75 protein-coding genes and 4 pseudogenes are annotated in these 82,960 nt (G+C 65.1%); 24 read left to right on the top strand and 55 right to left on the bottom strand.

Annotation, left to right across the window (positions count from 1 at the left end):
- Positions 1-96: 96 nt before the first annotated feature.
- The 5 genes from QW861_RS32750 to QW861_RS32730 form a co-directional block, all read right to left on the bottom strand.
- The gene (locus QW861_RS32750) at positions 97-909 is read right to left on the bottom strand and encodes an ABC transporter permease (RefSeq protein ID WP_315753898.1); all 813 of its coding nucleotides are present in this window, start codon (positions 907-909) and stop codon (positions 97-99) included.
- A gap of 171 nt (positions 910-1,080) precedes the next feature.
- Complete coding sequence (locus tag QW861_RS32745; protein WP_315753900.1) at positions 1,081-1,995, bottom strand: ABC transporter permease; 915 nt, start codon at positions 1,993-1,995, stop codon at positions 1,081-1,083.
- Positions 1,992-3,164 (bottom strand): ABC transporter ATP-binding protein, encoded by a 1,173-nt coding sequence (locus QW861_RS32740; protein ID WP_315717547.1) that lies wholly within the window; start codon positions 3,162-3,164, stop codon positions 1,992-1,994. Before QW861_RS32740 ends, QW861_RS32745 begins: the two co-directional genes overlap by 4 nt.
- A gap of 50 nt (positions 3,165-3,214) precedes the next feature.
- Positions 3,215-4,777: a glycerol-3-phosphate dehydrogenase gene (locus QW861_RS32735; protein ID WP_315717548.1), complete on the bottom strand. Its 1,563-nt coding sequence runs from the start codon at positions 4,775-4,777 to the stop codon at positions 3,215-3,217.
- Positions 4,778-4,907: 130 nt separating this feature from the next.
- Positions 4,908-7,613: an EAL domain-containing protein gene (locus QW861_RS32730; RefSeq protein WP_316171498.1), complete on the bottom strand. Its 2,706-nt coding sequence runs from the start codon at positions 7,611-7,613 to the stop codon at positions 4,908-4,910.
- Positions 7,614-7,824: 211 nt separating this feature from the next.
- On the opposite strand from QW861_RS32730, the gene QW861_RS32725 reads away from it, so the two are divergent.
- Positions 7,825-8,928, top strand: coding sequence for an NAD(P)/FAD-dependent oxidoreductase (locus tag QW861_RS32725; protein WP_316171497.1), 1,104 nt, complete (start codon positions 7,825-7,827; stop codon positions 8,926-8,928).
- A gap of 196 nt (positions 8,929-9,124) precedes the next feature.
- Here QW861_RS32725 and QW861_RS32720 read toward each other — a convergent pair whose 3' ends face one another.
- Complete coding sequence (locus QW861_RS32720) at positions 9,125-9,310, bottom strand: YdcH family protein (protein ID WP_315717551.1); 186 nt, start codon at positions 9,308-9,310, stop codon at positions 9,125-9,127.
- 290 nt (positions 9,311-9,600) lie between these two features.
- Between QW861_RS32720 and QW861_RS32715 the strand changes: the two genes are divergently transcribed.
- From QW861_RS32715 to QW861_RS32705, 3 genes are all read left to right on the top strand, one after another.
- Complete coding sequence (locus tag QW861_RS32715; protein WP_009028242.1) at positions 9,601-9,807, top strand: YdcH family protein; 207 nt, start codon at positions 9,601-9,603, stop codon at positions 9,805-9,807.
- Between the two features lie 144 nt (positions 9,808-9,951).
- Positions 9,952-10,164 (top strand): hypothetical protein, encoded by a 213-nt coding sequence (locus QW861_RS32710; RefSeq protein ID WP_315717552.1) that lies wholly within the window; start codon positions 9,952-9,954, stop codon positions 10,162-10,164.
- A 79-nt stretch (positions 10,165-10,243) separates the two neighbouring features.
- A complete protein-coding gene (locus QW861_RS32705; RefSeq protein WP_316171496.1) occupies positions 10,244-10,495 on the top strand; it encodes a hypothetical protein in 252 nt (83 codons plus the stop codon).
- Between the two features lie 44 nt (positions 10,496-10,539).
- On the opposite strand, the gene QW861_RS32700 is transcribed toward QW861_RS32705, so the two are convergent.
- Complete coding sequence (locus QW861_RS32700) at positions 10,540-11,301, bottom strand: GGDEF domain-containing protein (protein ID WP_315753908.1); 762 nt, start codon at positions 11,299-11,301, stop codon at positions 10,540-10,542.
- An 87-nt stretch (positions 11,302-11,388) separates the two neighbouring features.
- Here QW861_RS32700 and purE point away from each other — a divergent pair, with 87 nt between their 5' ends.
- The 3 genes from purE to rpsU all read left to right on the top strand — a co-directional run bounded on the left by purE (position 11,389) and on the right by rpsU (position 13,452).
- Positions 11,389-11,877: a 5-(carboxyamino)imidazole ribonucleotide mutase gene (gene purE / locus QW861_RS32695; RefSeq protein WP_316193977.1), complete on the top strand. Its 489-nt coding sequence runs from the start codon at positions 11,389-11,391 to the stop codon at positions 11,875-11,877.
- Complete coding sequence (locus tag QW861_RS32690) at positions 11,874-12,983, top strand: 5-(carboxyamino)imidazole ribonucleotide synthase (protein ID WP_316193976.1); 1,110 nt, start codon at positions 11,874-11,876, stop codon at positions 12,981-12,983. The genes purE and QW861_RS32690 overlap by 4 nt, the downstream gene beginning before the upstream one ends.
- A 166-nt stretch (positions 12,984-13,149) precedes the next feature.
- A complete protein-coding gene (gene rpsU / locus QW861_RS32685) occupies positions 13,150-13,452 on the top strand; it encodes a 30S ribosomal protein S21 (RefSeq protein WP_315717557.1) in 303 nt (100 codons plus the stop codon).
- Between the two features lie 223 nt (positions 13,453-13,675).
- Here rpsU and QW861_RS32680 read toward each other — a convergent pair whose 3' ends face one another.
- The 10 genes from QW861_RS32680 to QW861_RS32635 all read right to left on the bottom strand — a co-directional run bounded on the left by QW861_RS32680 (position 13,676) and on the right by QW861_RS32635 (position 23,953).
- On the bottom strand, positions 13,676-14,584 hold the full coding sequence (locus QW861_RS32680; protein ID WP_316193975.1) for a hypothetical protein: 909 nt from the start codon (positions 14,582-14,584) through the stop codon (positions 13,676-13,678).
- 223 nt (positions 14,585-14,807) lie between these two features.
- Positions 14,808-15,092 carry a cupin domain-containing protein gene (locus tag QW861_RS32675; RefSeq protein ID WP_315717559.1) on the bottom strand — a complete coding sequence of 95 codons (285 nt, stop codon included), beginning with the start codon at positions 15,090-15,092 and terminating at the stop codon, positions 14,808-14,810.
- Positions 15,093-15,107: 15 nt separating this feature from the next.
- Positions 15,108-16,205, bottom strand: a complete 1,098-nt coding sequence (locus tag QW861_RS32670) for an ionic transporter y4hA (protein WP_316193974.1) — start codon at positions 16,203-16,205, stop codon at positions 15,108-15,110.
- A 115-nt stretch (positions 16,206-16,320) separates the two neighbouring features.
- On the bottom strand, positions 16,321-17,658 hold the full coding sequence (locus tag QW861_RS32665; RefSeq protein ID WP_316193979.1) for a sodium:proton antiporter: 1,338 nt from the start codon (positions 17,656-17,658) through the stop codon (positions 16,321-16,323).
- Between the two features lie 103 nt (positions 17,659-17,761).
- Positions 17,762-18,562 carry an alpha/beta hydrolase gene (locus tag QW861_RS32660; protein WP_316193973.1) on the bottom strand — a complete coding sequence of 267 codons (801 nt, stop codon included), beginning with the start codon at positions 18,560-18,562 and terminating at the stop codon, positions 17,762-17,764.
- Positions 18,563-18,580: 18 nt separating this feature from the next.
- On the bottom strand, positions 18,581-19,978 hold the full coding sequence (locus tag QW861_RS32655; RefSeq protein ID WP_315717562.1) for an NAD(P)(+) transhydrogenase (Re/Si-specific) subunit beta: 1,398 nt from the start codon (positions 19,976-19,978) through the stop codon (positions 18,581-18,583).
- A gap of 45 nt (positions 19,979-20,023) precedes the next feature.
- The gene (locus QW861_RS32650; RefSeq protein WP_315717563.1) at positions 20,024-20,341 is read right to left on the bottom strand and encodes a proton-translocating transhydrogenase family protein; all 318 of its coding nucleotides are present in this window, start codon (positions 20,339-20,341) and stop codon (positions 20,024-20,026) included.
- 11 nt (positions 20,342-20,352) lie between these two features.
- Positions 20,353-21,480, bottom strand: a complete 1,128-nt coding sequence (locus QW861_RS32645; protein ID WP_315717564.1) for a Re/Si-specific NAD(P)(+) transhydrogenase subunit alpha — start codon at positions 21,478-21,480, stop codon at positions 20,353-20,355.
- Between the two features lie 140 nt (positions 21,481-21,620).
- The gene (locus tag QW861_RS32640) at positions 21,621-21,773 is read right to left on the bottom strand and encodes an aa3-type cytochrome c oxidase subunit IV (protein ID WP_315717565.1); all 153 of its coding nucleotides are present in this window, start codon (positions 21,771-21,773) and stop codon (positions 21,621-21,623) included.
- A 197-nt stretch (positions 21,774-21,970) separates the two neighbouring features.
- Entirely contained in the window at positions 21,971-23,953 is a 1,983-nt protein-coding gene (locus QW861_RS32635; protein ID WP_315753921.1) for a M3 family oligoendopeptidase, read from the bottom strand.
- 120 nt (positions 23,954-24,073) lie between these two features.
- On the opposite strand from QW861_RS32635, the gene QW861_RS32630 reads away from it, so the two are divergent.
- From QW861_RS32630 to QW861_RS32620, 3 genes are all read left to right on the top strand, one after another.
- Complete coding sequence (locus QW861_RS32630; RefSeq protein ID WP_316186040.1) at positions 24,074-25,567, top strand: sigma-54 dependent transcriptional regulator; 1,494 nt, start codon at positions 24,074-24,076, stop codon at positions 25,565-25,567.
- 386 nt (positions 25,568-25,953) lie between these two features.
- Positions 25,954-28,011 (top strand): murein L,D-transpeptidase, encoded by a 2,058-nt coding sequence (locus tag QW861_RS32625; RefSeq protein ID WP_316193978.1) that lies wholly within the window; start codon positions 25,954-25,956, stop codon positions 28,009-28,011.
- A 271-nt stretch (positions 28,012-28,282) separates the two neighbouring features.
- Positions 28,283-29,938, top strand: a complete 1,656-nt coding sequence (locus QW861_RS32620) for a DUF882 domain-containing protein (protein ID WP_315753925.1) — start codon at positions 28,283-28,285, stop codon at positions 29,936-29,938.
- A 167-nt stretch (positions 29,939-30,105) separates the two neighbouring features.
- Here QW861_RS32620 and QW861_RS32615 read toward each other — a convergent pair whose 3' ends face one another.
- Both QW861_RS32615 and QW861_RS32610 read right to left on the bottom strand, forming a co-directional pair.
- A complete protein-coding gene (locus QW861_RS32615; RefSeq protein WP_008961835.1) occupies positions 30,106-30,381 on the bottom strand; it encodes a DUF2312 domain-containing protein in 276 nt (91 codons plus the stop codon).
- Between the two features lie 290 nt (positions 30,382-30,671).
- Complete coding sequence (locus tag QW861_RS32610; RefSeq protein ID WP_315717569.1) at positions 30,672-30,974, bottom strand: DUF1244 domain-containing protein; 303 nt, start codon at positions 30,972-30,974, stop codon at positions 30,672-30,674.
- A gap of 194 nt (positions 30,975-31,168) precedes the next feature.
- Between QW861_RS32610 and QW861_RS32605 the strand changes: the two genes are divergently transcribed.
- Together QW861_RS32605 and pyk are read left to right on the top strand one after the other, a co-directional pair.
- Complete coding sequence (locus tag QW861_RS32605) at positions 31,169-31,765, top strand: DUF1036 domain-containing protein (RefSeq protein ID WP_315717570.1); 597 nt, start codon at positions 31,169-31,171, stop codon at positions 31,763-31,765.
- Complete coding sequence (gene pyk, locus QW861_RS32600; protein WP_315753929.1) at positions 31,762-33,198, top strand: pyruvate kinase; 1,437 nt, start codon at positions 31,762-31,764, stop codon at positions 33,196-33,198. Before QW861_RS32605 ends, pyk begins: the two co-directional genes overlap by 4 nt.
- A gap of 6 nt (positions 33,199-33,204) precedes the next feature.
- On the opposite strand, the gene QW861_RS32595 is transcribed toward pyk, so the two are convergent.
- From QW861_RS32595 to QW861_RS32585, 3 genes are all read right to left on the bottom strand, one after another.
- Positions 33,205-34,818, bottom strand: a complete 1,614-nt coding sequence (locus QW861_RS32595) for a glycosyltransferase family 87 protein (protein ID WP_315753931.1) — start codon at positions 34,816-34,818, stop codon at positions 33,205-33,207.
- Positions 34,819-34,944: 126 nt separating this feature from the next.
- Positions 34,945-35,619 (bottom strand): helix-turn-helix domain-containing protein, encoded by a 675-nt coding sequence (locus tag QW861_RS32590; protein ID WP_315753933.1) that lies wholly within the window; start codon positions 35,617-35,619, stop codon positions 34,945-34,947.
- Positions 35,620-35,776: 157 nt separating this feature from the next.
- Complete coding sequence (locus QW861_RS32585) at positions 35,777-37,003, bottom strand: glycosyltransferase family 87 protein (RefSeq protein ID WP_315753935.1); 1,227 nt, start codon at positions 37,001-37,003, stop codon at positions 35,777-35,779.
- Positions 37,004-37,181: 178 nt separating this feature from the next.
- On the opposite strand from QW861_RS32585, the gene QW861_RS32580 reads away from it, so the two are divergent.
- Positions 37,182-38,387: an alpha/beta hydrolase gene (locus QW861_RS32580; RefSeq protein WP_316193972.1), complete on the top strand. Its 1,206-nt coding sequence runs from the start codon at positions 37,182-37,184 to the stop codon at positions 38,385-38,387.
- 205 nt (positions 38,388-38,592) lie between these two features.
- On the opposite strand, the gene ftsH is transcribed toward QW861_RS32580, so the two are convergent.
- From ftsH to QW861_RS32495, 17 genes are all read right to left on the bottom strand, one after another.
- Complete coding sequence (gene ftsH, locus QW861_RS32575) at positions 38,593-40,509, bottom strand: ATP-dependent zinc metalloprotease FtsH (protein ID WP_315717576.1); 1,917 nt, start codon at positions 40,507-40,509, stop codon at positions 38,593-38,595.
- Positions 40,510-40,744: 235 nt separating this feature from the next.
- Positions 40,745-41,818, bottom strand: coding sequence for a tRNA lysidine(34) synthetase TilS (tilS, locus tag QW861_RS32570; RefSeq protein WP_316166872.1), 1,074 nt, complete (start codon positions 41,816-41,818; stop codon positions 40,745-40,747).
- Between the two features lie 62 nt (positions 41,819-41,880).
- Positions 41,881-42,930: a tol-pal system protein YbgF gene (gene ybgF / locus QW861_RS32565; protein WP_315826697.1), complete on the bottom strand. Its 1,050-nt coding sequence runs from the start codon at positions 42,928-42,930 to the stop codon at positions 41,881-41,883.
- Positions 42,931-43,132: 202 nt separating this feature from the next.
- Positions 43,133-43,627 carry a peptidoglycan-associated lipoprotein Pal gene (gene pal / locus QW861_RS32560; RefSeq protein ID WP_172133860.1) on the bottom strand — a complete coding sequence of 165 codons (495 nt, stop codon included), beginning with the start codon at positions 43,625-43,627 and terminating at the stop codon, positions 43,133-43,135.
- Between the two features lie 279 nt (positions 43,628-43,906).
- Entirely contained in the window at positions 43,907-44,629 is a 723-nt protein-coding gene (locus tag QW861_RS32555) for an N-acyl amino acid synthase FeeM domain-containing protein (protein WP_315717579.1), read from the bottom strand.
- 353 nt (positions 44,630-44,982) lie between these two features.
- Positions 44,983-47,322: a putative bifunctional diguanylate cyclase/phosphodiesterase gene (locus QW861_RS32550; RefSeq protein WP_315826695.1), complete on the bottom strand. Its 2,340-nt coding sequence runs from the start codon at positions 47,320-47,322 to the stop codon at positions 44,983-44,985.
- Between the two features lie 246 nt (positions 47,323-47,568).
- A complete protein-coding gene (tolB, locus tag QW861_RS32545; protein WP_315717581.1) occupies positions 47,569-48,840 on the bottom strand; it encodes a Tol-Pal system beta propeller repeat protein TolB in 1,272 nt (423 codons plus the stop codon).
- Positions 48,841-48,908: 68 nt separating this feature from the next.
- The gene (locus QW861_RS32540; RefSeq protein WP_315717582.1) at positions 48,909-49,943 is read right to left on the bottom strand and encodes a protein TolA; all 1,035 of its coding nucleotides are present in this window, start codon (positions 49,941-49,943) and stop codon (positions 48,909-48,911) included.
- On the bottom strand, positions 49,940-50,419 hold the full coding sequence (locus QW861_RS32535) for a biopolymer transporter ExbD (protein WP_315717583.1): 480 nt from the start codon (positions 50,417-50,419) through the stop codon (positions 49,940-49,942). The genes QW861_RS32540 and QW861_RS32535 overlap by 4 nt, the downstream gene beginning before the upstream one ends.
- A 39-nt stretch (positions 50,420-50,458) precedes the next feature.
- Positions 50,459-51,142: a protein TolQ gene (gene tolQ, locus QW861_RS32530; protein ID WP_315717584.1), complete on the bottom strand. Its 684-nt coding sequence runs from the start codon at positions 51,140-51,142 to the stop codon at positions 50,459-50,461.
- A 456-nt stretch (positions 51,143-51,598) separates the two neighbouring features.
- Entirely contained in the window at positions 51,599-52,084 is a 486-nt protein-coding gene (locus QW861_RS32525) for a DUF2852 domain-containing protein (protein WP_315717585.1), read from the bottom strand.
- A gap of 129 nt (positions 52,085-52,213) precedes the next feature.
- Entirely contained in the window at positions 52,214-52,939 is a 726-nt protein-coding gene (locus QW861_RS32520) for a TetR/AcrR family transcriptional regulator (protein ID WP_315717586.1), read from the bottom strand.
- A gap of 262 nt (positions 52,940-53,201) precedes the next feature.
- On the bottom strand, positions 53,202-53,570 hold the full coding sequence (locus tag QW861_RS32515) for a hypothetical protein (protein WP_315826694.1): 369 nt from the start codon (positions 53,568-53,570) through the stop codon (positions 53,202-53,204).
- 33 nt (positions 53,571-53,603) lie between these two features.
- Entirely contained in the window at positions 53,604-54,020 is a 417-nt protein-coding gene (locus QW861_RS32510) for a YciI family protein (RefSeq protein ID WP_315717588.1), read from the bottom strand.
- Positions 54,021-54,053: 33 nt separating this feature from the next.
- Positions 54,054-54,467, bottom strand: coding sequence for a YciI family protein (locus QW861_RS32505; RefSeq protein WP_315826693.1), 414 nt, complete (start codon positions 54,465-54,467; stop codon positions 54,054-54,056).
- A gap of 112 nt (positions 54,468-54,579) precedes the next feature.
- The gene (locus QW861_RS32500; protein ID WP_316193971.1) at positions 54,580-55,230 is read right to left on the bottom strand and encodes a glutathione S-transferase family protein; all 651 of its coding nucleotides are present in this window, start codon (positions 55,228-55,230) and stop codon (positions 54,580-54,582) included.
- Between the two features lie 186 nt (positions 55,231-55,416).
- On the bottom strand, positions 55,417-55,968 hold the full coding sequence (locus QW861_RS32495; RefSeq protein ID WP_315826691.1) for a dihydrofolate reductase family protein: 552 nt from the start codon (positions 55,966-55,968) through the stop codon (positions 55,417-55,419).
- 106 nt (positions 55,969-56,074) lie between these two features.
- On the opposite strand from QW861_RS32495, the gene QW861_RS32490 reads away from it, so the two are divergent.
- On the top strand, positions 56,075-56,593 hold the full coding sequence (locus QW861_RS32490; protein ID WP_315753948.1) for a helix-turn-helix domain-containing protein: 519 nt from the start codon (positions 56,075-56,077) through the stop codon (positions 56,591-56,593).
- Positions 56,594-56,639: 46 nt separating this feature from the next.
- Here QW861_RS32490 and QW861_RS32485 read toward each other — a convergent pair whose 3' ends face one another.
- Positions 56,640-57,848, bottom strand: coding sequence for a hypothetical protein (locus tag QW861_RS32485; RefSeq protein ID WP_315753950.1), 1,209 nt, complete (start codon positions 57,846-57,848; stop codon positions 56,640-56,642).
- Between the two features lie 885 nt (positions 57,849-58,733).
- On the opposite strand from QW861_RS32485, the gene QW861_RS32480 reads away from it, so the two are divergent.
- Together QW861_RS32480 and QW861_RS32475 are read left to right on the top strand one after the other, a co-directional pair.
- Positions 58,734-59,534: an SDR family oxidoreductase gene (locus QW861_RS32480; protein ID WP_315753952.1), complete on the top strand. Its 801-nt coding sequence runs from the start codon at positions 58,734-58,736 to the stop codon at positions 59,532-59,534.
- Positions 59,535-59,538: 4 nt separating this feature from the next.
- Positions 59,539-59,985, top strand: a complete 447-nt coding sequence (locus QW861_RS32475; protein ID WP_315753955.1) for a hypothetical protein — start codon at positions 59,539-59,541, stop codon at positions 59,983-59,985.
- A 5-nt stretch (positions 59,986-59,990) separates the two neighbouring features.
- Here QW861_RS32475 and QW861_RS32470 read toward each other — a convergent pair whose 3' ends face one another.
- The 5 genes from QW861_RS32470 to QW861_RS32450 form a co-directional block, all read right to left on the bottom strand.
- Positions 59,991-60,410 carry a VOC family protein gene (locus QW861_RS32470; RefSeq protein WP_315753957.1) on the bottom strand — a complete coding sequence of 140 codons (420 nt, stop codon included), beginning with the start codon at positions 60,408-60,410 and terminating at the stop codon, positions 59,991-59,993.
- Between the two features lie 30 nt (positions 60,411-60,440).
- Positions 60,441-60,860: a DoxX family protein gene (locus tag QW861_RS32465; RefSeq protein WP_315753959.1), complete on the bottom strand. Its 420-nt coding sequence runs from the start codon at positions 60,858-60,860 to the stop codon at positions 60,441-60,443.
- A 96-nt stretch (positions 60,861-60,956) separates the two neighbouring features.
- Positions 60,957-62,228 carry an RNA polymerase sigma factor gene (locus QW861_RS32460; RefSeq protein WP_315717599.1) on the bottom strand — a complete coding sequence of 424 codons (1,272 nt, stop codon included), beginning with the start codon at positions 62,226-62,228 and terminating at the stop codon, positions 60,957-60,959.
- Positions 62,225-62,593: a YciI family protein gene (locus QW861_RS32455; RefSeq protein WP_315717600.1), complete on the bottom strand. Its 369-nt coding sequence runs from the start codon at positions 62,591-62,593 to the stop codon at positions 62,225-62,227. The genes QW861_RS32460 and QW861_RS32455 overlap by 4 nt, the downstream gene beginning before the upstream one ends.
- A 99-nt stretch (positions 62,594-62,692) precedes the next feature.
- Positions 62,693-63,010 carry a hypothetical protein gene (locus QW861_RS32450; protein WP_315717601.1) on the bottom strand — a complete coding sequence of 106 codons (318 nt, stop codon included), beginning with the start codon at positions 63,008-63,010 and terminating at the stop codon, positions 62,693-62,695.
- 88 nt (positions 63,011-63,098) lie between these two features.
- On the opposite strand from QW861_RS32450, the gene QW861_RS32445 reads away from it, so the two are divergent.
- Positions 63,099-64,064: a glyoxylate/hydroxypyruvate reductase A gene (locus QW861_RS32445; RefSeq protein WP_315753961.1), complete on the top strand. Its 966-nt coding sequence runs from the start codon at positions 63,099-63,101 to the stop codon at positions 64,062-64,064.
- A gap of 4 nt (positions 64,065-64,068) precedes the next feature.
- On the opposite strand, the gene QW861_RS32440 is transcribed toward QW861_RS32445, so the two are convergent.
- A complete protein-coding gene (locus QW861_RS32440) occupies positions 64,069-64,740 on the bottom strand; it encodes a TetR/AcrR family transcriptional regulator (protein WP_315717603.1) in 672 nt (223 codons plus the stop codon).
- A 90-nt stretch (positions 64,741-64,830) separates the two neighbouring features.
- On the opposite strand from QW861_RS32440, the gene QW861_RS32435 reads away from it, so the two are divergent.
- From QW861_RS32435 to QW861_RS32425, 3 genes are all read left to right on the top strand, one after another.
- On the top strand, positions 64,831-65,475 hold the full coding sequence (locus tag QW861_RS32435) for a glutathione binding-like protein (RefSeq protein WP_315753963.1): 645 nt from the start codon (positions 64,831-64,833) through the stop codon (positions 65,473-65,475).
- Positions 65,476-65,639: 164 nt separating this feature from the next.
- Positions 65,640-70,409 (top strand): DUF3320 domain-containing protein, encoded by a 4,770-nt coding sequence (locus QW861_RS32430; protein WP_315753965.1) that lies wholly within the window; start codon positions 65,640-65,642, stop codon positions 70,407-70,409.
- 363 nt (positions 70,410-70,772) lie between these two features.
- Positions 70,773-71,969, top strand: a complete 1,197-nt coding sequence (locus tag QW861_RS32425; RefSeq protein WP_316173058.1) for a cytochrome P450 — start codon at positions 70,773-70,775, stop codon at positions 71,967-71,969.
- An 84-nt stretch (positions 71,970-72,053) separates the two neighbouring features.
- Here QW861_RS32425 and QW861_RS32420 read toward each other — a convergent pair whose 3' ends face one another.
- Entirely contained in the window at positions 72,054-72,662 is a 609-nt protein-coding gene (locus QW861_RS32420; protein WP_315753969.1) for a hypothetical protein, read from the bottom strand.
- Positions 72,663-72,797: 135 nt separating this feature from the next.
- On the opposite strand from QW861_RS32420, the pseudogene QW861_RS32415 reads away from it, so the two are divergent.
- Positions 72,798-73,004, top strand: a pseudogene (locus QW861_RS32415) (hypothetical protein); the annotation flags it as partial.
- A gap of 85 nt (positions 73,005-73,089) precedes the next feature.
- Here the strand turns inward: QW861_RS32415 and QW861_RS32410 are convergent.
- From QW861_RS32410 to QW861_RS32390, 5 genes and pseudogenes are all read right to left on the bottom strand, one after another.
- Positions 73,090-73,599, bottom strand: coding sequence for a sensor histidine kinase (locus tag QW861_RS32410; RefSeq protein WP_315753971.1), 510 nt, complete (start codon positions 73,597-73,599; stop codon positions 73,090-73,092).
- 82 nt (positions 73,600-73,681) lie between these two features.
- Positions 73,682-73,780 (bottom strand): annotated as a pseudogene (locus QW861_RS32405) (histidine kinase dimerization/phosphoacceptor domain -containing protein); the annotation flags it as partial.
- A 602-nt stretch (positions 73,781-74,382) separates the two neighbouring features.
- The gene (locus QW861_RS32400) at positions 74,383-75,069 is read right to left on the bottom strand and encodes a Crp/Fnr family transcriptional regulator (RefSeq protein ID WP_315753972.1); all 687 of its coding nucleotides are present in this window, start codon (positions 75,067-75,069) and stop codon (positions 74,383-74,385) included.
- Positions 75,070-75,362: 293 nt separating this feature from the next.
- Positions 75,363-75,839 (bottom strand): cupin domain-containing protein, encoded by a 477-nt coding sequence (locus QW861_RS32395; RefSeq protein WP_315753975.1) that lies wholly within the window; start codon positions 75,837-75,839, stop codon positions 75,363-75,365.
- Positions 75,840-75,889: 50 nt separating this feature from the next.
- Positions 75,890-76,225, bottom strand: coding sequence for an HPF/RaiA family ribosome-associated protein (locus QW861_RS32390; RefSeq protein ID WP_315717609.1), 336 nt, complete (start codon positions 76,223-76,225; stop codon positions 75,890-75,892).
- A 367-nt stretch (positions 76,226-76,592) separates the two neighbouring features.
- Between QW861_RS32390 and QW861_RS32385 the strand changes: the two genes are divergently transcribed.
- Positions 76,593-76,799, top strand: coding sequence for a hypothetical protein (locus tag QW861_RS32385; protein ID WP_315753977.1), 207 nt, complete (start codon positions 76,593-76,595; stop codon positions 76,797-76,799).
- 60 nt (positions 76,800-76,859) lie between these two features.
- Positions 76,860-77,342 (top strand): annotated as a pseudogene (locus QW861_RS32380) (cytochrome P450); the annotation flags it as partial.
- A gap of 166 nt (positions 77,343-77,508) precedes the next feature.
- On the opposite strand, the gene QW861_RS32375 reads toward QW861_RS32380, so the two are convergent.
- The gene (locus tag QW861_RS32375) at positions 77,509-78,411 is read right to left on the bottom strand and encodes a hypothetical protein (RefSeq protein WP_315753979.1); all 903 of its coding nucleotides are present in this window, start codon (positions 78,409-78,411) and stop codon (positions 77,509-77,511) included.
- 1,356 nt (positions 78,412-79,767) lie between these two features.
- On the opposite strand from QW861_RS32375, the gene QW861_RS32370 reads away from it, so the two are divergent.
- A complete protein-coding gene (locus tag QW861_RS32370; RefSeq protein ID WP_316193970.1) occupies positions 79,768-81,213 on the top strand; it encodes an integrase in 1,446 nt (481 codons plus the stop codon).
- Positions 81,214-81,304: 91 nt separating this feature from the next.
- Here the strand turns inward: QW861_RS32370 and QW861_RS34100 are convergent, their stop codons facing one another.
- Positions 81,305-81,562, bottom strand: a complete 258-nt coding sequence (locus tag QW861_RS34100; RefSeq protein WP_410052345.1) for an excisionase family DNA-binding protein — start codon at positions 81,560-81,562, stop codon at positions 81,305-81,307.
- Positions 81,563-81,833: 271 nt separating this feature from the next.
- A pseudogene (locus QW861_RS32365) lies at positions 81,834-82,882 on the bottom strand (IS3 family transposase); the annotation flags it as partial.
- Positions 82,883-82,960: the final 78 nt, after the last annotated feature.

Genomic DNA, 82,960 nt, shown 5'->3' with positions numbered 1-82,960 from the left:
CTTGACGAATCGAGCCGATTTTGAAGTGTCAACCATCTCCCCGAACACCCGTCAGCTATGTCCCCGGGCTGAACACTACGCTCGCAATGACGACTTCTATAGTGGCGCAGCGCTCTCGCCGCGATCACTCGACAGCTTTGAAGCTAACGACGCCACGACGATCACCACGGCAATCAGCCCGATCACCAGCGTGCAGATCGCGTTGATCTCCGGCTTCACCCCGAGCCGTACTTCCGAATAGATCCGGATCGGCAGCGTCGCCGAGCCCGGGCCGGTGGTAAAGCTCGCGATCACGAGATCGTCGAGCGACAGCGTGAAGGCGAGCATCCAGCCGGCGACCACCGCCGGGGCGATCAGTGGCAAGGTGACCATCACGAACGCGCGCAAGGGATCGCAGCCGAGGTCCATCGCGGCTTCCTCCAGGCTGCGGTCGAGCGAGACCAGCCGCGACTGTACGATCACCGCAACGAAGCACATCGTGAGGGTCGTGTGGGCGAGCGTCACCGTCCAGAAGCCGCGCTCGGCCTCCAGCGCCACGAACAGCAGCAGCAGCGACAGGCCGGTGATCACCTCGGGCATCACCAGCGGCGCATACAGCATGCCGGAGAACAGCATGCGGCCGCGAAATCCCTGGCCGCGCGACAGCGCCACCGCGGCAAGGGTGCCGAGCAAGGTCGCCACCGTCGCCGAGGTGGCGCCGACGCGCAGGCTCATCCAGGCTGCATCGATCATCGCGCGGTCGTTGAAGAACTCGTGATACCAGCGCAGCGACCAGCCGCCCCAGACCGTGACCAGCCGCGAGGCGTTGAACGAATAGATCACCAGGATCAGGATCGGGAGGTAAAGAAAGGCGAGCCCAAGCGTCAGCGAGGCGACGTTGAAGCGCGACAGGCGGGAGGGATTAGGCACGATCTCCTCCTCCCTCAATCCCAGTGAAACCCTCTCCGTTCCCTCCCCCCTTGTGGGGGAGGGTCAGGGAGGGGGGCACCCAGCAAAGACCGCCGATGCGGACCCCCACCCCCAACCCCTCTCCGCAAGGGGGAGGGGAGCGAGAGAACGTGCCTTGCTGTACGCCATCCATCACCTGCTCTCCTCCAACTGCCGGCGCTGCAGCCGGTCGTAGAGCAGAAGCGGAAGCAACAGCACGACCAAGAGGACCACGGCGATGCTGGAGGCCACCGGCCAGTCCTTGTTGGTGAAGAATTCAAGCCACAGCGTCTGGCCGATCATCAGCGATTTCGAGCCGGCGAGCAGATCGGGAATGACGAACTCGCCGACGATCGGAATGAAGCACAGCAGCGCGCCGGCGCCGACACCCGGCAGCGACAGCGGAAACGTCACCAGCCAGAAGGTCTGGCGCGGCGAGGCGCCGAGATCGGCGGCGGCCTCTTCCAGGGCCGGCTCCAGCTTCGTCAGCGTCGCAAACAGCGGCAGGATCATGAAGGGCAGATAGGAATAGACGATCCCGACATACATCGCGCTGTCCGTCGACAGCCACACCACCGGCGCGGACACCAGATGCAGCGCGAGCAGGATCTGGTTCAACAGGCCGTCATGCTGCAGGATGTTGACCCAGGCATAGATGCGAATCAGGAACGAGGTCCAGAACGGGACGATGACCAGCATCATCGCGATGCCCTGCCAACGCCTGGGCAGCCGCGCCATGCCATAGGCGATCGGGTAGCCGATCAGGAGCAGGATCGCGGTCGACGTCGCCGCGACGACGACGCTGCGCAGATAGGACGCGAGATACAGATCGTCCGACAGCAGCAGACGGAAATTGTCGAGCGACAGCGCCGCAAATGCATCCCGAAGCGACGACAAACCATCAGCCAGCGAGAACACCGGCGTATAGGGGGGCTGCGCGATCGCAGTCTGCGACAGGCTGATCTTGGCGACGAAGGCGAACGGCACCAGGAAGAACAGCACCATCCAGACGTAAGGCGCGATCGCCGCAAATCGCGCCGGACGCGAGAAGATGCGGCGCGCGCTCATCGCTCCAGCACCACGCAATCATCGGGCGTGAACCAGGCCACGACGCGCTGGTTCAGCCCATAGCCGTCGGCGTCGAGCCGGGCCGTGTTGGCTTGCGACGCGTGCAGGACAGCGCCGCCGTCGAGCTTGATCTTGTACACGGTCTTGCCGCCGAGATAGCTCGCATCGGAAATGGCGCCCTCGACACAGTTGATCGCTGCGGCATCAGCCGCCGGCCGGCGAAGCGCGAGGCGGATCTTCTCGGGACGGATCGCGACTGCGACCTTGCTCTCGCTGATCGGAGTGACGGGTTGCGCCGCGGCGAGCTCGCCGGCAGCGGCGGTCGTGATCCGGAGCCGGTGCGACTCACGCGCGGTCACCTCGCCCTCGAACAGGTTGATGTCGCCGACGAACTCCGCGACCCACCGCGACACGGGCTCTTCATACAGGCGGCGCGGTGCAGCGACCTGCTCGAGCCTTCCCGCGTTCATTACCCCGATCCGGCTCGCCACCGTCATCGCCTCCTCCTGGTCGTGGGTGACGATGATGAAGGTCATGCCGAGCTTGCGCTGCAGCTCCATCAGCTCGAACTGCGTGCTCTCGCGCAGCTTCTTGTCGAGCGCCGCCATCGGCTCATCGAGCAGCAGCACCTTCGGCCGGCGCGCCAGCGAGCGTGCCAGCGCGACGCGCTGCTTCTGTCCCCCGGACAGTTGATCGGGCTTGCGCTTCTCCAGGCCTTCGAGCCGGACCAGCGCCACCATCTCCGCGACGCGGGTGGCGATCTCGGCGCGCGGCATGCCGGCGCGCTTCAGGCCGAAGGCGATGTTGTCGCGCACGTTCAGATGCGGGAACAGCGCGTAGTTCTGGAACATCATGTTGACGGGCCGCTGATGCGGCAGCACCTGCGCGATCTCCTCGCCCGATAGCAGGATGCGCCCTTCATCCGGCGTCTCGAAGCCGGCCAGCATGCGCAGCAAGGTCGTCTTGCCGCAGCCGCTGGGGCCGAGCAGCGCGAAGAACTCGCCGGCTCGGATGTCGAGCGAGACGCCGTCGACGGCGCGGAAGCTGCCGAAAGTCTTGACGACGTTCTCGATCCGCAGGATCGGCGGCTGAGGATCGGGGCGCGGTTCCGGCAGTGGTGATGCCGCCGGCTCCTCGGCGGGCGCTGGATTTGCGATGTCGTCAGCCATGTCCTGATCAAATCACCCTGCCCGGCCACAACGCCCGGCCGGTCGGCAAGCTAGCCGCCCATGGATTGCAGCTCAACCGCACGGGCCGGACTATCCCCGCTCGCGTCAGCGGCCTGCGGCGAGCCCCGGCCACAGGCGACCGTCGCCATGAACGCGGCGAGCGCATCGCGTTCGGCAGCGGGAAGCGTCAGGCCCAGCTTGGTCCGCCGCCATAGAACGTCGTCGGGAAACCGCGCCCATTCGCGCGTCATGAGGTAGCGGACCTCCGCCTCCGTCAGCTTCGGCCCGAACGCCTGTCCGAGATCGGCCCGGCATCTCGCCCCGCCGAGGATCTCCGCCAGCCGGGTGCCATAGGCGCCGACCAGCCGCCGGGCCTCGGCTTCGCCGAGAAAGCGCCAGCGCTCCCGTGCGTCGTCGACGAGATCCTCGAACCGATCCCAGGCGAAATCGCCACCCGGAAGCGGCGCGCTCGCAGTCCAGCGCGGCGACATCGGGTAGAAGCGCGCAAGCCGCGAGACCGCCCGCTCGGCCCGGTACCGGGCTGTCGTGACATCGCCGCCGCACATGGTCAGGAGCGGCGCCTTGGCGGGCTCCTTGGCGCGGCCGGCATCAAGGCTCACGATCGTTTCCAATTCCCCGCTGTCGGCAGCACGCAGCACCATCATGTTGGCGCCGGACACGCTCCGGACCACATCCGCGGGCTGGACGTCCGAGCGGAAATAGCGGTTCGCCGCCTTGCAGAGATAGGCCACGTCTGCCGCCGGCACCGCCACCACGGCTGGGTCGCCCTTGAAGCCGTGGGCCACCGTGCCGATCAGGGTGAAATCTTGCTCGTAGGGCTGGGCAAAGATCAGCCTTCCATCCGAATTCTGAAACACGTAGACCGCTTCGACATCGAACAGCCGCGGCACGATGATCTGGCTAACCTGCCGCGCGGTGACCCGCGGCGGCGGCTGACGCAGCACGGTTTCCGCCGTCGAGACGCTCCACGCGCCGGTGGCGTTGGCGAGCGCGCGCGAAGTGACGATGCGGCGATGGCCGCGGTCGATGATGGCGAGCCGCCATAGATGGTCACGGTCGGCTCGCACGCAGCGGGCGCCGGTGCGGATCTCTGCGCCGCGCTCGGCGGCATCCATCGCGGTCAGAACCACCAGGCGGGAATCGTCGACCACGCAGTCGGAATAGTCGAACGCCGTCCCGATCGGACGCTTCAGGGCATCGCCGATCGGATGATGCGTGACGTCGAGCACCGACGCGGCCGGCAGCCGGTTGCGCGTAGCGAGGCGATCGTAGAGCCAGAGCCCTGCGCGCAGCTGCCATGGCGGCCGCTCATTGGCGTGAGCCGGAATCGCAAAGCGGATCGGCCGCACCAGATGCGGCGCGACCGTGAGCCAGACGTCGCGCTCGGCGAGCGCGCGGCGCACGCGCAGAAAGCCGCGGCGCTCCAGCGCCGCGAGGTCCCCATGCACCAGCCGCGACGTGGCCGACGAGGCGGCGCCGCCAAGATCGCCCTGCTCGACCAGGATCACGCGCAAGCCGCGGCCGGCCGCATCGCGTGCCAGGCTGACGCCGTTCAGACCGCCGCCGATGATCGCAAGATCGTAGTCCGCCATACGCAAGGTCTTCGAGCGTGCCAGGGCGAATGATCGTAGACCGGCGGAAATGATTCTCGTAGCGGCCGAGCTGTCGTGCGCGCGGATAAATTCGCGCTGTTGCGCAACAGCCTCTGACCGGAGTGCCTGGTCAGCCCGTCTTGCGAACGGACGCGACGTCGTCGTCGTGAGCGCGACCGACAATGCCGTCGTATTTGTTGATCGGCAGGGGCTTGCCGAGCAGATAGCCCTGAACCGAGTCGCAGCCCTGCTCGGCGAGGAAGCCAAGCTGCTCGGGCGTCTCGACGCCTTCCGCCACGATCGACATGTTCATGCCGTGACCCAGACCGATGACCGCACGAATGATCGCCGCCGATTGCGGATTGCGGCCGATGTTCATGACGAAGGCGCGGTCGATCTTGATCTTGTCGAACGGGAATGCCTGCAGGTAGCTCAGCGACGAGTAGCCGCTGCCGAAATCGTCCATCGAGACGCGAACGCCGAGCGCCTTCAGCCGGCGCAGCAGCGCGACACCGCGATCGAAATCCTCGATCAGCACACCCTCGGTGATCTCGAGCTCGAGCCTGCCGGGCGCGAGCCCCGTCTCGATCAGGATCGAGTGGACCAGCGCAACGAGGTCGCCATGGACGAACTGGGCCGGGGACAGGTTGACCGCGACCTGCAGCGGCTTGGGCCACGACGCCGCCTCGCGGCAGGCCTCGCGCAGGATCCACTCGCCCATCTCGACGATGAGGCCGCTCTCTTCCGCAAGCGGAATGAAGTCGCTCGGCGGCACGAAACCCCGGACCGGGTGCTGCCAGCGCGCCAGCGCCTCGAAGCCGATGATCTCGCTGGCGTCGACCGTGCGGCCGGAGACGGCCTGCGGCTGGAAGTACAGCGACAGTTCGCCATGCTTGATCGCGACAGACAGCTCCTGATGCAGAACGCGGCGGTCGCGAATCTGCTGATCCATTTCAGGCTCGTAGAAGGTGATGCTGCCGCGCGATTTGGCCTTGGCGCGGAACAGAGCGGCACCCGCATTGGCGAGCAGCGACGCCGGATCCGAACCATTGTGCGGGAACACCGAGATGCCCGTCGTCAGCGCGGTGCGGATCGACTTGCCCTCGATCTGGAAGTCCACCGCGATCGCCGCCGCCAATTGCTCGGCCAGCGCCCTGCCCGTTTCCGGTTGCTTGCCGTCGATGATCAGCCCGAACTCATCGCCGGAGAGCCGCGCGACCACCCCGCCCCGGGCAACGGCATGGACGCGACGGGCGACCTCGATCAACAGCTTGTCGCCGATGGCGTGGCCGAAGACGTCGTTGACGTCCTTCAGGCCCTTGAGATCGACGTTCAGGACCGCGAACTCCTCGTCCGTATCCGCGCAGGCCTCGATCATCTGGCTCAGGGCCTGCAGGAACGCGGCGCGGTTCGGCAGATCGGTCAGGCCGTCGTGATAGGCCATGTGCGCCATCCGCGATTCGGTCTGGCGCCGGTCGGTGACGTCCTCATAGGTCTTGATCAGATATTGCGGCTCGCCGGTCTCGCCCAGCACGGTTGCCCGCCGGGTCAGGAACAGCCGCAGGCCGTCCTTGGTCGAGATCGGATGTTCCTCGGTCAGAAGGCCCCGCTTCTTGATGGCGGCTTCGTCGCGCGCCGTGATCAGTCTGGCCTCGCGCGGATTGAAGATGTCGGCGGTGGTCAGGCCCGTGGCGTCCTCGCGCTTGCGGTTGAGGATGATCTCGGCGCTGCGGTTGGCGAGCAGATAACGGCCGTCGCTGACGCTCTCGACGATGAGCGAAACCGGAATGTTGTCGACAACCAGTTCCAGGAACTTCTTGCTGTTCTCCAGCTCGCGGCTCAGCGATCGCCGCTCCGTGGCATCGTCGAACAGCGCGATGAGGAATTGCGGTTCGTTCTTGTCGTTGCGTGCAACGACCCGGTGGGCGTCCAGGATGCGCTTCTCGTCACCGCGTTGAACCACGAGTTCGCTGCAATAGGTGGTGCCAGGTGCCAGCATCGCTTCGCGATCGGCAGCCGCGATGTCGGCCGCGGTCTCCTCGCCGAACAGGTCGCTCGGGCGCCGTCCGATGATCTGATCCCGCGGCACCTGCGCGAACTGCTCGAACGCCCGGTTGGCAAAGATGTAGCGGCCGTCCTCGATGTTCTTGGCGGCGACGCAGACGGGAACCTGATCGACCACCGATTCCAGGAACTGCTTGGTCGAGGCGAGCTCGCGCTCCAGCCGGTGCTGCACCGTACAGTCTTCATGGATGCCGATCGATCCTCCGGTGGGAAGACGGAAAATCTGGGCACGCACCACACGTCCGTCGGGCAATTCGGTCAGGCACCCGTCCGGTGCCCGCGCCTGGCGCGCATAGTCCTCGACCGTCAGATTGAGCAGGCCACGCTGCCGCCGCAACTCGACCAGATCCCGGCCGGTGCAACCGGGCGGAATGTCGGCCCGGCTCATGCCGTAGATCTCGAGAAAGCGATGATTGTAGAAGACGACGCGGTTGGCGGCGTCCGTCAGCATCAGCCCCTGGCTCAGATTGTTGAGCGCGGAGCTGATGAAAACATTACGCCGCAGTTGTGCCCGCTTGGCGCGCCGCAAGGCCGAATGGATCCAGATCACGACCGACGCGAGGAAGGCGCAGACGACAACGCCGGCGATCAACACCTTCCAGAGCACGTCCGGCTCGATGGTGGCCAAGTAACCGGAGGGCGAGAAATCGGAGGAAGCGGCCCAGGCCCGGGTCGGCGCAGCCGCCCACGCTGCCATGGCGGCCACCGAGGCCGCAACGACACGCGCAGAAAACGCGTTTCGGTCGCTCGCCTGCCAATTCTTGCCAGCCATCAATCACCCGCGGTATTCGGCGACAGTATCTGGCTTCACCTATTGGGATCGGGTAAACGGGTTCTGCAAACTTCGAAAAAGACGAAGCAAATTTGGTCAATGGCGCCTTATGATGAATGGTTTGCTAAGGGCCCTCGCACTCCGGACCGGGGTTCCGCCCACCAGGGATTGCAGCGAGGCATGACTTCTCCCAATCGTCTCAGGACTATGCATGGATAGAGTGGATTGCGTCGTCGTTGGCGCCGGCGTCGTCGGACTTGCCGTCGCACGTCAATTGGCGCGGGCCGGACGCGAGGTCATCGTTCTCGAGGCGGCCGAGGGTATCGGAACCGTCACTTCGTCTCGCAACAGCGAAGTGATCCACGCCGGCATCTACTACAAGGCCGGGAGCCTGATGGCCCGCTTCTGCGTGGCCGGCAAACGCCTACTTTACCGCTATTGCGACGACCATGGCGTGCCCTACCGCAATTGCGGGAAGCTGATCGTTGCGACCAATCCGGCCGAGACCGAGAAGCTGCAGGGCATCCGCGCGCACGCCGAAGCCAATGGTGTCGAAGGTATGCGGCTGCTATCCGGAACCGAAGCGCTGGCGCTGGAGCCGGCCCTGGCCTGCCAGGCCGCGCTGCTGTCGCCGTCCACCGGCATCCTCGACAGCCATGCCTTCATGCTGTCGCTGCGCGGCGAGATCGAGGATGCCGGCGGTGCCTTCGCCTTCCACACGCCGTTGCTGCGGGCCAAGGCGACCGGGGGATCAATCGAGGTCGATGCGGGCGGCGCGCAACCGATGAGGCTGAGCTGCCGGCTGCTGGTGAACGCCGCCGGCCTCGACGCGCCGAAGCTGGCGCGGCTGATCGACGGCATGCCGTCGTCGCTGATGCCGACGGCCTATCTCGCCAAGGGCAACTATTTCAGCTGCAGCGCCCGGGCACCGTTCAGCCGGCTCATCTACCCGGTGCCGGAACCAGGCGGCCTCGGCGTGCACCTCACGCTCGACATGGCAGGCCAAGCCAGATTCGGCCCCGACGTCGAGTGGATCGACCGGATCGACTATACGGTCGATCCGGCGCGCGCCGAGCGCTTCTACCCGGCGATCCGCAAGTATTGGCCGTCGCTGCCGGATGGGGCGCTGATGCCGAGCTATTCCGGTATCAGGCCGAAGATCGTACCGCCGGCCGTGGCGTCGCAGGATTTCGTCATTCAGGGCCCGCGCGATCACGGGGTGCCCGGACTCATCAATCTGTTCGGAATTGAATCGCCTGGATTGACGTCATCGCTCGCGATTGCGGCTCACGTCTGCGATCTCGCCTCGAGCTGAAGACCCCAGATATCGCGATGAACGGCGTGTCGCGATAGATGCGCCGGCAGACAACGCAGGCAGACAACGCAGGCAGATGCGTCCGCCTCATCGTATATCGCAACTAATTTGATTGGAGTTGCGTCTGGGATGGACTCGTCACCATCCCAGGCGCACGGTCTTACGATCAGATGGTACGGCGGATGATGGTCACATGTCAGTGAAGTGTTTCGCTGGTTACCTGTCTCAAGCGCTCGATCTCATCCTTCACCATCAGTTTGCGTCGCTTCAGTTCGACAATTCGCAGGTCGTCCGTCGATGGATGCAGGAGAGCTTGATGCAATTCGTTTTCAAGAACTTTATGCTTACGCTCCAGTTCAACGAGATGCGCCTGAATGGCCATTCGAAACCTCCTCGGTAGGTGAACCTGAGATTCGACCAGGGCTAATGAGTGTACACAAGTCGCTTGACCTGTCGATGGGGCCAAAAGACCGCACATGCAAATTTGAGCGCCGTGTGTAACGAAGCGTGAGCAGATCCGGACGAATCTAAAGCCGGCGCCAACCCGAAATTCACGGGACAGCTGCACCGATCTCGAGGAGTGCGACTTGCTTATCAGCTTCGCAGGCGCAATATTTGCGCCCGCCTTCGCAAGGCTTTCCACTTCCTTCCGCTTTTTTGCTATCATAGATCATGGCTGACCAAGACGAGCGCGAACTGCAGGCCGAACTCGCGCGCCTGCAGCAGGAGCACCGCGATCTCGACGCGGCGATCGACGCTTTGCATCAATCGCCCGCCCCCGATTTGTTGCGGCTGCAACGACTGAAGAAGCGGAAGCTTCTGCTACGCGATCGGATCGCCTTCATCGAAGACCAGATCACGCCCGACATCATCGCCTGAGGCGAAGCGTCAGCACGGCTGACCGTATGCACACAAGCAATACGCAACAGCGGTGCAGGATTTGCCGAAGCGCCTTGACAACAAGAACAAAAAGAGAACAATCGGACCAGCCCCTCGTAACTCCTGACAACAAGGATGGTTGTGATGCCCGCCTCCTTCTCCCCACAGGATCGCCTCTATGAACAGGCCTGTGACCAAGCCATCGCGATGTGCGACGGCAATCTGCGCTCCACGATCAAGGCGCTGATCATGGCGAACGAGTATCTCGAGCTGGAGCTGCAGGAGCTGCGGGCGGCAATCTCCTGCGGCTGCATGCCCAACACCATTTCGGACGATGCGCAGAACAATGCGGCCTGAGCCCTAGGCCGTCGAGGCTCTCCGGACGTTTGCCACCGCGCTCGCTCGCAGCTTCGACGAAGGCCGGGAGGTGCGTGCAATGCCTGACATCACCTATTACGTCGCCATGCCGTTCAGACGGGACGAGGCAGGGATGCTGGTCGCAGGCGCGGCCGAGGAATGCCAGAGCTCGTCCGCAGCGCTGCGTCGTGCCGAAGCGATGTCGCGCTTGCCGGACAACATCGGCGCCATTGCCTTCAGCCGCAGCGGAGATCCCTTGCTGGGGGAATTCTGCGACGCCCGGCTGCTGCACAAGTTCGGCGAGTTGCCCGACGATCTCGGCGAGTTGTGAGCGCCGTGCACAGCTCTGTCATCGGAGCGGACGGCCCACGAGCGTCACCGCTGGTCGCCCGACAGGGCCGTGCCGTGCGCGGGGCTCTCGTACCTCCGCTGGGCCTTGCGCATATACATCGCACGGTCGGCTTCCTCCAACGCACGTACTGGGTTGACGCGCTTGTCGAGAAGGGCAATCCCGGCCGACGCGCCGGCACGCACGGTCTGATCGCCGAAGGTGAAGGTCAGGCTGTCGATGGCCTGTTCCAGCTCCGTCGCCTTGGCATGTGCGTCCGCCGCGCTGAGGTGCCAGAGCAGCACGCCGAACTCGTCGCCGCCGAGCCGACCGATCACGTCGGAGGATCGGACATGCTCGCCGAGGACACGCGCAACCGCCTTCAGGACCTCATCACCGGCGGCATGGCCGAACGTATCATTGATCGGTTTCAGCCGATCGACGTCGAGCACGATGAGAGCACCGGTCGCGTCGTAGCGCTTGATGAAGGCGATGGAACGATGGAGTTCGCGGGCGAAGCCGCGACGATTAAAGATGTCGAGCAGGAAATCGCGCTCAGCGGAGGCCGTCAGCTCGGCGATCCGGGCCTGTGCTGTCGCCAACTCGGCCTTGAGGCGTCGGATCGTGTGCCGCGCGCCTGCCGGTACGGAACCGGGTTCAGGAGCCCGCGCGCGCCGCGAAGGCCGATGACGGTAGCGGGTTCTTCGCTTCCCGGCTCGCCACGCGGCCGCCATGCGCTTCTTTTTCATCGGACACCTGCCGCGCCATCGTTTGGGCTTGCCGGGCTTGACCAAGACAGGATAGTCCATTCGGACCTCCATGCCATGGCTTGCCGCTGTCAGGACCGATCCTATACTCCGGCCCATGCTGATGGATTCCCGAGAAGAATTGAGGTCATGACCGCCCCGATCGCCATCATCATGGGAAGCCAGTCGGACTGGGATACCATGCGCCATACCGCCGAGACGCTTGACGCCCTGGGCGTGAGCTACGACGCCCGGATCGTCTCGGCGCACCGCACCCCGGACCGGCTGTATGCTTTCGCCAAGGGTGCCAAGGCGGCGGGCTACAAGGTCGTGATCGCCGGTGCCGGCGGCGCCGCCCATCTGCCGGGCATGACGGCCTCGCTCACGGAACTGCCCGTGTTCGGCGTTCCCGTCGAGTCGAAGGCGCTGTCGGGGGTCGATTCGCTGTATTCCATCGTCCAGATGCCGGCCGGAATTCCAGTCGGAACGCTCGCCATCGGCAAATCCGGCGCCATTAACGCAGCGCTGCTGGCGGCCAGCGTGCTCGCTCTCTCGGATTCCGCGCTCGCCGGCCGTCTGTCGGCTTGGCGCCAGGCGCAGACCAATGCGATCGCCGAACGTCCGGAGGGCACGGCGTGACCGACTCCAATCGGGTGAAGCTCAAGCCCGGCGACACCATCGGTATTCTCGGCGGCGGCCAGCTCGGCCGCATGCTGGCGCTTGCTGCGGCGCGGCTGGGGCTGCGCTGCCAGGTGTTCTCGCCGGACCCGGACTCCCCCGCCTTCGACGTCGTGCTGAACGCAACCTGCGCCGAATATGCCGACGTCGAGGCGCTCGAGCTGTTCGCCAATGACGTCGACGTCGTCACCTACGAGTTCGAAAACGTCCCCTCGGCTGCGGCCATGGTGCTGGCGGCCAGACGCCCGGTGCTGCCGCGGCGTTCGGCGCTCGAGACCACCCAGGATCGCCTCACCGAGAAGGATTTCGTCACCTCGCTGGGCATCGGCACCGCGACCTATGCGGATGTGTCCTCGGTCGCCACCTTGCGCGAAGCCGCGTTCCGGATCGGCTTACCGGCCGTGCTGAAGACGCGGCGATTCGGCTATGACGGCAAGGGTCAGATCAAGATCCACCAGGGTGACGATCTCGAGCGGATCTGGGCCGAGCTCGGCACCAAATCGGCCATCCTCGAAGCGTTCGTTCCGTTCGAGCGCGAGATCTCGGTCGTGGCGGCCCGAGCGGCCGACGGTCAGGTCGAGTGCTTCGACGTGACCGAGAACGAGCATCGCGATCACATCCTGAAGGTGTCGCGGGCGCCGGCGCGTATCCCTGATGCGCTCGCCGACGAAGCCAGGGACATTGCCAGCCGGATCGCGACCGCCCTCGACTACGTCGGGGTGCTGGCCGTGGAGATGTTCGTGGTGTCGGACGGTCCCACTCCAGGCGTCCTGGTCAACGAAATTGCCCCGCGGGTGCATAATTCCGGCCACTGGACCCTCGATGGCGCCTCGATTTCCCAATTCGAACAGCACATCCGGGCGATCGCCGGTTGGCCACTCGGCAAGCCGCTGCGCCACGGTCACGTCACGATGACGAACCTGATCGGGGACGAGATCGACAGCTACGAGCAGTGGCTCACGGTTCCGGGCGCCACCGTGCATCTCTACGGCAAGGGCGCCGCTCGTCCGGGCCGCAAGATGGGGCATGTGACCCAGGTCTCGCCACTGCCGCCGAGGCAGGGCTGAAATAAACCGCTCCGGCGGGGTTAAACTTGCGGTCAAGAGCCCGTCAGCGGGTGGACAGCGAGGATGTCCTCTGATACACGGGCGCGCTCAAGGTCAAGGGCGCGGCCATCTGCCAGCCCTGGCTTCACCAGATTTCAAACCGATAGACTGAGAAAGAGGATGCCGCGTGCAGGTTCTCGTTCGCGATAACAATGTCGATCAAGCCCTCAAGGCGCTCAAGAAGAAGATGCAGCGTGAGGGCATTTTCCGCGAGATGAAGCTTCGCGGCCATTACGAGAAGCCGTCCGAGAAGAAAGCCCGCGAGAAGGCCGAAGCCGTGCGTCGTGCGCGCAAGCTGGCCCGCAAGAAGTTGCAGCGTGAAGGCCTGCTGCCGATGAAGCCGAAGCCGGTGTTCGGCGCTGGCCCCGGCGGTGACCGTGGTGCTGGTCGTGGTCCGGGTGCAGGTGCCCGTCCCAGCGCGCCGCGCTGATCTGGCCAGATTGATCTGACGTCGTCTGAAGCGCGGGCCTTTGGCTCGCGTTTTTGTTTTGGGCGCCTCCTTTTGATTTCGCGCCTCCTGCCATCCGGCGACCAGGGTCAATCCGGGTTGCGCCGCCGCTCCTCGCATCGCTGCAGAGTTCGCCACTCCAAAGAAAAAGCGGCAGACCGCCCCGGCCCACCGCCTCGATCGCGTCCGCGAACGCTTCGATCGGCTACTTCGGCAACACTGAGTGGAACACCGATTTGGCTGCGGACATCATGTCCTGCGCCACGTTGGACATCTGGTCCTTGATCGATGGATCAGTCTTGTCGGCGCGCAGGTCGAGCGGACGCAACTGCTGGACAGGGATCTCCGCCGGAGGGGTCGGGCGCCCGTCCGGCTGCAATGATCCCGTGTAGGGCGGGCTCGAGGCCGACGGCAAGGCAAAGCCCTGCTCGACCGGTGGCGCAGACACCGTCACGGGAGGCGGCAGCGGACGGACCGGAGACACCGGTGGCGCGACGGTCGCGATGCGCGGCGCCTCGCCAGCGCCCCGGGGTACGTCGCTCGACGGCTTCTCGACAGCCGCCTTGCCGGTACCTTCGCTCGCGCGCAACCGCTCGATCGCCGCGCGGGCGAGATCAGCAGCATCCCGGCGATCTTCCTGCTGGGTCGCTGGGGCCTCGGCCGGAGTACCGCGCGCAATCAGCTTTTCCCGGGGCGACGCGGGATGGCGCGAGGCCTGCGGATCGGCCGGGAGGCTCGCCGTTTCGGCCGGCTTCACTTCGACTGCCTTCTCTGCAGCCTTGTCGGCCAGCGACTTCTCGGACACGCCCTTGGCCTTGATGCCGGGAGCGGGAATGCTCGAGACCTCGTTCGACGTTTCCGCCGGCTTGGCGTCAGACTTGGGATCGGCCTTCGCTTCCAGCTTGGCAGGGTCGGTCCCCTTGCCCGTGGATTTCGGGGCGTCGCTCTTTGAGCCGGTGAGCTTGGCGTAGGCAGCCGACGCCACCGACGCCACGGTCGATGGCGGCGAGTCCGGCTTGGTGTTGATGTAGTGATTGACGATGTAGGCCCCGATGATGGTGGCAACCACCGACGGGATGATCTCCATGGCGAACTTTGTGAGATATTTCAGCATGCTGACCACTCCCGCGCGGTATTTGCGGGAACTTTGAGGCACAATTAAGGGACCATCCCACACCTTCCGAAGCTCGCAGACTGCACTCCGCGCAGACGCGACCGCCGAAAAGTCGTTTCCTGAAATCCTTTGAAACCGGAGCCAGCAATCCGAGGGTGTTGCCACAGCTTCCGGATCGCCGGCTCAAGATACCACAATCAGCGGCATCCCGGTAAACAATTGGTTACGGCTTCAATTCAACTTCGAGGAAAACGATCTCGGAACCGGTCTCGTTCAGCACATCGTGTTCGACACCGGCCTTTCGGAAATAGGATTTGCCGACCGCGAGCTGCGCCTTCGAGCGCTCGCCGGACGGCGCCACGATCGTCATCTCGCCCGCGGTGACCGGCACGATCACGTAATCCATCTCATGAACGTGGCGCCCCGTGGCACTGCCGGGCAATAGCCGCCACTCCGTAACGCGGACTTCGGGCGTATCGACCTGGACGTCGGACTGAGCGCTGAGCATGCTGGATCTCTTGAATCAGGGGACGAAGAGCAGGAACACGAATATCGCGAACACCACCATGTGCACCAGCCCGAACAGGATGTTCGTCCGTCCGGTGCCGAAGGTCAGCATACTCAGGACGAAGGTCAGGACCAGCAGCACTGTTCCCTGCGGGTCCAGCCCGAGGACGAGCTGCTTGTCCAGCACATGGGCGGCGGCCGCCACTGCCGGGATGGTCAGCCCTATGGTGGCGAGCGAGGAGCCAAGCGCGAGATTGATGCTCTTCTGAAGGTCGTTGGCGCGGGCGGCCGAGAGGGCGGCGACACTCTCCGGCAGCAGGATCAACAGCGCCACCAGCACGCCTGCGACCGCCTGCGGCGCCCCCGTTGCGGCAACGCCGGCGTCGACCACCAGCGAGAACTTCTTGGCAAGCAGGACCACAGCGAGCAGAGCGACCAGCAGCAGCCCGACACTGAGCAACAGCTTCGCACGCGGCAGCCGGACATCGTCATCGGCGAACCCAGCCGAGCCGCCGACGAAATAATCCCGATGGCGGGTGGTCTGCGTATACAGGAACACCGCGTAGAGCAGGATCGTCACGACGCTGACGAAGGCGATCTGCACGGCAGAATACACCGGACCAGGCGACGTCAAGGTATAATTCGGCAGCACCAGTGTGATGGTTGCCATCGTAAACAGTACGCTGAGATACAGATTGGCACCGGAGACCAGCACGTCCTGCTCGCGATAGCGCAAGCCGCCGATGAAGATGCAGATGCCGGCCAGGCCGTTGCACACGATCATGACGACCGCGAACACGGTGTCGCGGGCCAGCGCGGGCGCAGCCTTGTCGCCGAGCATGATGGTGGCGATCAGCGCCACCTCGATCACCGTCACCGCCAGGGTCAGGAGCAGCGTGCCGAACGGCTCGCCGATCTCATGCGCGATCACCTCGGCATGGTGCACGGCCGCGAACACCGTGCCGAACAGGATCACCAGCAGCACCGCGGCGAAGACCACGCCGGCGGCCGAAGGCGTGAAGTCATAATGCGTCGCCGTGACGATCGCGACGAGCGCGACCGCCAGGCCGGGAAAGATCACCGATGATGCGGGCGTTGCGCCCTTCACGCTCATGATTCGCGTCCTTCGATCCGTTCTGTCCGACTATGCGCGACCGCGAGGCGATCGTCACGCGGTCCGGCCGTGACCGGGTCAACCTGGACGGTCTCTGAAAGTGCCGTCGATCAGGTCAATGCGGGCTGAGCAGCGGATGGATCGGAAGCACGGTCAGCAGCACGAACAGCGGAATGAGGACGGCACCTGCCCGCAGCATGTAGCCGAAGAAACTCGGCATCTTGATGCCGCGCTCATTGGCGATCGCTGCGATCATGAAGTTCGGCGCATTTCCGATATAGGTCAGCGCGCCCATGTAGACTGCGCCCATCGAGATCGCCGCCAGCGTTCCCGAGAGCTCGCCCATCAGCAGCTTGGGATCGCCGCCCGCCAATTCGAAGAACAAGAGATAGGTCGGGGCATTGTCGAGGAAGGCCGACATCAGCCCGGTGAACCAGAAATAGGCGACCTCCCGCGGCGCGCCGGCGGGTGTCGTCACGGCATCCAAGAGCCAGCCGAAAGAGCCACTGCGCCCCGCATTCAGCATGGCGATGACCGGGACGATCGCGGTGAAGATCGCCGCGAACAGTTTGGCGACCTCTCGAATCGGCTCCCAGTTGAACCCGTTCGCCTCGCGGTGCTCGTCCGGCGTCAGCCACAGCGACAGTCCGGCGATCGTCACGAGGACGGCATCGCGCACGAGGTTCTGAAGCTCGACATGCGTGCCGAAAACGTCGAAGGAGATGCCCGGCTTCCAGGTCGCCGATAGCAGCGTATTGGCAACGATCGCGGCGATCAAAACGACATTGATGAGGCCGCGAATGCGCACCGGCTCCCTTGTTACGGACGCTTGCGACGCAAGCTTCTCCGCGCGGAAGCGCCACCAGTCGGTAGCGGCAAAGACGATGAGCAGCAATCCGGCGACGATCGCGGTCTGCAGCCAGAGATGTTGCGTCGTCCAGAAGAAGTCGACACCACGCAGAAAGCCGACGAACAGCGGTGGATCGCCGAGCGGGCTCAGTGCACCACCGACATTGGCGGCCAGAATGATGAAGAAGATCAGCACATGCACATTATGCGGCCGGCTCAGATTGGCGCGGATCAGGGGGCGCACCAGGATCATCGCGGCGCCCGTCGTGCCGACGACGCTCGCGATGATCGTGCCGAGTGCCAGGATGGCCGTATTTGTCGCAGGTGTACCTCTGATGTCGCCGGTCACCAGGATGCCGCCGGCCACCGTATAGAGGGCGAACAGCAGCACGATGAAGCTGAGATACTCGGCGAGCAGCGCGTGGACGAAGGCGGCGAGCGCCGTGCCGAGCCCTGCATTCCAGGTCAACGCCGCCAACGTCACCAAGGCCCATGCCGCGGCGATCTTTCCGTAGTGATGATGCCAGAACCTGGCAAACAGCAGCGGCCCGAGCGCAATCGACAACAGCAGTCCCACGAACGGCAGCGCGAACGGCCAGGTCATCGCGGAGCCGTTCAGCCCGGCCGCATGCGCCTGCACTGGCAGGCTCCCAAAGACAAGGAGTAGGATGGTCCCGCGCAGGGCCGGCCACCGCGATCCACGGACGTTACGGATTGTCGATGAAGCTCTTTGCCGTCTCAGTCGCACCAAAAAGATCCAGGTCATTATGTCCGCCGTCGGGAAACCGTACGAAGCGCTTGGGGTCATGCGCAAGTGCGAACAATCGTTCCCCGAAGCGGATCGAAATCGCCGGATCCCGTTCGCCGTGCATGATCAACAGCGGCACATGCACATTGGCGATGCGCTGGTCGGAATGGAAGCGGTCGAGCATCAGCAGGCTGACCGGGACGACCCTGAGCATCGCGGAGGCGACGTCCACCGTCGACGTATAAGGGGCTTCGAGGATCAACTTGGAGATCGGATGCTCCGCCGCGATGGCGGTGGCGACACCGCTGCCGAGGGAAAAGCCCCAGGCGACGATCCGTCCCGCCTCGTAGCGCTCTGTCGTGAACGCATAGGCGACTGCGGCATCTTGCAGCAGCCCGGGCTCACTGGGACTGCCGCTGGACCCCGCATAGCCGCGATAGGAAAGCGCAACGAGACCGGTACCGTCGGCCGTGAGCGCCTTGAAGCGCGACGCCACGCCGGCAAGAAAATCGCCATTGCCCGGGAAGTACAGAACGACCTTGCGGCCCGGCTTCGCCGGCACATGCCAGACGATGACCCGCTCGCCATCGGCCGAGGTCAGCACATGCTCCTCAGCCTGAGGAAGCCCGGCTGCAGCCGGTGCCGTGCGGCCGACCGGCGGAATGGGAAACAGCATCGCACGCTGGCGGACGAACAGGGCCGCAAGCACGATGCCGTAGACCGCCGCCAGGACGATCAGGAGCCATTTCAGAAACGTCATGGCTCCCGACGCCGTGGGCTACATGCCCTTGACGATGTTCTCGGTCATCTTCTTGGCGTCGCCGAGCAGCATCATCGTGTTGTCGCGGTAGAACAGCGGATTGTCGATGCCGGCATAGCCCGAGGCGAGCGAGCGCTTGATGAACATCACGGTGCCGGCCTTCCAGACTTGCAGCACGGGCATGCCGTAGATCGGCGAGGACTTGTCCTCCTCGGCCGCCGGATTGGTGACGTCGTTGGCGCCGATCACGAAGGCGACGTCGGCCTGGGCGAATTCCGAGTTGATGTCCTCGAGCTCGAACACCTCGTCGTAGGGAACGTTGGCTTCGGCGAGCAGCACGTTCATGTGGCCGGGCATGCGGCCCGCGACCGGATGAATCGCGTATTTCACCTCGACACCTTCCTTCTTCAGCGTGTCGGCCATCTCGCGCAGCGCGTGCTGCGCCTGGGCGACCGCCATGCCGTAGCCGGGGACGATGATGACCTTGGAGGCGTTCTTCATGATGAAGGCGGCGTCGTCGGCCGAGCCGAGCTTGGCCGGCTTCTGCTCGCCTGTCGCCCCGCCGGCCGCTGCGGTCTCGCCGCCGAAGCCGCCGAGGATGACCGAGATGAAGGACCGGTTCATCGCATGGCACATGATGTAGGACAGGATCGCACCGGACGAGCCGACCAGCGCGCCGGTGATGATCAGCGCCGAATTGCCGAGCGTGAAGCCGATGCCGGCCGCGGCCCAGCCCGAATAGGAGTTCAGCATCGAGATCACGACCGGCATGTCGGCGCCGCCGATCGGGATGATCATGAGCACGCCGAGCGCCAGCGCCAGCAGCGTCACCATCAGGAAGTCGAAGCCGCCGCCGGTCATCACCAGGCGGACCACGAAGAAGACGAGCGCGACCGCGAGCGCAATGTTGATGATGTGGCGCGCCGGCAGGATGATCGGTGCACCGCTCATCCGCGCGGACAGCTTGAGGAAGGCGATGACCGAGCCGGTGAAGGTCAGCGCGCCGATGGCGACGCCGAGCGACATTTCGACCAGGCTCTGCGGATGGATGTTGCCGGGCGTGCCGATGTCGAAGGCTTCCGGCGCGAAGAACGCGCCGGCGGCGACCAGCACCGCGGCCATGCCGACCAGCGAATGGAACGCCGCCACGAGCTCGGGCATCGACGTCATCGGCACCCGGCGCGCAATCACCGCACCGATACCGCCGCCGATCGCAACGCCGAGGATGACGAGCACCCAGGCGATCGCATCCGCCGGTGGATGCCCGGCCAGGGTGGTGGCGACCGCAATCGCCATGCCGGCCATGCCGAAGAAGTTGCCTTGCCGGCTCGAGGCCGGGCTCGACAGCCCGCGAAGAGACAGGATGAACAGCACACCTGCCACGAGATAAAGGAGTGCCGACAGATTGGCGTTCATTGCAGATGCCCCGTTGTGCCTGTCATCCCGCGTCGTGCGGCGTTGTTACCTGGACTTCTTCTTGTACATCGCCAGCATGCGCTGGGTGACGAGGAAGCCGCCGAAGATGTTCACGCAGGCGAAGATCAGCGCGACGAAGCCGAACGCTCGCGCCAGACCGCTGCCGCTCGAGAGCATGGGAACGCCGACCGCCAGCAGCGCGCCGACCACGATCACCGAGGAGATCGCATTGGTCACCGACATCAGCGGCGTGTGCAGGGCCGGCGTCACCGACCACACCACGAAGTAGCCGACGAACACCGCCAGCACGAAGATCGACAGCCGGAAGACGAAGGGGTCGACGGCTTGGACGACATGTTCCATGGCTCTGCTCCTTAGGCCTTCGGCTGGAAGTTCGGGTGGACGATGGCGCCATCCTTTGTCAAAGCCGTGGCCTTGACCAGCTCATCGTCCCAGTTGACCGCCAGTGTCTTTTCCTTCTTGTCGATCATCGTCTCGATGAAGGAAAACAGGTTGCGGGCGTACAGGCCGGAGGCGGACGCTGCGACCCGGCCGGCGAGATTGGGGTAGCCGATGATCTTGACGCCGTCGATCTCGACAGTCTCGCCGAGCTTGACGCCCTCGACATTGCCGCCACGCTCGACCGCGAGGTCGACCAGGACCGAGCCCGGGCGCATCGACTTCACCATCTCCATGGTGACGAGGCGCGGCGCTGGACGGCCGGGAATCAGCGCGGTTGTGATGATGACGTCCTGCTTCTTGATGTGTTCCGCCGTCAGCGCCGCCTGCTTGGCCTGGTACTCCTTGGACATCTCCTTGGCGTAGCCACCGGCCGTCTGCGCGTTCTTGAACTCCTCGTCCTCGACCGCCAGGAATTTGGCGCCGAGGCTCTCCACCTGCTCCTTGGTGGCGGGGCGCACGTCGGTGGCGGAGACCATGGCGCCGAGCCGGCGCGCGGTTGCGATTGCCTGCAGGCCGGCGACGCCGACGCCCATCACGAAGACCTTGGTCGCCGGCACGGTGCCGGCCGCGGTCATCATCATCGGGAAGGCGCGACCGAACGCCTCGGCGCCCTCGATCACGGCGCGGTAGCCGGCGAGGTTCGCCTGGCTCGACAGCACGTCCATCACCTGGGCGCGGGTGATGCGCGGCATCAGTTCCATCGCGAACGAGGCAATGCCGGCATCGGCCATCGCCTTGAGCGCGGTATCGTTGCCGTAGGGATCCATGATCGCGAACACCAAGGCGCCACGCCGGTAGTTGGCAAGCTCGGAGGCTTCCGGCCGTTTCACCTTGATGATGATGTCGGCGTCCTTGAGCGCATCGGCGCTCACGGTTGCGCCCGCCGCCGTGAACTCCGAATCCGGCAGGCCGGATTTGATGCCGGCGCCGGGCTCGACCGCGATCTCGGCACCCAACGCCTTGAACTTCTTCACCGTGTCGGGAGAGGCGGCGACCCGCGGCTCCAACGGGTCGATTTCCTTGGCGACGGCAATCTTCATGAGGCCTCCGGCGCGAATGCGCGCGCGAGCTTTAAGAGGGCGGGACGTCCATGGGCTACAGCGTGACGCCTGGTCAGCAATCGGCTTCGGCAGTCAGCTGAAGGCCCGCCAGCGGGGATGCCGGCGGGCCGATCGCGACATTAAGCGAGGAAAATAGCCATCAAGATGACGATGAGAGCGACGCCGATCGTGCCGTACTTCACCAGCCTGATGAAGCCCTCGTAGGTGGCCTCATGCGCCAGATAGTCGTTGCCGTCAGCCGTCGAGTAGGCGATCTCGCCATGGTTTGCCATCGGGGTCCCCCAGAGAAAATATGCTTTGTTAAGGTCGCATACCCCAAAGCCGATGCAAGGGCAACGGCTGGCATGCAAGGCAGTTTTATTACCTTTTCCGATCGCCCTATTGGCAAGGCCAATTATCACGGATCCAGCGCGTCAGGCTGGCCTCGCCGGCGCGCCTCTTCGACCCGTTCAACACATGTTATACGCCCCTACCCCATCCGCTCCAGCTCGTCGATCATCCCGGCGATGACCGAGAGACCACCGTCCCAGAACCTGGGGTCCTTGGCGTCCAGGCCGAACGGGGCGAGCAGCTCCGAATAGTGCTTGGTGCCGCCGGCCGCGAGCATCGCCAGATAGCGCTCGGCGAACCCCTCGGCGGCATGCTCGTAGACGGCGTAGAGCGAGTTCACGAGGCAGTCCCCGAAGGCATAGGCGTAGACGTAGAACGGTGAATGGATGAAATGCGGGATGTACATCCAGAAGTTCTCGTAGCCCGGCTTGATCTCGATCGCCTCGCCGAGGCTCTCGGTCTGCACCGACAGCCAGATCTGTCCCAGCCGCTCCGCGGTCAGTTCGCCGTTCTTGCGCTCGGTGTGGACAGCACGCTCGAACGAATAGAACGCGATCTGCCGCACCACCGTGTTGATCATGTCCTCGACCTTGCCGGCGAGCAGCGCCTGGCGCTGCCTCGCGTCCTTGGTCTCGGACAGCAGGCGCCTGAAGGTCAGCATCTCGCCGAACACGCTCGCGGTCTCGGCCAGCGTCAGCGGCGTCGGCGCCATCAGCGCACCGTTCTTCGCTGCCAGCACCTGGTGCACGCCATGACCGAGCTCATGCGCGAGCGTCATGACGTCGCGTGGCTTGCCCTGGTAGTTCATCAGCACATAGGGATGCGCCGAGGGCGTGGTCGGATGCGAGAACGCGCCCGGCGCCTTGCCCGGCCGCACCGGCGCATCGATCCAGCTCTGGTCGAAGAAGCGCTGGGCGATGTCGGCCATCTCGGGCGAGAAGCCGCGATACGCCGTCAGCACCATGTTCTTGGCCTCGGGCCAGGCGATGGTGGCATTGGCGGCGAAGGGCAGCGGCGCGTTGCGGTCCCAATGCGCGAGCTTCTTCTTTTTGAACCAGCGCGCCTTGAGCTGATAGTAGCGATGCGACAGCTTCGGATAGGCCGCGCGCACCGAGGCCACCAGCGCATCGACCACCTCGCGCTCGACGCGATTGTTGAGATGGCGCGAATCCGCAACGTCCTGGAAGCCGCGCCAGCGGTCGGAGATGTCCTTGTCCTTGGCGAGCGTATTGGTGATCAGCGCGAAGGTTCGCTCATTGGCCTTGAAGGTCTTGGCCAGCGCCTCGGCGGCGGCCTTCCGCTTGGCGCCGTCACGGTCCTGCAGGAAATTCAGCGTCGGCTCGATCGCGAGTTCCTTGCCACCGACTTGAAACCGTAGACCGGCGATGGTCTGGTCGAACAGCCGGTTCCAAGCCGAATAGCCGGTCTGCGACTTCTCGTGGAACAGCTGCTCCACGCGATCCTCGAGCTGATACGGCTTGTCCTTGCGCAGATCCTCGATCCACGGCCGGTAGTGACCGAGCGCGGGCGTCTCCATCGCGCGCGCGATCACGGCGTCGTCGATGCGGTTGAGCTCGAGCGGAAAGAACAGCAGATGCGTCGACGCGGCCGTCAGGCGCTCCGAGATGTCGCCGTAGAATTTCGAGATCGCGGGATCGACGCTGTCGCCGGCATGCGCGAGACCCGCGAAGGAGCCGAGCCGTCCGGCGAGGTCGTCGATGGCCTCGTAGCGCCGCACGGCTTCTGCGAGCCATTCGCCACCGTCTTCGCGCGCCACATGCTCGGCAAGCTTGCCCTTGTAGTCGGTCTCAAACGCGACGCATTCGGCATCCATCTTCGCGAGATCGTGAGCGATCTCCGGCGCGTCGATGCCCATATAGAGATCGCCGAGATTCCATTCGGGCAGCGTCCCGATCCCCGTCTTGGCCGCGACCACCTTCTTCGCCGGCTTTGCAGACGATTTGGCCGTCGCGCCACGCTTGGTCTTGGCGGCTGCCTGCTTCGACGGAGTCTTGACGACGGACTTCTTGGCCGGCCTGGCCTTGGCAGTCTTTGACGCGGTTTTGGGCGGAGGAGCAGCTTTGGTCGGCTTGCGAAGGGCAGAAGAGGCGCGCGAGGTCATCGGATGGGTAACCTGTTGTTCGAACGTTTATCCCGATCAGCGAGGTTTAAGGTTGCGTTAATCGGCGTCGGCGAGAGTGCCCCGATTCGAGACAGATAGTCGTAGCGTGCAAGGAAAGCCATGGCTGCCAGCATTTTGATTGCCGATGATGATCCGGTCCAGCGCCGGCTGGTGGAGAACATGGTGCAGAAATGCGGCTACGAGGCGGTCGTCGTCGAGACCGGCGACGCCGTCATCGAGAAGCTGACGAATCCTGATGCCGGCCCCATCGACGCAATCGTGCTCGACCTCGTGATGCCCGGCCTCGACGGCATGGGCGTGCTCTCCAAGATGCGCGAGACGGGGATCTCGATACCCGTGATCGTGCAGACCGCGCATGGCGGCATCGACAACGTGGTCTCCGCGATGCGCGCCGGCGCGCAGGACTTCGTCGTCAAGCCGGTCGGCATCGAGCGGCTCCAGGTCTCCCTGCGCAATGCGCTCAATACCTCGGCCCTGAAGGGCGAATTGCAGCGCATCCGGCACAGCCGCGAGGGGCGCCTGACCTTCGCGGACATCATCACCCGCGCCGAGGCGATGGCGCCGATCCTGCGCATCGCGGAGAAGGCCGCGGCTTCGTCGATTCCCGTGCTGATCGAAGGCGAATCGGGCGTCGGCAAGGAGCTGTTCGCCCGCGCGATCCACGGCACCAGCGAGCGCAAGACGAAGCCGTTCGTCGCCGTCAATTGCGGCGCGATCCCGGACAATCTGGTGGAATCGATCCTGTTCGGCCACGAGAAGGGCGCATTCACCGGCGCGACCGAGCGTCACATGGGCAAGTTCGTCGAAGCCCATGGCGGCACGCTGTTCCTCGACGAGGTCTCGGAGCTGCCGCTCACCGCCCAGGTCAAGCTGCTGCGCGCCCTGCAGGAGGGCGCCGTGGAAGCCGTCGGCGGCCGCAAGCCGGTCAAGGTCGACGTGCGCATCATCTCGGCGACCAATCGCAGGCTGCTCGACCGCGTCAAGGAAGGCCACTTCCGCGAGGATCTGTTCTACCGGCTGCACGTGCTGCCGCTCACCGTTCCGCCGCTGCGCACCCGCCGCGAGGACATCCCGCATCTGTTGCGGCATTTCCTCGCGCGGTTTGCGGCTGAGGAGAACCGCGCCATTTCGGGCATCACCGGCGAGGCCGTCGCCTATCTGACCAAGCTCGACTGGCCCGGTAATATCCGCCAGTTGGAAAACGCGGTCTACCGCGCCGTCGTCATGGGCGAGAGCGACCAGCTCGGCGTGGCCGATTTTCCGCTGATTCCCACCCACGCGCCGCCGGTGGAGCCTGCGCCGGCCCTCACCGTGGAGCGGCCCGTTCCTCCCCTGCCTGCGATGGTGCCGGGTAGTGAAGTCCCCATTGCCCCCCTGCCCTCGCATGGGTTCCTGCCGCTGCTCACCGCAAGCGGCGAGGTGCGGCCGCTCGAGGAGATGGAGCATGAGATCATCCGTTTCGCCATCGCCCATTACCGCGGCCAGATGTCTGAGGTGGCACGCCGCCTCAAAATCGGACGTTCGACGCTCTACCGCAAGCTCGACGAGGCCAATGGCGAGACGCCCGCGACGGAAAGCCCGCCGCTTGGCTGAGCCGCTCGGATCCTCACCATGGTCGCGCTTGGCTGTCGTCCGAAAAAGGCCGCAAGTCTTGGCAACACTGGAACATCTGAACCGTTGCCTTGCGGTGACAGACAAAGGAAATAACGCGTGGCACAAACGCACGATCGGTTTGGCCGGGGTTTCCCAAGAGTCAGTTTGTCGTGAGTTGTCCCGTGTGGCGCTGGCCGCAGAAGTGGGGCTTGAGTATCGTTTGGGCGTGAATCATTGCGTGCAGACGTGAACCATCCTCACCGGCGGTACCGACGCCGAAGCTGGCAGATCGACCTTGTTACACCTGTTCCAGCCGGGACAGATCATCCGAGGGATTGACGATGCGAGATTGTGTGACCACCCGTGGCGGATATGACCGCGTGCTCATGGCTGTCGCGGCGACCTTCCTCGCGGTGTCCTCGACCTCCGCTTTCGCCCAGAGCGATCCGCCCCGCAGCAGCGCGGCCGAGCTCGCCATCGATGCTGCGATCCCGTTCCCCGAGCCGGCCAACGTGCCGCCGCCGACCGCCAGCGACTTCAAACTCGACACCACCGCCACCGTGTCGCCCGACCCGGCCAAGGCGCCGGAGACGACGACCAAGCCGCTCGACTCTGCCGCGGCGCCTGCGGCCGATCCCGCCAAGACCATCGCCACGCCGCCTGCAGCAGCCCCTGCGACCGCGACAGTCCCAGAGCCGGTCAAGGCCGCCAGCACCGTTCCCGCCCCCGATCAGCCGGTTGCCGACCGTCTGCGCGACCTGATGGCGACCAAGGCGACAAGGTATTTCGACCGCAAGGCCGAACGCGCCGCCGTCGAGAAATTCTACACCGGCCGCGACTACGCGCCGATCTGGACCCAGGGCGGCAACCTGACGGCCGCCGCGAAGGGCGTCATCGCCCGTCTCAAGGATGCAGCAGCCGATGGCCTCAATCCCGGCGACTATCCGGTGCCGGACTTCGCGGCCGCAGCCTCCGCACCGGACGCACTGGCGGAGGCCGATCTCAGGCTCACCGAGAGCATGATGGACTACGCCCGCCAGGCGCAGAGCGGCCGCATGCACTGGTCGCAGGTCTCGGCGGACATCCAGTATCCCGAGCACCCGATCGACCCGAACGAGGTGCTGGCCAACGTCACCGGCGCCAAGGACGCCTCCGCGGCGCTGGAGAGCTACAACCCGCCGCACCGGCTCTACAAGCTGTTGAAGGCCAAGCTTGCCGAGCTGCGCGGCGTCACCGACGGCGCGCCCGTCATCATCGACGAAGGCCAGCCGCTGAAATACACCCCGGCCCGCGGCAAGAATGCGCAGGAAGCCGAGGCGCAGATGTCCGACCCGCGCGTGCCCAAGCTGCGCGCCAAGCTCGGTCTCACCGAGAATGCCGACGACATCCGCTACGACGCCAAGGTCGCCGCCGCCGTCCGCAAGTTCCAGGAGAGTGTCGACCTCAAGCCGACCGGGGTGCTCGACGACCGCACCGTGAAGGCACTGAACACGCCCAAGCGTGACAAGCAGATCGATACGGTCCTCGTCAACATGGAGCGCTGGCGCTGGTTGCCGCGCGACCTCGGCGCGCCGGCGATCGGCGACGCCTATGTGATCCTCAACATCCCCGACTACACGCTGAAGGTGATGCAGCACGGCGCGCAGGTGTGGACCACCCGCGTGGTGACCGGCAAGCCCGGACAGCATGCGACGCCGCTGCTCAGCGAGACGATGAAGTTCATCACGGTCAATCCGACCTGGAACGTGCCGCCGTCGATCATCTACAACGAGTATCTGCCGGCGCTGCAGCAGGACCCGACCGTGCTGGACCGCATGGGCCTGCGGCTGGAGCGCGCGCGCGACGGCTCGATCCACATCTCGCAGCCGCCGGGCGAGGCCAACGCGCTCGGCCGCATCCGCTTCAACTTCCCGAACAAGTTCCTGGTCTATCAGCACGATACGCCTGACAAGAACCTGTTCGCCCGTGAAGAGCGCGCCTTCAGCCACGGCTGCATGCGCGTGCAGTATCCGGATCAGTACGCGTCGGTGCTGCTCAACATCACCATGCCGAACGAGCGCTACACGCCCGAGCGCATCCGCAGCATGTACGGCCGAAGCGAGATCGACCTGAAATTCCCGACGCCGATCCCGGTCAACATCACCTACCAGACCGCCTTCGTCGACGAAGCCGGCAAGCTGCAATTCCGCAAGGACATCTATGGCCGCGACGCCACCATGATCGCGATCCTGAAGAACAACCGCGGCAAGGATCTCGAGAACGTCGTCGCCCACGCCCAACCCAGCTACGCGCGTCCGAAGGGGGCGCTGCCGAACTCGGTCAGCCTCAGCGACAACAGCTTCTCCTCCGGCCCGAACTTCTTCGAGCGTCTGTTCGGTGGCGGTGGCCCGCCGACGCCGCCGGCGCCGGTCGGCCGCCCTGCCCGGCGTGTCTTCACCCGCTGATCGGGCCGCCGATCACGGTCACAATTTCCATTTGGAGATCAAAGGCCTCGCCGATCGGCGGGGCCTTTGCTTTAGGTTAACCACAAGGATCAACCAAGATTCGATGGCTCTTTTTCGCCACACTCAAGAGTATATGTTAAGGGTAATTGGGGGGCGGGCCGGTCAGTATCCCTTAACCATCCCGCCTTAGGTAAGCGTTTCCTCTCTCTTCCGCCGGACGGGCCGCAAGAGGGTAATCGAGTAAACGCTCGTCGACGGGGTGGGCTGCATCTTGCTGTCTGTTTTCGCGCGCCAATCTGTTTCGCTCACGAGGGCGGGTTGGAAGGCTGGATGCCAATGCGGGCTGGCGGCGCTGCTGCTGCTCATCGGCGCCGGCTCGGTGCATGACGCAGCGGCGCTGAATGAAACCCACACCCTCTCCTTCCACCACACCCATTCCGGCGAGGACCTGACGGTCACCTTCAAGCGCGAGGGCCGCTATGACGAAGACGCGCTGAAGAAGCTCAATCACTTCCTCCGCGACTGGCGTACCCAGGACGAGACGGTCATGGACCGCCGCCTGTTCGACATCCTCTGGGAAGTCTATCGCGACGTCGACGCCAAGCAGCCGATCCAGATCATCTCGTCGTACCGGTCGCCCGCCACCAATTCGATGCTGCGCCGTCGCTCGGCGCATTCCGGTGTGGCGCGGCATAGCCAGCACATGCTGGGCCACGCGATGGATTTCTACATTCCCAATGTGCCGCTGGAGCAGATCCGCTTCGCCGGCCTGCGCCTGCAGCGCGGCGGTGTCGGCTTCTATCCGACCTCCGGCTCGCCCTTCGTGCACCTCGACACCGGCAACATCCGGCACTGGCCGCGGATGACGGCCGACCAGCTCGCCCGCGTCTTCCCCGACGGAAAGACCGTTCACGTGCCGAGCAACGGCGTTCCGCTCAAGGGCTATGAGCTGGCGAAGGCCGAGATCGAGAAACGCGGCAATGGCGATGACGCGTCGTCCAGCCGCCCCAACCTGTTTGCACGGCTGTTCCGCGGTCGTCCGAGCGAGGATGACGACGAGTCTGGCGAGAGCGAGAGCAAGGCCGACGCCAAGCCGGTCCAAACCGCGGCACTCGCCGCCAAGCCGGCTGACAAGAGCTCCGACAAGGACAGCCGGACCGCCGAGCGAGCGGTGGACAGCAAAGCCGCCACCGCGCGTGGCAAGATCGCCAATGCGCTGCAGCTGGCCTCCGCGGATGCGCAATCTGCCGCTCAGCCCGTGGCGACCAAGCCCGAGACGAAGTCCGAAACGACGGGTGCTGTCGGCAGCAAATCCAGGGACGGCGCGCCGCAGAGCGTCGCCGACATCATCAATTCGCGCGGCTTCTGGGGTGACAATCCTGGGACGCCGAAGCAGGCAACCCCCGAGCAGGTTGCCGCGATCACGGCGCGCCGTGCGCTGTCGTCGATCGATCAGCAACAGACCGCGAGCCTGATGCAGGCCATGGCCTTCGCGCCCCCGGCCTCCTCTCCGCTCGATCGCGCCAATGCCGCCTCCACGACCGCCATCCCGGTGCGAAACTCCCGCCCGGCGACCCGCAGCGTCACGCCGGCGCCGGAGCCCGCCCCGGTGGCGGCGAAGAACGGGCAAGGTCAGGACGGCGCCATCACGATGGCGACGCGAATCTCGGCGGCCAAGGGCCCCGATTCGACCTGGATGCGGGCCATCATGCTGACGCCGAGCGCATCGTCATCGATGTCCGTGACGAAAATGGGCGACGTGGACCTCACCGCGATGCGCAGCTATTTCGTCAAGCCGCAGGTCGCGCTGGCGATGAGCTTCGCCGCCGAGCCGACGCCGGGACTGAGCTATGACCAGTTCACAGGGCCGGCGATCATCAAGCTCGAAACCAAATCCTTCGCCATGCGCGCGGCAGCCTTGCGCTAACGCCGCTGTGGCCGGCTCGTCGTTCTCCTCAGCATTGACGCGTTTGGAGTGCGGCGTCGATCGCCGCAGCACGCGCATGCCGCCGGCGCGCCGAGCCGAATCGCGAGAAAGCGAATGCCCCGTCAGGGGCCGGCGGAGGTCTCCTGCGGGTAAGCGAGGCCGGCTGCTCAGATCATTCCGAGCGCCTGCATATAGGTCTCGAGGATGCTTTCCTCTTCCTGCCGCTCGTTCGGGTCCTGCTTGCGCAGCCGGATGATCGTGCGCAGCGCCTTGACGTCGAAGCCATTGCCCTTGCTCTCGGCGTAGACGTCCTTGATGTCTTCGGAGATCGCCTTCTTCTCCTCCTCGAGACGCTCGATCCGCTCGATGATCGACTTGAGCTGGTCTACGGCAAAGCGGGTCGCGGGCGAGTCGTCGTCCTTCGCGGCGGCGGAGGTGGCCATCTGATACTCCTGAGTGGAACTCTGTGTCCAAGGAAGGCGCCAAAGGGCGCTGCGTGTTCGCCGCGAACCCTCAAATCTGGCGTGCCCTGCGTCAAGGCGACATCGACCTCATCCACAGAGCGCCCACATCTTGTTGGCCTGCGCAGCGTCAAGCCCGCGCAAGCCGCCCGCGCCACTTGTGTTTCGTCGCCATCGCGCGCAGCACCCGATTCGCCGTTCGAAGCCCCTGCCAAGTCTGGACTCGCGCGCGCAGGGCAACACAGCGCGTCTCCTGCGCGCTCGTTCCGGATTCAGTGGCCCGGATGCGCCTTCTTGAACGCTTCGTGCTGCTCGGCGCTCGCCTCGCGCTGGTACTTCGCCTTCCATTGCTCGTAGGGCATGCCATAGACCGCCTCGCGGCTCTCGTCCCTGGTCATTGGCGCCCCCTGGGCGTCGGCGGCGTCCTTCAGCCAGTTGGAGAGGCAGTTGCGGCAGAAGCCTGCCAGGTTCATCAGATCGATGTTCTGAACGTCGGTTCTGGTCCGCAGATGCTCGACGAGCCGGCGAAAGGCGGCGGCTTCGAGCTCGGTCCGGGTGGTGCTGTCCATCGTCATCTCTTTGTTCCCTGTTCCGCGCCGTGACGGATGTCTGCTATATAATGAGGCTTCGTCGCAGATTTGGCCATATCGCAGCACCGTCAGGAGGAGCGAGGCGCTGGATCGCAGCGGCTTCGCACGAGATCGTCATGGCGTTGATGGCCGCAGCCAAGCCCAGCGACATCGTTCAACGGTTGATATAGCGTCGCGCAATGATCCCGAAAATCTCCTCTCTCTTGCATCGCAATCCCTTCCGCCCCGGTTACGGACTGCTTTCGCTGCTTGGGTTGGCCGCGCTCTGTCTGTGGTCGTCCCCGGCGGCCGCCGATTTTCGGCTCTGCAACAACACCTCCAGCCGGGTCGGGATCGCCCTCGGCTACAAGGACGCCGAAGGCTGGACCACGGAAGGCTGGTGGAACGTGTCGTCACGCAGCTGCGAGACGCTGCTCAAGGGCACGCTGGTGGCGCGCTATTATTACATCTATGCGCTGGACTATGACCGCGGCGGTGAATGGTCGGGACAGGCCTTCATGTGCTCGCGTGACAAGGAATTCACCATCAAGGGCACCGACAATTGCCTGGCCCGAGGCTTCGACCGCACCGGCTTCTTCGAGGTCGACACCGGCGACCAGCGCGCCTGGACCGTGCAGCTCACGGAGGCCAATGAGCAGCCGGCGCAGCAGCGCGTTCCGGGTATCCCGGGCACGCTCGGGCCCGGAGGCAACGTCCCCGGTCTGCCGAATGGGCCGCAGGGCACGCCGCCGGCGGCCGCGCCGGCCCTGCCGCCAGGGCAAGCACCCAAGCCATGAGGCGGCTGCGACGCATCAAGATCCTCGCCACGCTCGGTCCCGCCTCCTCGGACAGCACGATGATTCGCAAGCTGTTCGAGGCCGGAGCCGACATCTTCAGGATCAACATGAGCCACACCTCGCACGACAAGTTGCGGGAGCTGGTGGCCACGATCCGCAGCGTGGAGGCGAGCTACGGCCGCCCGATCGGCATTCTGGTCGACCTCCAGGGCCCGAAGCTCAGGCTCGGCACCTTCGCCGAGGGCCCGGTTCAGCTCAACAACGGCCAGAGCTTCGTGCTCGATTCGGACAAGACGCCGGGCGATGTGACGCGGGTCCACCTGCCGCATCCGGAAATCCTGGCCGCCCTGCAGCCGGGACATGCGCTGCTGCTGGATGACGGCAAGGTGCGGCTGATCGCCGAGGAGACCTCGCCGACCCGCGCCGTCACCCGGGTCGTGATCGGCGGCAGGATGTCCGACCGCAAGGGCGTGAGCCTGCCGGACACCGACCTGCCGGTCTCGGCGATGACGCCGAAGGACCGCGCCGACCTCGATGCAGCCTTGAACGTCGGCATCGACTGGATCGCGCTGTCCTTCGTGCAGCGCGCGGACGACGTGCTGGAAGCCAAGAAGATCATCCGCGGCCGCGCCGCGGTGATGTCCAAGATCGAGAAGCCGCAGGCGATCGACCGGCTCAACGACATCATCGATGTCTCCGATGCCTTGATGGTGGCGCGCGGCGATCTCGGCGTCGAGCTGCCGCTGGAGCGCGTGCCCGGACTGCAGAAGCAGATGACCCGGCTGGCGCGCCGCGCCGGCAAGCCGGTGGTGGTGGCAACGCAGATGCTGGAATCGATGATCCAGTCGCCGGTGCCGACCCGCGCCGAGGTCTCCGACGTCGCCACCGCCGTCTATGAAGGCGCCGACGCCATCATGCTGTCGGCCGAGTCGGCCGCCGGCAAATACCCGGTCGAGGCGGTCTCGACCATGAACCGCATTGGCGAGGAGGTCGAGCGCGACGTGGTCTATCGCTCGGTGATCGCGGCGCAGCGTCCCGAGCCGGAATCGACCGCGGGCGATGCGATCGCCGAGGCCGCGCGGCGGATCGCGGAAAATCTCGATCTTCCTACGATCATCTGCTGGACCTCGTCCGGCTCCACCGCCATCCGTGTCGCGCGCGAGCGGCCGAAGCCGCCGGTGGTCGCGATCACGCCCAACCTGGCGACCGGGCGCCGCTTGTCGGTCGTCTGGGGCGTGCACTGCGTGGTGGCCGAGGACGCGCGCGACCAGGACGACATGGTCGAGCGCGCCGGCTCGATCGCGTTCCGCGACGGCTTCGTCCGCGCCGGACAGCGCGTCATCATCGTCGCCGGCGTGCCGCTCGGCACGCCCGGCACCACGAACATGGTGCGGATCGCCTATGTCGGGCCGTCGAGCGACGCCCATATCTGAGACGACCTATTGGGTCGTATCGATCGCACCCAATCCGGCCGTCGACGGGGGCTTGAGCCGCGCGATCACCGGACAGGCCTCGATGGCAATGCCGGCGGCGCCAGGAATGCGCTCGCAGCCACGCGACGCATCGATCTGGAGGTCGTAGTCGGCGAGCACCTCGAGCCGCGGCGGGTTGTCGGCCGGGCTTCTGGACAGATACAGCGCCCATACGCCTCCCGGCAGCGGGTTGGCCAGGCCGTTGCGAACCCGGCGGTCAAGCACGCCGCCAGGCACGATCGGCACCACGAGCTCGGACAACTGATAGACGCGCGAGCCCTGTGGCAGGAACGACGTGACGTAGCCGAGCGGCTTCTGCAGCAGCAGGAATGTCGCCGGACGCTGCAGGTTGGCCGCGAGCTGCGGCCGATAGGGGTCCGACCACGACCGCCGCATCCAGTCGGTCGGCTGCGACGCCAGCGCGATGCCGAGCGCGGCCATCACCGTGACGGCTTGCGTCATCCGCCGCGACGGTGACACGTCCAGGCCAGAGCCCGCCTGCCAGGAATCGATCAGGCGGATGAGCAGCAGGACGATCAGCGGCGCCGACAACAGCTCGAGCGGCATCAGATAGCGTTGGATCGAGAAGGCCAGCATCCACAGGACGTAGCTGAGCCAGAAGAAGATCAGGAGGCGACGCTCGCGCAGCGGCAGCACCTCGCGCCGCCGCCACAGGCCGGTGACGATCAGCGCGACGAGCAGCACGATGACGATGGCGAAGCGCGGATCGCGGAACGGCCATTCCGACGAGGGATGCTTGCCGATCACCCAATAGAATGGATAGGCGAGCGCATCGAGCAGTCCCTGCGGCATGAAGCGCGTATCGACGATCGAGGCCTGCGGCGCTTCGGGCGAACGGAAGATCGTGTTGTAGAACGGAAACAGCGGGCTGCCGTAGTCGCGCGCCATCTTCAGCGCCCACGGCCCCGCGGTCACGATCGCGCCGGCCGCACTGCCGGCCCCGAACGCGACGATCGCGCGCCACGGCCGCGCCACCAGCAGCAGCGACACGCCCGCTCCGACCAGAAACGTCGCATTGGTGAGCTTCAATCCCGTGGCCGCGCCGATCAGCAGGCCCGCGGCGACGAAACGGCGGCCGCGCGCGTCATCTTCCCCGAAGATCAGCGCGATGCCGGCGAGGATCGGAATGGTCGTCAGAATGTCGGCGAAGCTGGTGCCGACCTCGGACAGCGCCATCGGACTGAGGGCGGCGATGATGAGCGCGGCGCTGAGCGTGGACGCGTCAGCCGCGCGCCCGAGCAGCACGCGCGCGACCCAATAGACCAGCGCGAGATTGAGGCCGTGCAGCGCGCCCAGCGCGACGCCCCACCACGGCGCCTCGAGCCCGTGGCGGACCGCGTAAGGCAGCAGGTAGATCAGCGGATTGAGGAAGCTCTGAAAGCCGCCGGGCGCCACATCGACATCGAAGCGGCCGTGCAGCAGCGCGAAGCCGGCATAGTCGTGATAGTTCTGCCAGTCCCAGTTGATATCCTCACCGGCGAGATACGCATAGACGGCGCCGGCGGCGGCCGATCCGGCGATGACGAGGCGCGTCGCCAGAGGGTTGCGTGCAATCGACATCGTCCGAGGAGGCACCTGGAGTGAGGCAAGGGCGGCCTTCTCGCGGCGCGCCAGCCCCCACCATCGCCGCGACGGGTGAATCCTTGCTTAAGCGCGGCCTTGCCCGACAGGCATGGGTGACGCGGACTACGCGCCGACCAGGTTCCTGACCGGCAGCACGGCCTGCACGACGAGACCGCGCGCACGCGCATCCATGACGCCGACCGCGCGCAGCGCCAGTAGGGTGACCGCCTGAACGGTGTCGCGGAGTTTGGCAGGGTCGTCGGGATTCTCTGTCGCCAGCGGCCCCACCAGCGCCTCGTGCAGCGCGCCGAGCAGCGCGGTCGCGGCCAACTGGGTGTCCTGCGCCGGAAGGTGGCCGGCACGGACGGCCGCGTCGATCCGCGAGGCGATCTCGCCGACGATCTCGCGGCGGCTCGCGATCCGTGACGCCGTCACGTCGACGTCGACCGGCTCGGCCAGGATGCCCCAGGCGAGCTTGCGCTGCGACAGGATGTGCACTGCCACCGTGGATACCGCGGCAGCCAGGGCCGAGGACGGCCCAGGCGCCGCATCGGCGGCGCGCCGGACGGCAGCGAGCTCGTCGCGCGAGACTTCCGCGATCAGCTCCGAGATCAGATCGGCCTTGGAAGGAAAGTAGCGATAGACGGTGCCGGCTGCGACATTGGCCCGGATCGCCACCGGGGCGATCTGGACGGCCGACATGCCGCCTTCCGCGGCGGTTTCGCGCGCGGCTGCCAGAATCGCACTGCGGCGGGCCGCCAGCCGCTTCACGACCTGATGGGTTCGCCGATAGACCATGGCGTTTCTCGTCCCGGACGCGCTCGTCCAGGGCACCCGGCGAACGCTGGTTCAGTGTTTTTGGAGGATCGACCTCACAAATGGCTGGGAAGAACTGAACACTTGTTCACGCGATAAGACAAGAGAAATCATGACCCTGTGCCGCGTGATCGATACGTCAGGCGTGCGCGAGCGCCATGCCGGCGGGCGCCGGCTGCCGACGCCACCACGAGCCGGCGCGCGCCAGCACCAAGCCGGCCATGATCAGATTGGCGGCGAGCCCAAGCGGAATCCCGGACAGCATGAACGTGATCTGAAGCGCCGCGATGCCGCCGAGCGCGGGCAGCTCGTAGCGGCGAAAGCCCTCGGCGAGGCCGATCCGCATCAGCCACGCCACGGCGATGGCCTGAACCATCATGTCGTACATGAACAGATAAGGCGTCGTCAGCAGCAGTCCGACGGCCAGCGCGGCCGCCTTCAGAGCATAGCGCACGGGGCTGCGCCACAGCATCACCAGCACGACCGCAACGGCCGCGGTCAGCACCCATTGGAAGGTCCAGCCGAGCGCTTCCGAGCCGCCGAAATAGCGCACCAGCGAAAACAGGCTCTGCAGCTTCCACCAGGTCGCCTTGCCCTCGGTCAGGAACGCCTGCGAGAACATCGGCAGCCAATGGAAGAAGGCCTGCCAACTCTCCAGCCCGAAGGCGAGCCATGACAGCAGCGCCAGCACGATGGCGGTGACGCTCGCAGAGATGAAGGCTGTCCAGCGCTGGGTGGCGATCAGCACGATCGGGAAGAGCAGGCCATATTGCGGCTTGTAGGTCAGCAGGCCGAGACAGATCCCCGCCAGCACCGGCCGCACCGGCAGCAGATAGAGTGTGCCGCCGACGAGCGCGGCGGTGAGGCATCCGTTCTGCCCGACCAGCGCGTTCGAGAACAGGGCCGGAAAGCCGGCTGCGAGCAGCAAGCCGAAGCCGCGGCCGACGATCGCGCGCATGGCGAGCGCATAGGGAACGAAGCTGGCATAGACCCAGCCGACAAAGGCGAGCGTGTAGGGAAATTGCGCCAGGAACGCCGCGACGAACAGGAATGGCGGCGGGTAGTGCCAGGCGAAGTAGCCCGGAAAATCCTGCCGCAGCAGAGCGAGCTCGACCTGGCGCTGCACGTCCCAGTCCCAGGCCAGCGCCGGATGTCCCTGCAGCGCGAGCTTGCCGGCCGCCCAGACATTGACGAAGTCCGTGGGAATGCCGAGCCCGGCCTGGTCCCAGATCCAGGTGCCCGACCACAGTCCGGCCGGGAAGAACGAGGCGTTGATGCAGGCGAGCGCAAAGCAGGCCGCGAACAGGCCGAGCGGAACGTCACGACGCTGCGATGGGATCGCGGCGGCATCAGGATTGTCGGCCATCTGGACCTCGCCCCGCGCTGCATGGATGCATTCCCGATCGAGACATAGGCGCGGACGCTTGAAGAAGGCTTAAGCGCGGGCAGCGGCGCGCGACTGCCGGCGCCGCACCGATTGTTTACTCGCAAACTGTATCGCAGGGGTCCGAATGCAACCAACGGCGGCAGGCCGGGGAGATCCCATGTTCGTTCATCGCGCTCTCATCGCCCTGCTCGTCTGCGTCATTTGTCCGGCCGCAAGCCGCGCCCAGGACAAGGGGCCCGTGCGCGTCTCCTCCGACGTCAGCTATGAATATCTGGCCCGCTGGGACGTCGCCCGGCTGAACACCATCCTCACCGTCGACACGCCGAAATTCGCGGGCGTTTCGGTGACCTACACCCCGGCCCGCAACGCCGTCCGGCTCTATCGCGTCACCTATGCGTCCGTCATCCCCGAGCGCGGAAACAAGCCGATCACGGCGAGCGGCCTGCTCGCAGTGCCCGAGACCGGCGAGACCAGCCTGCCGATGGTGTCCTATCAGCACGGCACGGTGTACGGAAAGCAGGAGGTGCCGTCGTTTCCGGAGCAGTCGCCCGAGACCCAGCTGATGATCGCGCAGTTCGCGGGACAAGGCTATCTGCTGATCGGCGCCGATTATTTCGGGATGGGCATCTCGACCGAGCCAGAAGGCTACATGGTGAAGGCCAGCCATCAGCAGGCCACCTACGACATGCTGCGGGCGAGCCGCGCGGTGCTCGACCAGATGAAGCTGACGAGCGCCGGGCTCGACATCGCCGGCTGGTCGCAAGGCGGCTTCGTGACCATGGCCTTTCTCGAGAAGCTCGAAAGCGCCGGCCTGCCGGTGACGGCGGCGGCGACCGCGAGCGCTCCTGTCGACGTGTCCGTGGCGCTCAACGGCTTCCTCAGCTTCCCGCGCAAGAACGACGCCGCCTGGGTCAATTCGCTGTTCATCCTGTCGGCGTTCGCGTTCGAGAACTACTATGCGGTGCCGGGGCTGGCGCGCTCGGTGATCAGCGACAGCTACTACGATGTGGCGCGCAAGGCCTATGAGCGCGAGCCCTTCAACGTCGCCGACGTCCCGACCGATCTGCACAAGCTGCTCAAGCCCGACTATTTCGATGCGGAGTATTTCGCGGCGTCGGCCTACGGCCGCCTGGTCGCGCAGACGCAGGCCTATCGCTGGATCATCAAGACGCCGGTGCGCAACTATTACGGTGAGACCGACGAGGCGATCTCGACCGGTCTCGGCCGCCTGGCGATGACCTACCAGCAGGCGATCGGGGCCGGTAACAGCAAGGTCGAGGCGGTGTCGACCGGGCCGACCAGCCATCGCGGCACGTTCGCGACCGCCGTCCCGCAGTGGAAGGCCTGGTTCGACAAGCCGTGATGCGCGCGGCGCCGCTGGATGCGGTCCGCGGCAACCCCGTCAACACACGGACTTCTCCCACGCTCATAACCTGCGGTTCGGACCACCGCCGGCACCGATCTCCAAGCAAACAAAAGGCCCGGCTGCAAGCCGGGCCTGTCGTTTCTCTTAATCTTCCGGATCAGACGGGCTGACCGCCGGATGTCCGTTGCATATCAACCCTGGCTCACGCCTGAGGCTGCGGCTCCAGGCCCGGATCGGGTCGCGGCCGCGGCTTGCCGGCCGGCGGCACGGCCGACGCCCGCGGCGTCGACGGCTCGATCGCCGATTCGCGGTTCGGCTTCTTGCCCTTCAGGAGGTCGTTGATCTCCTCGCCGGTCAGCGTCTCGTATTCGAGCAGCGCCTGGGCGATCGCTTCCCAATCGTCGCGCTTCTCGGTGATGATGCGGCGCGCCTCCTGCTCGCCGGCCTCGATCAGGCCGCGAATTTCGGAGTCGATCAGGCGGGCGGTATCGTCGGAGATGTTGGTCGAGCGCGCCACCGAATGACCCAGGAAGACCTCCTGCTCGTTGCTCTGGTAGCGGACGCGGCCGAGCTTGTCGGACATGCCCCATTCCATCACCATCGCACGAGCGAGGTTGGTGGCCTGCTGGATGTCGCCGGTGGCGCCGTTGGTCACCTTCTCCGGACCGAACTTCTGCACCTCGGCCTCACGGCCGCCGAACATCATCGCAAGCTTCGAGACGCACCACTCACGGGTATGCGAGTGGCGGTCGGCCTCGGGCAGCGACTGCACCATGCCGAGCGCGCGGCCGCGCGGAATGATGGTCGCCTTGTGGATCGGGTCGTGGCTCGGGACGTTGAGGCCGACGATCGCATGTCCCGCCTCGTGATAGGCGGTCAGCATCTTCTCTTCCTCGGTCATGACCATCGAGCGGCGCTCAGCGCCCATCAGCACCTTGTCCTTGGCCTCCTCGAACTCGGACTGCGTTACCATCCGCTTGTTGCGGCGAGCGGCGGTCAGAGCGGCCTCGTTGACGAGGTTCATCAGGTCGGCGCCGGAGAAGCCGGGGGTGCCGCGGGCGATGGTCTTGAGATTGACGTCCGGCGCCAGCGGCACCTTGCGGACGTGAACCTTGAGGATCTGCTCGCGGCCGATGATGTCGGGGTTCGAGACCACGACCTGGCGGTCGAAGCGGCCGGGACGCATCAGCGCCGGATCGAGCACGTCGGGCCGGTTGGTGGCCGCGATCAGGATCACGCCCTCATTGGCCTCGAAGCCGTCCATCTCGACCAGCAGCTGGTTGAGGGTCTGCTCGCGCTCGTCATTGCCGCCGCCGAGACCGGCGCCGCGATGACGACCGACAGCGTCGATCTCGTCGATGAAGATGATGCAGGGCGCGTTCTTCTTGGCCTGCTCGAACATGTCGCGGACGCGGCTGGCGCCGACGCCGACGAACATCTCGACGAAGTCAGAACCCGAAATGGTGAAGAACGGCACGTTGGCTTCGCCGGCGACGGCGCGCGCGATCAGCGTCTTGCCGGTGCCGGGAGGGCCGACCAGCAGCACGCCGCGCGGGATGCGGCCGCCGAGCCGCTGGAATTTGCCGGGATCGCGCAGGAATTCGACGATCTCCTGCAGGTCCTGCTTGGCCTCGTCGACGCCCGCGACATCCTCGAACGTCACCCGGCCATGCGCCTCGGTCAGCATCTTGGCGCGCGACTTGCCGAAGCCCATCGCCTTGCCGGCGCCGCCCTGCATCTGCCGGGAGAGGAAGATCCAGACGCCGATCAGCGCGATGAAGGGCAGCCACGACACCAGCAGCGACACGAACCACGGCACGTTGTCGCCGGGCGGCTTGGCCTGGATGTTGACCTTGGCGTCGTACAGGCGCTTCACGAGGTTCGGATCGCTCGGCGCGTAGGTCTGGAACGACGAGCCGTTCTTGAAGGTGCCGTGAATCTCCGGCCCCTGGATCACGACGTCGCGCACATTGCCCTGATCGACCTCGGTCAACAGCTGCGAGAAGTTGATGTCGGTCGACGACGCGCGTTGCCCCGGGTTCTGGAAGAGTGTGAACAGCGCCAACAGCAACAGGACAATAATGACCCAAAGGGCGAAATTGCGCAGATTGGCGTTCATCGATTTTCCTTCGTGGTCGCGCGGATCGCGGCCGTTCGTCCTCGGACTCATCCCTGGGTAGCCACGAGGGAATCCCCCGGTCGACCATCTCGTAATCTAGGTACCACTCGCCGCAATGCCAAGGGAACTAGAAAGGACTATTTATCGCATCCTAGCCCGATTCCCGCTCAAAAAATGGCGCGGGAAAGCGCCGCCAAGGCAGGTGGTTAAGCGTCCGCGAAGGCGGTGAACCGCTTCAGACCCCGCGCGACCGCCGCGGCGGCGCGGGCGTGATGCGGATCGTCTCTCTCGTCATGCTTACCAGTGCACCAGCCAGGGTCTGTTTTAGCCTGCCCGGAGCAGACGTACCACCATCTGCGATCTCCGCAAGAGTCCGGTCCAGCCGCGCCAGCAGCGACTCTGCCTTGCCGAGTTCCACGGGACCTTCGGTTCCAACGCGGTTGATCGCGCGCATCAGCAGCCGCAGCCTGATTTCGGCTGGAAGTGCGACAAAGGCGCGCGCCTCGAAGGTCTCGCCGTGAATCGCGCCCACCGGCCTGCTCCCGGCCGCGCGCAGTGCAAGATAGCGTTCGGCGCCATCCACCATCAATTCGATCGCGGCATTGGCCCGTCCGAGCCGGTCGGCCAGCGTCGCCAGCGTCCGGGCATCGCCGCCCTCGGCGGCCAGAGCCGGCATCAGGGCGCGCAGCCGCGGCCGGGTGAAGGCGGGATCTTGATTGGTCGGATCATCTGCGAAAGGGATGCCGGCCGAGCGCAGCGTCGCCACCAGCCTGGCCTTGGCAACGTCGAGCAGAGGCCGCGCCAGCAACAGCCCTTCACGCTCGCTGAGCGGTGCCATCGCCGCGAGCCCCGCGATGCCGCTGCCGCGCAAGAGTCGCATCAGCACGGTCTCGGCCTGGTCGTCACGGGTGTGGGCGGTGACGACGTGTCCGGCGCCAGCCTGCCGCGCGGCGCGTGCCAGCAGGCGATATCTTGCCAGGCGCGCCGCTTCGGGAATCCCAGTGTCCGGCTTCTCATCGTTCCAGCGCAGGGTCCGGTGTGGAATTGCCAGCCTGCGCGCGGTCTCCTTCACCATGCGGGCTTCACGGGCGGACTCGCGCCGCAGCGCATGGTCGACCGTCACGGCCACAAGGCGCGGCCCCTCCGCGAGCCCCGCGCGCCACTGCGCCGCGAGCCACATCAGAGCCATCGAATCCGGACCGCCCGACACGGCGAGCACCAGCGCGGGCGCCCCCGAAAGCGGGGCGAACAGGCGCTCGGCTTCGGCTGCGGAGATCGCAGGATCGGCTTCGGAACGGGCCTTCGACATGGCGCCGCAGCCTACCCGCCCCGCCGATTATAGGCGAGAGGCTCCCCCTCGCCCGGGGACGTTCAGCACTTCACCCGCTTCTGCTCGCGATCGACGGTCGCCTTCACGCCCGCCGAGGCGCGCGGATATTTACGCGTCACTTCGCCGAACGCGGCGCAGGCGGCCTCCTTCTCCTTCAGCGCGGCCAGCGACTGGCCGAGCCGGAGCAGCGCATCCGCCGCCTTGCCCGACTTCTCATATTTCGTCGTCACGGCGAGGAAGACCTCGGCGGCATCGCGATATTGCTGACGCTGGTAGAAGCTCTCGCCGAGCCAGTATTGCGCGTCGCCGACCATCGGATCGTTCGGATATTTCTGGGTGAAGTTGCGCATCGTCTGCTCGGCCAGCGCGTAGTCGCGGCGCTGCATGTAGCCGATGCCGAGGTCGTATTCGTCGCGCGGCGTCTGCCGCGGCGGCGCGGTCTCCAGTCCGCCAGCGCCGGGAGCGGCGGCCGGCGGAGCACCCTGGGGATAGCGACCGCCCGTGTTGGCGAGAGTCGTGGGATCGCCGGCGGGACGGCCGGCGGGCTGGCCGCCACCCGGCTGGATCGGCAACTGGCCGCCGCCGAGCGCTTGCGGGGCGCCGGGAGCCGTCGGATTCTGGCTCGGATCGAACGCATCGCCGCGGCGGCCCCGGCCAGGGGCCGCGGGCTCCTGGACGATTTGCACCGGCGCGCCGGCCTGCGGCTGCGCGTAGCCCGGCTGCTGCTGGGGATAGGCCTGTTGCGGCTGGCCGTACGGCTGCTGGCCATATTGCTGCTGGCCGTTGGCCGGCTGAGCAGCCTGGCCGTAGGCGGGATTGGCCTGCGCCGGCGCGGCCGCGGTCGGCTGCGCCGCGGCGGCGCCCCCAGGTGCTGCGCCCTGCAGTTGTCGCAGCCGCTCCTCGAGCTGGCGATTGCGATATTGCAGCTCCTCGTTCTGACCGGTCAGTTGCCGGAGCTGATTTTCGAGCCGCTGAATCCGGATCTCGGGATCATCATCATCGGTCTGGGCGAGCGCCCGCGACGAAAATGCCTGGCACGAGAAAATGACGAGCGCGGCGAGGATCGCGGCGGCGCTCCGTGGAAGAAACATGAACGACATGCTGCCCTGACGACCAGATCGGCGAGACGTTGAAAACAGGCCTGTGAGCGTGGCTGTAAAGCAGAAATGCGACGGATACAAATGACGTTCAAGCGAAGAAAAAACCAAGTCCGGCCGAGACCCGCCGACAACAAACGATGAAGCCGGCGTCGATGGGCGACGCCGGCTTCATCAGCAACGGATTCGTTCAGCTTTATGAACTGGCGTTCAGGACCGTCACCGCACGGCGGTTCTGCGACCAGCACGAGATGTCGTTACAGACCGCCACCGGCCGCTCCTTGCCGTAGGAGATCGTGCGCATGCGGCCCTGGTCGATGCCGCGCGACGCCAGGAAGTTGCGGACCGACTGCGCGCGCCGCGCGCCCAGCGCAATGTTGTACTCGCGGGTGCCGCGCTCGTCGGCGTGGCCCTCGATCGTGAAGGAGTAGCGCGGATAGCTCTGCAGCCACTGCGCCTGCTTCTCCAAGGTCGCGATCGCCTGCGGCGTGAGATCGGTCTGATCGCTCTCGAAGAAGACGCGATCGCCGACATTCACGACGAAGTCCTGCTGGCTGCCTGGAGTCGCAGCGCTGGCCATCGCCCCGTCGGCCCCGGTGAGATTCTTGTTGGCGCAGGCGCCCATCGACAGCGCCACGGCCAGCACGGCGGCCAACTTCAATCCCTGGAGGATACGCATCTGATATTTCATTCCCGGAGCCTCCACGCTCACGTTCTTAGACTGCCATCCGGTCTACAGGGCGATGGTTAAGCGAACGTTCCGTCAACCTTGATGGGGTCTTGCCGAACCCCGTCAAATGCTAACGAAACCCGAAAAGCGACCGCGATGGTTAATGGGTTGTAAATGTGGCGCCAGGGTGAAGGCAAGCCGCTCAGCGCCTGCAGCAGGGCGCTTTTTCGCTGATTTTTGCATCGCTGCCACGGTGCGAACCGGCCGGACGGCCGAACTGGCCCCGATATCGGCCGACGATCAGCCAGCCCTCGCGACCGCGTGAATCCTGAACGAATCAGTGAAGGCGTCCGGCGCCGGACGATCGAACAGCATCCGTCGCTCGAACGCGCTCGATCGCATGAACGGAAAGCGCTGGAACACGCGATCGCGGATCGAAGGATAATGCGCCGCCACCAGGCCGACCGGCTTGGTGAGACCGGAGTAGAGCCGCGGTTCACCCCATGGTTCCTGCAGGAACACCTTCTTGTAGAACGCACGATGCTCGGGGCGCACGTTGGCGAGACCGATGTCCGCATTGAAATGGGCGCAGGCAACGTAGCCGAGCCGGACGGTCACATAGGGAAGCGCCGGAAACAGCCGCGCCTTCTCATGGTCGGCGACGAACCGAGTCGGGTCGATGATGACCTTGCCGCGATCGAGCTCGGGATGCAGCAGGTCGGCGAACATGTCCGAGGACAGCGATCGGCGCCATTGCGAGTTCAGCACGCTGATGCGGATCGAGCTGTAGAGCTCGCCATTGACGTAGACGCCGAAGATGAAGCTGTTGGGAAGATCGTCATATTCGTCGCTGACGCGTTCGCTGGGCGACGGCAGGATGGCGCCTTCACGCAGGTAGGCGCGGTAGCGCAGCCGATAGATCTCGTCCTTGTCTTCAGCAGTCAACGCCAGTCGATAGTCCACGTTCTCCAGCACATCCGACTTCTGCTCAGCAACGGCACTCACTCTAGCCGCCGACTTCATCCGCAACCCCTTTTCACACAACTCCTACGAGCAGTATGAGCTTAACAGCGGGTTAATGCCGACGCAAAGCTTTCGCCGGTACAAAGTTAACGGCACGTAGAATCCCGGAGGCGTAACCGTGACTTACGGGATTGATGCTACGCTGGACGATTGCTTCGGATCACTTGCGTATCAAATCGAAACGGATTCGCTTGGCATGCACGTGCGATGTTTCCGAACGATGCGACGTGGGGTTGTTACATTGCCATTCCCATACGAGCCATGCTCGGACCGGCGGGATGCTGCGCACAGAGCCGCCTTCAGCACTGGTCGGTCTTTCCCGGCACCACCGCATCAAGGCGGAGGTCGGGCGATCAAGCGATCGAACGTGTCCCGCCGGCGGCCGCGATCGCCCCGTCGCTCGAACGGCGCCCATGCGATGCATTCAGGAGCTGCCGGATGCGGATGGCGGGGACGGGCCGGCTGAACAGATAGCCCTGCGCCTCGGTGACCGTACCGTCGGCGCTGACCAGTTCGAGCTGCTCGTTGGTCTCGATGCCCTCCACCACCACCGACATGCCGAGATCGGCGGACAATCTTGCGACACCGCGCAACAGGGTCAGCGGCCGATCGCTGTCGATTCCTTCGAGGAATGAGCGATCGATCTTGACCTTCTCCAACGGGAAGTTGTGCAGATAGCTGAGGCTCGAATAGCCGGTGCCGAAATCATCGAGCGAAATACGGACCCCGAGCATGTGCAGCTGCGACAGCACATCGTGGGTGAGCTGAGTGTTGCGCAACAGCGAGGATTCGGTGATCTCGATCTCGAGCCGATGCGGCGGCAGCCCGGACACTTCGAGCGCGTAGCGGACCTCACTGAGCACATCGCGCTGATGGAACTGCTGCGGCGAGAAGTTGACGGCGACGCTGACCGCATCCGGCCATTTCATGCATTCCAGGCAGGCCTTGCGCAGGATCCAGCGGCCGAGATCAACGATCAGGCCCATGTCCTCGGCGACGGGAATGATGTCGACCGGCGAGACCGTGCCGCGCACCGGGTGGTTCCAGCGCAGCAGCGCCTCGCAGGTCGAGATCTTGCCGGACTTCAGGTTGACCAGCGGCTGGTAGAACAGCTCGAACTCCTCGTTCGCCAGCGCCTTGCGCAGGTCGAGCTCGAGGATGCGGCGTGCTTCCACCGTCTGGGCGAGTTCATCGCGGAAGAAGCAGAAGGTGCCGCGTCCCTCCGCCTTGGCGCGATACAGCGCCATGTCGGCATTCTTCAGCAGGGTGTCGGCGCTGATCCCCGGCGCGGTCATGGCGATGCCGACACTGGCGCCGATCTCGACCAGGTGATTGTCGATCTTGTAGCGCTCGCTGAGCTGGTCGACGATCCGGCGCGCCAGCATCGCCGCGTCGTCGTTGGAGCGGATGTTGCGCTGGAACACCACGAACTCGTCGCCGCCGAAGCGCGCGACGAAGTCTTCAGGACGCAGCATGTCGCGCAGCCGCTCGGAGACCGCGCAGAGCAGTTGATCGCCGCAGGGGTGGCCGAGCGTGTCGTTGACCTGCTTGAAGCGGTCGAGATCGACGAACAGCAGCGCGGACAATTCGCCGTGCCGCTGCGGAATCCTGAGCAGCCGTTCGATCTCGTCGCGGAAGCTGACGCGGTTCGGCAAGGTCGTGAGCTCGTCGTAGCGCGCCAGATGCGAGATGCGCGCCTCGGCATGCCGGCGCTCGGTGATGTCCTCGAGCAGGACCACGGCGCCGCCGTCGGCCATCGGCTGGAAGGTCCAGGACAGCGACCGGTCGCGCGCGACGTCGGGATCGCTGGTAATGACATTATGGGTCTTGGTGTGCTCGATCTCGGCCAGGATCAGCCGGCCGCTCGAAGCGGAGATCGAGCCTGCAATCACGCAGGCGTTGATGATGTCGGCCGCCTTGCCGCCACGCTGCAGGATGTCATCCGGCAGGCTCATCATCTGGCCGAAGCGATGGTTCATCACGGCCAGACGCCCGTCGGAGCGGAACATGCACAGGCCGTGCGGCATGTTGTTCAGAGCCGTATCGAACTGCTTGGCCAGTGCGGCCTCGCTTTCGCGCGCCACGAAGGCCTGGACGAAGATCCGCTGCAGGTTGGTCGAGATGTGTTTCAGCGACACGAAGAACAGGACGCAGAACGCCGCCATGCCCAGGTAATAAGGGCTGCCGTGGATCGCGAGGGCCACTGCGAGCGGTCCGCAGGCGAGCAGGATCTGGACGTGGAAGATCCAGGGCCGCCCGTAGGTCCGGCCCGCGCCCGCCGACATGTAGCAGAGCGTCACCGTGATCGCGATCAGGTGCACCACCGGGTCGCTGTTGTCGACCAGGGCGACCACGCACCAGACGCCGAGCACCAGCGCATAGATCATGGCGCCGATCTGGTAGCGAACCTCCCAGCGCTCGACCGCCTCCTGCGTGAGGCGGCCGTTGTCGCACAGGCTTCGATAGTAGCGCATGTCGAGCGAACGGAACGCCCCTGCGATGATCAGCATCGCGGCACACGGCCACAGATTGACGTCGCCGCTCTTGATCGCGGTCATGACGGCGGCGACGGCGGCGCAGAGTGCGCCGGCGAACATCGGGCCGGGATCCTGGAAGAGGGAGTCGACGAGAGCCGCCTGGATCGCAGGCGACAACTTTCGATCGTCTTCTCCGTTCTGAGTGGCAAGCTGCATTCGTGCGCACGCGTCCTGTTCGGTGCACAAACATTACCGCTCGCAGGTGAAGTCTTTCTGAGGGAACATCGTTAGCGGAGCGTTTCCGCGTTCGCGAAGTGCACGAATTCGCTCGAAAATTCAGAGAACTAGGCAAACACTACCCGGCTACTACAACTAATAGTTCTGCCTTTCCATATAACACGCATCGCGCGACTGGAAAAATCGCGTCCACCACGACGTGAGCGGGCCCAGAGGCTCGCTCCATCACGACAGCAGCGGCGACCAGGCCGGATCCGAGGCGAAGCCCGGCGTCGGCACCTTCTGCTCGAAGCGGCCGGAGACGTCGATCGAATATAGCGACGGACCAGCGGTGCCGCCGGGGTCACGGAAGAACATCAGCACGCGGCCGTTGGGCGAGAAGGTCGGCCCTTCATTGTGGAAGCCGGCGGTGAGGATGCGCTCGCCCGAGCCGTCCGTCTTCATGATGCCGATCGCGAATTGACCGCCGCCCTGCTTGGTGAAGGCGATGAAGTCGCCACGCGGCGACCACACCGGCGTCGAGTAGCTGCCCTCGCCGAACGAGATGCGCTGCGCTGCGCCGCCACTGGAGGACATCACGTAGATCTGCGGTTTGCCGCCGCGATCGCTTTCAAAGCAGATCTGGCTGCCGTCCGGCGAGTAGCACGGCGAGGTGTCGATCGCCGGCGTGTCGGTGAGCCGCGTCGTCGTGCGCGAGCGCAGATCCATCACGAACAGGTTGGAGTTGCCGCCCTGCTGGAGGCTGAGGATGATGCGCTGGCCGTCCGGCGAGAACCGCGGCGAGAACGACATGCCGGGGAAGTTGCCGACGATCTCGCGCTGGCCGGTCTCGATGTTGAACAGATAGACCCTCGGGTCACCCTGCCCGAACTCCATGTAGGTGATTTCCTGGCTCGACGGCGAGAACCGCGGCGTCAGCACGAGGTCGGCGCCGCGGGTGAGGTAGCGGACGTTGGCGCCGTCCTGATCCATCAGCGCGAGCCGCTTGACGCGCCGCTCGGACGGGCCGCTCTCGTCGACGAACACGACGCGGCTGTCGAAATAGCCCTTCTCGCCGGTCATCTGGGTGTAGATCTGGTCCGAGATGATATGTGCGATGCGCCGCCAGTATTCCGGCGCCGTCACATATTGCTGGCCGGTGAGCTGCTGGCCTGAGTTCGGGTCCCACAGCCGAAACTCGGCCTTCAGCCGCCCGTCCGGCTGCCGCGTCGCGCGGCCGGTGACGAGCCCGCGCAGATCGAGCGGCTTCCAGCTCGCGAATTGCGGCGGGGCCTCGAAATTGCTGATGCGCTCGGGAAAGGCGGCCGGGTCCACCGGCGCGAACAACCCGCTGCGCTTGAAATTGTTGGTAATCACCTGTGCGATACCGTTGCCGACATCGGCGTCGCCGGCACCGCCGGGCACGAAGGGCGGAATCGCGATCGGGATCGGCTTGAACTCGCCGGGGCCGATAATCACACGTTGCGCGAACGCGGGCCCCGCGCCCAAGGCTGCCATGGCGGCTCCTCCGCCCAGCAGAACCTGGCGCCGCGTGGTGGATCCTGTCTTGCGCGTCGGAGGTGTCGTCAAGTTCGGCCTCGCATCGAATTCATCATTTTGAGGTTGAATGTCGCGGGTATCAACTTCCACTCATTGTACCGGTTCTTCGGCAGAAACGCGTAGGGCGCACAGTTCTCGACCGCACGCTTGGCATTTTCCGCCATGGCCAGGCTGACGGTACGGGACGGTCCGGTCATGCCGACGACGGCGGGAGCAGCAAAGAGCGATCCATCCGGCCGTAGCTGGATATCGAGATCAACGGAGATCTTGTCTTCATCCACGCCGCTATAGGGCGCATTGAAGCAGCGGGTGACCGCCTCCTGGAACGCGGCCTGCCAGCTCGCGACATTGGCCTCTGCCGTTCCTCGCACCGAGCCCAGCGCCGCATTCGCATTGATCTCGGATCCCGTGACCGCCTGCCGCGTCGGATCTTTCTGATTGATCAAGCTCGCCATCTTCTCGGCGTCGAACTTGCGCTCGCTCTTGTGCTTGGGCGGCTCCGGCGGCGCGGCGGCGGCCTGCGGCTTCGGCGGCTGCTTCGCCTTGTCCTTGTTGAGCACGCTGGCGATCTGGTCCGGATTGAACGGGTCCGGCTTCTTCTCCTCCGGCTTCGGCTTCTCGGCCGGCGCGGGCTTCGGCGGCTCCGGCTTCTTCTCGGCCACCGGCTTCGGCGTATCCGGCTGCTTCTCGACCGGCTTCGGCGGATCGGGCTTCTTCTCGACCGGCTTCTCCGGCTTGGGCTGCGGCTCAGGCGCGGCGTCGGTCTCGGTGACCTGCTTGGTATCGACCTTGCCGACGATGTCCTCGGTCGGCTTCTTCTCGCCGATCTTGTCGGCCAGCAGCTTCTGGGATTCCTTCTTGCCCGTCAGCGCGCCGGCCTTGGCCTTCGAGCTGTTGTCCTCCGAGATCACGTCGACCGGCACAAGGTCCTCCGGCGGCGCCACCATCGAGCGCGCGGAGAAGCTGAACAGGCCCCAGCACAGCACGAGCACGTGCAGGGCGACGGACAGCACTGTCCCCTTGCGCGTGCGCACGAACCGGATGAGGTCCTTCGACGTCATGAGCCCTGATCCGGCAGCACGACGATGCTGGCGCGATAGCCGGCATCGCGCGCCAGGCCCAGCACCTTCATCATGTCGGAGTAGCAGGCGTCGCGATCGCCGCGGATCTTGACGACGTTGTCGCCGCCGCCTGCGCCCGCCTCCTTCATCGCCTTGATCTTCGGCCCAAGCTCGTTGATCGCGATCGGCGAGTCACCGAGATACACGTCCACCTTCGACGCGCAGCCGCCGCCGGTCTTCTTCACGGTGACCTCGAGCGGCGGCTTGGCGTCGGCCGTCGAGGCCGAGCCGCCTTGCGCCTGGGGCAGGTCGACCTGGATGTTGACGGTGAGCAGCGGCGCCGCGACCATGAAGATGATCAGCAGCACCAGCATGACGTCGACCATCGGCGTGACGTTGATCTCCGCCATCACGGCCGCCTTGCGCCGACCGCGGCGACCACCGCCGCCGGACGCGCTGCCCATGCTCATGCCCATGCTGTGGTACTCACGATCCGGATGCCACTATACCTGCCCTCATCCCCGCTCGTCGATCTGACGGGACAAGATGGCCGAAAATTCATCTGCGAAGCCTTCCAACCGCTGCGCCTGCCGGTTCACCTCCGAAGAGAACTTGTTGTAGAAAATCGTCGCCGGGATGGCCGCGATCAGGCCGATGGCAGTGGCGAACAGCGCCTCCGCGATGCCCGGCGCGACCACCGCCAGCGAGGTGTTCTTGGAAGCCGCGATCGCCTGGAAGCTGGTCATGATGCCCCAGACCGTGCCGAACAGACCGACGAACGGGCCGGCGGAACCGACCGTGGCAAGCACCAGGAGACGGCGTTCCAGCCGCTCGACCTCGCGCGCGATCGACACGTTCATCACCTTCTCGATGCGCATCTGCAGGCCGGCGAAGGAGCGCGCGTGGCCCTCGAACGAGCGCTTCCACTCGCGCATCGCCGCCACGAAGCACGCCGCCATGGATTGCGTCGGCTTCGCCGATAGCACCCGGTACAGCTCCTCGATGGATTCTCCGGACCAGAAGGCCTGCTCGAACCGGTCCATCGAGCGACGGGTCCGCGAGAACAGGAACATCTTGTCGATCGCAATCGCCCAGACCCAGATCGAGCAGGAGATCAGGCCGAGCATGATGATCCGAACTACCCAGCCGGCATTGCCGAACAGATCGATCAGGGACAGGCCGCCGCTATCGACAGACATCTGCAGTATCCTCTCAACCAATCATCCCGGGATGCCCGGGACCATGCAGCCGCCGTTCCATGCCGGATGCCGTCGCGGCGGAAAGCGCCTGCGCGAGAAAACCCTGAACTGATCGCTTTAAGAGGCCCGCCGAAGCCATAAGCGGCCTGCTTCCTCTGCCAACGTGTCAAAACAAGGGCTCTTGGCGCGCGTAAGCGCCCCTTAACCAAACCCCCTCCGGGGTTAAGGCGGGGTTACCGCGGAGTATTGCCGAGGTCAAAGGTCCAGCCGGACCAGCCAGATAGAGCCTTTGTGATCAGCCGCTTGACCGTTTTGGCCGGCGGCGGACAGCGGCCAGCCGCCGCAGGCGGGCGGTATCGGAGAACGCAAAACGCCCGCAGGCGGGGGAACCGCAGGCGGGCGTCTTGTGCCGTCAGGGCGGGGGCTGAAAGCCCTGCGGCGTCAGGTGAGAGGCGATCAGCTCTGCGGCTGGTCGTTCGGCGGGGTCGGACGCGGCTTGTGCTGGGCCATGAACGCGTCGAACTCCTCCTTGTCCTTGGCGTGGCGCAGCCGGGTCAGGAAGTCACGGAACTCCTGCTGCTCCTCTTCGAGCCGCCGCAGGGTCTCCATGCGGTACTCGTCGAAGGCGCGGTTGCCGCTCGAAGCCGGCTGCGAGAAACCGAAGCCGAAGCCGCGGCGCTCCATCTTGTCGCGCATGCGGTCCATCTTCCACTGCATCCGTTCCATCTTGTTCGACCAGCGATCGCCGCCGTTCCAGCACGACATCTTTCTGCTCCCGAGTGTGAAAAAGAGAAGGGCAAGTCCGATCGGCCACCAGATGATGAAGCCGAGCACGGTCACGGCGATCCAGCCGGGATGCCAGGGCGACTCCATCATGCGGGGCCGGTACCTCTGCTCCTCCTCCGAACCGCGCCAACGATTGACATCTGCGGTGTAGGCCATCTCCCTCTCCATTCGCGGCGCCATGCCGTGTGAATGTAAATAACATTTACATAGCTAGCTCAACCCGGGATTTTGTCAAGGCGACCGCCTGACGCGTCGCTCGAATTATTTTTCGGCGTTCTTTGAACCTTATTTCGGGCGGCCCCAGGGCCCTGCCGGCTTGTCATCGTCCGGCAGCGGCGGCGGCTCGGCAGCGGAGGACGGCGCAGGCCGGCGGTCGGTCGGGAAGCCGAGCCCGCGCAGATAGATCAGCAGCTCGGCCTCCAGCAGCTCCTCGGGCGACATCGGCAGCTTGCGCCGGGCGGCATCGCCGCGCGCGAACAGCGAGGCGATGCCATGCGCCATCGACCAGATGTGCAGCGCCATCATCAGGGCCGGCGGCCGCGGCATCCCGGGCGGCGCCAGCGCCGCCAGCCGCTCCGCCGCGGCCCGAATGACGCCGAAAGCGCGCTCACCCGCCGCCAACAGGCCCGCGGTGGAGTCCGCCGGCACGCCGGATTCGAACATCGCCGAATAGAACGCAGGCTCCGAACGGGCAAATGCGAGATACGCCTTGCCGACGCGCTCGAACGCCGTGACGGTGTCGGGCCGGCCGTCGTCCCACGCCGCCGAGAGCTGCGCCTCGAACTGCTCGAAGCCGCGCTGGGCGATGCTCGACAGCAGTTCGTCGCGGTCGCGGAAGTGGCGATAGGGCGCGGCCGGACTGACGCCGGCCATGCGGGCCGCATCGGCAAAGGTGAAGCCGGCAGCCCCCTTCTGCGCGATCAGGTCGAGCGCCGCCTGCAGCAGCGCCTCCTTGAGGTTACCGTGATGATAGCCGCGCTCGGCGCGGCGCTCTTCCTTGCGCCAGCTCATGTAAATGGCTTTTACATGAGCCGGGTCGAAGGAAGCCAGCGACTTTTGGGCGGGGTCAGCCGCCGACTTCCGGGACGCTCTATCGCGCCGTTCGGTTAAGCCCCCGCGAACAGGTGCCACCCTCGCCCCTTGAGGGCCCCCGCAAGGGGCAGGGTGGCACCGAAGTCGCCGCGGGATCAGCGCGCCCGGCACAAGCGCCGGGCGCCCGCAGCAAGCGGGACGTTCACCTCAGCCGACGTGCTCCGCCCTGCAGGCCGCTCAACTAGCCGCCCGGAATCGGCAGCACCGGCATGATCTCGACCCGCTCGCCCGGGAAGATCGCAAAATGCGGATGGTTGACGAACATCTTCGCGGCATCCTCGTGCGACGCGGCGCGGACCACGGTAAACGCGCCCATCTCGTTGGCGATGTCGTTGACGCCGCCCTTGTCGACCCGCTTGGTCTTGCCGAGCGGCCCGCCCATCGCGACGATCGCGTCCTTGTGTTGGTCCACCCAGGCATGCCAGGCCGCCATGCCCTGCTGTCCCCTGGCATTGCGCTCCGTCTCGGACAGCGCCTCCCAGTCTTTCCAGACCGGACTGGTCTTGCTGCCGAGAAAGACGGCGAGATAGGTGTTGCTGTTGTCACTCATTGCACTTCCCTCTCCTGCTGTGAAACGGATCGATCAGACACGGCCGGCATGCGGCAGCTCGGCGAAGCCCGCCGCCGCCTGCTGCACCTCCTCGGAAAAGTCGGCCATCTCCTGGACCTGGCGAATCTCGATGATCTCGTTGTCCGAGGCCGGGCACTGCCTGGCCCAGGCGATCGCCTCGTCGCGCGAGGCGACCTCGATCATCCAATAGCCGCCGAGCACCTCCTTGGCCTCCGCGAACGGGCCGTCGGTCACCACAGGCTTGCCGCCCGCGAACGAGACCCGCGCCCCCATCGACAGCGGATGCAGGCCCTCCAGCGTGATCAGCACGCCGGCGTCCTTCAGGGCCTCGTTGTAGCGCATCATCGCCTTGACACGCTCGGGATCGAGCTGCACGTCCGGCGGCGCACTCTCATAGCCGAGCGGGATCATCAGCATCATGAATCGCATCGCGTTTATCCTCCTCTCCTGATCAGGGTCGGTTCAGTTCCTGGCGGCCTGCGCACGCAGCCGTTCGACCCGCTCACGCAATTCGGGCGTGAACGTCTCGCCGAAATCCTCCGCGGCATAGACCTGGCGGATCTCGATCTCGCCGCTCGGGAACGGCGCCCGCTTCATGTGCTCGATCACCTCCTCGAGCGAGCCGGCCTTGAGCATCCAGAAGCCCGCCGCGAGATCGCGGGAGAGATCGAACGGACCGCGCGCGACGCTCGGCGTCCCGTTCGAGAAGTCGATGCGCGCCCCCTTCGCGGTCGGATGCAGGCCCTCGCCGGCCTCCATCATGCCGGCCTTCACCAAGCCCTCGTTGAACCGGCCCATCGCCGCGAACTCCTCGGTGGTCGGCAGGATTCCGGCTTCCGTGTCCCTGGTCGCCTTCACGATCACCATGAACCGCATGGCTGCTCTCCCCTGATGCTGTCCGGCAGGACTGCCCTGCCCTCATCAGTAGGACGATCCGGCCCCGGCACGGCCGACACGCTCCCGCAATTATTTTGGCCGGGTTCCCGGTTCAGCCCGGCTCTTGCGGGAACATGTGGAAATAAGGCTGGGCCTCGGCGAGCACCCGCGCGACGGAGGGCCGCGCCTTGAGCCGGTCGAGATAGGCTGTGACCCCAGGCAGCCCATCACCCAGCGGCTCCACTCTGTCGGCGTAGAACAGCGCCGGCAAGGCCGCGCAATCCGCCAGGGTGAAAGGGTCGCCCATCGCCCAGCCACGCGGCGGCAGCTCGGCCTCGAGCATGGCGTAGGACGTGCGGAGCCGGCTTCGGGCGTCGGCGACGCCGAGCGGATCGCGGGCATCGGCCGGCCGCAGCCGGTCGAACACGACGGTCTGCGTCGGCATGTGCACATAGAGGTCGAGAAAGCGATCGCGCAGACGTGTCCGCAAAGCGAGATCGGGATCATCGGGAATGAAGCGCGTCCTGCCCGCATAGTGCTGGTCGAGATACTCGATGATGATGCTCGATTCCGGAATCGTGCGCTGCTCGTCGCGCAGCACGGGAAATTTACCGATCAGCCACAGCTTCAAGAACGCCGCGCGCTCATCCGCGTCACCGAGATTGATCAGCTTCGGCGTGAACGAAACGTCGTTCTCATACAGCGCGATCAGCACCTTCCAGCAGAACGACGACAGCGGATGATAGTAAAGGGTCAGGGACATCGTACGCTCCTGCTGAGTTGAGTGAGAACAAGTCGTTTGGTCCCGAACGCGCGGCCGCAGGACGGTGCGCTCCCGCGGCCCGCTGTTCACGGGGAGAGGGTTGAGGTGAGGCCCTTGACGCACGGATGATGTGAGTGGAAAGACCTGCGCTGCCCCGGAACCCGGAGCGCGCCGCGAGATATGGGCTCACACGCCCCGAACGGGGGCATAGCGCGCGATGACAACGCCGTTGGTCAGCGCCCGGCTGTCGATCAGGCTGAGCTTCAAGGCCTGCCCCGGCTTGAACAGCGGCCGTCCGGCGCCAAGCACGCGCGGATTGATCGCGATTCGAAGCTCATCGATCAGGTCGTGTGCCACAAGCGTCGAGCCGAGGTCGGCGCTGCCGAACAGGAACAGGTCCTTGGCATTCTCCTGCTTGAGCTTGTCGACCTCGGCCGCGAGCTCCGGACCCAGCAGATGCGCGTTTGACCATGCCAGGCGAGACAGCGTGCGGGAGGCGACATATTTGGGGATGCTGTTCATGACGTCGGCGATCACGCCCTTCTCCGTCGGCCAATAGCCGGCCATCAGATCGTAGGTCACCCGGCCGAACAGCAATCCGCCCGCCTCGTGCAGCTGCGTCTCGGAGATCTGCTCCAGCTCCGGGCCCCACACATCCTCGTGCCAGGAGATGTCGCCGTTCGGGCCCGCAACCATGCCGTCCAGCGTCATCATGTTCCACATCACCAGTCTCGCCATCGACTGCCTCTCCCTGACTGCTTTCATTTTGCAAGCAGTTGGAGAATGCCCAGACCGGTGCAATATTGCAAGCGGTTTATGCGCGATCCCTGCTCACGAGACTTCGATGTCCGACCCTCAGCGCTCCGGCTGCCCGATCAACCTGTCGCTCGAAGTGGTGGGGGATAAATGGAGCCTCTTGATCATCCGCGACATGATGTTCGGAAATCGCCGGCACTATCGCGAGCTGCTCGGCGGCTCGGAGGAGGGCATCTCCTCGAACATTCTCGCCGACCGGCTGAAGACGCTGCTCGCGGCCGGCATCATCAGCCGTGAGGACGATCCGAGCCACAAGCAAAAGGGCATCTATTCCCTGACCGAGCAGGGCATCGAGCTGTTGCCGATCCTCGCGCAGATGGCGGGCTGGGGTTACAAGTATCTGCCCGTCTCGGAGGAGCTCGGCATCCGCGCCAAGCTATTGATGGAAGGCGGCCCGAAGATGTGGGCCGAATTCATGGACGAGCTGCGCGAAACCCATCTCGGCGCGAAACGGCGCAGGAGGGCTGGACCGAGCGTCGGCGAGCGGCTGCAGGCAGCTTACCAGAAGGTCGTCGCTGCCAAGAAGGCCGAGGCAGGCGGCCGATGATCGCACGCCTCGCGACGCGCACGGATCGTGCGCGCCGCTTCCCGCATCAGAACCGCGTGTTGTCGGCCCTGTAGCGCGATGATTTGCGCGGGGCGCGTTCGGGGGCCTGCTCGAGCTGCGCGATCGGACGGCGATAGGTCTCGGCGCGACGCAGCCAGCCCGCCTCCCACACGCGGTTCGAGGGCAGATTGCGAACCCGCTGTTGCAGCACGACCTGCACCGCGTCGGAATATTCGGCGAGCACGGCCTTGGACTCGGTGGTGGTGCCGTTCATCTTGAGCAGCACCTGCTTGAGACCCCAGCCCTGGCGCTGGCCCGTCTCCTTGTCCACGGCCGTCTCGGACGGATTGGTGCCCTCGCCCTTGAAGTTGATGTAGTCGATCAGCGGGTAGAGATCGTTGGAGGCGCGCACGACTCGCGAATATTGCGCGACGATGTGCTCGCGTTCGGCGCTGTCCGGCGTGTTGGCGAGGATCTTGTCCATCGCGCCTTGCGCACGCGCCACCAGGAACTGCGTCTGCTCCGCAATCGTGTCGAGCAGGAACTGCCGCAATTGCCGCATTTGCGGCGAGTTGAAATTCCGCTTGAAGTCGGCCCGGCTGGTCCACGGGCATGCCGGAATCGGCGTCTTGTCGAGCCATGCAGGCAACGGCGTCTTGCCCTTGCGCAGAAATGCGATCAGCCCCGGAAAACCCTCTTCATAAGGCGGCTTCGCGGTGGACGGGTACCAGATGAAATGCCCGATTCCCAGCGAGGCGAATTCTTCACCCGCATTCCACGACGTGATCGCGTCGCGCCGTCCCCCGGCCTCGTTGAGCCAGATCCTGCGGCCGATCATCTGCGCGACGTCGGCCGGCAGCGCGCGCTGAGGCACCGACAGATTCTTCGTGGTCTTGGCGTCGCTCCGCGGGTCGCCCTTGCGCTCGGCCGCGATCGGCTTCGCAGGCTCGGTCGGTGGAACGACCACTTTCAGAGCCGGCATCTGCACGTCCGACGGCCGCCCCACCGTCTCGGGCTCCGCCGTCTGCGGCTGCTGCGGCGGCGCGACATCGTGCGCAGCCTGCTCGGTCTCTGCCGGTTTCGCAGCAACGCTGCCATCCGCTCCGGCGGCGCCGGACGCCGCGAGCCCGAGGACAATGCACGACAACAGCAGCGCGCCGCACCCGCGCCACAGACCATTCGACCCGTGCGACGAAGCGTGCAGCTCCGTGGTTCTGACGAGGGTGATTCGCCGGCTGATGAATAGATCGCCCATGTCGATTCTACCGAGACTCTTAAACTCTACGCCACCGGTTCAGATTCGTCCCGGACACGTCCGAGAGCCACCGACGACGAGCAAATCAGCCGACGGCGGGACTGTCCAATTCCACGGGGGAACGCGCCTGGAGAGGCGGCTCTTTTCCTGAAGACTTTCAAGTCGATCACCCTTGTCCAGTGCTTCCCGTAAGAAAGTCCCTCTTTCGCCTTTCCAGAATTCATACTCCTTTAGCCACGTCCTGTTCCCGATCGAGAGGGATGTTTCGCGGTCGTCACGAACGTGGGGGGCAGGATGCGGTGGACGCGTCGATGTTGCAGCGTGGAGCATGATTCGGAACCGGAGGCCGTTGACGGCTATTGCGCCACAGCTTTCCGACAAGATCATGCTCATATGAGGACACGCAGACGAACAACGCGGCGCGTACGGCGAAATCATGTGGTCCCTGGCATCCCGATGCTGATGCCGTGTCCGATGCGGGAGCGTATTGTGGCGGAAACGGGGGCAAAACAGCCGGTCCCCGGGCATCGCGCAGGGAGGGCCGGGATGTCTCAGCCGAATCTGTGGTTCCTGCCCCGTGCATTTTTCCCGCGGGGGCCATGGGGCGGGCAAGCTCCCGGTCTTCCCTGCGCCCTCCGACCCGAGAGGGAGGCCAGGGCGAGCATGACTCGGGTGCTTCGACACCGCGAGAACGCGAATTGACGTCGTCGTTACCACCCCTGGCTGTTTGACAACGCCCACGAACTTCGCTGGCTATACGCATCGCGCGGAGCTGGATTGAACGTACTCTGACAGATGTGACGGCCTTCACAGGCGATCCGGGCAGCGCATGTTAGGACTCAACGACGAGAAGAGCCGGGCTGCCGGCCCGAGGAGTCGACCCCCGTGACGGAAACATCGACGACGACGCTGACTGACAAGGTCGCCCTGATCACCGGGGCGGCACGCGGCATCGGGCTGGCGACGGCAAAGAGATTTCTGCACGAAGGCTGGCGCGTGGCGCTTCTCGACATCGAGAAGACGCTGCTCGACGACGCCACATCGGCACTCAAATCCCCCGATCGAACGCTCGCGCTGCATTGCGACGTCGCGGACGCGGCGATGGTCGCCGATGCGTTGGCGCGCATTGCCGGCCGTTTCGGTCGTCTCGATGCACTGGTCAACAATGCCGGCGTGGCGCGTTTCGCCCCGATCATGGAAACCAGCGAAGCCGACTGGCAACGCATCCTCGACGTCAACCTGACCGGGCCGTTTCTGTGCACGCGCGCCGCGGTGCCGCTGATGCGCGAGCACGGCGGCACCATCGTCAACATCACCTCGATTTCAGCCGTCCGCGCCTCGACGCTGCGCTCCGCCTACGGCACCAGCAAGGCGGCGCTGGCGCATCTGACCAAGCAGCTCGCGGTCGAGCTCGCTTCCACCGGCATCCGCGTCAACGCGGTGGCGCCGGGCCCGGTGGAGACCGCGATGGCCAAGGACGTGCACACGCCGGAGATCCGCGCCGACTATCACGACGCCATTCCACTCAACCGTTACGGCCTCGAGGACGAGCTCGCCGAGGCGATCTTGTTTCTCAGCTCCGAACGCTCCAGCTATATCACCGGACAGATCCTGGCCGTCGATGGCGGCTTCGATGCCGCGGGAATCGGATTGCCGACCTTGCGCGGCCAACGCAGGAACACATGAAACGATGCCGAGCCGGACGCGCATCATCCTGACCTTGCTGCTCGCCGTCCTCTTGTGGGGGATCGCGACGATGCTGGCGCGCGCCGACGTCCGCATCATCTCCTCGCCCGGCGGCGAGGTGGGACCGTTCCTCGATCTGTTCGAGAAGGTGCGCGCCTCCGGGGAGCGTGTCATCATCGACGGTCCCTGCCTGTCGGCCTGCACGCTGGTGCTCAGCGTCGTGCCCGAGGACCGCATCTGCGTGACGCAGCGAGCCTCCCTCGGCTTCCACGCCGCACGCTCGGTCGACCGGCGCGGCCGCGTTTATGCGGAACCCGAAGCCTCCAAGCTGGTGCTGCAGACCTATCCCACGCCGGTGCGCGGCTGGATCGAGCGCCGCGGCGGCCTGACGTCGCGGCTTCTGTTGTTGCGCGGGCGCGAGCTCAAGGCGATGTACCCCTCGTGCCGCTAGCGGCGTCACGCCGCGTAGCCTTCCGCCGGGGAATTGATCATCCACGGAATGCCGAAGCGATCGACGCCCATGCCGAAGCCCTTCGACCAGAAGGTCTTGCCAAACGGCATGGTGACGGCACCGCCTTCGAGGAGCGCGTTGAACTTGCGCTCGGCCTCGGCCGGATCCGCGATCTGGAGCGAGACCGAGATTCCGTGCGGCTTGCCTTGATAATATTCGGGCGGCGAATCCGAGGCCATCAGGACGCCTCCGCCGATCGAGAAGCGGACATGCATGATCCTGTCCTTGTGCTCCGGCGCACACGGCATCTCCGGCGGCGCCTCGCCGTTGCGCATCATCATCTCGATCTTGGCGCCGAGCACCTCGCGGTAGTGCTTGAGCGCCTGCTCGCAATCGCCGTTGAACGTCAGATAGGGACAGATCATCGTCATCCTCCTTGGTTGAAAGATCATTCGTCAGCGCGGCAGCGGCAGCGGCAGCAGCGCGCGCAGCCGGCGATCGCGCAGCCACAAGCCGCCCCACAGCATCAGCCCGAGATAGAGGCCGAACAGGACGTGGCTGAACAGCGGACTGCCGATGCGGACATGAGAAGCGATGGCGCCGCCGAGATAGCCTGTCAGCAGGATCGCCCCGACGAACGACGTCGCCGGCAACGCATAGAGCACGGTGCAGACGATCGTGATCAGACCGAGCGCGCGGGCCGTGCCGTCACTCGCGCCATAGCCCATCTGATCCAGCGTCTGGGTGACGACGGACAGAGGGACGAGCTTGATCGCGCCGTCGAACAGCAGGAACAGGGTCACCAGCCCACTCAGGATGCGGCCGCTCCACAATTCGGCGCGCGAGACCGGTTCTTCCAAGGTGATCGTCGTCATCTGCAGCTCCTCCCCGTAATGCTGCTCCAAGGACGAATGAAGGAGCGTGCCGCCGACAGCCCGGTTCAAGATTTTGGATCGAATCTCAGCGGAATGTCACTGGCCGACCTGGACCTGAGCCGTTGCGCTGTCGCGCATCAGGCGATCGAGCTGCATGCGGATATGCGCGGCCTCCGCCGAGCTGTGCGCCAGCGCGATGGCGCGGTCGAAGGCGGTCCGTGCCTCGTCGGCGCGTCCGAGCTGCATCAGCAGCGCGCCGCGCACGCCGAAGAAATAGAAATAGTTGGCGAGCCGCCCTTCGAGCGGCCCGATCAGGTCGAGCGCCGCCCCGGCGCCGCGGACCTTGGACACCGCAACGGCGCGGTTGAGCGTCACCACCGGCGAGGGCTGCACCACTTCCAGCGCGCCATAGAGCAGGTCGATCTGCGTCCAGTCGGTGTCCTCCGGACGCGCGGCGCGTGAATGCAGCGCCGCGATCGCCGCCTGGATCTGGTACGGACCGCTGCGGCGATGGCGCATCGCCTTGTCGATCAGGGCTGTGCCTTCCGCGATCATCGGCTGGTTCCACAGCGAGCGATCCTGATCCTCCAGAAGAATCGGCAATCCCTCGGCGTCGAAGCGGGCGGCGGAGCGGGCGTGCTGCAACAGCAGCAGCGCCGTCAGCCCCATGATTTCGGGCTCGCTCGGAAACAGCCGCAGCAGCAACCGCGCCAGCCGGATCGCCTCCTCGGACAGCGGCTGGCGCTGCGCGGCGGTCTCGCCGCTGGCCGAATAGCCCTCGTTGAAGATCAGGTAGACCATGGCGGCGACCGCGGTCAGGCGCTCCGACCGCTCGACCGCGCCAGGGGTCTCGAACGGCACGTTCGCCTGCGCGACGCGCGCCTTGGCGCGGGTGATGCGCTGCTCCATGGCGGCCTCGCTGACCAGGAAGGCCCGGGCGATCTGCTTCACCGTCAGTCCGGACACCACGCGCAGCGCCAGCGCGATCTGCTGCGTCGCGGGCAGATCCTTGTGGCAGCAGATGAACAGCAGGCGGAGGATGTCGTCGCGATAATGCGAGCCGTCGAGCCGGTCGGCCAGCGCGCTCTCGGCGTCGTCGAGATCCGAGATCGCCTCGTCCTCCGGCAGCGGCTGCTCGCGGCGGACACGGCGGACGTCATCGATGGCCGCGTTGCGTCCGACCATGATCAGCCACGCCGCGGGATCGCGCGGCGGCCCATTCTGGGGCCAGCTCTTCAGCGCGCGCAGGCAGGCGTTCTGGAATGCCTCCTCCGCCGTGTCGAGGTCGCGGAAATAGCGCAGCAGCGCGCCGACGGCCTGGGGACGTGCTGATGTCAGGGCTGCATCGATCCAGGCCGTATCGGTCATGCCAGCGCTCCACCCGGCCTGAACGTGCCGACGGGACGGATCTCGTAGGAGCCGCCTGGATTGGCCTCACCGAGCTCGCGCGCGACCTCGAGCGCCTCGTCGAGATTGGCACAGTCGACGAGATAGAAGCCGAGCAGTTGCTCCTTGGTCTCGGCATAGGGGCCGTCGATGACGAGCGGCGGATCCTCCTTCCGGAGCGTCGTCGCGGCCGTGGTCGGCAGCAGCCGCGCCACCGGCCCGAGCCGCCCCTGCTTGGCGAGCTTCTCCTGGATGACCGCAAGCTTGGCCATGACCGCGGCATCCTGGTCCTTGCTCCAGGCGCAGACGACATCCTCGTCATGATAGCAGAGCAGCGCATACAGCATCGGAAGTCATCTCCATTCGTCTTCAAGACGGCGGAGTATGCCTCCGGCCGACAGACCCACGAAGTATTTTCGCGGGTTCCGCCTGCAGGAACAAGCCGCCTACCAAGAGATGCCGTACTTGGCCGCGATGTTGCGCGCCCGCGTCTCCTGCGCGCTCTCGCGCGGCTGCCTGGCTCGGCCCGTCTGGCGCTGCGACTGGCCTTGGCCCTGCCCCTGACCTTGCCCTGCGGCACCTTGGCCGCCCGCACCTTGCGCCATGCCGTCCGCGGCGCCCTGTTGACTGGCGGCCTGCGGCTGACCGCCGCCCTTGCCAATGGAAATGCCGTTGGCCGACAGGATCGACCCGACATCGATGGTCTGAGCCTGGACCGAGGCGGATGCGATGACGAAAGCGGCGGCGAGAAGCAATTTGCGCATGACGATGTCTCCGTGTTGATGGCTGGAGATTGGCCTGCGCGCGCGATCTGGTATGTGGAACACGTCACATAAGCTCGAGGACCCCCCGATGACCAAAGGCGCGCTGGCGCTCCTGATCCATGGCGGCACCGATAACTGGTCGCCGCAGCGCTGGAAGGCGCGTTTCGACGACGTCTGCGGCGACCGCCCGGTGGTGCTGCTGCCGGATGCGAGCCTCGATCCGGCGGAGGTGCACTACGCCGCGGTGTGGAAGCCGGTCCCCGGCGAGCTCGCCGGCTTCCCGAACCTGCGCGTGATCTTCAATCTCGGCGCGGGCGTCGACGCACTGATGGCCGACAAGACGCTGCCGAGCGTGCCGCTGGTCCGGGTCGCGGTCGATGATCTTACGGCGCGGATGACCGAATATGTCGTGCTGCACGTGCTGATGCATCATCGGCAGGAGCTGTATCTGCGCGAGTCGCAGCGCGTGAAGCGCTGGGCGCCCAAGTATCAATGGCCGGCGGCCGAGATCGGAGTCGGTATTCTCGGACTGGGTACGCTCGGCATCGATGCGGCCGAAGTGCTCAAGCGGCTCGGCTTCCAGGTCGCCGGCTGGAGCCGCAGCGAAAAGCAGGCGGACGGCATCGAGTGCTTCCACGGTGCGGCGCAGCTGGATGCGTTCCTGGCGCGGACCGACATTTTGGTGTCGCTGCTACCGCTGACGCCCGACACGCGCGGCATTCTCGATCGCAAGATGTTCGCGAGGCTTCGGCGCAGCTCGCCGCTCGGCGCCCCCGTCATGATCAATGCCGGGCGCGGCGGCCTGCAGAACGAGGCCGACATCCTCGCCTGCCTCGACGACGGCACACTTGGTTCGGTCTCGCTCGACGTGTTCGGCCAGGAGCCGCTGCCGGTCGACAGCCCGTTCTGGAGCCACCCGAAGGTGGTGCTGACGCCGCACAATGCGGCCGACACCGACGCCGACGCGATCTCGCGCTACGTCGCCGAGCAGATCGCGACCTTCGAGGCCGGCGGGGCGCTGCGCAATCTGGTCGATCGCGTCAGGGGATATTGAACCGCTATTTGTTGCCGACCATCACATCGATCGCGCCGGCGACGATCGCCTCCAGCTCCTGACGCGGCGCCCGCGCGCGCGCCCGGACAGCGATCGAGTGGATCGTCGCCGACGCCAGACGCGCCAACACGACGGGATCGGCGTCGGCCGGCAGCTCGCCTTTTTCCTTGGCGCGGCGGAAGCAATGCGCAAACGCCTTGTCGAGCTCGGTCAGCGCGTTCTGCACCATGGCGCGGATGTCGGGGTCGGCGACCGCCTCCGAGCCCGCCGTCATCACCGTGAAGCAGCCGCGCGGTCCCTCCTCGCCCGACAGATAGATGTCGAGCGCCGTGGCGAAGATCTGCTCGAGCTGCCGTCGCACCGGCCAATCGTTGCTGAAGACGTCGCCCATGAGGGCGCGGGCATTGTCGCGATAGCGCTGATAGCTCTTGATGTAGAGCTCGCGCTTGTCGCCGAACGCGCCATAGAGGCTCGGCCGGTTCATGCCGGTGGCGGCGCTGAGATCGTCGAGCGAGGTCGCCGCAAAGCCGGTCGACCGGAACAGGTCGAGCGCCTTACCGAGCGCGACATCCGGCTCATACGCCCGCGGCCTGCCGCGCCGCTTCGGCTGGTCGGGGGCACCCGCCTTTTCTATCGGACGGTCGCCCTGCGGCGGCCCTTTCTTTTTTTGTACCATTTCGCACTAAATTCCTTGACCGAGCTCATATTATGCGAGACAGTATAAAAATCAACCAATGCTCCGGTCCGGAGCCCGAGGGAGACGTCCATGGACCTGTATTTCTCGCCGCTCGCCTGCTCGCTCGCCACCCGCATCGCGCTCTACGAAGCCGACGCCGCGGCGAACTATCTCGAGGTCGATCCCAAGACCAAGATCGTCCTCAACGACGGCTCCGATTTCCGCGCCGTCAACCCGCTCGGGCTCGTCCCGACGCTCCGCACCGATGACGGCGACCTGCTGACCGAGAACGCCGCGATCCTGCAATATGTCGCCGATCGCTTCCCCGAGGCCAAGCTCGGCACCGGCCCCGGCATGGACCGCAGCCGGCTGCATCAATGGCTCTGCTTCATCGGCACCGAGCTGCACAAGGGCCTGTTCATTCCGATCCTCGACAAGACCGCGCCCGAGGAAATGAAGGCTCATGTCCTGAAAAAGAACCTGTCGCGGCTCGATCATCTCGAGAACCATCTGCGGGATCGCGACTATCTGCTCGATCATTTCACGGTCGCCGACGCGTATCTCGTCACCGTGATCAACTGGACCATGGCAACGCCGCCGGTCCAGCTCGCGAAATGGCCGGCCGTGAAGGCGTACTACGAGCGCCTGCGCGCGCGGCCGTCGATCGCCCGTGCCATCGCCGAGGAGTTCGAGCTCTACAAGGCGGAACTGGCGCGGCATAAGGCAGCGGCCTAGGAACAGGCGGCCTGGGAACATACGAGTCTCGTCTCCCTCGATTGGGAGATGAGACCTCTTCACGGGGAAGATGAACCATCGCTCATTGACCCCTTCTCCACCGCGCCGGATGCTTGACCGCGATCATTCCGGGTTGCAATCCTCGAATCGCAGGAGGATTGCACGTGGCGACCACATCCGTACGAGACCGATTGCTGGCGGACCGGCGCGCGCTGCTCGATCTGGGCACGCGCAACCGGCTCGTGCACATCCCGCTCAAGACCAAGACCATCCGCACCATCGACATCGTCGGCGCGCGCTCTGCTGCGCTCTTCGAGCTTCTCGGCGAAGGCAAGCGCTTCACGTTCCTTCCGACGAAGGCAGAGACGGCGGAGGCGGAAGGCACCCTGCCCTTGAGCGTGCCGGCACCTCGATCCGACACGCCGACCACCAAGGTGGACCAGGAAGGTGATGATTCGGAGTCGCAGACGCGGCAGCCGGACACCCGGCTCAGGACCCGGCTGTCATCGGAGGCGCTGCAGAAGCGCCTGCTGGATATCTGGTACGACGCACGAACGCTCGAGGAAGAACAGGGCGTCAATATCCTCTATCTCGCCTTCGGGCTACTGAAATGGTTCGAGGACGACAAATCCGATGTCGAGCGCTTCGCGCCGCTCGTCCTGCTGCCCGTCCGTCTGGAACGCAGCAGCGCCGCCGATCGGTTTCACCTGGTCTCGCGCGCTGAGCCGCCGTCGCCGAACCTCTCGCTCCAGGCCAAGCTCGACGCCGAGTTCGGACTCAAGATCGAGGATTTTGGCGACGAGGACGATGTCGACATCGCGGCCTATCTCGCCGGCGTCGCGGAGACGGTCGCCAACAAACAGCGGTGGGAGGTCAGGACGGACGCGATCGTCCTCGGCTTCTTCTCGTTCTCCAAGTTCCTGATGTATCGCGATCTGGATCCAGAGAATTGGCCCGCAGATGGCGGCCTTGATCGTCACCCCCTCATCGCAGCGCTGCTTCAGGACGGTTTCGAGGGCGCGGAGCCGATCGTGGCCGACGACGGAAAGATCGATTCCGTCATCCAGCCAGTGGCGATGAACCACGTCGTCGATGCCGATTCGTCGCAGGCGGTGGTGATCGAGGAAGTGGTCCGCGGACGCGACCTCGTCGTCAAGGGACCGCCTGGAACCGGCAAATCGCAGACCATCACCAACATCATCGCGTCGGCTGCCGCCGAGGGGAAAACGGTGCTGTTCGTCGCCGAGAAGATGGCGGCGCTCGAGGTCGTGCACCGGCGTTTGAAGCATGTCGGTCTCGGCGCGCTCGCGCTGGAGCTGCACTCCAACAAGGCCAACAAGCGCGTTCTGCTCGAAGAGCTGAGGCGCTGCAAATCGGCCGAGGTCGCGGTCCCGCGCGGCGAAGCCACGCTGGTGCAGCGCCTGACCGACAGCCGTGACGGCCTCAACCGGCATGCGGAGATGATGCACCAGCCGCATCAGCCGAGCGAGCTGACACCGTTCAGGCTGCTGGGTCATCTCGTGCGCTGCGGGGACAACTCCGCGCAGCCTCCCTATCCGTTGCAGGGCGCCCCCTCCTGGTCTCCTCTGGATCTGGAGCGGCGGCGTGAGCTGATCGCCGAACTCGCCGGACGAATTGCGGCCGACGGCGCGCCTCACCTGCATCCCTGGCGCGGTGTCGGCCGCGACGCGCTTGATCCCGCCGAAATGACCGAGCTGCGCAGCTCGCTGGGCGACATTTCGAGCGGTGTCGGCAGCGTATCCACAGGCGCGGCCCGCCTCGGCACGCTGCTCGATCTCCCGCCGCCGGCCACCTTGGCCGATGCCGCGGGGATACTCGCCTTCGCCGAGGCCGCGGCCGCGATGCCGGAGTGCGATCGGACGTCCTTCCGCGACGGCGTCTGGAGCCAGACCGGACTCATCACGGACATCATCGACAAGGGGCTGCGTTACGCGAAATTGAGGACGGCCTTCGAGAGCGCCTTCGTCGAGGCCGCCTGGGATGCACCGATCGCCGAGTGCCGCAAGGTCATCGCCGAGAAGGGCCGCTCCTGGCTGCGCCTGCTCAGCCCGCGCTATCGCGAGCAGGTGGCGCTGCTGGCCTCGTACCTGAAGGTGCCGATGCCGAAAACGCTCGAGCAGCGGCTTCTGCTGCTCGACGGCCTCATCGCGGCGCAAGCCGCACGCCGGTCCTTCGCGGAGGTCGAAGCTGCCGGCAGCACCGCATTCGGAACGGCGTGGCAGAAGGAACGGTCGGACTGGGATGCGCTTTCCAGATTGGCGAGCTGGTGGAGTGCATTCCCCAAGCCGTTCGCAAACGACGAAACGCGCCAGCGGCTGACGCAGCTGGCCTTGTCAGCCGATGATCGGCAATCGATCGAACAGCTCAACCACGACCTCGCAAGTCTGAGGTCCGGCCTCGGCAGGCTGATCGACTTTCTCCAGCTGGAGCCTGCCCGCATCCCGCTCGACGCCGGCGACCAGATCCGGTTGGACGGCCTGTCGCAGACCTTGTCGGAGTGGCAGAGCGCGACCGAGCGCCTCACCCGCTGGATCGCGTTCATGGACCGGGTCCGCCTTGCGCGCGCGCAAGGCCTCGCCGCGCTGGTCGACCGCACGCTCGACGGCTCCTTGCCGGGCGACGCGCTCGAAGCCGCCTTCGACCGGTCCTATTACGACGCCATGCGCAGCGTGATCTTCGCCGATCATCCTGAACTGAAACGTTTCGACGGCGAATCGCACGATCGGCTGGTCGATGGCTTCCGCAAGCTCGACGTCGCACGGATGCAACTGGCCCGCGATCAGATCGCCCACGAGCATGCCGCGGCCCTGCCGCGCAACGCCGGCGGCATCGGGCCGCTCGGTGTGCTGAACGGCGAGCTTGCCAAGAAGCGCAATCATCTGCCCATCCGCCAGCTCCTGGAACGGGCAGGTCCGGTCATTCAGCAGATCAAGCCGATCTTCCTGATGAGCCCTCTGTCGGTGGCACAGTTCCTCAAGCCTGGCGCGATCGCCTTCGATCTTCTGGTGGTCGACGAGGCCTCGCAGATCGAGCCGGTCGACGCGCTCGGCGCGGTCGCGCGCTGCCGGCAGATCGTGGTCGTCGGTGACGAGCGGCAGCTGCCGCCGACGCGCTTCTTCGCGAAGCTGACAGGTAACGACGACGAGGACAATGACGACGAGGATCAGCCGACCTTCCAGGTCAAGGACGCCGAGAGCATTCTCGACCTCTGCCTTGCCAAGGGCCTGTCGCATCGGATGCTGAACTGGCACTATCGCAGCAAACACCAGTCGCTGATCGCCGTTTCCAACAAGCAGTTCTACGACAACCGGCTGTTCATCGTGCCGAGCCCGTACGACGCCGTCGCGGGAATGGGATTGAAGTTCAACTACAACCCCGATGCGCACTACGAACGCGGCAGCAGCCGGACCAACCCCAGGGAAGCGCGGCTCGTCGCCGAGGCCGTCATGCGCCATGCGCGCGAGACCCCGGACCGAAGCCTTGGCGTCGCGACCTTCTCGGTGGCGCAGCGCCAGGCGATCCAGGATCAGCTCGAAATCCTTCGTAAGGAAAACCCGGCAACGGAGAGCTTCTTCGTCCGCGGGGCCAGCGAACCGTTCTTCGTGAAGAACCTCGAGAACATCCAGGGCGACGAACGCGACGTCATCTTCATCTCCATCGGCTATGGGAGAACGAAGGAAGGTTTCGTCTCGATGAGCTTCGGCCCCCTCAACTCCGACGGAGGCGAGCGCCGGCTGAACGTGCTGATCTCGCGCGCCAAGCTCCGATGCGAGGTGTTCTCGTCGATCACCGGCGACGACATCGACCTGTCGCGCGCCAAGGGCCGCGGCATCGCGGCCCTGAAGACGTTCCTGACCTTCGCGCAGATGGGGCAGCTCGGCATCGCGCAGGAGACCGGGCGCGATCCCGACTCGGTGTTCGAGGAGCAGGTCGCCGCAAGGCTGCGGGCGCTCGGCCACGACGTGAAGACCCAGATCGGCACCGCCGGATTCTTCGTCGACCTCGCCGTCGTCGATCCCGACAAGCCGGGCCGCTTCCTGCTCGGAATCGAATGCGACGGCGCCCAGTACCATGCGTCTCGTTCGGCGCGAGACCGCGACCGCCTTCGGCAGAATGTGCTGGAAGCGCATGGCTGGGTGCTGCATCGTATCTGGTCGACCGACTGGTTTCTCCGTCCCAAGGAGGAAACCGAGAAAGTCCTCCGCGCGATCGATGCTGCGAAGGCGCATTGGCGGGACATCGACCAAGGGACTGCGCGAGCTCAACCCGAGCCTCCGGCAACCTCCGATGTGCCGGCGCCGGAGCAGACCGAGCAGCGCCCTCAGGAGATCCTCGCACAGGCACCGACGGTGGCCCCCTATGAAGAGGCGAAGCTGCGCGTCCGTCGGGAGATCGAGCCGCACGAGACGCCGCTTGCCGACATGACGCGGCATGTCGTCGAGATCGTCGCCATCGAGGGGCCGGTGCATGAATCGGAAATCATCGTCCGGATCAGATCGGCCTGGGGCCTTGCCCGCGCCGGCAATCGCATCCGCGATGCCGTGAGAGCGGCGCTGGGATCGGCAGTTGCGAAGGGACAGATCGCCGGGGGTCCGTTCTACGCCGTGCCGGGACAGGCGATCGTCGTCCGAACGCGCGAGGACGTGCAATCGCAGTCCTTGCGGAAGCCCGAGATGCTGCCGCCGGAGGAGATCAAGGCGGCCATCATGCAGATTGTCGAGCAGAACTTCGGTGCCGAGGAGGACCAGTTGATCCAGGCGGTGGCCCGCTTGTTTGGCTTCGGGTCGACCAGCGCCCAGCTGCGGGAGACCGTGCAGGGCAGTCTCAGAAGTCTTCTCGACGCAGGACACCTGCGCCGCGAAGGAGCGCTGCTGACCAGGCCGCAGGAGGCTTCGCCGGCGGCGCAGGACTGACCGGCTGAATGCGTGCCGGGAATCACGGCCCGAACGCCGCGTCACAGCCGCCCCGCGGAGCGCACGTCGCACCGCGTTGCGCAGAGTCGCTGGCAACGACGATCTCGCGATCCATCCGCGTCCTGCAATGGCGGTGGAGCGCCGACGATGTCGGAGCTGACGCCCCGCAGGGCGGAATGTCGCCCCTCCGGCTGTCCCCGCAACCGCGCGGAATCGCTGAAGGAACGGAACAGGCGAGGTCAGAATTCGTTCAGCACGGACGCTCGTCCCGGCCAATGCATCGGACCAGGATTGCACGGGTCCGTCCCGGCCACTATCCTTGAGGTGAGACACGCGCTGGCCCGCATCCCACAGGAGCGCCCCATGCCGACCGCGACCCCGGCTCAGACCCTGGCTCCCCTGGACGAGACCATCACCATCGCGGAGCTGACGCGCGATCCCTATCCGATCTACCGGCGCCTGCGCCGCGAAGCGCCGGTGTTGCGGGTCAAGTCGGTGGGCCGGACGTTCCTCACCAAGGCGGCCGACACCAAATATGTGAAGGACAATGCGGCGCTGTTCTCGTCCAACGATCCGAACACGCCGATGAAGCGCGCCTTCCTCGCGCATACCCTGATGCGCAAGGATCACGATGAGCACCGCGCCGAACGCATGGCGATGATGCCGGCTCTGATGCCGAAGACGATCGAAGCCGTCTGGGAGCCGCTCTACACCAAATTCGCCACTGATTATCTCGACCGGCTGCCGCGCGGCGAGATCGTCGATCTCTTCCCCGCCCTCGCAGGCCCCTTGGCCGCGCGCATCCTCGCTGAAGTGATGGGCATCCCGGACGCCAGCGACGCGGACATGCAGCGCTGGTCGCAGGCCCTGATCGACGGCGCCGGCAATTTCGGCTGGACGCCGGGGCCGTTCGACGCGTCCGATATCGCCAACGCCGAGATGGACCGCTGCATCCGCGCCAACATGGCGCGCGTCCGTGCCGCGCCGGATTCGTCCGCGCTCTCCTTCATGGTCAACGCGAAGAATCCGATTGCCGAAAGCCAGATCATCGCCAACATCAAGATCGCGATCGGCGGCGGCATCAACGAGCCGCGCGACGCGCTGCTGACGATCCTCTACGGCCTGCTCACCAATCCGGAGCAGCTCGCCGCGGTGCGCGCGCAGGACAAATGGCGCTCCGCCTTCGAGGAAGGCGTGCGCTGGGTGGCGCCGATCCAGGCGAGCTCACGCCTGGTGATGGAGGACACCGAGATCCGCGGCTGCCTGATCCCGAAGGGCGACACCGTGATGACCATCCAGGCCTCCGCCAACCATAACGAGAAGCTGTTCACCGACGGCGAGACCACCAACGCCCTGCGCGACCCCAACCCCCACCAGGCCTTCGGCAACGGCCCCCACCACTGCGCCGGCGCCCACCTCTCCCGCCGCACCGTCGGCGCCATCCTGCTGCCAATGCTGTTCGAGCGTTTCCCCAACTTGACGCTGCCCGATCCCGCGAGCGTGCGCTGGCACGGATTCGGCTTCCGCGGCCCGCTCAATCTGCCGGTACGGCTGCAATAGGTCCGGCACGAAGGGCGTTGTTCTTCGCGTTGTCTCAGTGCACCTGAGGCGGGCCCCGGGTTGGTTGGAATCACCACGTTCGAGTTATCGCGCTTTGGCAGGCCCGGTGGCGATCTCGACGACGGCCTTCGTGAACCTGCGGTAGATGTCGATCTGTCTGCCGGCAAACGTGGTCGCGACGCCGAACATGCTGAGAGGCGAGCGCATCGTGGCGAGGCTGGCCGCCAAATCGAGATTGTCTCGCGTCATCTCCATAAGCAGGGTCTGGCAGGCCTCCATGCCGGCGAGCGCCGGCGGCGGTCCGCCCGCCACGGGCGAGGGATCGGCCGCCCTGGCTTCAGCGATCGGGGTTGGCTGGGCTTCGTGCGAGTCCGTCCCAGCGCCGACAGGCTGAGCGGCATCGGGCTTCAGCTCGCTGAGAGGCGGCAGGCGCGCCGGCGCGGATTCGGGCTCACGAGGCGGGAGCGGCGGCAGGATCGTTTCCGTCTCCTGGCCGGGTCGTCCCGGGAGCCTCGTTTCGGTCTCCGGAACTGCCTGCAGTTCGTCTGCGTCCGAGCTTACGAACTCGGTTAGCACGCGAGCGCGCTTCTGCCTCGCTGTCGCGTCGGCGTGTTTGGGCATTGATACCGGCTTCGCCACGACGGGTTTCGCGCTGTTCCCCTTGTGGGAGCCATTTGATTTGCGCTTGTTCATTGAAAGGCCTTCCTGTGCGGCATCGCCGGAGTGGGGCCAGCCCGGTCTCGATACCAATCTCCGTGTCGGACCATTGGTTCCTTGCGATCAGGACGCCGTCGCTCGAGCGAGGAGAGTGAGCTGCGCAATCGGGGCGGCCTGCACCATTGCGCCGGCGCCCACCTCTCCCACCGCACCGTCGGCGCCATCCTGCTGCCGATGCGGTTCGAGCGTTTTCCCAGCATGACCTTGCCCGATCCCGCGAGCGTGCGCTGGCACGGGTTCGGCTTCCGCGGCCCGCTCAATCTGCCGGTTCGGCTGCAGGAGAAGCAGCGCGCGGGGGATCGTACTACTGCGCGCTGAGTCGGTGCGCCTGATCTGGTCGCGGGTGGGCTAGGACCCTGGTCTCTCCGTCGTACTGATCGGGTCGTACTGATCGGCGACGACGTCACGATCGGCTGACGGTTCGCGATCCGGCCATGGATCCCGCCCTGGATCGGATCGCGGGAGCGGACGGCACGCTTGCTCCGGTCAAGTCGTCGCGGGTCGCCACGGCGGCGTGACGCACCGAGACGGTCGTGCCGGGCCGACCGGCCACGGTCGTGACCTCGGCCCCGAGCTGCTTCGCCAGGGCCATGATGATGCCGGTGCCGAGACCCCCCTTCGGCCGGCCGTTCATCTGCAATTTCCCCGTTCCATTGTCCGAGACGGACAGGGTCCAGCCGGCTCCGGAGGACTCGTAGGTCACGGTGATCAGCCCATTCGCGGTGTCCTCGGGAAACGCATGCTTGAGGGAGTTGATGACGAGCTCGGTGACGATCAGCCCGAGACTTTCGGCTTCGCTCGTCGTCGCCTGACCGTCGCCGCGGGTTTCGATCCTGGTCCGCTGATGGTCGGCGATCATCGATTGCGAGATCGCCTGGCAGAGCCTCGCGAAATGCGGTCCGAGCGCGATCACGCCGCTGCGCGCGGAGGTGTGGACTCTGCTGGATGTTCGCGAACGAGATGACCCGGTCGCGGGCGTCGTCCAGATGGCGTCGTGCCTCCTCGGAGCCGACGGACCGTGCCTTCAACGAGATGATGCTGGCGATGATCGCCAGGCTGTTGCCGACGCGGTGCTGAAACTCCTCGAGCAGCATATCCTTCTGACGCAGCAGCTCCTCGTTCCGGCGCGCCATCTCGCGCTCGCTGGTGACGTCCTCGAGGCCGAGCAGGATGGTCGTGTGGGACCCGACCGTGTAGGACACCTGCCGGGCGTTCAGCCGCATTGCCCGGGGTCCGACGGCGGGAAAAACGTGCTCCACCTCGAAATCATGCAGCGCGCTGGCGTTGGAGAAGATCTGGCTCAGCCACGACTTCAGCGCCGGAATATTCCAGGCGCCGTCATCCAGCTCATAGAAGAGTTGTCCCAGCACATCCTCGGGCGTCGCGGAGAAGGTGAGATAGAACGAACGGCTGGCGGCAATCACGCGGAGATCGTGGTCGAGGACGAGCAGCGGCTCCCGGACCGTGTCCACAATGGCTTCGGCAAGTGCGCACGCGTCAGACGCGTCGGAAAACTGCTGCTTGAACATGTGGTCCCCTCCCTACGCAACACTCCCCCCGTCACGAACGCTTCGCGCGTCCCGCCTTCAAGCGGCGAAACGAAACGCAGAGCCCGGCGGTGGGTGATGGGCAGCTAGCGATGCGGACAGAGTTCCGTCTGTGCAAAACAGACCACCCGCGCGCTGCACACCCGCCGCTAGTTCTGCTGCTCCGCCTGCAGGTTGTCGTTCAGGACGGCTTGCAGCAGCGCCGGATAGACGACGATCTCGCCGTCATATTCGATCAGGCCCGCCCTCCGGAACTTGTTCATGAAATGACTGACGCGCGACCGCGTCGTGCCGATCATTTCGGCCAGCGTTTCCTGGCTGATTCTTGGAATGACCGGCAGCGGCGTTTCGCCGCGGCCGTAATCGGCCATCGTCAGAAGCAGCCGCGCCAGCCGCTTTTCGCTGCTATGGAAGAGCTGGTCGATCAGGTCCGCCTCGAACCGGTCGATCCTGGCCAGCAGAAACGCGACGAACATCTCCGCAAGCTCAGGGTGGAGGCGAAGCGCTGCGATCATCGTCTTCTTGGCGATGGCGGTGACCACGCAATCCTGCAGGGCGAATGCCGAGCCGGTATGCACCGCCTGCCGCGTCAGACAGCCTTCGCCGAAAAACTGCCCGGCATCGACGATGCCGATGACCGCTTCCTTGCCGACGTCGTTGACGACGGTCAGCTTGATCTTTCCCTGTTGGAGAAAGAACAGCGCGTCGGCCGGGTCGCCCTGGGCGAACACGCTTCCCCCCTTGGGAACCTTCAGGACCTTCTGCCCCGGGCATACCTTGTCGAGAAAGGCCTTCGGATCAAATCTGGCGAGGTTCGAACTCGGCACAGCCCCCATCCCCCTCGGTGGACATGCCGAAATTTTACGGTGGAAACCGCTTCCATCTTTGCGCTAGGTCAATCTTCTCATCGCCCTCCGATTGAGTTCCCGGCGAGGATAAGGCGCCGCGAGCACCATTCTGCAATCGATGCGAGACCTTCCCTGCGATGCAGCCCCTCACATGATGGAGCATGCTCACGCCGGAGCCGCTTCGAACGAGAGACCGGCGTGCACCAGACCCCGCGCGTTCGACCATCTCCTCGGCGCGCGCCGGCCGAGTGAATGAGGCCTCATCGCATCCTCGCGGTCGTTCATCCGTGGTGATCGGCCACCTGTTTGGGTTGCACAGACCAGGTCGCGGGCGCGTCGTCACGGTCGGCTGCGGCCGCAGCCGCCGTCGCCTGCACCTTGCCCGGCGCGTGATGGGCCGGCGCATAGATCGCATAGACCTGCATCGGCGTCGGGCCGATGTTGGTGATGTTGTGCCAGGTCCCGGCCGGAACGAGCACGCACCAGCCGTTCGACACCGTCTGGTCGAATGTCAGCTCGTCCTTGGCGGGCCCCATCTGCACCCGGCCGCGGCCGGCATCGAGCCGCAGGAACTGATCGGTTTCCGGATGCGCCTCCAGGCCGATGTCGCCGCCGACCGGAATCGACATCAGCGTCACCTGCAGATAGCGCCCGCTCCAGGCGACCGACCGATAATTGGCATTGTCCCGCGTCGCCCGCTCGATGTCGAACGCCTGCGGCTGCGGCCCGATGTCGGTGATCTCAGCAAGCATGTCCATCACGGATCTCCCAACCGGCGGCCTTGCCGGCAAACCGTCCCGCCACGCGTCTAGCGATGGTCCCGAAGCTGATCGGACACCGCCTCCTTGCCGAAGGCGTGGTCGAGCGCGCGCTTCAGCTTGTGGACCGCGCCACGCACGGCCTGCTCCATGAAGCTGTCCTGATGCGCCGCGACGATCGGCTCGCCGCCGTCACGGTGCACCTCGATCTTGCAGCTCTTGTCGTCGTGACTGGGCTTGTGGCTCACCGCGTCGCTGAGCTGCACGTCGATCCGCCTGACCTGATCCTCATAGCGATGCAGCACCGCATGAAGCGACGCCTTCACGTCCTGCGACAACTGCTCGCCGTCCTCGACGTTTCCATCGGTCCTGACATCGATCAACATCCGTGTCTCCTTCAGGTGAAGCGTCAAACGTCGCAAGATGGAATTCGCGATCATGATCAGCTCTCCGGCATGGTCGTCATCCAAGCTTCGACGCCGCCGCACGGCACGCGACGCCACGAAGCGTCGTTCGCGGGCGGCCGCCACGACTGAACGCCCCGTGATACAGCGGGTCTGAAGCGACGCTTGATCCGCCTCGCGGCCTTTCGGGCGGGGCGAAGCCGCCGTTCGAGCGCGTCTCCCAATGTCTCCCGCAACCAGACTGCCAGAGGCGAACGCGCGCGGCTGATCAATATTGCTCAGTCAATACCGGAGAATCAGGCGCAACCTGCGGCGACCCAACTTTCGAGTCTGCACCGGAGATGGGATGATGGATTGTCCGATCACATTTCGCTGCCCCCAGACAGGGTCCGAGGTCGATGCCATCCTGCACCAGCCGAAGGACGACTGTCGGTTCGAGACCGTGACCTTCGAGACCGTGAGCTGCCCGGCCTGCTCGAGATTCCACTTCATCCACGCCATGACCGGCGCGCTCATTCCTCCGACCCTGCTGGGCCCGGGGAACTGGACGCCGTAGCGGCGGGCTCGAAGGGCGAACGTCCCGTCTCGCACATTCCTGTGCGGAGGCCGCTGCCGCGGCATCAACGAACCGCGCGACGCGCTGCTGACGATCCTCTACGGCCTCCTCACCAATCCGGAGCAGCTCGCCGCTGTGCGCGCGCAGGACAAATGACGATCGGTCTTCGAGGAAGGTGTGCGCTGGGTGGCGCCGAGCCCGGCGAGCTCACGCCTGGTGATGGAGGACACCGAGATCCGCGGCTGCCTGATCCCGAAGGGCGACACCGTGATGACCATCCAGGCCTCCGCCAACCATAACGAGAAGCTGTTCACCGACGGCGAGACCACCAACGCCCTGCGCGACCCCAACCCCCACCAGGCCTTCGGCAACGGCCCCCACCACTGCGCCGGCGCCCACCTCTCCCGCCGCACCGTCGGCGCGATTTTGCTGCCGATGCTGTTCGAGCGGTTTCCGCGGATGAAGCTGGTGGATGCGGCCAGTGTGCGCTGGCATGGCTTTGGGTTTCGGGGGCCGCTGAATTTGCCGGTGAGGCTACAGTAGGATTGGGAGCGCGGAGCATTGTCTTTAGCTTGATCCTCAGTGCAAATGCCGTGGCTTGAGGCTGCTTAAGATCATGCCCGCAGCCAGCCCTGGCATGCACATCTTGAATGCACTGCCGCCAACCGAACTTACATGTCTGTTGGGGCACTCAGGCGGTGCCGGTCGCCTACTGTTCGCTCCAACATCCAAGACATACGCCTTCGTCCGAAATCACATTCGATTTGCAGTCCTTTTCCTTGCATTTCCTACGTTCAACTACGTATCGATCATCGCACACGATACAAAAAAGATGGGTACTTTCGGGATTGTTCGGCTGCAAATGGGCCAAAGCGTATCGATCCATCTCAGCGGCATTTGCACATTCAGGACAAAAATAGCGGCGCGCCTTCTTGTCGAACCCAAAAAACTTCTTGAGTGAAGACGCTCCTAGAAGACCAACTAAGGTTTGCGCTTCATGGCAGACGATCTCTGTAACAAAGTCGTTAGAATAGGCTACCGCCAAATAGTCATTGTTCTTGTACTCTAACCGCTGCTTCATCCACTGAATAGACGGAGCCAATCTCCCAACACAAGTGAGGATAGCCTCCAGCAACTCAGTGACGCTAATAGGCCTTCTATCTTTTCCATGATGAATGACTTGATTTCGCCTTCTCCGCACGAGCCCGAAAAGCTCAACAAATGATGTCTCTAATTGATCCGTACACACGCTGTTGTGCAGCTTAATAAGATCTGCGGCGTCTACCGTCCGGAACTCAGCAAAGGAAATGTCTTTCTTGTCGGAAGCAGGCCAGTCGCGAACTTCTCTCGACAACAACAAGAATGGGTTTACAGCTGCGATACGCGACTTCAATAGCAATTCGAATCCTTGCTGCACCAAAATCAGGGCGTTCGCAAGGGAAGGTTGCGACTTCTGCCAGTATTCATCCGCGACCTCTCCGCCGGAGTCCCAATCTGCGACCTGCGCGTTGTCCAACTCTCCCACAAGGCCGACAACGATTGTCCAGGCAAGGTTGAGAGAATTAATTGCTGCGTCCTTCAGATCGTCAGCAGTCGGCACCTCAACGATCATTCTAATCTCGCAGGTCTGAATTGTTCGTCCGTATAAACACTGAATGGGCGTCCGTCGCGCCCGCCTTAACCAGAGCCACTAAGAGATCACTACGGGCCATCCGTTTCTTCTTTTTCGCTACAACAGGCTTGGCCTGCATCTTCGGAGGCTGTCGTGAGGACGCGTCTTTATTCGATCCGAACAAGTCCACGTCTCACTTTCCGATTATCATTTTCATTGCGGCTTGCAGCCCTTCTGCAAAATCGAGATTGAACCCGAGTTTGCTTGCAACATAGGACGCGGAGCGACTGGCAACACACCTCCTTACCCTATGCGCGAGGTGAGGCGCCGAAGCGGAGATTACTCCGAGCCTTTCTCGGTCGCCGGAGCAGCGGGACTGGGCGCCACACATTAAAGTTCGGAGCCCCTTCCGGCAGCCCGCCGAAAGTCGAACTGGAGCCCCCAAACTCCTCGGCAGCTCGCGCATACCTAAACATAGCAGCTGCTTTGTTTGGACAACAGAATTTTGATCCGAGTCATCGGCAAGCCTCCACAGTCCTTGGAGAGCGACATCCGGGACTGATGCCCTTTATCAACGCGTATCTTTAGTCGCGCTCCAGATCCTTTCTGCCCTCCGCATCGCCCCCACCCCCAAACTGCCCGTCGTGCCAATCTGCCGCATTCCGTCGGGCAACTTCGACCTTGTGTCGTCGGGCAAATCAGATCGATGCTCCTCGCCGTCTCCTGCTCGCTGAAGGGGCGTTTCGCGATCGTCACGGACCGTGGAGCGGGAGATGCGGTGGCCGCCTGGGGTCGCAGTGCGCGTTTCGCGTGCGGACGAACGACCTTGAGCGGACGGTCAAGCCGTGTGGTCCCGACACCCCGACGCTGGTGTCTTGATCGGCGACATCCCGATGACGGGGGCAAGCAAGCCCGGTCCCCTGGGAGAGCACGGAGCAGCCGTTCAACCCATCGCGCAGGGAAGGCCGGTTGTTCGGCCAATCCTGTGGTGACTGCCGCCTGCTTTCTTTTCTGCAGGCGGGCCATGGGTGCGGCCTGCACCCGGCCTTCCCTGCGCCCTTCTTCTCGAGGGGTGCCGAGGTGAAGCAAAGCTCGGACGCGAATGTGCGCCGCGAGGCTGAGGAGCCGCGTCGCGAGGTCAGAGATGAAGGGTTGAGCGCCGGGAAATGGCGCTCCCTAGGGGAATCGAACCCCTGTTTCAGCCTTGAGAGTTGGAGTTTTTCCTGCTCGTCCAGTTCGCATCCATTCGCCACAATCCAATATTATCATATACTTAGATGATGGAGGTTCCCGGTCGACCGCCTCCGTACGCCCTCGCTTATTCGACGGATATTCGACGGTTTAGAGAAGGTTGTGATGGCGAAAACTCTCGTAGAGGAACAGATCACGACGGCCAGGGCGCGCTCCAGGTTGGATCTAGGCGTACATTGGCGGCGCCTCGATGCCGAGGCGCATCTTGGCTATCGCAGAGGCAAGCGAAGTGGGAAATGGTTGGTACGCTGGCGCAATCACCATGACGGGGCCAATTACAAGCAAGCGCCGATCGGCGTTGCCAACGACGTCAACGACAAGCCATCCGAAGGCACGCTGACCTTTGAACAAGCCGTGACACAAGCGCGAGAACACGTCATCCGGGCAAGGGCAGAAGCGGCAGCGCTAGCTGCCGGACCGCCGCCCACAGTGCAAGCGGCAATTGAGATATACGTTCGGGAGCGCAACGCCCGTGACAGCCGGAGGGCCGGTCGCGAAATTCGCTCCGATGCTGGCCACCGGCTGCGGCGCTACCTTCTTGGTCAAGAGCGTCGTGGTCGCCAGGAAGCCACTAAGGCTGCTCCCCTCGTCGCTGTCCGCCTATACGCGTTGACAGAAAATCACCTTTTGACTTGGCGTGAGAGCCTGCCGGCAAAATTGAAGGCCACGACCAGGCGCAGGCTCGCAGCTGACCTGAAGGCTGCCCTAAATGCAGCATGGCTCCGCCTGCCCTCGGAACAAAAGAAGTTGAACCCGACATTCCCGTCGATCGTGAAAGACGGGCTCAAAGCTGAACGCATCGAGGATGACGACGAGACATCTGTCGCTCGAGACAACCAAATTCTCACGGACGCGCAGGTCAGTACTCTCCTCCGAGCCGCGCGCAAGATCGACGAGGAGCAAGGGTTTGAAGGCGACCTCTATCGCATTGTCGTGTGCCTTGCGGCTACGGGTGCGCGATTTGCGCAACTAAGGCGGATGCGCGTGAGTGATGCGCAGGAAATAGAGCGACGCTTGATGGTGCCAGGGTCATACAAGGGGCGCGGCGGCAACGGCGGCTATGTCCCGGTACCCGTGGGTGAAGATGTCATTGACGTTCTGTTGCCGGCAATTTCAGGCCGCCCAAAAGAAGCCCCATTGTTTGAGCGCTGGAGGTACGAACAGGCTGGTAGCTTTGGGTGGAAGAAGTCGGAGCGCGGTCCGTGGAGGACAGCCGAACTCACTCGCCCGTGGCAAGACATCCGCGAGCGCGCCGGGTTCCCGAAGGTCATCCCCTATGCGTTGCGGCATTCCAGCATCGTACGCGGCCTACGCAATCTGCTGCCCATTCAGCACGTTGCCAAAATGCACAACACATCGGTGCAGATGATCGAACGCCATTATGCGAAGTACATCGCAACGGCCCTCGAAGATCTAGCCAGGGCGGCTGTTATACCTCTTGTCCCCCGCGGAGAGGCGAGCATGTCGCCGATGTCTGGGGCCAGCGAGAAGCTTTCGTTGTCGATCGATAATGCTTTAGATGGGCACGGCTCTGCCAGGTCGGAATTGTAACACTGCAGGCGCAGGTTGGCCTGCGGCCATTCTCACATCGATACGGGAAGCGCATATTTACTACTAAATTGGCCACGTCCAGGCGAAAAAGCTATCTGCCTTTGGTGGGTGCCACATTGATGCCAACCAGAGAAGACAGAGATTGCACAACGACGAGCCTACGTCGGCCGATCGTCGTCGTCGCAACTCGACCATTTCCGATCAGTTCATAGATCTTCGTTCGCCCAAGGCCGGTTGCTTCACAGGCCTCCGCCACTGTACAGGTCAGCCGCTGCGCAAACGGGATGCAATCTAGCGGATTACGCTTGGGCTCTTGGGTAGCGCATTCGAGGCGCCGGCCACGTCGCATCAAGGTCGTTCCTCTTCTATAATATCGAAGACTCCACCGTGAGGCCGCCTGCACCTGACGTCAACAGAATCGACTGAGCAGAGTGTCCTAGCGTACATCAGAAAGCTGCGGAGGGACCCGCGTAAAGGAGAGGGCTAACATTTTCTGGCCGACCTGGCGCGATCGAGTAGCTCCCGCGATACCCAGCTTCTATACGGCTCGTCAAAGTCCGCGGTATCATTGAGTTCGAGAGAGCGAGGACCTCATGAAGAGGTGACCTTGCCCCCAAGTTTTATCCAGACCTGAGTTCGTTCGGGCGGTTGGATGTGCCCATCTGGGCGGTCGTAGCGGCGGGAGCTGGCGCGGAGCTCTCGGCATAGCGCAGCGCCAGATCCCGACGCGGATTGCAGGTGGCGGCGAACTCGGATGGCGTCTTCCATCCGAGCTGGGAGTGCGGTCGAGCGTCGTTATAGTCGGCCTGCCAGCATCGGAGCGCAACGCGGGCCTGGGCGAGCGAGGTGAACAGCGTCTCGTTCAGCAGTTCATCCCGCAGGCGGCCGTTGAAGCTCTCGATGAAGGCGTTCTGCATGGGCTTGCCCGGCGCGATGTAGTGCCAGGCGACACGGCTTTGATCGGTCCATGTCAGGATGGCATTGCTGGTGAGTTCGCTGCCGTTGTCGCTCACGACCATCTTGGGCTTGCCGCGCTTGGCGACCAGCCGGTCCAACTCTCGAGCGACCCGGGCGCCCGAGAGTGAGGTGTCGGCCACCAGCGCCAGGCACTCGCGGGTGCAGTCGTCGACCACGGTCAGGACGCGGAAGCGCCGGCCATCGGTCATCTGATCCGACACGAAGTCGAGCGACCAGCGATCATTCGGGAGCAGCGGCACCGTCATCGGAGCTCGTGTGCCGAGGGCCCGCTTGCGGCCACCTCTGCGGCGCACCGTGAGCCGTTCCTCCCGGTACAGCCGGAACAGCTTCTTGTGATTGACCGCATAGCCCTCCCGCTTGAGCAGGACGTGCAGGCGACGATAGCCGAAGCGGCGGCGCTCATGGGCGATCGCCCTCATGCGCTGCCGCAGCCCGGCATCATCGGCCCGGCTCGTCTGATATCTGACCGTCATGCGGCAACATCCGATGGCTTTACACGCCCGCCGTTCGCTCATCCCGTGAACACCCATGAGATGTGCGACAGCTTTCCGCTTCGCAGCGGGCGTTACCACTTCTTTCCCAGGAGATCCTTCAGCGCTGCATTGTCCAGCATGGCGTCCGCCAGCAGCCGCTTGAGCCGCGTGTTCTCGTCCTCCAGCGTCTTCAGCCGCTTGGCCTCCGAGACGTCCATTCTGACCTTGCCCCTGGGGCTTAATCCAGTTTGAAGTTCGTTCTGGCCCAACGAGGACCAGAGCATGAAGCGCAGCCG

The organism is Bradyrhizobium sp. SZCCHNRI1029 (assembly GCF_032487555.1).
Classification (GTDB): domain Bacteria; phylum Pseudomonadota; class Alphaproteobacteria; order Rhizobiales; family Xanthobacteraceae; genus Bradyrhizobium.
Note: the sequence above shows the minus strand (reverse complement) of the source record. Positions and strands in the feature narration are given on the sequence as shown.

What these genes read in the sequence shown, in the direction of transcription:
- QW861_RS32745 (WP_315753900.1), bottom strand. Translation starts at nt 1,995, where the DNA reads ATGAGCGCGCGCCGCATCTTCTCGCGTCCGGCGCGATTTGCGGCGATC.
- QW861_RS32740 (WP_315717547.1), bottom strand. Translation starts at nt 3,164, where the DNA reads ATGGCTGACGACATCGCAAATCCAGCGCCCGCCGAGGAGCCGGCGGCA.
- QW861_RS32735 (WP_315717548.1), bottom strand. Translation starts at nt 4,777, where the DNA reads ATGGCGGACTACGATCTTGCGATCATCGGCGGCGGTCTGAACGGCGTC.
- QW861_RS32730 (WP_316171498.1), bottom strand. Translation starts at nt 7,613, where the DNA reads ATGGCTGGCAAGAATTGGCAGGCGAGCGACCGAAACGCGTTTTCTGCG.
- QW861_RS32725 (WP_316171497.1), top strand. Translation starts at nt 7,825, where the DNA reads ATGGATAGAGTGGATTGCGTCGTCGTTGGCGCCGGCGTCGTCGGACTT.
- QW861_RS32720 (WP_315717551.1), bottom strand. Translation starts at nt 9,310, where the DNA reads ATGGCCATTCAGGCGCATCTCGTTGAACTGGAGCGTAAGCATAAAGTT.
- QW861_RS32715 (WP_009028242.1), top strand. Translation starts at nt 9,601, where the DNA reads ATGGCTGACCAAGACGAGCGCGAACTGCAGGCCGAACTCGCGCGCCTG.
- QW861_RS32710 (WP_315717552.1), top strand. Translation starts at nt 9,952, where the DNA reads ATGCCCGCCTCCTTCTCCCCACAGGATCGCCTCTATGAACAGGCCTGT.
- QW861_RS32705 (WP_316171496.1), top strand. Translation starts at nt 10,244, where the DNA reads ATGCCTGACATCACCTATTACGTCGCCATGCCGTTCAGACGGGACGAG.
- QW861_RS32700 (WP_315753908.1), bottom strand. Translation starts at nt 11,301, where the DNA reads ATGGACTATCCTGTCTTGGTCAAGCCCGGCAAGCCCAAACGATGGCGC.
- purE (WP_316193977.1), top strand. Translation starts at nt 11,389, where the DNA reads ATGACCGCCCCGATCGCCATCATCATGGGAAGCCAGTCGGACTGGGAT.
- QW861_RS32680 (WP_316193975.1), bottom strand. Translation starts at nt 14,584, where the DNA reads ATGCTGAAATATCTCACAAAGTTCGCCATGGAGATCATCCCGTCGGTG.
- QW861_RS32675 (WP_315717559.1), bottom strand. Translation starts at nt 15,092, where the DNA reads ATGCTCAGCGCTCAGTCCGACGTCCAGGTCGATACGCCCGAAGTCCGC.
- QW861_RS32670 (WP_316193974.1), bottom strand. Translation starts at nt 16,205, where the DNA reads ATGAGCGTGAAGGGCGCAACGCCCGCATCATCGGTGATCTTTCCCGGC.
- QW861_RS32665 (WP_316193979.1), bottom strand. Translation starts at nt 17,658, where the DNA reads ATGACCTGGCCGTTCGCGCTGCCGTTCGTGGGACTGCTGTTGTCGATT.
- QW861_RS32660 (WP_316193973.1), bottom strand. Translation starts at nt 18,562, where the DNA reads ATGACGTTTCTGAAATGGCTCCTGATCGTCCTGGCGGCGGTCTACGGC.
- QW861_RS32655 (WP_315717562.1), bottom strand. Translation starts at nt 19,978, where the DNA reads ATGAACGCCAATCTGTCGGCACTCCTTTATCTCGTGGCAGGTGTGCTG.
- QW861_RS32650 (WP_315717563.1), bottom strand. Translation starts at nt 20,341, where the DNA reads ATGGAACATGTCGTCCAAGCCGTCGACCCCTTCGTCTTCCGGCTGTCG.
- QW861_RS32645 (WP_315717564.1), bottom strand. Translation starts at nt 21,480, where the DNA reads ATGAAGATTGCCGTCGCCAAGGAAATCGACCCGTTGGAGCCGCGGGTC.
- QW861_RS32640 (WP_315717565.1), bottom strand. Translation starts at nt 21,773, where the DNA reads ATGGCAAACCATGGCGAGATCGCCTACTCGACGGCTGACGGCAACGAC.
- QW861_RS32635 (WP_315753921.1), bottom strand. Translation starts at nt 23,953, where the DNA reads ATGACCTCGCGCGCCTCTTCTGCCCTTCGCAAGCCGACCAAAGCTGCT.
- QW861_RS32630 (WP_316186040.1), top strand. Translation starts at nt 24,074, where the DNA reads ATGGCTGCCAGCATTTTGATTGCCGATGATGATCCGGTCCAGCGCCGG.
- QW861_RS32625 (WP_316193978.1), top strand. Translation starts at nt 25,954, where the DNA reads ATGGCTGTCGCGGCGACCTTCCTCGCGGTGTCCTCGACCTCCGCTTTC.
- QW861_RS32615 (WP_008961835.1), bottom strand. Translation starts at nt 30,381, where the DNA reads ATGGCCACCTCCGCCGCCGCGAAGGACGACGACTCGCCCGCGACCCGC.
- QW861_RS32610 (WP_315717569.1), bottom strand. Translation starts at nt 30,974, where the DNA reads ATGACGATGGACAGCACCACCCGGACCGAGCTCGAAGCCGCCGCCTTT.
- QW861_RS32605 (WP_315717570.1), top strand. Translation starts at nt 31,169, where the DNA reads ATGATCCCGAAAATCTCCTCTCTCTTGCATCGCAATCCCTTCCGCCCC.
- pyk (WP_315753929.1), top strand. Translation starts at nt 31,762, where the DNA reads ATGAGGCGGCTGCGACGCATCAAGATCCTCGCCACGCTCGGTCCCGCC.
- QW861_RS32595 (WP_315753931.1), bottom strand. Translation starts at nt 34,818, where the DNA reads ATGTCGATTGCACGCAACCCTCTGGCGACGCGCCTCGTCATCGCCGGA.
- QW861_RS32590 (WP_315753933.1), bottom strand. Translation starts at nt 35,619, where the DNA reads ATGGTCTATCGGCGAACCCATCAGGTCGTGAAGCGGCTGGCGGCCCGC.
- QW861_RS32585 (WP_315753935.1), bottom strand. Translation starts at nt 37,003, where the DNA reads ATGGCCGACAATCCTGATGCCGCCGCGATCCCATCGCAGCGTCGTGAC.
- QW861_RS32580 (WP_316193972.1), top strand. Translation starts at nt 37,182, where the DNA reads ATGTTCGTTCATCGCGCTCTCATCGCCCTGCTCGTCTGCGTCATTTGT.
- ftsH (WP_315717576.1), bottom strand. Translation starts at nt 40,509, where the DNA reads ATGAACGCCAATCTGCGCAATTTCGCCCTTTGGGTCATTATTGTCCTG.
- tilS (WP_316166872.1), bottom strand. Translation starts at nt 41,818, where the DNA reads ATGTCGAAGGCCCGTTCCGAAGCCGATCCTGCGATCTCCGCAGCCGAA.
- ybgF (WP_315826697.1), bottom strand. Translation starts at nt 42,930, where the DNA reads ATGTTTCTTCCACGGAGCGCCGCCGCGATCCTCGCCGCGCTCGTCATT.
- pal (WP_172133860.1), bottom strand. Translation starts at nt 43,627, where the DNA reads ATGAAATATCAGATGCGTATCCTCCAGGGATTGAAGTTGGCCGCCGTG.
- QW861_RS32555 (WP_315717579.1), bottom strand. Translation starts at nt 44,629, where the DNA reads ATGAAGTCGGCGGCTAGAGTGAGTGCCGTTGCTGAGCAGAAGTCGGAT.
- QW861_RS32550 (WP_315826695.1), bottom strand. Translation starts at nt 47,322, where the DNA reads ATGCAGCTTGCCACTCAGAACGGAGAAGACGATCGAAAGTTGTCGCCT.
- tolB (WP_315717581.1), bottom strand. Translation starts at nt 48,840, where the DNA reads ATGGCAGCCTTGGGCGCGGGGCCCGCGTTCGCGCAACGTGTGATTATC.
- QW861_RS32540 (WP_315717582.1), bottom strand. Translation starts at nt 49,943, where the DNA reads ATGACGTCGAAGGACCTCATCCGGTTCGTGCGCACGCGCAAGGGGACA.
- QW861_RS32535 (WP_315717583.1), bottom strand. Translation starts at nt 50,419, where the DNA reads ATGGGCATGAGCATGGGCAGCGCGTCCGGCGGCGGTGGTCGCCGCGGT.
- tolQ (WP_315717584.1), bottom strand. Translation starts at nt 51,142, where the DNA reads ATGTCTGTCGATAGCGGCGGCCTGTCCCTGATCGATCTGTTCGGCAAT.
- QW861_RS32525 (WP_315717585.1), bottom strand. Translation starts at nt 52,084, where the DNA reads ATGGCCTACACCGCAGATGTCAATCGTTGGCGCGGTTCGGAGGAGGAG.
- QW861_RS32520 (WP_315717586.1), bottom strand. Translation starts at nt 52,939, where the DNA reads ATGAGCTGGCGCAAGGAAGAGCGCCGCGCCGAGCGCGGCTATCATCAC.
- QW861_RS32515 (WP_315826694.1), bottom strand. Translation starts at nt 53,570, where the DNA reads ATGAGTGACAACAGCAACACCTATCTCGCCGTCTTTCTCGGCAGCAAG.
- QW861_RS32510 (WP_315717588.1), bottom strand. Translation starts at nt 54,020, where the DNA reads ATGCGATTCATGATGCTGATGATCCCGCTCGGCTATGAGAGTGCGCCG.
- QW861_RS32505 (WP_315826693.1), bottom strand. Translation starts at nt 54,467, where the DNA reads ATGCGGTTCATGGTGATCGTGAAGGCGACCAGGGACACGGAAGCCGGA.
- QW861_RS32500 (WP_316193971.1), bottom strand. Translation starts at nt 55,230, where the DNA reads ATGTCCCTGACCCTTTACTATCATCCGCTGTCGTCGTTCTGCTGGAAG.
- QW861_RS32495 (WP_315826691.1), bottom strand. Translation starts at nt 55,968, where the DNA reads ATGGCGAGACTGGTGATGTGGAACATGATGACGCTGGACGGCATGGTT.
- QW861_RS32490 (WP_315753948.1), top strand. Translation starts at nt 56,075, where the DNA reads ATGTCCGACCCTCAGCGCTCCGGCTGCCCGATCAACCTGTCGCTCGAA.
- QW861_RS32485 (WP_315753950.1), bottom strand. Translation starts at nt 57,848, where the DNA reads ATGGGCGATCTATTCATCAGCCGGCGAATCACCCTCGTCAGAACCACG.
- QW861_RS32475 (WP_315753955.1), top strand. Translation starts at nt 59,539, where the DNA reads ATGCCGAGCCGGACGCGCATCATCCTGACCTTGCTGCTCGCCGTCCTC.
- QW861_RS32470 (WP_315753957.1), bottom strand. Translation starts at nt 60,410, where the DNA reads ATGATCTGTCCCTATCTGACGTTCAACGGCGATTGCGAGCAGGCGCTC.
- QW861_RS32465 (WP_315753959.1), bottom strand. Translation starts at nt 60,860, where the DNA reads ATGACGACGATCACCTTGGAAGAACCGGTCTCGCGCGCCGAATTGTGG.
- QW861_RS32460 (WP_315717599.1), bottom strand. Translation starts at nt 62,228, where the DNA reads ATGACCGATACGGCCTGGATCGATGCAGCCCTGACATCAGCACGTCCC.
- QW861_RS32455 (WP_315717600.1), bottom strand. Translation starts at nt 62,593, where the DNA reads ATGCTGTATGCGCTGCTCTGCTATCATGACGAGGATGTCGTCTGCGCC.
- QW861_RS32450 (WP_315717601.1), bottom strand. Translation starts at nt 63,010, where the DNA reads ATGCGCAAATTGCTTCTCGCCGCCGCTTTCGTCATCGCATCCGCCTCG.
- QW861_RS32445 (WP_315753961.1), top strand. Translation starts at nt 63,099, where the DNA reads ATGACCAAAGGCGCGCTGGCGCTCCTGATCCATGGCGGCACCGATAAC.
- QW861_RS32440 (WP_315717603.1), bottom strand. Translation starts at nt 64,740, where the DNA reads ATGGTACAAAAAAAGAAAGGGCCGCCGCAGGGCGACCGTCCGATAGAA.
- QW861_RS32435 (WP_315753963.1), top strand. Translation starts at nt 64,831, where the DNA reads ATGGACCTGTATTTCTCGCCGCTCGCCTGCTCGCTCGCCACCCGCATC.
- QW861_RS32425 (WP_316173058.1), top strand. Translation starts at nt 70,773, where the DNA reads ATGCCGACCGCGACCCCGGCTCAGACCCTGGCTCCCCTGGACGAGACC.
- QW861_RS32420 (WP_315753969.1), bottom strand. Translation starts at nt 72,662, where the DNA reads ATGAACAAGCGCAAATCAAATGGCTCCCACAAGGGGAACAGCGCGAAA.
- QW861_RS32400 (WP_315753972.1), bottom strand. Translation starts at nt 75,069, where the DNA reads ATGGGGGCTGTGCCGAGTTCGAACCTCGCCAGATTTGATCCGAAGGCC.
- QW861_RS32395 (WP_315753975.1), bottom strand. Translation starts at nt 75,839, where the DNA reads ATGGACATGCTTGCTGAGATCACCGACATCGGGCCGCAGCCGCAGGCG.
- QW861_RS32390 (WP_315717609.1), bottom strand. Translation starts at nt 76,225, where the DNA reads ATGTTGATCGATGTCAGGACCGATGGAAACGTCGAGGACGGCGAGCAG.
- QW861_RS32385 (WP_315753977.1), top strand. Translation starts at nt 76,593, where the DNA reads ATGGATTGTCCGATCACATTTCGCTGCCCCCAGACAGGGTCCGAGGTC.
- QW861_RS32375 (WP_315753979.1), bottom strand. Translation starts at nt 78,411, where the DNA reads ATGATCGTTGAGGTGCCGACTGCTGACGATCTGAAGGACGCAGCAATT.
- QW861_RS32370 (WP_316193970.1), top strand. Translation starts at nt 79,768, where the DNA reads ATGGCGAAAACTCTCGTAGAGGAACAGATCACGACGGCCAGGGCGCGC.
- QW861_RS34100 (WP_410052345.1), bottom strand. Translation starts at nt 81,562, where the DNA reads ATGCGACGTGGCCGGCGCCTCGAATGCGCTACCCAAGAGCCCAAGCGT.